The organism is Hyalangium gracile (genome assembly GCF_020103725.1).
GTDB classification, from domain to species: Bacteria; Myxococcota; Myxococcia; order Myxococcales; family Myxococcaceae; genus Hyalangium; species Hyalangium gracile.
Genome location: NZ_JAHXBG010000023.1, coordinates 57,071 through 172,413, shown reverse-complemented (window position 1 = coordinate 172,413; position 115,343 = coordinate 57,071). Strand labels below are relative to the sequence as shown.

Sequence of the window (115,343 nt, the reverse complement as noted above, 5' to 3'; positions counted from 1 at the left end):
AAGAAGTGGACGAGATCACCCAGCCGCTGGCGCACCCGCTGCGCTCCATCGTCCGCAGATTGATCCAGCGGAACCCGGAAGATCGCTATCAGTCGGCGGCTGAAGTGGAGGCGGAACTTCGGGCGGGCCTTGCTGCGCTGGGAGCCCCTTACGGGCCCAAGGAGGCGCTAGACGAGGTGATGCTCTCTCTGACGGGGGCCAGCATGAGCCGGGGCGTTCTCGGGCCCACGAGCGAGAGCCAGCTACCGCCCAATATGGTGACGGAAGAGGACATCATCAACGAGCGGGGCGGGACCACCTAGCTACCCGCCGCGCCCTCTCTCACGGGCTCGGTGGAGGCCAGCGGCCGTGCTGCACCAGCGAGCCACGCGAGCACCTCGGCAGGCACACCCGTTGCGGTCAGGTGAGGCTCTCGTGCGAGGGCTGTCGTTATGCTGCACACCAGACACGTGAGCAGGGTCCTGACATCAAGGCGATCACGCATGTGGGCTCCGAACCGTTCAGGGCGTCAAGCCGGGTCATGCCGACTTGCGATTCCGGGCGTCGAGCCCTGTCATTGCCTATTCCGGCCGGATCGATCACCCATTCCGGACTCGGTCGATCACCCTCAGTCACTTCTTGCCCCTCCCATTCCTTGGCCCCGCCGAGGTCCCGGGAAGGCCGCTCCCACCAATCGTGGAGCGGACTTACGGGGGCCGAGCATCCAAGCTTCACGCTCCGTCCGGGTGATCGATCCCTCCGGAATCGGTGATCGATTTGGTCCGGAATACGCATGTCATGCCGACTTGCGATCGAGCAACTGGGCCTGCACCAGCTGGGAGTACCGCCCTCCACGCAGCAGCAACTCCGCGTGTGATCCCGCCTCCTGTAGGCGCCCGCCCTCCATGACTAGGATGGTGTCGGCATTCACCACGGTGCTCAGCCGGTGGGCAATCACGATGCGCGTACAGCTCAGGCCCGACAGCGCTGCATGGACACGGCTCTCGGTGACGGAGTCCAGGGCACTCGTCGCCTCATCCAGCAGCAACACGGCCGGCTTGCAGACCAGCGCCCTTGCGAGCGCGAGCCTCTGCCGCTGGCCGCCCGACAACGATAGGCCCCGGTCGGCCAGGGGGGTGTCGTACTGCAGGGGCATCGCCATGATTTCGTCGTGAATCTGCGCGGCCTTCGCCGCCTCAATGATGGCCTCCATTGGAGCATCCGGTTGTCCCAGCGCGATGTTGGCGCGGATGGTGGTCCCGAAGAAAGAGGACTCCTGGAGCACGATACCCACCTGGCTGCGGATAGAATCGAGATCCAGTTCCGCTAGGTCCCTTCCGTCGTAGAGGATGCGCCCCTCGGTCGGCAGGTACAGCCCGAGCATAAGGTGGGCCAGGGTACTCTTACCCGCGCCCGACGGTCCGACAATCGCGACGAACTGGCCTGGCTGGATTCGGACGGACACGTCCTGGACGACAGGCGGCCCCAAGGGCGCAAAGCGGAACGACACCCGGTCGAGCCCGATGGCGCCCTGGAGTTGGATGGCGCTTCCCTTCGCGCCGACCGGCCTCTCGGGGGCGGTGTCGAAAACTTCGTTGAGGCGCTCTAGGTAGGTGCCCAAGTACTGGAGCTGGTTCGCGGTGCCCACAAGATTGGAGAGCGGCACGAGCAGTGCCGTGGCCAGGGCGGAAAGGCTCAGCATCTCCCCGAGCGTCAGGTTACCCCCGAGCACTTGGTAGGCGCCGAAGCTGAGCACCACCAGCGGGGAAGCCAGCCGCAGCGTGCTGGTGAGTGTCTCCACCCAGTTGGTCAGCCGCCCCCGGTCAATGCCCGTGTTCAGCACGTCCACGAAGATGTCCGAGTAGTGCTGTACGGACCGCTCTTCCACCCCCAGCGCTTTGAGGGTCTGGATGCCGGTGAGCATCTCGAATTGGTAGCCCTGGTTCTTGGCATCCAGTTCCATGTTGCGCATGAGCAGCTCCCGCTGCCGCTTTTGCGCCATGGTGAAGGTAAGAACTTGGAGGGCGCCCAACCCCAGGACGATGAGCCCCAGCCAGGGGCTGGCGACGAAGAGGAAGAGGAAGTAGAGGAGCACCATCGCCCCGTCCAGCACCGTCGAGATGCTGCCGGCGGAGAGTATCTCCCGCACGGAAGCGTTGATGTTCATCCGCATCATCAGGTCCCCGGCCGGCCGCACCTGGAAGAACGAGTAGGGAAGCCGGACGAGGTGGTCAAGGAACCCCAGCATCAGGGCGGAGTCCAGCCGGGTACGTAGCTCCACCAGCAAGTGCCCGCGCAGTAGCGACGTTAGCAGTTGGAAGACCACGATGCCGGCGAAGCCTGCGGTCAGCATGAGCAACAACTGGTAGTCGCCCCGGGGCACCACGCGGTCCACCACCATGCCCGTCAGCACAGGGACAGCGAGCGTGAAGAACTGGAGGATCGCGGACAGGACGACGACCTGCCCGAGACTGTCCGTGTTGCGCAAGAAGTTCAGGACGTACCGGTAGGTCCCCCGGCCCACCTGTCGGCCCGGAGTGAAGTCATCCGCCGGCTCGAACACCAGCGCTACTCCGGTGAAGCACTGGCTGAACTGCTCCAGCGCGACGAAGCGCCGTCCCTGGGCCGGGTCGAGGATGTGGACGCCCCCCTTTCCCAGCTTCTCGAAGACGACGTAGTGAGTGAACTTCCAGTGGAGGATGGTCCCTGGGGCTAGGTAAGGCAGCCGATCCAGGTCGATGGAGATTCCCCTGCCGCGCAGCCCGTACTGGCGCCCTGCCGCCAGCAGGGTTCGCGCGTCGGTTCCGTCGCGGTTGATTCCGGTGAGCTGCCTCAGTTCCTCGAGCCCGACCTCCTTCCCATGGTAGGCAAGCACCATGGCCAAGCAGGTGACGCCACAGTCCGTTGCGGCCATCTGCCGCATTTCTGGAAACCGCTGCCGGGTGCGTGGCAGCAGGCGGCCCAGGGCCGGGAACCGCTTCATCAGGCCTGTCTTCGTGTCAGCTGTCATGGGAACCGAGCCTTCGCAAGCCAGGGATGATCAGCCGCAGCATGTTCTCCGAGCGGACGCGCACCTCAGCGCGCGCGGACATCCCATCAAAGTACTCAAGCTCTCGGCCCTCGCTGATGAAGGCCGCCGCTGGTAGGCGCACCTTCACGAGCACCAGTGGTCCCTCTAGGGAGAGCGCGTCACCGACCTCCATTCCCAGGTAGCGCCGGACCTCGCCCGGCCCGACGACTTGGTTCCCCACAGAGTCGATGGTGAACTCGCGGTAGTCGTAGCGGAACCCGTCGAGTTCCACACGCAGCGGCATGCCGGGCTGGAGGAAAGGCCGGTAGTAGCCCGGCAGCAGCGCGATGAGCGACGCCTGTGAGTCCGGCCCCACAAGCGACAGCACGGGAGTGCCCACAGGGAGGTACTGCCCGGGCTGGATGCGCACATCGCCAACGACGCCCGTAAAAGGAGCCTTCAGCGTGCGCTGGTCCAGTCGGGCCTGCGCCAACTCGCGGTCAGCGCGCAGCGTCGTCAGCGCCTGGCGGGCCGTGGCATCCTCGGGGTCTCGCAGGAAGCGGACGAGTTGGAGTTCGAACTCGCGGTCGAGCCGCTCCAAGAGGCTCGTCTCCTCGCGAGAGGCAAAGGTCACCAAGCGCTGTCCCTTCTCCACGCGCTGTCCGGGCTGGACCTCCACCGTGGCGACGAGGCCAGCCGTCTCGGCGGCCAGCGTCGTCTTCCCCACGATACGCACCACCGCCGGTCCGGTCGCGTACTCGTTGACGCTCCCTATGGCACAGAACAACACCACGGCGCAGAAGATGGCCAGCAATAGCCGGTAGACGGCCTGGGACCAGGAAGGAGCGATACGCAGCACGTCCCCTCCCTCCTGTGCGGCACCGTTCCTACGGTGCTCCAGTGCTTCCTTGCGGAAGAGCGAGGTCTTTCCTTGCATCGGCGGTCCTCTCGTCGGAGCTAGGCAGGAAGTTCTTGGGAGGCTCGACCTCGGCACGGGCGTTTGGTGCGACTAGCACCTCGGCCACTAGGCCCGAGCGAACGAGATCCGTCCCTTCTTCTTTCAGGCTGGCAATGGCAAGCACCATGCGCGAAGCAGCGTCTATCTCGGGCGCGACCTTTTCCACCCGTCCCCGCAGGAGCAAGGAGGAGTTTTGGATTCTCACCTCCACTGGCATGCCAGGCACGATGCCGGGAACTTCATGCTCCGAGACGGCGAAGCGGATCCACGGCGCCCTTGAGCGGAGCAGGTGCAAAAGGGGCTGGCCTTGGGCGAGTTGGACGCCCGGATCCGAGTAGCGCGCCGCCACCGTCCCATCGAAGGGAGCTCGGAGCAGGGCACTGTCCAGTTGCTGCTGGAACTTGGCAATCTGCGCCTCCCGTTCCTGGATGCGGACCTGCGCTCCGACCACCTTCGTGGTCGCTAGGCGCTCCTCAAACTGCGCGGTAGCCAGTTCCTCTTCCGAGATAGCTCCCAAGGAGATCTGCCTCGGATCCGAGCGGCGCCTCAGTCGGGCCTGAGCCTCCTCAAGTGCGATGCGCGCGACCTCCAGTTCCACCCGGGCCGACTTCAGCGCTGCTTGCGCGATGGCCATCTCCCGCTCCAGCGGTTGGGTATCCATCCGTGCGAGGATCTCACCCGCGCGCACGGTGTCGCCGACTTGCACTGCGACGCTCTCCAGCCGCCCATCGAACCGCGGGGACAGGTGGACTGCCTCGCGCGCGACCACTACTCCGGTGAACCGTCGCGCGGCAGCGGGGTGGGCCTTCCCCAAAGACTCGCGCGCTTCCTCATGCGGCGCCGGCAGGGGTACCTGCTGGGCCGAGGCGCGCAATCCGCTCGCCCCCAGGCGCGTGAGCACCAGCAGCCCGACCATGAGCGGAATGAGCAGCGCGACACACACGATGAAGAGACGTTTCGGCATGGCAGTCGTTCAGGGTGCCCGAGCCTGGTACCAGCGCTGCGTGTCACCCGGTCTGGCGTTCATGCGCCCGGAGAAGGGTCGAGCGTCAGCACAGCGGGAACGCGTCCCGGAGCCGCCAGCCGGAGCAGGCTCAACCCGATGCCAGCCAGCCCCGTCATCAGCCCGGGGGTCTCCACGCCCAGCGGCACTCCACATAGCCAGCCCTCCGCACCGATGGTGTCGAGAATCATCTCCGCCAGCCTGTAGGTCCGGCCCCGCAGCTCAGGCTCTCCAAAAACCTGACTTGCCTGGAACAGCAGTTCCAGATTGCCCAGGTCTCCGTGGCACAGGGAGTGATTTCTGCCAAAGCCCTGAGCCACTGTTGTCTGGACGGCAGCCTGGATTTCGAGCCTCAGCTTCGGGTCGTCGAGGTGGGGCAGCATCTTGATGCGCGTCAGTCCTATCCCTGGAGCGCCGTGACACCATCCCACCGAGAAGCGGGTGGCGCGCTTGTCGGCGGGAGTGTCGTCGGGCACGCGCAGGTCGGCCCAGTTGCGAGCCTCGGCGGAGAACTGGCTCCGCTCGTAGGCAAGGGCTTCGCGGGCAGCCTCCCAGAAACGCGCGTCCTGGGTGACAGTCGCCAGTTCCAGAAGGGCCCAGGCAATCCCCCCAGCACCATGGGAGAGGCCCGTGAGCGGCCAAGCGGCAATGCTCTTCACGTGCCAGCCGAGTCCTTGCGGCATGCGCTGGGCCGTGTCGAGCAGCCGATCCCCACAGCGGATAGCGGCCGCGAGTGCGCTAGGCGAGCCACTGGCGCCATGCAGCCGCAGCAGGCCCAGCAGGGCGCCAGCCGCGCCATTCATAACATCGAGGTCTTCATCCTTGTCAATGAGCGGGCCGAGATGCCCAGCCACGATCTCGGCGTCGCGCAAGAGGGCCGGGTCTTTCCAGAGCACCGCCAGTTGGGTGAGCGCGTAGATGAAGCCGCCCCAGCCCCCGAAGCCGCCAATCAGCTTCACCACCTCCCTCTGGTCCACTGCGAGCTGACGTGCAGTCTCCAGCGCCAGCCTCGCCAGCGCCGTGTAGCGGGCCTCTCCCGTCACGTGGCCCAAGTAGCCCAGAAAGAGGGCGATGCCCGCATTCCCGGAGTACAGGTCCACGTGGGTGGGGGCCAGGGACCAGTAGCGGTCGTTGACGATGGTCAGCCCCACCCAGCCAACGTCCTGGGGCCCATGCACCGCCAGCTTCGCGAGCCGGTCTCCCACGGCGCGGGCCCCGGCCAGCAGCCGCTCCGGCGTAGCCTCCACTGTCGGCTCCTGGAAGGCACGGCGAATCCAGCCGGAGCCTTCGGTCCCCATGGCCAGGGTGGTGAACGAGGCGCGCACGAGCCACAACTGCTGCTGCAGGTCTTCCGGCCTGAGTTCCCGGATGTGTTGCAAGGCCCGCTCCAGCGCGGGCATGTCGAAGAAGTCCGCGAGGCGCTCGTGGCGGCTGTCCAGCAGATCCCTTGAGCCCGGGCGGGTCGTGAAAATGGGGATGTCGCCGTTATGGAGGTCGGCGCGCTCAGCGGCGAGCACTCGCTGCAACTGGGGCAGGTCCTCGGCACCGAGCCAGAGCTTGTCAAAGAAGCGGTCCCGGTCCAGCGCATCTCGGAGCACGTTGGGATGGCTGCTTTCCCGCAGGAGCAGGCTATAGGCATAGGTCGCGCGGAGGACTACGCGGACCTCATCGTCCGCGAAGCGGGCTAGGGGCCCATTCGGAGCGCAGAGCGCCTCCCGGTGCTCGACCAGCAGTTCGTAGAGCCGGGTGAAGCCGCGCGTGAGCGCCCCCACGTACTGGGTCACGTCTACCGGCTGTCCCTGAAGGTGGGGACGATTCTGGGAGCCCGCGCTCAGCAGCTGCTTCCGGACGATGTGCATCTCGTCTGTGCCGACGCGGGAAATAGTCGGCGTGGGGTGGGGCCAGAGCTGGGGCAACCCTCCTCCCAGCCCGCTGATCTCGAGGCCGTCCGAGCCCGCCTGCAGCCAAGCGCGGCCAGGCAGCAGTCCCACGCTCATAACGGAAGTGTACATCTCATGAAACACCCGTGGCTCGAACGTGCTGGCGCTGCGGGGCGGCACCGGATGGAAGAGGGCCTCAAGGTCCGTCAGCACGGGGTGCTCCCCCGCGGCAATCAGGTTCTCGGAATGGAAGTCCGTTGCCTGGAGCGCATAGAGCAGGGCCAAGTAGCTTCCCTGCCGCTCATAGAAGCGCTCGACCTCGGCCTCGGTGGTACAGCTCCGAGCCTCGATGAACTCGACCCAGCCGTGCGTCTGCCGGGACAGGACCTTGAGCGTGAGGAAGGAGGGCTCCAGACCCCGCGCGTTGAGCCAGGCCAGCAGTTGCTGGAAGTGGAAATCTACGTCAAGTGGGCGTGGCTTGTAGACGAGCCGACCGCCCGAGCTGAACCGGGCGAACAGGACGGACCTGCCGTCATTATGCCGGTCCCCCATTCCTCCGTTGATTCCAGTGAGTTCCCCCTGGAGGACACCGGGCCCCAGTAGGTCGATCAGCTGCGGCCAGTCCGCGCTCAGGTGCTGCAGGAACTCCAGGCTGAAACGCACCCATTGATCAATGGTGGTTACAACCTGCCGCGACAGAACGGGATACTCCATCAGCAGTGCGCGCGCGAACTCCCGCTGCGAGAGCAGCTGCGCGAAGTGCTGGAAGCGCTCTTGGGGTGTCTCCCCCTGCAGCCGGCCCTGAACGCGGCAGACGTTGAGCTCCAGGACGAGGGTCCGGTGCAGAAGCTCCAGCAGCCTTCCCGGAAGCGAGGGGATGAAGAGCAGATCCACCGTGGAGGAAAAGGGCGAATTGGGAGCGCTCCGCAGCAGTTCCTCAATGCCCTGACGCAACCGGGCGCGGCCCTGCTCGACCAGCGGAAGGATGACCTGGAGGAAGGGCGCCAGCGACCGCTGCTCTGGGGGGATGACCCCGGTCAGCAGATGAAGCGTGTCGGTGTCCGTCGATGGTGGTGCGGCCAGTGCCGCCTCCAACTGGAGCAACCACCTGGGAGACTGGGTGGGGCGAGAGTCCCGGATCGACTCCGCAGGCTCGGCGAGTAGCCCGAGCAGCCCCTCTTCCGTCAAGCCGTCCAGGGCCAGCCTGCGCTGGAAGACCGCCTCCTTGTCAAAGGGACGTTGGGTCTTCCATTGCTGCAGCCGCTGCCGAGCCTTCGCGATGTCCTGGTCGGCGCCAGCGGGGGGCGGCGTGCGCCGGACGAGCCGCTCGGCTAGGGGTAGCGCGAGATACCATTGGGAATCGTCGGGGAGGCGTGAGGGGGACACGGAGGAAGACTCCAGAGTCTGCGGGTGTGGGGTTACGGCCAGTGCCCTGCCCTGCGGCGGAGAGGGCAATCCACGGCAGTTCCAGTGATGGGCTTAGGTTTCACGATCGGCCGTGTCCAGGGGATGTCAATGGCTGGCACTGACCGGCATATACTAGCAATGTGCTGCGAGATGACTCTAACGACAGACGATGCCTGGAGGACCAAGGAGGACTGAACAGACAGGGGCTGAACAGTCCCCCGTGCCAGGGCTGTGGGAGATTCCGGTCGGAGTGTCTGATATCGGATTGCTAGCTCACGAGCGTGGAGGGAATTCGGATTCTCTCCACGCTCAGACCGGCCGGGACGGAAGCACCGGCATCAGCAACTGCAATAGCACGGCGAGTTCGCGCTGCCCGTGCCGGTGCTCATGGTGGGGGGCTGCTTGCTCACGACGATGCCACCCGAGATGAGGGCCAGATCGGCGTCGGTCAGTTCCAACTCGCCGACGGGGTTGGCCGGGACAAGGGCGCGAGCCTCATCGCTCAGGGTCTCGAGGTAGGAGGCATCCTTCCAGGCGCGCACGATGTCAATGTTGGACATGCTGTTCTCCTTGGTTCTGCTGCGGATAGGTGCATCAGGCCGTGTGGCCCAACGCCAATCTAAAGCAGTCACAAGACAGTCCAACGGTGGGATTTCGTCTTCTACATTTTTTGTCTATCGATATGTCTGCCTTCAATCAGGAGTAGTTGTCTGGTGATGACTTCCTGGCGAAAGGGCTGTTAATCGCCCGGCATAACACGAGGCGCGCGGGAGCCCTCCCGGTTCTAATTGCCAGCGGGTGGCGAGGCCCCCCGCTCACGGGCCAAGAAGACGGAGCACGGAGCAGGCGCAGGGCGTCCTCGTCGCGCATCACGTGCAACTCCATGACAACAGGAAAAGCAAGGTCCGGTCGCCCGTCACCGGCTGATCAGGACCTGATCAAGCCTAGCTCCAAGGGGCTGCATGGCCTCTCCACCAACCCGGTGGACGGATCCATCGGCCCCCGTCAACGCTCCTCTTCTGCCCTCTGCACCACCCGCCACCCTCCTCATCTCCAAGGACGACCGCGACGACATGCCAGCCTGCGTGTCCGAGGATGGCGCCCAGTTCCGGTGGGAGGTCTTCGTCGGTCCAAACGGGTGGCCGGAGCCCTGGCGGGCAGGGTCCCTCTTTTCTCCAACAGCCGCAGCACCCGGTGCCGCACCACCCTCAGCAATTTCTCCACCTCTGCTTGCGTGGGCGGAGGCAACGGCTCGAAGTGCACGCCGCCCTCCCGCAGCACGAAGGCGCCGTCCGGCACCAGCGAGTGGAAATGAGAGTCACCTGCAAGGCGGAGCCGAAGAAACGGGATGAACGACACGGCCCCGGCCTGCCCAACAACGTAGGCCCTGCCGCCGTGCCCTCCGCCGCTGCAGGGCGTGCCCCCGCGCGCAGGAAGAGGGTGAGGACGTCCGAGAGGAGCCGCACGTCCATGAGCAGCCCCCACCGCACCCGATGCGGAAAGGACAGCGTCCACTGCCGGTAGGGCACATGCGGCAGCACCCGCTCCACCCACTGCACTGCCGTCACATGCGCCCGCTTCGCGTTGAAGGAGGGACACACCCCTCGTCCCTTGCACGAGAAGGCGACGAGGAACTCGTCCTTGCAACTCTCGCAGCGCACCCTCGCGAAGCCGTGCGTCAGCACTCCGCACTCTAAGTACCGGGCTAACGTCCCGCTCCACATACCGGGGCAGGCCGCGTCACACATCGCTCGCCTCCTCCAGCAGCGTGGTCAGGTTGTCCTTCACCGCCTCGTACAGCATCGTCCCTTCCGGCTGCCTCAGCCGATACGCCCACCCGCGCTCCTCCACCCGCTCCTCCCCTGCCACACCTTGCCATGGCACACGCTCCAGTCCGTCTCCCACGGGGTTCTCGTGAGCCCTATGAGACTGGGGAACTCAGTCCGCCTGCGTCCAAGCAGATTGCCCCTGTTGGGCCGCATGTGCCCCCAGTGTGACCCTCCAGCGGGGAATTGAACGGGACGAGACGGGACGAGACGGGACGGAGCGGGGAAACGATCCGGTGTGAGATCAAGGCGTTAGCCGGTAACAGCGCGACCTGCTTAGGGTTTTGCTTCCGCCTTGATGCGGGTTCGATTCCCGCCGCCTCCATCCCGCGAGTCCAGAGAGCTCGCGGGGGTGAAGAGCTCGCGACGAGCGCCGCCCCGCAGGCTCGTGGTGATGAGTGCCGCTGCGCGAGGCCCAGCAATACCTACGATGTAGGCCACCTTCCCGGTGGAGGTGAGATCTCGCGTGAAGGAGAGATAGGAGAGGGTGATGGACAGGTGGAGCGCCCACGACAGGTCAAACTCGAGACCAAAGTAGAGCACCAGGTTGAGCCAGTCCTCGCGCGCGGCTCAAGCCGGGACGGAGGATGTTGAAGAGCTCATGAAGCCTTTACACAAACGACATGGGTTCAAGGAAATGGAACAGATGCTGTTTCGACGGGCTGTCTATGCAAATTGTGCGAAGAAGGCTTCCGCCCATGCAGGAACCTCAGAGACATTTTCCAGGCGAATCCACTCGATCGGGACCAACCTGCCAGCATGGCCCAGCTCCTCAAACGTTGGTGAAAATTCATCGCCCACACCGCTGCTCCGCCAGCCCCCGGCGAGCCGGTTGGGACTTGTCCTTTCGAGATAGGCATAGCCTGCAATGGGCTTATTGAACCATCTGAAGCGGACGACGAGAGCGTCGTTGAAGACATGCCAGTTGTACATCTCTGCGCTCGGAGAGTGATTACCGCCATAACAATAAACAAACCGCAATTTGCCGCGCACAAATCGAGCATATGCCATGGAGCCAATGGCAGGGTTGTTCCAGACTCCTTCGAGCGTACGCAGGTAGCTGGATTCAGCTGTTCGTGCGTTGGAGGTATGTTCCGCGGTCAGCATCTCCATCATGCGGCGCATGTGCCCCGCCTGTGCCGAGAACTCCGTCCTCAGCGACTCCAATTCAGTAGACATTCTTGAGAGGGCCTCGTCGCTCGGAGACGCCGGGCTGGACCGCCGAGTCTTCTTGAAGTTCTCTATGGCCACCTTGAGTTGCGTGCAGACCGGCCCCATTGCCGCCTGCAGATTGCCATCCGCTCGGCGCCGATAATGGGCCACTGGGGCTCCCGCCAGGTTCGCGGGCAGTTCGAGGCGCTCATCCGTACAGTGAACGAGGTACGTACGCTCACGGCCCAGGGTGCCTGTGAAGAACCCAAGCTCCAGGAGCACGTTGTCCCGTGCGTTATGGGGGCCGCCCCGCGCGTGGACGAGATCATCCGCGCTCAGGACCAGGACTGCGAGATCCACATCCTTGCCCGCGCGAGCCAGACCCTCCATGGACCCTTCAGGAAGTCCAAAACCTTCTTGAGACCAGATCGTGCACTCGGCATAGGTATCCAGCCCGAGTTGAATGAACTCAGCGGCTGGCAGTCCCTTCGACGAAGCGCCGATGAAGACGCGCGGCCTGCTCGTCGCGCTCTCCGGGTTCTCCGCGCGGCCTGGAACGCCTGACGTGGAACGATTCCGAGGCTCAAAGGGCCGGGTCCGCACCAGCGCGAGGGCAAACGCAGCAGCCGTGTGACAGGCGTACAGCGTCCAGGAAGGATCGCGCTTGAGCCCAACGATGTCGCTGACTCCCCGAATGGAGACAGTAGGGACGTGGCGTCCGTATGTGGCTCGATAGACCCCTGCGGATTCCATCTCGACCGCCAGCACCTGACGGGCCATCTTCGTCCAGACCGTCAGGGCCTCTGTGTCTTTCATGAGGCGATCGCTTGAGGCAATGGCTCCGGCCAGGACCGTCGGGTGGGTGCGTCCGGCCTGCCGCGCAAGCGAGCCGCGTACCCGGTCACGCCAACTCTCGTCGCCGTAGAGAGTTGCCTCCGAGATGTTGGTTTCAGGCCGTCGAGCGATGATCGACTGCTCCGTATTCCATCCCTGAAGTTCGGCTCTGAGCGCTGGAATGTTCGCAACGAGCACGGCGGCCTTCATGTCCACGGGGCCGCCAGCCAAAGCATACTCAGGTTTGCGTTCCTGGATCACGGCCTCGACGCTGAAGTCATGGACTCGGGTCGAGACAATGACATCACCGAGGCTGAACTCGTCAGAGGGGATACCTCCTGCGATGCCCACCACGAGCAACCAACGGGGAGCCAGCTCTTCCAAGAGGTCGTGCGCTGCAGACTGGGCCTCACCGTTGCCCTGCTCAATGCAACGCAAGACGGCAATCAGGTAGGAGTCTCCCCCAGGAAAGTCGACCTGGCGGAGGTTGTAATGCCTTCGTCCTGAGACCCGGCCAACAGAGGGAAAGCGGGCAAGCACCGCCTCGAACTCATCCTCACGTATCGTGATGATCCCGAAATCGACCTTACCTTTGACCTCGTTCAGTTGCACCGCTCGGCCTCCAGGTGCGCCAGCATAGCCCGTTGAAAAGAAGAAGGGCCCAGAGCCCTTGAGGTCTCCCTCGGGATTCCGAGCCCTTCACTCACGGGGCCTGCAGGACAGGGGCCCGCGGCCTGTGCGCTCCCTCCGCGCGACTACTTCTTCTTGATGGTGGGGCCGCATGTGCACCCGGTGTGCCCCTCCAGCGGGGATTAGGACGGGACGAGGCGGGACGGGGCGGGAGAACGATCCGACGTGAGATCGAGGCGTTAGCCGGTAACAGCACGACCTGCTTGGAGTTTTGCTTCCGCCTTGCTGCGGGTTCGATTCCCGCCGCCTCCACATCGCATCTCCTGGAAAGGACTCAGCTTTCTGGGAGACTGTAGCAAGGGATGTAGCAAGGCCCCGGGCACCATCAGGTGCTTCGGGGCTTTCTTTTTCAGCCGAGGCCGCGAGGGGCAGCCGGACGAGCTGGCCGCGCTCATGGCGCTGGACCTTGAGCTTGGCCACCTCGGCGCAGAGAGCCTCCCACGGGAACGTGGTGTAGAGGTCGATGGCGCTGCCGCTCTTGCGCGGCGTGTGCGTGCAGAGTTCGAGGATGTCCTTCCGGGCACCATCCGTGCGAGCCAGGGAGATCATCGTCCGGCGCAGGTCATGACCACGCCGGTGCCGCAGGCCCAGCACCTCCAAGTCCTTCACCAGCCGCTTGTAGGAGTGGTGGTCCGTCCGCATCCGGCCGTGTTCCACCCGGGGCCCCCGGTTCGTGGGCCGGGGCATAGGCACCACGAGATCCTCAGGCGTCGGGGCACGGCCCATCATCTCGGGCCAGCCCTTCAGCTTCCACTCCGCCAGGATCGCCGCCAGCGTGGGATGCACGGGCATGTACCGGGTCCGCTTCGTCTTGGTGTGACCCTTGTCTGTCCGCTATGCCCCGTCTGGACAACGCGAGGGACACACCTGCCATGCCGATGAAATGATGCGGAAGGAGGAACTGACTCTCTAGCAGGCGGCCCATTGAGTATTTGCAGGCCCCGGGTGCAGAGCGCGTCCGACAGTGCCAGCTCGGACCGGTGGCGCGCCAGGACGGCAGCCATGGTCGCCAGGAGTTCTCCCCCAGGTCAGAGGGTCGGCACGCTTCCGCGCAGAGGCCCCGTGACGGGGGACAGCCGTAGGGTTGACATTCTACCAGACGCACGCGACGCTCAGGTAGAATGTCGACCCAAAACGATTCACCGTCCAGAGGCTCCCTGCTCCAGGGAACGCTCGACCTCCTCATCCTCCGCATCCTGGCCCTGGGCGCCCACCACGGGCACGGCATCGCGATGGCGATCCAGGCCCGGTCCGGGGATACGCTCCTCGTCGACCACGGGTCGCTCTACCCCGCCCTGCAGCGCCTGGAGAGCCGTGGGTGGATCAGCGGCACCTGGGGAATCTCGGACAACGGCCGCCGCGCGCGCTTCTACTCCCTCACGGCCGCGGGCCGGCGGCAGTTCGCCATTGAGCGCGGGCGATGGGACCGCCTCGTGGAGTCCATCGCCCGTGTCATGGAACCAAACCCTACGCCGGAGAAAGCCTGATGTTCGGCCGCCGCTCCCAGAGAGACTTCCAAGACGAGATCCGCGCTCACCTCGAGCTCGAGACGGAGCGGCTGCGCGCACAGGGGCTCTCCCCCCAGGAGGCCGAGAGGGTGGCGCGACGCAACTTCGGCAATGTCGGAAACGTGGAGGACCGGTTCCGCGACGCGCAGCCCTTCGCATGGGTCCAGGGCCTCGGTCGCGACCTGCTCCACGCGTGTCGGGCGCTGCTTCGCACCCCGGGGTTCCTCGTCACCGCCGTTGGCACCCTCGCGCTGGCGATCGGCGCGGTCGCCGGGATGTTCAACGTCGTCAACACGGTCCTGCTGCAACCGCTCCCCTTCCAGGACCCGGACCGGCTGGTCTCCGTCTCTGGCACCGCTCCGGGCTCGGATCTCCCTGAGCGCTTCGACCTCGGAACGGAGTTCTACCTTCATTACAAGGAGCACTCGAAGCTCATCGAGGGCCTCTGCATCGTCGACACGGGCACCTCGACGCTGCGCACCGACAGCCGCGTCGAGCGCATTGAGATGGCGTGGCCGACCAACGACCTCTACCCGCTGCTCGGCCTGCGCCCGCAGCTCGGGCGCCTGCCCGTCCCGGAGGATGGCGACAACGCCGTGCTCATCAGCGACCAGCTGTGGAGCGGTTGGTTCGGACGCGATCCCTCGGTCATCGGGAAGTCGTACTTCGTCTCGGATGGGATGAAGCAGATCATCGGTGTCATGCCGCCGGAGTTCCACTTCCCGCGCGATGACACGAAGCTCTGGGTCTCCTCCTCCATCCGAGTCGAACAGGTGCGCCCCGGCCAGTTCGGCTCCTTCGTGCTTGCCCGCATGAAGCAAGGCGTGACCCGGGAGCAGCTCGCCCTGGAGCTGACCGGGCTCTCCAAGGAGCTCCCCGCGCGCTTCGGCGCTCCTCCCAGCTACGCCCGTCTGATCGAAAAGCACAGCGCGGTGGTGGAGCCGTTGCTGGACCGCATGGTGGGCCGCACGGCGCGGACCTCGCTGTGGTTGCTGCTGGGTGCTGTCTTCGTCGTGCTCCTCATCGCCTGCGCCAACGTCGCCAACCTGTTCCTCGTGCGCGCCGAGGGCCGAGGCCGCGACATGGCGGTCCGCCGCGCCCTCGGCGCCTCGCGGGCGCAGCTCGTCCGGCTCCAGCTCGCGGAAGCGTTGATGGTGGCGGCACCCGCGGGCGTCCTCGCCGTGTTTCTCAGCGCGGTGACACTGCCCCTCTTCCTTCGCGCGGCGCCCCAGGGGATTCCGAGGCTCGCCGCCGCCGCGGGCCTGGATCTCGCGACGGTCGCCGCCACGTTCGGGTTCGTCCTGCTCGCCGTGCTCATCTCTGGCGCCGTCCCCGCGCTGCGCGCATCGTCTCCCGACCTCACGAACATGCGTGACGGGGGCCGCGGAGTCACGGGCCGCCGTTACTGGATTCGCAACCTGCTGGTGGTTGGACAGACCGCGCTCGCGCTGGTGCTGCTCATCTGCGCCGCGCTGCTGGTCCAAAGCTTCCAGCGGCTGCGCAACGTGGACCCCGGCTACGACACCGCCGACATCTACACCTTCCAGTTCGCGCCCGAGCAGCAGCACCTCACCGACGGCCCCTCTTGGGGGCGGCTGCACGTCGGCTTCATGGAGCGGCTGCGCGCGCTCCCCGGTGTGACGGCGGTCGGTATCGTCAACAACATTCCGCTCGACGAAGGAACGAGCGCGGGGCGCTTCCTCTCTGACGCCATGTCCGAGGAGGGAGGCGGCACGCTGCTCGACCAGAATTTCACCGCGGGGGATTACTTTCGCGTGATGGGGATCGCGCTGCTGCAAGGGCGCGCGTTCACGGATGACGAAGCGTTCACCCCGAACAACAACATCATCGTCAGCCGTTCTGCGGCCACCCGGCTCTGGCCCCACGCGAGTCCCCTGGGCCAGCGCCTCCGTCGCGTCAGCCGGGATAACACCGTCGTCCCCTTTACCGTGGTCGGTGTGGTGGAGGACGTGAAGCAGGATGACTGGCGCGAGGCCGGGGAGGCGGTCGTCTACTACCCGCTCACCGGTCCGACGCCGAGTTCTTGGAGGATGAGTTCGCCAGCGTACGTCCTCAAGTCGGCGCGCGCCGAGACGCTGCAGCGCGAGGTGCGCGAGCTGGTACACCAGATTGCCCCTGAGGCGCCGGTGTACCGCGAGTACACGATGGAGTTCCTGGCGCGACGGTCCACGATGGAATTGTCGTTCACGATGTTGACGCTCGGCGTGATGTCCGCGCTCGCGTTGATTCTCGGCGCGGTAGGACTCTACGGGGTGCTGTCGTACGTCGTTGCCGCGCGGACGCGCGAGATCGGCGTGCGCATGGCCCTCGGCGCGACACCGGGGAGCGTGCGCAGACAGGTGGTGTCACAGGGGACGCGGGTGGTGCTCCTCGGCGTGGTCCTCGGCATCGCCGTGGCCCTGACATCCACGCGCTTCCTCGGCGCGCTGCTCTATGAGGTCCAGGCGCTGGACCCGATCGTGTTCGCCCTGATGTCGGTCATGATGACCGCCATCGGGATGCTCGCGAGCTACATGCCCGCGCGACGGGCGAGCAGCGTCGATCCGATCGTGTCGTTGAGCCGCGACTGAGCGCCCCCCCGCCAAAGGTCCGTCCCGGGGTCCGCCACGAGGGCTCGGTTCACCTGCTGAGCCCCTGGGGTTGCCCCCGGCGAGTGCGCACAAGCGGCTGGGCTGGGCAGGCGTGTGTCTGCTGGAGATGAAAGGCTTCTAACGGCAGGAAGTGCTCGACGTCCTGCGGTTGGACTGAACCGCCGCGCATGGTGTCGTCCAGCAAAGGACGATGATCCAGCTGTTTGGGTCATGGACAGCAATGCATTCCATCCTGGATAGTCGGTCCTAATCGCTATCAGGATGAGCAGTCGCCGGTGGATCATTCTCTCTTCCCGCTCGAAGTCCTCTCATCCGCTGCGACTACCTAGCGAGGTTCGCACTCACGACGGGGGACGTTCATGAAAAGAGCGGGTATTCACCTGATGCTGGCGCTCACGGCGGCGCTGCTCGCGGGCTGCAGCGCCTCATCGGGGGACACGGGGACGGCGCGCTTCACGGTCTCCGTCCCCCAATCCCTCTCATCCGACATCACCCGTGTCGTCGTCACCTCGGGCGGTGCGGACATTGCCTCCGTGTCGGTGGAGCTCTTTCCTACCGACGGCGTGTGGGGTGGCATCATCGGCAACATTCCGGCCGGCACCGACCGCACCTTCCTGGCGCAGGCCTTCGACGTCTGGGGCACGTTGCTCTTCGAGGGCTCCGCCTCCGGCGTCACCATCTCCAGCGGTCAGACGACCCTCGTCGCCATCACCCTCCAGCAGCTCAACCCACCGCCGCCCTTCGAGAACGAGGCGCCGCTCATCGACTCCCTGGTGGCCTCCACCACCACCGTGGCGGCGGGTGGCACCATTTCCCTGGTTGCCTCCGCGCACGACCCGAACCCGGGTGACACGCTCACCTACGCGTGGGCGGCGACGGCGGGCTCGTTCTCCTCGAGCTCCGAGCCCTTCACCTCGTGGACGGCGCCGGCCTCCACCGGCATTCAAACGCTCACCCTGGTCGTGACTGACTCCCGGGGCCTATCCTCCAGCGCCCTCTTGGTCGTCAACGTCCAGCCAGAAGGAGCGGGTGAGGCCGAGCTGTCCATCTCCTTCAACAGCGCACCCGAGGTGGCCGCGCTCGATGCCTCACCCACGCAGCTCATCCTCGGACAACCGACGTCGGTGTCCGTCACGGCGTCGGACCCGGATGGGGACAGTCTCTCCTACTCGTGGAGCGCCTCGTGCGCGGGATTCTGGGTCAACGCCTCCTCCAGCACCGCTCAGTTCACGCCCGTGCTCGAGCCCGTGGAGGCCTGCAACAACTGCCGCCTGACGGTCACGGTCTCGGATGGGCGCGGTAGCCACAACATGGGCACCGTCGCCCTGTGCGTCACCAGCACGCCTCCCATCAATCACCTCGAACCCATCATCGTCCGCACCTATCGCTCCTCGGACACAGCGAGCCCGGGCCATGAGTTCTCGTATGAGGTGGTGGCCAGCGACCCGGAGGGCTCCGCGCTCACCTTCTCCTGGGACGCCAATGGCGGCACGTTGGGCACTCCGGCTCAGGTCGGCACCCACAGCCGCGTCACCTGGACGGCCCCCGCCTGTATCCGCTCGGGCACGACCCCGTTCATCAGCGTCACCGTGACGAACGCCTTCGGCCTCACGGCCACCCGGGGCTTCACGGCGTCGGGGCTGCCGGACTGTTCCCTCCAGGGACACTGGGATCCGACCGGTCCCATGAGGGGAGGACCTCGGTGGGGCCACACCGCGACGCTGCTGCCCGATGGCAGGGTGCTGATCACGGGCGGAAGCGCCCAGAAATGGAGCTTCTTCCTCGACTCGACGGAGCTCTACGACCCGGCCACGAACACCTGGAGCGGTGGCGCCCGCATGCACGTGCGCCGCCTCCACCACTCGGCGACACTGCTGCGTGACGGCAGGGTCCTCGTGGCGGGAGGAGAGGGCTTCGAGTTCTATTCCGCGCGGGCGGAGTTGTACGACCCGGCGACCAACACCTGGACCATGACGGGCTCCATGGCCGAGGGGCGCTCCAGGCACCTGGCGACGTTGCTGCCCGACGGCAAGGTGCTCGTCGCGGGTGGAGAGAACATGAGCGGCGGCCTCACGTCGGCGGAGGTGTACGACCCGGCCACGGGCACCTGGAGCCAGGCTGGCCCCATGGCCGAACCCCACTTCGGTACGGCGCCGCTGTTGCCCACGGGCAAGGTGCTCGCCACGGGAGGGACCTCGGCGGAGTTGTATGACCCGGCCACGAGAAGCTGGAGCCCGACCCGTCCTCCGCTCGCGCCCCTCGGTGGCCCGCCGGTGGTGCTGCTCAGTGGCAAGGTGCTCGTCGCGGGTGGCAGGACGGCGCAGTTGTATGACGCGGCCACGGACACCTGGAGCCTGACGGGCGCCCCGCTCGAACCCATTGGCGGCCCGGCGGTGCTGCTGCTCGACGGCAGGGTGCTCGTCGTGGGCGCGGAGCTGTACGAACCGAACTCGGGCACATGGAGCATGGCCAGCCCACCGGCCATCTTTCGTGCTGGCTATACGGTGACGGCGCTGCTCGATGGCAGGGCTCTCGTCGCCGGGACACCTCCCAACACCGAAGAGAACTCGGAGTCGGCGGAGGTCTACACGCCATGAAAAGAGCATCCCTTTGCCCGATGCTGGCGCTCGCGGCGGTCCTGCTGGCAGGGTGCACTTCGTCTGGGGACACCGGAACGGCTCGGTTCGCGGTCGCCGCCCCCCAATCCCTCTCATCCGATATCACCCGAGTCGTCGTCACCTCGGGCGGTGCGGACATTGCCTCCGTGTCGGTGGAGCTCTTTCCTACCGACGGCGTGTGGGGTGGCATCATCGGCAACATTCCGGCCGGCACCGACCGCACCTTCCTGGCGCAGGCCTTCGACGTCTGGGGCACGTTGCTCTTCGAGGGCTCCGCCTCCGGCGTCACCATCTCCAGCGGTCAGACGACCCTCGTCGCCATCACCCTCCAGCAGCTCAACCCACCGCCGCCCTTCGAGAACGAGGCGCCGCTCATCGACTCCCTGGTGGCCTCCACCACCACCGTGGCGGCGGGTGGCACCATTTCCCTGGTTGCCTCCGCGCACGACCCGAACCCGGGTGACACGCTCACCTACGCGTGGGCGGCGACGGCGGGCTCGTTCTCCTCGAGCTCCGAGCCCTTCACCTCGTGGACGGCGCCGGCCTCCACCGGCATTCAAACGCTCACCCTGGTCGTGACTGACTCCCGGGGCCTGTCCTCCAGCGTCCTGCTGGCTATCAACGTTCAGCCAGGGGGCGAGGGTGAGGCCGAGCTGTCCATCTCCTTCAACAGCGCACCCGAGGTGCTACGGATCGAAGCCTCGCCCACCCGGGTGTCCGTCGGGCGGCCGACGTCGGTGTCCGTCACGGCTTCGGACCTGGATGGGGACAGCCTCTCCTACTCCTGGAGCGCCTCGTGCGCGGGCATCTGGGTCAACGCTTCCTCCAGCACCGCCCGGTTCACCCCATCCCTCCAGCCTGCTGCGGCCTGCAACAACTGCCGGCTGACGGTCACGGTCTCGGATGGGCGCGGTAGCCACAACACGGGCACCGTCGCCCTGTGTGTCAGCAACACGCCTCCCATCAATCACCTCGAGCCCGTCATCGTCCGCACCTATCGCTCCTCGGACACAGCGAGCCCGGGCCAGGAGCTCACCTACCAGGTGGAGGCCAGCGACCCGCAGGGCTCCGCGCTCACCTTCTCCTGGGTGACCAACATCGGGGCGCTGGAGCGACCGAACGAGACCGCGACCCGCAGCCGCATCGGCTGGCGGGCCCCCTCCTGCGTCAGCGCAGGCCTGACTCCGACCATCACGGTGACTGTCACCAACGCCTTCAATCTCACGACCACCCGGAGCTTCACGGTGGCGGGGCTGCCGACGTGTTCCACCTCGACGGGCTGGACCTCGACAGGCACCATCATCACGCCGCGCCTGGACCACACGGCGACGTTGCTGCCCAACGGCAAGGTCCTCATCGTGGGAGGGCTGGATATCAGCCTGGGGCCCCGACTCGCGGAGGCGGAGTTGTATGACCCGGTCACGGGCACCTGGAGCGCGACGGGCTCCATGCACGCCTATCGCTACCTCCCCACGGCGACGGTGCTACTCAACGGCAAGGTGCTCGTCTCAGGGGGCGAGATATTGCCCTTCCAGACGGCCTCGGCGGAGCTGTACGACCCGGAGACGGGCACCTGGAGCGTGACGGGCTCCATGCACAGCTTCCGCGCGGGAGACGCGGCGACGCTGCTGCCCGATGGCAGGGTGCTCATCTCGGGGGGAAGCGCGGCGGAGGTGTATGACCCGGAGACGGGCACCTGGAGCCTGACCGGCGCACCGGTCAGCCCGCTCGGCCCCTCGGCGGCGCTGTTGCCCGATGGCACGGTGCTCGCCGTGCAGGGCTCCGTGGCGCAAGTCTACGACCCGGCCTCGAACAGCTGGAGCCTGACGGGCGCTCCGCTCGTACCCGTCAGTGGCCCGGCGGTGCGTCTGCTCGATGGCAGGGTGCTCATCGTGGGGGGCGGCGTGTCGGAGCTGTACGACCCGGCCACGGGTACCTGGAGTCTGACCGGTCCCGTCGTCGAGCCCCGCTCCTGTCATACGGCGACGCTGCTGCTCGACGGCAGGGTGCTCGTCGCGGGCGGGTGCACTGCCACCGATGCGTACTCGGCGGCGGCGGAGCTGTACGACCCGGCCTCGAATACCTGGAGCGCGACCGCCCCCATGTTCTTTCCTCGCGAGGAACATACGGCGACGCGGCTGGCCAACGGCAAGGTGCTCGTCGTGGGGGGATTCGACCCGTACCTCACCCGGATTTCGGAGCTGTACACCCCCTGAAGCCCGGGGACTCGGAGTGGTTCCGAGAGGATCTGGGCGTGCTCCTGGAGCTACTCCGTCAGCGCAAGCTCGTGCCCATCATCGCGGAGAGAATCCCTCTCGAAGAAGCCGCCCGCGCCCACGAGCTGCTCGGCAGGGGCGGGGTGGTAGGCAAGCTCGTCCTGCTGTCTCCGGCTTGAGTGGCTGCGTCACTCGCTCAATCCCATCCGGCGTCTCGAAAGCCTGCGCTCCGGCCGCTTCGACCACGACGAGCCCTTCTCCGGCTGTGAGCCTCGCCAGGCTCACTCCCGGCGGATGAACCGGCCCTGCTGCACGTCGCCGAACGCCCCCTGCAGGAACCGCAGCTCCCGGGTGTTCCCCTGCTTGTCCAGGACGAGGCGCACGAGCAGCCGCGGATTCTCGAGCATGAAGAGCAAGTCCCCGGGGAGGACCGCCTCGAAGACGAGCCCTCCGGCATGCTCCAGGGGGGCGACAATCTTCCGGGGGCCCATGCGCAGCACCAGCTTCCCGCCCTGCTGCTTCACCTGGAAGGCGCCATAGGCCGGGTTGACGAAGGTGCCGCAGAGCTTCGACAGGGCGGCGGGCAGCACGCCCGTTTCCCGGTCCTGTTCCCAGCTTGCCAGGCGCGCGGGCCGGTCATTGGCCGGCAGCAGCCTCGGCCACCGCGCCTGTGCCTGCGCCTCGAGCCCGAGGTAGAGCGCGTAGAAGCGCTCGAAGAGGGCGCCCGCCATGTCCATCCGGGGCTGTGTGTCATCCTCCTGGGGCTCCGGGCCGAGGTTGGTGAGCACCACCATGCCGACCCCGTCATCGGGAATGAGCCCCAGGAACGAGCGCATCCCGGGAGTCCCCCCGTCGTGCCATAGGAGGGGGCGTGGCGCCGCGGAGAGGTAGGCCCACCCGGCGGCATAGAGCACCGCGCTGGCCGGCGGGATGAAGCGGATGGATGTCCTCGGGGTGTGAAGGTACGCCATGCCCGTCTCTCCGAGCACGGGCGTCCCTTCGAATGTGCCCTTCCCCAGGTGGAAGCGCATCCAGCGGGCCATGTCGCTCACCGAGGCGTGGATGGCTCCCGCGGGAGCGTCGACATACAGCGCGTCCGTGTAGCGCCAGTCCTCGGGAATGGGGCAGATCTTCAGCGCGCCCGTCTCGTCTGGAATGAAGGCATGGCCGCTCGCCACGTCACTCATTCCGGCCACCACCCGCGGGTCGGCCGTGCTCCGGGACATCCCGAGTGGCTCGAAGAGCTGACTGGCGAGCGCTTCCGCCCAGGGCTTTTCCGTCTTCTGCTCGATGAGCTTTCCCGCGAGGATGAGGAACTGGTTCTGGTAGGCATAGGCGCCGCGGAAGCTCGCCACGGGCTCCACGTGGCGCAGGGCCCGGAAGACGTCGTCCCGGCCGAAGCCCAGCACGGCCATCAGCCCGAGGCAGCGGTCGGGCAGGCCGCTGCGGTGGGCCACGATGTCCGCGACCTGGAACTCGCGGGTGGCCCACGCGTCCGCCAGGGCGAAGTCGCGCAGGTACCGGCGGACGGGGGCCTCCCACTCCAGTTTGCCCGCTTCCACCAGCAGGGCGAGTTGGGTGGCCGTGAAGCTCTTGGTGATGGAGCCAATCTGGAAGAGCGTGTCCGCGCCTACCGGCTGGGGCTTCAGCTCGGGACAGCGGCCCGTCTCCTCCACCCGCCGGCAGCCCATGCACTCGAGGGCGACCGTCTCGTCCCCCTCGACGAGGGCATAGGCCAGACCCGGCACCTGGAACTCCTCCCGAAGCTCCCTGGCGTCCTTGTTCAGGGTGCTGAGCAGCGCCGGGGAGATGGCGCGAGCACGCGCCCGGGTGGGCCTGCCTCTCCGGGGAGCCGTGGACGGGCGCGGCGCCTCTCTCCGCCCCCGGACTTCCGTTTCCTGCTGGCGAGATCTTCGACTGGCCATGATGCCCTCCGTCACAAAGCTATGCACCCAGAGGCCGCTCGGAGCGGGAAGGCACGCAGCCGGGAGCCTGCCGGGACCAGCGGACGACGGCTCTATGTCCAGTACTCCTCTGGTTCACCTACGGGGATGAGCAGCTACCAGGCCGTGCGTACCTGCCACCCAATTGCGGCAGTCGGTGCGTCTCTCGGCCTTGAGGTGGGCGAGAAAGCGGGCCACGACACTCATGAGTGTCTGGTCATTGGAGCTTCATGACGCCAGAGCCACAGGGCCGTGGCCTGGGTCCCAAGCCCTACCGCCAGGTAGAGCCCATGCAACCAGTGGAAGGAGCGCAGCATCGCCATCTCCGTCACGATCCACACCGTTAGCGAGCTCCCCGCACCGAACGCGAAGACTTCGCTCCACCTGGGGCGCCGGAGAGCCAGTGCGCCTGCCACCAGGTTGGGGATGCCCACTCCCGAGAAGAGCAAGAGCCCCGGCACGAAGAAGTCACGGAACGGGGTGTGTTCGAGCACTGACAGCGGTACCGTGAACCCTGGTGCGCCGCCTTCAGGCCAACCGAACAGCTCGACGCCGCCCCATGAAGCGGTGACGCCGCTCAAGAAGCAGAGTCCTCCGAGTAGACGGCGCATGGTCCGGTGGGCGCGGCCCGGCACCACGGGCGCCGCTTCTGGGCCTGCCAACCCTGATATCGAGACAGCGGACCTCGGAGCGAACGTCAAACCAGGGCGCCTTCCAGTCAGCACGGTCCACCACTCGAGCGAGCCACCGAAAAGCCCCGAGCCAAAGCGGCTCAAGGCGGCCGCAAGGGGCGAGAGCTCGTGAACAGGTGTCACGGGTTCGAAGCGGGTGTGCCCTGGAGTGTTGTCCGGATGTCCCGCGCACACATCGCGCTCTTCACCGCCAACCCGAACCTTGAGCCAGGCGTGACCCCACTTCCAGCGCGGATTGTCGACATCGCGCACCCGGAACGCATGGACCAGCCGAGCCTCCACACCGAGCCGCCGGAGGAGCTGCTGGAGCGCTGGGTTGTACTGCAGACAGAACCCCATTCCCCGCTCGAAAGCCCGGGCCGGGGTGTCCCATGGGTTGCGCAGTGAGTAGGCTGTGAACTTGCGGGCCACCAAGCGCTGGGCGTAGGCCACCAGCTCCCAGCCACGCAGCCCCGTCCGCTCGCACGCCGCGACAGCATCCTCGAGCGTGACGATGCCCCCCATCTCCACCCGCCGGACCCGTGGGCGCAGGAGCAGTCCAGGGAGGCTCAGGCCCCAGGTGCCCAGCCCCGCCACGGCGAGCGTTCCGCCAAGCCAGCGCACGGCCTTCTGCCGTTCCATCTCAGGGCCTCCCAGGTTCTTCGTGGCCTGCCGACGGTGCCACTTCAGCCCATCGGAAAAGTGGAACCCCACGATGGGGAGGACAAGGTCCTGGGGATATCACGCAGCGCCCGGCGCCATCAGAGCCCGGCGTGCTGGGCGCCGAGCCTCTCCTTGATGTAACCAATACAGGAGTCAAGCGTCGTGAGGCGCCCGCAGTCGTCCTCGGGGATGGTGAGGGAGAGGCTCTGAGAAGGGGGCCCGGATAGGGCTCGCGCCTCACCCAGGTGGCCCTGGGTGTGCAACAGTCACTGGATGTCCTCGAGCCCCCTCCCCTCCGCCACTGAGATCGGCCCAGGCGATGCGGCACTCCAGGCTGCGTTCTGCGACTACGTGCCCCAGGTGTTCCGGCGCGCGTCCTTCCGGCGCTGGTACGAGTGGGGCGAGTGGAACGACGCCTACCGCGCGTTCTCCGTCGTCGAGGAGGGCCGCGTGCTGGCCAATGCCATGACATGCGCGCGGTGATGTGGGCGCATCCCCAGGTCTACGTGGACACGGGCGTGATCATCTATGCGCTCCCGAAGGCCGAGTTCTATCGGTACCTGCGGCGCCTGGTCGAAGCGGGCTTCGGGCACCGGGTGATGTTCGGGTCCGACCAGATGGTGTGGCCCGACGTCATCCCGAAGGCCATCCAGCTCATCGAGGAGGCCCCCTTCCTGAGCGCGGCCCAGAAGCGCGACATCCTCTACAACAACGCCGCACGGTTCCTGCGGCTGGACGCCGCAGCCGCGAAGGACCCCCACCTCGAATGAGAAGTGCACCCCGAATGAGAAGATGGGCAGCCAGGCGGTCTTCACATGCTTCTGAAGAGCCTCCGTGAGCGCCTTCTCCACGGGGCCCTTCGTGTCCTCATGTCCAGCGTCGCGGCCCCCCCGGGCGCTCGTCCTACGGTGCCGCGCCCGCGGGACGCGGCTCCCGCGCCGCCTTCCGGAAGAGCTGGGCCGAGGTGAGCCACAGCGCGACGAAGAGCCCCGTCAGGACCAGGGCGGAGCCCAATCCGGCGATCAGGGCGATCACAGCGACCAGCGCCTGAGCCAGCGCCGTCCCGACCAGCGCGCGGGCCATCCCATGTGGCTGGAAGCGCGCGATGATGGCACCCGCGATCCCGACGACGAGCACTCCGCCGTACATCAAGTTGGCGGGGTTGTCCTCGCTCCCGATGATGCCAACGGCCAGGTTCATCCAGACGAGGGTGAATGCCGCCGCGAGCGCAACGCCGACGGCGGCTCGGTACGCGGTGCTGCCCGTCATCCTCGCTGCCAGCTCGTAGGTGCCGCAGGCGACGAGCAGCATGGCGCCGAAGATGGCGAAATCAGCCGGGCCCCAAGCCACTTCCTCGGTGAACCGCATCGCCACCGCGGGCGCCAGCAGCATGAGCGCTGAGGTGCCCCACACCGCCATCCTCCAACGGTTCCCGCGCCGTCCACTGCCGCTCTCCGTGCTTCCTGCCATGGCCCTGCCTCCGTTCATGGGTGAGGCCTACCAGGTACCGCGGAGTCGAGCACCGCTCGGCTGCCTCCCCGCGAGCGGTCGGGAACCGTCCCCGAGCGGCTCGGCGGCCGGCTTGAGCCGCGCGGAGCCCCTTCTCCCGACCAGTCCTCTTCCAGTCATGGTGCGTGTGTCACCCATGATTGCGGAGCCGAGCTACGTCTCGGCTCAGCCTGGACTGGGGGTGAGGACAGGGAAGCGGGCTCGCGGGGCTCCCGCGTGTGTCGTGGCGAACCACGAGGCACGCCAGCAGGGCAATGGCCGCGGCGGGGCACGCGCCCTATGGGAGCCTGGGGCATGCACGCGAGCCCCAGGTGGCGATGGACACCGCGTGCGCGCGGTAGCTCGCACAGTTCCAGAACAGAAAGAGGACGGCCTGTGAGCACTGAAAGCGATCCATCCCCAGAGGGGAGACTGAGCCTCATCATCAAGAAGTTCGAGCGCTTCGTCGTCGTCTCGATCATTGTGATGATGATGGTCGTCGTAGCACTCTCCACCCTCGAGCTGGGGTGGATCATTACCAAGGACATCATCACACCGCCCATTCTCCTTCTGGACGAGGACGAGCTGCTGGAGATCTTTGGTTTCGTGCTCCTCATCCTCATCGGCGTGGAGCTGCTCGAGACCATCAAGGCGTACCTGCGCGACAGCGTCATTCACGTTGAAATCGTCTTGGAGGTCGCCCTCATCGCCATCGCCCGGAAGGTCATCGTTGTCGACCTGTCGAAATACGACGGCATCAGCGTGCTCGCCCTCGCGGCGCTCATCATCGCCCTCGCAGCGGCGTCCTTCCTCAGGGTGTCGCGCGGCCAATCCCACCGCCGTTGAGACAGGGGCGCGCCCTGTCGACAGTGCAAGCCGCCGAACAGCACCTGCGGGTGGGAGCGGCTACCGCCGGTGCGCATCCGCCTCATCGTCTCGGCCCCGGCCGGACCGCTGGATTGTTGGTGAATGGCTCCCTCACCCTCCCCAGGGTTCGACTTCGTACGAGCAAGCCCGTGCGCACCCTTCTCCTGCGCTCCGCCCTGCTCAGCCTGGCTGGGCGGAGCGGCGGGAGGAGTCCATGAATGCAGGAGCTTCTGGCGACGGGGGCTGGTGGCAGTAGTGCTCGTCCGAGCGAGTGACGTCACGTGCCAGCTCAACGCAGGTGGCAACCAGGAAGATGGTGGTTCGGCCTCGCCTTGCTGGGCGCCGTCATCCTCGTGGCCGCCCGCTGGACGGAGCAACGGGAGTTCGCGCTGCTGCTGAGGCGCGCCGCTCCCGAGTACCTCCTGCTCGCCGCGCTGCTCCAGGCCGCGACCTATCTGGCCCAGTCCGCGGTGTGGGAGGTCGTGCTCGTCCGAGCGCGCGCCCGTACGCCGCTCTGGGAGCTCTACACGATGAGCTTCGCGAAGCTCTTCATCGACCAGGCCCTCCCCTCCGCGGGGATCAGCGGCTCGGTGCTCGTCGTCCGGGGGCTTCAGCGGCGCGGGGTCGAGCGCGGGCCCGCGCTGGCCTGCGTGGTGGTCGAGACCATCACCAACTACACCTCCCTCATCCTCGCGCTCGTGCTCGCCCTGGCTGTGGCGGGCTGGCTCGGGAAGGCCCAGGCCCCGGTGTGGGTCGTCTCGGCGGTGTTCATCACGCTCGCCAGTGCGCTGATTGTCGCCCTGATGCGCCTGTCCCGAGGCAAGCCCGCCAGGCTGCCGCGTACCCTCTCCCGGCTTCCCGGCCTCCAGACGCTCATCCGCGCACTGACCGAGGCCCCTCCCGAGCTGGCGCACCGCCCGCGCGTGCTGGCCGAGGCCACGGGCTTCAACTTCATCATCCACGTGCTCGATGCCGCGACGCTCTGGGCCCTGCTCCGCTCGCTCGGAGTCGACGCGGCGCCGGCCGGCGTGTTCTCCGCGCTCACCGTGTCGACCGTGGCCCGGACGCTCAGCATCATCCCCGCGGGGCTGGGGCTCTTCGAGGCCGCAGCCATCGGCGCGCTGAATCTCATCGGAGTCCCCCTCGCCGCGGCGATCTCGGCGACGATCCTGTTCCGCGGGTTCAGCTTCTTCATCCCCCTGGTGCCGGGGCTCCTGCTCTCGCGCGGCGAGCTCCGTGAGCAGCGGGAGGCCGAGCAGGGCCCGGCCATCGAGCGGTACTGGGCCCTCTCGCCTCAGGGCCTGCTCGACGCCCTGGAGACGACACCTGGCGGGCTCTCCGAGGACGAGGCCACCCGGCGACTGGCGCGGTATGGCGAGAACGAGCTCGAGGAGTCCCGGAGGCCCTCCCGTCTCGACGTGGCCTGGCGGCAGGTGAAGAGTCCCCTGGTGCTCCTGCTGCTCGTCGCGGCGCTCGTCTCGGCCTTCACGGGCGACTGGACCGACGCGGCCATCGTCCTGGCCATCGTCCTCGCCAGCGTGCTGCTCGGCTACTCGCGTGAGTACCGGGGCCAGGTCGCCATCGCACGGCTGCGTGAACGGATCTCCACCCTGGTGACGCTCCTCCGAGGCGGGCAGGCGCGCGCCGTGCCCCTCTCGAAGGTCGTCCCGGGGGACCTGGTGCTTCTGTCCGCGGGCAGCATGGTCCCCGCGGACGCGCGGCTGCTCGAGGCGACGGATCTGTTCGTCAGCCAGGCCGTGCTGACGGGAGAGAGCTTTCCGGTCGAGAAGCGGCCCGGGACCCTGGAGCCGGAGGCGGCGCTGGCCCAGCGCGACAACTGCGTCTTCCGGGGCACCCACGTGCTCAGCGGCGCCGGAAAGTGTGTCGTCGTCGCCACGGGCCGGGGCACACACTTCGGCAGCATCGCCCGACACCTGGCGCTGCGCGCCCCTGAGACGGAGTTCGATCGGGGCCTGCGACACTTCGGGTACGTGCTGCTCACGACGATGGTCGTCATGGTGCTGGTCGTCGTCGCCGCCAACGTGCTGCTGAAGCGGCCTCCCGTCGAGACGCTGCTCTTCTCGCTGGCGCTCGCGGTGGGACTGAGCCCGGAGCTGCTGCCCGCAATCCTCAGCGTGAACCTCTCCGCCGGCGCGCAGGCGATGGCCGCCCGAGGGGTGCTCGTGCGCAGGCTCAGCGCCATCGAGAACCTGGGCAGCATGGATGTGCTGTGCACCGACAAGACGGGGACGCTGACGGAGGGGGTCGTCAGCCTGGAGGGGGCCTATGACGCCGCGGGCCAGAAGTCCGAAGCGGTGCTCGAGCTGGCGGCCCTCAATGCCGCGCTCCAGGCAGGGCTGTCAAACCCGCTCGATGAGGCCATTCTCCGGGCGCACGAACCTGCGCCCGGGGCGGAGAAGCTGGGGGAGATTCCCTATGACTTCGTCCGCAAGCGGCTCTCGGTCATCACCCGCCGGGACGGTGAGGTTCAGCTCATCACGAAGGGAGCGTTCGCCCACGTCCTGGAGGCCTGCACCCAGGTCACCGGCGGTGGCCCGCTGGACGAGTCGCTCCAGGCGGTGCTCCAGCAGCGCTTCGATGCCTGGAGCCAGAAAGGAGTCCGGGTCATCGCGGTGGCCACCCGCACCATCGAGGACAGGGAGAGCTACTCGCGCGAAGAGGAGCGCTCGCTGACCCTCCGTGGCTTCCTGACCTTCGTCGACCGGCCGAAGGAGGGAGCGCGCGAGGCCATTCTCGAGCTCTCCCGGGTGGGCGTCAGCATCAAGCTCATCACTGGGGACAGCCGGCGGGTGTCCGAGCACGTTGCCAGGGAGGTGGGCCTCGGCTCCGGCCGGGTGCTCACGGGAGCGCGGCTCGACCAGCTCACCGACGAGGCGCTGTGGCACCAGGCCGAGCTGACAGACCTCTTCGTGGAGGTGGATCCGACACAGAAGGAGCGGATCATCCTCGCCTTGAAGAAGAGGGGCCATGTGGTCGGCTTCATGGGGGATGGAGTGAACGACGCGCCCGCGATGCACGCGGCCGACACGAGCATCTCCGTCGAGAAGGCCGCGGACGTGGCCAAGGAGGCCGCGGACTTCGTCCTGCTCGATCGGCACCTGGACGTCGTCCGGCGCGGCATCACCGAGGGGCGCAAGACGTTCGCCAACACGCTCAAGTACATCCTGACCACGACGAGCGCGAACCTGGGGAACATGGTCAGCATGGCCATCGCCTCGCTGTTCCTGCCCTTCTTCCCGCTGCTGGCCGGGCAGATCCTCCTCAACAACTTCCTCTCCGATGTCCCCGCCGTGGGGCTGGCCGGTGACAGCGTCGATCCCGAGATGATGGACAAGCCCCGCCGCTGGAACATGCGCCTGATCGGGCGGTTCATGGTGTCCTTCGGGCTGCTGAGCTCCCTGTTCGACTTCCTGACGTTCTGGGCGCTCCTGTGGGTGTTCCATGCCAGCCCCGAGCTGTTCCGCACGGGCTGGTTCATCGAGTCGCTGCTCACGGAGCTGGTGATTGCGCTGGTCGTGCGGACGCGCCGCCCCTTCTACCGCAGCCGCCCTGGCACCCTCCTGCTCGTCTCCACGGTGGCCGTCGCCGCGCTCACGCTCTTGCTCCCGTTCCTCCCGTTCGCGGGAGAGCTCGGCTTCGTGCATCCCCCTGGCACCCTGCTCCTGGTGGTGCTCGCGATCACCGGCCTGTACGTCGTCACCACGGAGCAGGCGAAGAAGGGGTTCTTCCGCGGAGAAGCGTGAGCGCGCCAGCGCCGAGCCCCTCGAGTGCGAGCGGCAGCGGAGAGTGCCATGGCGCCCGGTGGTCAACACGCCACTCTTTCCCCGGGGCGATGGTGGGCTCGTGGCCAGGGAGACACCCTATCCGTCCCCATTCCTCCCAAGAGGCACCGATGCGACGTCTATTGCTTCTCTCGCTCGTCACATGCGGGCTGCTGGCCTGCGACGCGCGGCCCACGCCAGATACGGCTCCGCCGCCGGAGCCCGCGTCCCCACCCACCGCAGCCTCACCGGCCCTCGAGCGCTCACCGGACGAAGAGGCGCAAGCCATCTTCGATGCCACGCTGGCGCTCGATGAGAGCTCCGCGAACCAGCCGAGGCTGACGCCCGTGGAGCGGCTCGGCAAACTCCTCTTCTTCGACAGCCGGCTCTCGGAGCCCAGAGGCCAACCCTGCGCCGTCTGTCACGGGCCCTCCGTGGGATGGACGGGACCGGATCAATTCGTCAACGCCACCGGCGGCGTCTACGAGGGTGCCGTGCCGGGGCGCTTCGGCAACCGCAAGCCGCCCGCGTCCGCCTATGCCACCCCTTCGCCCGTCTTCCACCTCGAGGACTCCGAGGGGCAGGTCCACTTCGTGGGCGGCAACTTCTGGGATGGGCGCGCCACCGGGGAGCGGCTGGGCAACCCCGCCGCGGATCAAGCCCAGGGCCCTTTCCTCAACCCGGTGGAGCAGAACAACCCGAGCGCGGCCGTGGTGGTGGCCAAGGTCTGCCACGGCCCGTACGTGAAGCTCTTCCGCTCCCTCTATGGCCACGACATCTGCCAGGACGTGGAGGAAGCCTATGACGCCATCGCCCTGGCCATCGCGGCCTACGAGGCCTCGCCAGAGGTCAATGCCTTCACCTCCAAGTACGACGCGTGGCTGGCCGGGAGGGCCGAGCTCACGCCCAAGGAGCTCCTGGGCCTGGAGCTCTTCGAGAACAAGGGCCGCTGCGGCCAGTGCCACACGAGCCAGCCAGGCCCCGACGGTGAGCCTCCACTCTTCACCGACTTCACCTACGAGAACCTGGGCGTGCCCCGGAACCTGCTCAACCCCTGGTACTGGCAGTCCGAGTTCAACCCGCTCGGGCCCTTCTGGGTGGACTATGGCCTGGGCGAGTTCCTGCAGACGCGCGAGGAGTGGGGGCCGTACGCGCGCGAGAACCTGGGCAAGGTGAAGGTGCCCACCCTGCGCAACGTGGACAAGCGTCCCTACCCGGGATTCATCAAGGCCTACGGGCACAACGGGTACTTCAAGAGCCTCGAGTCAATCGTCCACTTCTACAACACGCGCGATGTGCTGCCGGTGTGCCTGAGCGCGACCTCCGGCACGCCCGGCGTGGACTGCTGGCCACCGCCGGAGGTGGGGCTGAACCTGAACACCACCGAGATGGGCGACCTGGGCCTCACTCCCGAGGAGGAATCCGCCATCGTCGCCTTCTTGAGGACTCTCTCGGACGGCTACTTCCAGCCCTGAGCCCCACGCCCGCGCGTCAGTCGCCGCGAGCCATGGCGTGCGTTCGATTCCCGACGCCTCCATCGCGAGAAGCCCATTCGCATCCCACCACGGGAGGAGGCGGCAGCGACCGTGGCCACCTCCCTCGGCATCAGGCGCTGGAGCAGCGCCACCTCGCGCGTGAAGCGAGCGTCCTCCGCCTGCAGCGCCACCTTGAGCGCGAAGACGCCCGCCTTCGGGTGACCGGCTCCAAAGTCGTCATCAGGCCTCTCCAGGTGCTGGGCGAGCTTGCTCGCCAGCGCACCCTACCGGATAGGTGGGTCCTGGGAAAGGGACGCTCTCGGTCAGCTGGTCACGCTTCAAGGGCAGGGGCCGCAGTCCGCCGCGCAGCTGTCACGCGTCGTCCCACTGCCGCACTGCTCGCTGAGCTGGCACACCCCATCCCCGCACACGTACAGCACCTCGGGCCCCACCCTCGTGGTGATGGGCAGGTACTGGCGTCCGTACAGCGTGCAGCTCGTGTAGTACGGCTGGGTGCCCACTCGCGTGCACACGCTGTCGCACGCTCCGACGTACATCACCGGCTCGCACTCGGATCGGATGGCGCTGGACATCAGGGCGCAGGCGCGCACCGAGCTCTCCGCCGCCGGCAGGCTGCTCCCATCCCTCCCCACGTAGAGGCCCTCGCCCCTGAAGATGTTGCCGAAGAAGCACCCCTCGGTCCGTGAGTACGTCTCCAGCTCCTCCTGGGTGTACTCCAGCTCCTCCTCCTCCGCGTTCCGCCCCAGCACGGACATGGGAACGCTCATCCCGTACTTGTTCACGTGCGCCGCCAGGCACGCCGTCAACACCTGCTGCTCCGCCTCCGTGGCCGTCTCGCCCCCCGCCCACCCCGGCGTCAGGCCCAGCAGCCCGTCCCAGGTGTAGACCTGCGACGTGACCGGGTCCGTGTAGGTGACGCTCTGGCCACTCTCCACGCCACAGAGCACCACGTAGCGCATCAGCGTGTCGTTCAGCGGCCGGTCGTTCTGGAACCACGTCGCGAAAGCCGCCGTGCTCACTCCGTTCGTGGACAGCCCGTTCGTGGACAGCCCGTTCGTGGACAGCCCGTTCGTGGACAGCCCATTCGTGGACAGCCCGTTCGTGGACAGCCCGTTGGCAATCCGGATCTCCTGGCTCTGACTGGCGAGGGCCGGCGGCTCGTGGAGCTCCTGCGCGGGCCCGCAGCTCACCGCCAGCACCTGCGCCGCCAGCAGCACCTCCACGGCTCTCCCCCACTGAATCTTCTTCATGATGTTGTAGCCCCTTGTCTTCGTGAATACGCGTTGTCGTTGCTCCAGCGGCCGAGCGCGCGTGTTCTCCCACGGGGGCGTGATGGCGGCGTGACGGGGAGTGGCGAGCCGCTCGATGTGCGCGCCGCCGCATCCGGCGCGGCAGGTGGCGGTCACGCTCGGGAGCCGCGGCTGTTCACCAGGTCCTGGCTGGGCGGCCGACCGAACTTGCGCGCATACTCCCGGCTGAACTGGGTGGGGCTCTCGTAGCCGACCTCGTAGGCGGCGGTCGTGACCGAGGCCGCGCCCGCCACCAGCATCCGCCGCGCCTCGAGCAGACGCAGGGTCTTCTGATACTGCAGCGGCGACGAGGATGTGACCGCCTTGAAGTGCTTGTGGAAGGACGCGACGCTCATCCCCACCGCGCGCGCCAGCTCCGCCACCACCATCGGCGAGCGGAAGTCGCGCCGCAGCAGCGCTATGGCGCGGGCGATCGAGCTCGCGTGGCTGTCGTGCCGAATCAGGCCGCGCAGCATGTGGCCCAGAGGCGTCATGAGCAGGCGATAGTGGATCTCCTTGAGCAGCATGGGGCCGAGCACCCGCGCATCCGCCGGTGACTCGGCGAGCGCAAGGTAGCGGCCGATGGCGTCGAGCAGGCGCGGGTCGGCCTGGTGCACCTCGAGCGCCCGCGCGGTCGCATCCGCCGCCAGCTCCCCGACATCCTCGTAGAGGCTCCGTAGCACCTCGACCTCGATCGCGAGGAGCACCACCAGATAGGGCGCCTCGAGGACGCGGGAGACGATCGGCAGGTCGTGGCTCACCAGCGCGCAGCTCCCCGCGCCCAGGCGAAAGGTGTGCTCGCCGAAGGTCATCTCCTTGTACCCCTGGAGAATCAGGCAGAGCATCGGCTCGTAGATGGTGGCCTCGAACGCGGTGCGCTCGTGATGGCGCAACACGTAGAGGCCGGGGCGCGGTGTCACCAGCTGGGGCGTGCGAGCGCTCGAAGAGGGGATGAGCCGCAGCGCGTGCTGGGTCAGCCGCCGCAGGTCCACGCGGAGCCTGGCCTGGCTCGATCGGCTCGGTTGGCTCGCAGGCATGCGCCTCATCCTGCAGGCCGGGAGAGAATCAGGCAAGTCTTGCAGAGTCTTGGGCAGGCGCCGCGCCCCTTGGGTGCGTAGGGTGCTCTCCACCAAGACCCGGGAGAGTCCGATGACGAGAGTGATCCACCAATCGCATGACACGCACCTGACGCGTGCGACGGTCGACGGCGACGCCCTCTGGCTGGACCGCGACGAGCTCGAGCGCGCCACTGGCTGGCTCTGGAAGCCCCACGGCCTGTGCCGAGGCGAGACCTGCGTACCGATACCTCGCGGCACGGACCGGCGCTGGGTCGACGGCGACCGGCTCGATGCGGCGGGCCTGTGGCGGTACGCCGGCTGGCCCGTCGTTCGCAGCGGGTCGGGTGACATCTGGGTGCTGGGCGAGGGCGCCTCGAGTCGAGCCAGTGCGCTGACCTCCCTGGAGGCGCCCGACTTCGAGCTGCCCGAGCTCGACGGACGGCTGCATCGCTTGTCCGACTATCGGGGCCGCAAGGTCTTCCTGGTGACGTGGGCCTCGTGGTGTGGCTGCCGCGCAGATCTGCCCGTGTGGCAGTCCCTCTACGAAGCCACCAGGGAGCATGGCTTGACGGTGCTGGCGATCGCGCTGGACCAGCCCGACGCGGCCCGGCCATGGCTCGAGACGGCCTCGCCCGGCTACCCCTGCCTGATCGATCGCGATCACCTGACGGCCGAGCTGTACAACCTGGTCAACGTGCCGCAGGCCGTCTGGATCGATGAAGCCGGGCGCATGGTCCGGCCGCCCGAGACCGCGGGTATGACCGACAGCTTCCGGCGCATGGATCGCAAGAGCTTCACGATGCCGCCGGAGGCGCAAGAGAACCGCCAGCGGGTGAAGACAGCGTATCTCGACGCGGTGCGCGACTGGGCTGTCCGTGGCGCCGCGAGCCCGTACGCCCTGGATGCAGAGGCCGTCATGGCGCGGCTGACCGTTCCCGACGCGGCGATCGCCGAAGCCCACGCGCATTTTCGTCTGGGCCAGGCGCTGGTTCGCGACGGACAGACCGCGGAGGCCGCGGCCGAGTTCGCCGAGGCCAGCCGGCTGCACCCGGATTCCTGGGCGATGTGGCGGCAGACGGCCGACAAGGATGCGCGCGGTCTGGCCGTCAGCGATGCGTTCTGGCGGCGCGTCGACGCGCTGGGCGACCGGCCCTACTACGCGCCGGTCGATTTGGGGTAGCTCGCTCCTCCGGACGCGCCCGGGAGCCCAGGAGGAGTGTACCATCCCGGGAGCCATGAACCGGACACCCCCGCAACGCGCTCCAGGAGTTCGTCGCCCCCAGGCTGACCGTCCCGCGATGGCGCGGTGGGATGCGCCTCGAGAGGCCGCCCCCCTGCTCCCCGCCGCCACCGCGGAGCTCGAGCGGCGCGGCCACCGGCTCGATCGCATCCCCACGCGCGCGGAGCTGCGCGGACGGATCGAGGTCCGCGGTGACGCCGCGTCCGAGCAGGAGGCAGACCGACTGGCCGAGGCGGCCCTCGGGCACGGACGGGCCGTCTCCAGCGCGGCGTCCACCGCCAGCCCAGGCCTCGAGGGCCCCGTGGACGCCGGCACCGAGCGCGCCATCCATGCCGCGCGGGGCCAGGGGCAGCCGCTGGTGGGCAGCCTCCGTGCGCCGCTGGAGCAGGCGCTGGGCCTGGAGCTGGGCGGTGTCCGCGTCCATCTGGACGAGCGGGCCCACGGCCTCAGCCGCTCGCTGGGCGCACGCGCCTTCACGGTCGGCCAGGATCTGTTCTTCCAGCGGGGCGAGTACAATCCCGCCACGGCCGAGGGCCGTCATGTCATCGCGCACGAGGTGGCCCACGTGGCGCAGCAGAGCGCCTCGGGCTCGTCGTCACTCCCCCTCCGGCGCATGCCCGGAAAGGGCTCGCAGGGCGGGCAGGAGGCTTTGGACAAGGCGCTCGAGGAACTTCAGAAGAAGCGCAACGGCGCACCCTTGGCGAAGGGGATCTTCGACAAGGTCGCGACAACACACAACCTCGACGCGGTCACCCTGCGCGACGCCTACAATCGGAAGAATTACGATCATCCGACCCACCGTGAGAAGCGCGAGAAGCTCCAGAAGGAAGACGAGACGAAGAAGACGCCCGACTGGAAGCTCTCGACCAGGGTTGCATCCGTCGAAGAGCTCGTCACGAACAACGAGATCAGCGTGGCGGAGCTCATGAACGTCTACATGACGAGTTCCGACAAGAACGGCGGCTACTCGATCAGGGTGCGGCTCAACAACATGACCGGGCACGTCCTGCATGCGCACATGACGGCGGACCATGACGTCGCGCAGGGCCCTGACCCGGTCCACATCAAGAAGACGACGGGTAACACGAAGGAGGTTGCCAGCGACTCGCACCCAGTGCCTCCTGAGCTCCGGGCGCTTCTGCTGCCTCCCAAGGAGACCATCAAGCAGGCGAAGGAGAGTTACGACGCCGCTAAACTCAATAACGTCTCCAACGAGAATTGATCATGGCTACTCCTGAGGAGATGGGTGTCCCTGGCGTGCCGCACGGACGCGACTGACGTCGATCGAGCGGGGCTTCAAACCGAACAGATCCTCTCCCCTGATGGACACTCCTGCCCGGACACGCCCTGCTCTAGCTTGCGGCATGTCACTCGAACGCTTCTGTCGGAAACCCATGGCCGTAGCCCTGGCAACTGAGACGGTCCAGGTTGCCGCGGAGAAAATGGCTCAGCAGCACGTGGGCGCCCTCGTCATCGTGGACGAGCCGGGTATACCGATCGGCATCCTGACGGACCGGGACATCGTCTGCCGGGTCCTTGCGGGACGGAGGGATCCGCGCGCTACTTCCATCCAGGAGGTAATGAGCGCCAACCCCGTCGTCGTCCGAGTGAGCGACCGGATCGATGAGGCGGCGTTCACCATGCGCCAGATGGGAGTGCGCCGCCTCCCGGTCATCGATGTCGACGGGAAGGCCATCGGCATGGTGTCGCTGGATGACCTCATCGTGCTGCTCGCGGGAGAGCTGGGCCAGACCGCGGAGACGGTGCGGGAGAACCGCGGCCCATAGGGCACATGGGCATGAACACCTCTTGGCGGCCTCTCTACAGGGCAGGCGCGGTGGCGGCCATCGCTGTCCTCGCGCTGGTTCCCTTCCAGATTGCCATCTACGTGCTCTGGCCGCCGCCGGACACGGTGGAGGGCTGGTTCGCGCTGTTTCGCGCTCACAGCTTCATCGCGCTGGTCGACATGGACCTCCTGCTGATGGTCGACAATGTCCTCCTGGGGCTCATGTTCCTGGCTCTCTACGTGGCCCTCCGAGAGGTCAGTCCCACGTGGATGACCGTCGCCGTGAGCGCGGAGCTCGTGGCGATCACGACGTACCTCGGCTCGAACACGGCATTCGAGCTGCTCGCGCTCAGCAAGCAGTACGCCGCCGCCGCCACGGAGCAGGAGCGGCTGATGGCCCTGGCCGCGGGTCAAGCGATGATCGCGACCTGGCAGGGGAGCGCCTTCAATGTGAGCTATGTCCTCGGCGCCATCGTCATCTTGATCACTGCCACGGTCATGCTGCGCAGCCAGGTGTTCGGCAAGGCGACGGCCCTCACCGGGCTCGTGTTCGGCGCGCTGAGCGTGGTGCCAGCCTCCGCGGGGAAGCTCGGCATCGTCCTGTCGCTCCTCTCGCTCGTGCCGATGTGGCTCTGGCTGCTCTTGATCGCCCGGAGGCTCTTCCAGCTCGCGCATGGCGTGGAGCACACGGGCTCTTCGAGCCGAAGGCGGGGCGTCCCGTCAGGAGACAGCGGGCCCGCCCCGGAGCGCCGATTGCCGCTGGGAGCCTCATGAGCGCGTGGGGACGGGAACCGGGACACACGCACGCGGCGGACTGGCTGCAAGGCGCTCGACGCGCGGCCCCGCGCGCCCGGGCGTTGTAGGCTCCCGCGATGCTCCTGCTCGGGATTCCTCCGACACCGGCGCTCGCCCCCTGGGTGATGGGCTACTGGTTCATCGAGGACCTGGACGGCGTCTACGCGGGCCAGCCCATCCGCACGACCCCTCATGCCGCCGCCGTGCTGACGATCAACTTCGGCCGGCCGTGCACGGGGGAGTTCGCGGTGGGCGGGCCCCAGGCCTCCCTGCTGGGCATCCAGAGCCAACCGCGCTCGTGGACTTCTGGCGAGGGCTGCTCCTTCGTCATGGTCATGCTCAGGGCCCATGGGCTGGCCCGCCTCTTCCCTCGGACAGGGCTGGCGGCCAGCGACAACCAGCTCGAGCTGGGCTCCGTGCTGGGGGACGGCGTGGCGCGACGCCTGCGCGAGGATCTCTCTGGAGCCTGGGAGCCGCACCTGGTCGCCGCGCGCCTGGACCAGTGGCTGCTCCACCGACTGGCGGCGATCCGGCCGTCCACGGAGGTCGAGCGGCTCTCGCGTGCCTGCGAGGCGCTCCTGCGGACGACGCGGGTCGATGCCGCGGCCTCCGCGGCGGCGGTGTCGCGGCGCCAGCTCGAGCGCTGGTTCCAGTCGTACGTGGGCCACAGCCCGAAGCGTCTGGTCACCCTCCAGCGGATCCAGACGAGCCTGCATGCGGCCCAGACGGGCACGGGCGATCCGCTCGACGGCTACAGTGACCAGGCCCACCGGATCCGCTCGTGGCGGCAGTACCTGGGCGTGACGCCCGGTCAGTACGCGCGCTCGGCCATGTCCCCCATGGCCGCGCACTTCACCCGGGATCCGAACGCCGCTCCCGAGGGACTGGCTCACTTCCTCTGACCGCCTCGACCATGTCGCGTTCGTTCAATACGACCGCGCCGAGCGCCGCTAGCCTGCCCCCCTCTCCAGACCGAGAGGGACCATCGGATGTCACACCCCACGTCTCCACCGCTCCGCACCGGGTTTCTCGACTACCCCGAGGGCGAGACCGTCTGCCAGGCCTACGTCGCTCACGCGGAGTCGAGCCGTTCCCGGCTCCCTTGCGTCCTCGTCGCCCATGCCTGGGACGGACAGAACGAGAGCATCCGCGCCTTGACGGAGCGGATGGCTCACCAGGGCTACCTCGGCTTCGCCATCGATGTGTATGGCAAGGGCGTCCGAGGCGGCGAGACGGACGACAACTCCCGGCTGATGGCGCCCTTCCTGGAGGACCGGGGCCTGCTGCGCAGACGGCTCGAAGCGGGACTGGCCGCCGCCAGGAGACACCCCCTCGTCGACCCGGACCGCATCGCGGCGCTCGGTTATTGCTTCGGCGGGCTCTGTGTCCTGGATCTCGCGCGGAGTGTCCCGCCCGGCCTGAAGGGCGTAGTGAGCGTACACGGCATGCTCCATCCGCCCAGGCTGGGGCCGCAGGCGCCCATGGCGGCCCGGGTGCTCATCCTCCACGGCTGGGAGGATCCGGTGGCCCCGCCCGCGGATGTGCTGGCGATCGCTCGGGAGCTGACGGAGGCCCAGGCCGACTGGCAGCTCCATGCCTACGGCCACGCCATGCACGCCTTCACGTTCCCAGGCGCGAACAGGCCTCAGGCGGGGATCCTCTACAACCCCGCGGCAGCCCGACGCGCGGAGAGCTCCCTGCAAGCCTTCCTCGCGGAGGTCCTGGGCGATACCGGTGGGCAGGCGGAGCGGCCCTGACCCGACCGCCTCGCCGCACACCGCACCTGCCTCGGCCATGTAGCTCCGAGTCCGAGTCCGCCCCCGCGTCCGGTCCGCCCTCCTGCCGGGCTCACGCTGTCCGAACTGGTCTGCTTGTCATACCAGTTCGCCAGCGGTCCGCGCACAGGGCGGCCTCCCTGGCTGGACCGTTCCCAGGACACGGGGCCTGTCTCCAGGGTGCAGACACTTCTTCGGACCTCCTTTAGTCGACGGACATGAGCCAGCCAGGGAGGGCGAAGAGGCCCCATATGAGGGCCACGATGAGCGCGATCCCGAGCAGCATCGAGAGGCTCCAGGAGAGCCAGGTCCACCACCGATTCCGGCGCTGCGCCTCGTCGCAGGTGTCCTCGAAGAGCGCGGTATCGGCAAATGACTGCCATCCGCCATCGACCAGGACGAGGTCTGTCCCTTGGATTCGTCCCGCAAGCAGCTGCTGTCGGAGCTCGCCTTCGGTTCCTTCGAGCTCGGTCGCCTCGACCTGTCGTGCCCCTGAGACGAGGGCCTCGAAGACTCCCATCAGCCGCAGTCCCGCCGAGAGTGGCAGGGCGTAGAGGAGCGCAAACGGCCCGTTGAGCCAGAAGATGGCCCTCGCGTGCTGCTTGAGGTCCCTCTTGTCTTGCTGAACCTTCGCCTTCCAGTCCGCCAGGAAGGCAGCTCCGTCAAAGCGTCGCTTCAGCACGCGATAGCGCATCATCATGGGCGTGACTCGTCGAGAGCGGTGACGTGAGCCACCGGGAGCCACTCTACGAACGGTGCGGTCGTCGACACCAGCCCCCTGGAAGCCCAGGGCGGACGCGTCCAGCGCGAAGCCCTCGGAACCTCAACCCGGGAGGCGCTTCAGGCCACCTTCGCGCCCGGCACCGAACGCCATGCCTTGCGCCGAACGGTCAGCCGCTCGAGCGCGAAGAGCATGGCGGCCATCGGCGCCAGCAGGAGCAGGAGGAGCTCAGCGGGCACCTCGTTCTGGGAGTCGAAGAGCGTGGCGAGCATCAGCCCGCCCGAGAGGACGGCCCCCACCGCCCCTGGCCACGGGTGGCGCACGAACCACTGCGCCAGTGCCAGCGCGGCGAAGGGAAGGCTCAGTGCGACCTCGGAGGGAACGGGGAGTTTTTCCGAAAGCGGGAGCGTGCCGAGCAGCGGAGCGATGAACAGGAGCAGCACGACCTCCAGCCCCACCGTCACCGCGAGGCCGCGAGCGACCTTCCTCACCCGTGCTTCGTGCACCGCGGGATGCTGCTCGCATGCGGCGCAGAACGCGGTGCCGCCGAAGCCCTTCCTCGGAGCACAGGTGTAACATGCCAAAGCACCGCAGCGCCGGCAGGTGCCCACCGAGGGCAGCTGGGGATGCACCCGACAGCGTGGCGAGCCGTCCGCCACCTCGAAGCGAGCCACCTCCGGGGCCGCCGAATCCGAGCTCGTGACGTTCGGCTGGGATGGCACCACGGGAGCATCGACCAGCGCTCCGCCCATGAAGCTGTTCGTCACGCCCATCAGATCGTCGAGCATCCGCTTCCCCGCTCCGGCCTCTCCCGTGGCGAGCAAGGCATTCGCGGCGAGCCCCGCCTTCACCATGCCCACCAGGACGCCCAACTCGTTGGGCTGCTGATCCGGTCCACCCCTCTCCCCCGGGCCCGCCACGGACTTCAGGCTGAGCGCGCGCAGCAGGGTCGTCACGTCCTCTTCCGGGAGGCCCGACCGCAGCAGCCGCTCGCGCACGGTGGTGACCGGCAGGCCCTGCTCCACCAGGCGCTGCGCGAGCGCCCAGGGTGTCTCGGTGGGTGGTGTGGCGGATGTCCTCGAAGCGTCGTTGCTCAAAAGCCCCCCTGAGCCCTAACCCAGCAATCGCGTCCCGAGCATAGCCGATCGAGCCACCACGCAGCGGGGCCGCTCCGCCGCTCCCTCACGAGTGCCAACGAGGTGCTGCGCGGACTTGCCACGCGTTGAATGCCTCGGCGGCGCTGGTAGGGTGCACCGCTCCACGCACCTCGAGGGCCATTCCATGACCGGACGCACCATCGCCGCACCCACAGTGCTAGGGCTCCTGCTCACCGCGTGCGCCTCCGCGCCGCCGCCCTCCCCTACCCCGCCGCCGCCAGCCGCGGAGGCTGCAGCGCCCGCGCCCGCGCCCGTCGCCGCGCCACCCGCTCCTCAGGTTCTGGAGGCCGACGCTCCTCGGGCCACTCCCGCTGGAGCCACCTTCACCGCGCCGGGAGGCTGGTCGCTGCGCATGCGCGAGTCGTCCGTGGAGCTGAGCCCGCCGGAGCAGGACACGCACGTGGCGCTCGTCGACGTGAGCGCGACCGACGCCAATGCCGCCGTGGCCGCGGCGTGGAAGGTGCACAAGCCGGAGATGAAGCGGCCGCTGGAGGTGGAGATGGAGGAGCCCGGGCGCAACGGCTGGCAGGAGCGCAGGGTATACATCTACGAGACCTCGCCCAACGAGCGGCGAGTGGTGCGGGCCTTCGCGCTTCGGGCGGGCAAGGCGTGGACGGTGGTGCTGCTGGACGCCAGCGAGCCCACGATCGAGCGGCGACGCGCGCCCTTCGGGCAGGTGCTCACCAGCCTGCGCCCCGCCGGCTACCAGCGCGAGTCCTTCGCCGGGAAGACGCCGCACCCGCTGGATGCGGAGCGCGTGGCGAAGATGCGCGAGTTCGTGGCGAAGGCGGCGCGCGAGTTGGACGTCCCCGGCGTGGCCATCAGCCTCATCGACGGGGGCAAGGTCGTCTTCGAGGGAGGCCACGGAGTGCGCGAGCTCGGCAAGCCGCAGCCGGTGGACGCCGACACGCTCTTCCTGGCCGCCTCCAACACCAAGGCGATGACGACGCTGCTGCTGGCCCGACTCGTGGATGCCGGCAAGCTGCGCTGGGAGCAGCCCGTCGTGGAGGTGGACCCGAGCTTCAAGCTGGGCGACCCGGACACGACGGCCCGCGTGCAGGTGCGCCACCTGGTGTGCGCGTGCACCGGCATGCCGCGCCAGGACATGGAGTGGCTCTTCGAGTGGGAGCGTGCCACGCCCGCCTCCGCCATGAAGCTGCTGGGCACCATGCAGCCCACCAGCCGCTTCGGCGAGGTGTTCCAGTACAGCAACCTGATGGCCGCGGCCGCCGGCTACGTCGCCGGGCACCTCGCCTACCCGGACCGCGAGCCAGGCGCGGCCTACGACGCGGCGATGACGCGCGAGCTGTTCGAGCCGCTCGGCATGCGCGGCACCACGTTCGACTTCAAGCGCGCGCAGAGCACCAACCACGCGAGCGCGCACGGGCTGGATCTGGAGGGCCGCACGACGGTGATGCCCATGTCCCTGAACACCTCCGTCATCTTCGTGCGCCCCGCGGGCGGCGTGTGGACCAGCGCGCGCGACCTGTCGCGCTACGTGCAGCTGGAGCTGGCCAGGGGCAAGCTGCCCGATGGCCGGCAGCTCGTCTCGGAGCAGAACCTGCTCGCGCGCTACGCACCGCAGGTGCTGGCGGGAGCGGACCGCACCTACGGCATGGGGCTCGCGGTGGACACGACGTGGGGCGTGAAGGTGGTGCACCACGGCGGTGACTTGTTCGGCCACCACAGCGACATGCTCTGGCTGCCCGAGCACGGCGTGGGCGCCGTCATCCTCACGAACTCGGACGCCGGCGTCCGCATGCGTCGCCCCTTCATGCGCAGGCTGCTCGAGGTGCTCTTCGACGGCCAGCCCGAGGCGGAGGACGACGTGCGCGCCGCGGCGCAGCAGCTGCGCGCCCTGGTGAAGGCCTCCCGCGAGCGCGTCACCGTGCCCCCGGATGCCGCGGCCGTGAAGGAGCTCGCCGCGCACTACCGGAACGACGCGCTGGGCACCCTCACGGTGCGCACGCAGGGCACCCGCACGGTGTTCGATCTGGGCGAGTGGAAGAGCGCGATGGGCTCGCGTAGGAACGAGGACGGTACCCTCTCGTTCTCGACCATCGAGCCGGGCCTCGAGGGCCTGGAGTTCGTCGTCTCAAGCCAGGGTGGCAAGCGACAGCTCATCACTCGCGACGCCCAGCACGAGTACGTGTTCGAGGAGGCGCCTCCTCCGCGTGCAGGGAAGTAGGCCTCCCTGCCGTCGCCAGCACGTCCGAGGCTCACTCGCCAGTGGGACCACTCGCCCACTTCCCACGAAGCACACCATGTCCCGCCTCGCCGCCCCTTCGCTGACGAACCGTTCCCTGCGTCCCACCTCCACCGCGTCCACCCCGTGGCTCAGCGGACGGCGATCAAGCGCCCACCGCCCAGACGGCCCACCTCCGGGCTCAGTTCGAGTCCACCCCCGCGCGCCGTGCCGCCTCGCAGCTCTCGGGCATCGTGCGCAACGACAAGGTGCTCAAGGCGTCGGACGAGCTTCGCGACTTCCGGATCCCGGCCCAGGTTCGCCTGGACCGCCTCCAGCAGAAGGGCCCCCGCAGCGCGAGGACTTCCCGCCCACCATCTCCGGTACGTTCGAGTACCAGAAGGCCAAGAGCGAATACACGAAGAAGCTCCAGGCTCTGCTGGTCGAAGCGGGCCTCATCGTCTTCTGAGCGGCGGAAGGCCGCTCCGCGAGAAGTAACGGAGAAAGCACGGGAGCGCCGCCGGGGTGAGCCGAGCGTGTCGCGAACACGCGGCTGCGTAGTCTCACCACGCGCCCCCGAGCGCCCGTGACTCCCTCCCTCCCCTGCCGCACGCAGGTGGGTTGCATCATTCCACTCCAGCGCTGTGATGGTGGCCCTGAGCAGGGCTCCAGCGCCCGCGAGCGCGGTGAGAGCCAGCTGGCACGCCCCGTGCTGAAGCCGGCCCCCAGAAGGACGAGCACATCCGGTCGTCCCCACAGGGAATGCACACCATGTCACCGCACCTCGGGGCCCACGCTTTCATCGAAGAGCCACGGACGCAGCCGGATCCGCGCGGCACCACCGTACCCGATGAGGCTCGCGGCACACCGCGCGTCCAGGAGGAGCTCGTCGAGCCGGAGCGCATCCAGCTGGCGCTCATGACGGCGGTGTCCCTGGGGGGGCGGGGCCTCCTGCGCCGGGGCGGCCGGGCGACCCGCCTGGTGCTGGAGCAGGTCGATCTCAAGGCCAGGAGCCTCCACTGGCGCTGCGCCGCACCTGCCGAGCGGGGCGGCACGTTCCCGTGCGAGGCCGAGGTTGCGGGCTACAACTCGGTCTACCGCCTGCGCCTGCAGGAGGGCACCTGGGAGGAGGAGCGGCTCCGGACGCCGCTGCCGGAGCGCCTTGTCCGCGTCCGCCACAGGCAGCACCGGCGTGTCCCGCCGCCGCCCGCCACACGCCTCCATCTGCCGCTCCCCACCTGGCCCGGGCGGGAGCGAGAGGTGCTCGATGTCTCCTTTGGTGGGCTGGGTGTGCGGCTCCTGCCCGGGGAGTGGCTCGAGCCTGGACGGGTGCTGCCGTCCAGCGTGCTCGTCACGGAGGACGGGCAACCCATCCGCCTGCGCGCGGAGGTCCGTCACGTGTCGGCCACTCCGGAGGGAACGAACGTCTGTGGCCTGCGCGTGGAGCCGCTCACCGAGCTCGACACGGAGCGCTGGAGGGAGCTCGTCACGGGCTCGCTCTGCCCCGCCACGCGGACCGATGGAAGCTGGGTGGAGCCGCTGTGGCAGCTCTTCATCGACTCGGGCTACTTCAGCCTCGCGAGCCACTCGGCCGAAGCGTTCGAGGACCAGCGCACGAGCTTCCTCGAGCTCGGGAAGCGGGCCGCGAGCCTGCCGCACCTGATGTGTCTGACGGCATGGCCTTCCACTCGCGGCGTGGAGGGGACGCTCGCCTCCATGAAGCCGTACCGCTCGATGTGGCTGGTGCACCAGCTGGCGAAGCGGCCGGGCAGCCCTCCGCGCCCGGGCTCCACGGGTGAAGTCCTCCGGGACCTCTATGTCCGCACGGTGGAGCACGCGCAGAGCGATCCCGGCTTCCGCTGGCTGGGCGCCTATATCGAGGGGACGGTGCCGTTCGTCCACCGCGCGCACGCCGGCTTCGCGCGGAGGATGGAAGGCACGGGTCGGACGCTGCTGCTCCCCCTGCGGATGGTGGATGTCTCCTGCGCGGCGCCCGGCCGCGCGCTCTCGGAGGGACTGTCGGTCGGTCCGGCGACGCCTGGCGAGCTGACGCTGCTGGCCAGCGAGCTCGCCCGCATCCGTCCCGCCAGCTACATCGAAGCCCTGGATCTGAGCCTGGAGTCCCTGGATCTGGGAGCCGCGACCGGAGCCTGGCGTGAGGCCAGGCTGGAGCGGGAGCGTCACATCCTGGTCGCCCGCCATGGGGGCAGACCTCTCGCGGCGGCGGTGCTGGAGGTAGGCCAGCGCGGCTCCAACCCCTTCCGCCTGCTGGACGCCATGCGCCTGTTTCCACTGGCTCCCGAGGAGCCAGAGGCCCGCCAGGCGCTGCTGGACGCGGCGCGCGGATGGTACGCCAGCCGGGGCCGAGACACCTTCGTCCTCATGCAGGAGGACGGACTCGACAGCCACGCCTCGGAAGCCTCCCCGGCGGACGCGCACGGCGGCGCGCAGCCGTACCTCTGGCTCATCTCCGCGGAGCTCGTCCCCGAATTCCTGGAGCACATCCACACGCAGACAGCAGGCCGTCTGCCCACCCCACCCGAGAAGGAGCAGTCATGAACCTGATGAAGACGCTGTACCTGCCTCACGTGATGGAGACCCGAGCCCGCCTGGAGACGGAGCCCACGGTGCGAGCCCTGCTGTCCCCGGACATCTCCCCCGCGCTGCTGGAGCGCTTCATGATCGAGTGGTCCGCGCGCGGTGCGTACATGACCGAGCCGGTGGAGGGATGGATCCGCGGCGCGGGCGAGCGCTGCATCGCGCTCGGGATGGAGAAGCTCGGGCAGGGGCTCATCACCCACTCGCGGCACGAGGCGGGACACCACCTGATGACCATCGAGGACACGCGGGTGCTGGTGCGCCGCTGGAACCGGCGCTACGAGCAGCAGCTCGACGCGGAGGCCTTGATTGCCCAGCCGCCCACGGACGCCATGCGGGCCTACCGCCAGCTGCATGACGACACCATCACGAGCGAGCTGCCCATCGGCCAGGCGGCCATCGAGTACGAGGTGGGCTACCTGGCGGTGGAGCTGGTGCCGAAGATCCTCGAGCAGGTCACTCGGGTGCTCGGCCGCGACGCCATGGAGCAGCTGTCCTTCCTCAACGAGCATGCCGCGGTGGACGTCGGGCACACGGCGCTCAACGAGCGGATGATGGAGGAGGCCCTGGCGCCGCAGCCAGAGCGGGCCCGCAGGCTGGCGGCCATCGGCTCCAGGGGGCTGGACTGCTACCTGCGCTTCCTCGGGGACTGCCTGAGCGCCTCCCGAGGGGCGTGGACTCCGGTGAGCGCGGCGGCCTGAGCGCCCGACCTCCGACTGGCGGCGGGCGCTGAGCCACTCGCGTCCGCCCTCATCGCTCCAGGGCGAGCATCAGCGAGCCATTGGCCGGCAAGCGGTAGGCAATGACGCGCCGGCCCGTGGAGAGGTACGCCATCTTCGGCATCCAACCGCCCTCGCTGTCCACCAGCACCTCCCGCCAGATGCTCTGGCTGCGGGTGGTGACACGCAGCTCATCATCGCTCGGCTTGCAGGAGTTCTCATTCGCCCCGGCCGTGTACGAGCAGATGTAGAAGGCGATGGACGGCTCGTGCGTCCGAGGATCGATGGCCAGCGACGGGTACCAGCCGCCCGTACCCGACTCGTAGACGGGATCCGGCGTCGTCCAGTCGGCGGCCACGGTGCACTCCGTCGCCGTGGTGCCCGTGCACTCGGTGAAGGTGAGCCGATTGACGGAGCGCTCCAGCACCGCGATGCCAAAGCCCCGCATCGGGTCCCACGCCAGGGATGCGCCCCGCTGCGTGTTGGACACCGACTGCACCTGGAGGGGCTGCGTCCACGAGCCATCCGCGTTACGCCGCTGGAACAGGACGTTGGCCCCCGAGCCATCCGCGCCGCCAAACATCTGGTCGTGCACCAGCGCCGGCTGCCCGTCGGCCATCACCATGGAGATGTGGCCGCCATAGGCCTGCCTGTTGTTGCCGCCGGCCGCCACGATGCGAGGCGACCAGCTCCCGGGAGCGCCGGTGACGGCCTCGAGATCGCTGCCGGCCCAGTCCTGCTGCGGGAACTGGCCGTTGTGCCCGTCCCGGTACGCCACGATGGCCTGCGTGCCCTGGAAGACGAGGGAGGGATTGAGCCCCACCAGGAAGCCGCTGTCACTCACGGGATTGCCCGAGAGAGCCTCGTTGCTCAGCCTCACCGCGACGCTCTCCGTCCACTGGTTCGAGCCAGTACGGAAGGCCACCGCCGTGTCGCTCTGGAGCCAGAAGACCGACTGATCGCTCCCGCCTCCCAGGTAGGCCACCGCCGGCCGGCCGTTCGAGTCGAACGCGAGCGACAGCCCATACACGCGCTGCACGGTGGCCACCTTCTCGGTGGCGGAGACCTGTCCGTTGTCCACCTGGATGTAACGGATCTCGTAGTCGGCCGAGGTGGGAGTGACGCGAGAGAAGTACGCCACGCCGAGCACGTCTCCCGGCCCGACCGCGAGGGCCAGCGGCTGGAGCTCGTTGGCCGTCCCATCGAGCGTGAGCCTCGTGAAGGGCGGCTCCTGGTGGGTGCCTCCATCCGAAGTGCTGCCCCCATCCGGGATGCCGCCCCCATCCGGAATGCCACCCCCATCCGGAATGCCACCCCCATCCGGAATGCCACCCCCATCCGAGGTGCCGCCCCCATCCGAGGTACTACCCCCATCCGAGGTGCCGCCCCCATCCGAGGTGCCGCCCCCATCCGAGGTGCCGCCCCCATCCGAGGTACTGCCCCCATCCGGAGTGGCGTCATCGTCTTCCTTGCAAGCGGCCAGCGCGAGCAGCAGGCACAACGTCAAACACCGCCTTCTCATGAAGTCTCCCTCGTCACGGCTCTCGAATGGGCTCGGCTATCGGAAGTGGGACTGCCGATCCAGCTCTCGGCTCAGCGGCGCTTGCCGCTCTCCTTCGTGGGCCACGCGAAGCTGTACTCACGCTCCTCGCGCTCCTCGCGCTCCTGGCCCTCCATCAGCAGCTTCGTCACCTGCGCCATGCGCGCGCGGTAGGGCCGCAGGGTGGCGGGATCGGTCACCACCTCCACGGTGGAGACGCGGCGCGCCGACTTGAGCATCTTGTCGATGTCCGGCGCCTGGTCCTTGGCGGCGGAGGACTGAATCATCTGGGAGACCAGACCTGCCATCGCCTTGCGGAAGGGCTCACCCTCGAGCACCGTCTCCACCTCCAGGTGCACCGAGCCCTTGTAGGCCGGATCCGACCCGCGGTGGTGCATCGTCACCTGGCTGTCCACGCTCCCCGAGGGCAGCTGCATCGGCACCGTGCCGGTGCGCTTCTCGCCAGCGGCCAGATCGGCGCCGACCCACGCGCCCACCCACGTGCTCCAGAAGTCACCCACCCGCTGCTTCATCATCTGCATCATCGCCGGCTGCGAGAGCGTCCTGCGCACCTGGTCGCGCATGCCCTTCTCCTCGGGGACGAGCGCGGTGGTGCGTTCGATGACCTCCTCCATCCCCACCACGTCCGACACCTCTCCGTCAGCGGAGATCACCAGCGTGGGGAGGGCACTCGCGATGGCTGCGGCCGCCTTGAGCTCCGGGGGCAGCGGACCCTGGGTGAGGTCGCGCCCCTCCATCTCCAGGAACTGGAACTTGTCGATCTTCACCTCGTACCCACCGCCCGACCGCGCCGACAACACCGCGTCGTAGCTCACCACCGAGCGCTTGCCCTTCTTGAGGATGCGCTCGGTCACCTTCACCCGAGACGGAGAGGGCCAGGCGAAGCGCAGCGCCGGTCCCGCCTCGGGAGCGGCCGCCTTCGGAGGAGCGCCGGTAGGCTCCTTCGGGGCGACGCGGGTGGAATCATCGGCGAGTGCAGGGCCGGCCGTGACCAGCAGTGCGACCAGGGGAAGCACGAAGCGCATCAGGAACTCCTCAAACGGGTATCGAGTGGGTTGCGCCTATACCACGGTGCTGCCCCCTGCCGACCTGACGCGCCACGAAGGCGCCCCGCATGTCACGCGGGGTGCATCTGGGCACACAGGGCGGAGCCGGCATAGCCTCTCCCCGCCCATGGAGCCCATCTTCACGCCCGCGCAGCTCGCGGAGATCAAGGCGTACAGCCTGCCGTACTACATCCGTGCCGCGGTGAACCCCTTCGTCTACGTGGGGTTCCTGGCGCTGGCGCTCGGGCCGCTGAACAAGCCCTTCTACCGCCTCGCCCAGTCCTCGGCCGCCTGGCTCGGCTCCCGACTGGGCTTCCTGCGCACCGCGCCGGTCAGCCGCGTGTTCCTCAGCGCGATGGACAGGCTCTGGGGAGAGCCCGGCTGGGGAACGGCGCTGCTCTTCGCACTCTGCGTGGACTTCAGCCTGAAGCTCGTCACCGCTCCGAGCGACTTCTACTTCGGCTACATCCTCGAGCACCAATACGGCATGTCCACGCACACGCCGCTGACGTACGCGCGAGACGAGCTCAAGGAGCTCCTGGCCAGTGTCATCGTCGTCTCCGCCCTGGTCCTCGGCCTGTACGGCCTGGCGCGGCGGCTCCGGCGCTGGTGGCTGGTGCTGGGCGTGCCCGTGGCTCTACTGATGTTGGTGGCTTCCGCGCTCGACCCGTACCGCAGCCGCGCCTTCTACGATCAGACGCCGCTGGAGGCCGGTCCCCTGCGCACCCACCTCACCGAGCTGATGGCCCGCGCGAACATCGCCTTCGCCGACGTGCTGGTGGAGAAGACGTCCGTTGCCTCCAACCGCGTCCAGGCCTACTTCGCCGGCCAGGGCCCCACGCGCACCATCGTGCTCAACGACGTGCTGCTCCGGGAGTTCACCGAGGGGGAGATCCTCGCGGCCGTCGCGCACGAGGCGGGCCACGTGAACGAGTCCCAGTGGCCGAGCCGCATCGCCTCCTCCGTGGCGCTGGTCGCCTTCCTCTTCGCGATCGACAGGCTCCTGAAGCTGTCGGCGGCGCGCGGCTGGTTCGGCACCACCCGGTTCGCGGACACGCGCACGCTGCCGCTCATCCCCTTGCTGATCTACGTGGTGATGACGGTGTCCGCGCCCGTCTCCGCGGCGTTCTCCCGCGAGCGCGAGCGCGAGGCCGACCGCTACGCGCTGCGCCTGACGAACGACCCCGCCACGTTCCGCCAGATGCTGGTGAAGGCCGCGAGGTTGAACAAGATGGACCCCGAGCCTCCTCGATGGGTGGTCATCAAGGGCCTGACCCACCCGCCCATCGGCGAGCGCGTCGCCGACATCTCCGTGCCTTGAATCAGCGTCGGCGGGTGGGCCCTCGCATGGCCCATGTCCCTCACGGGCCCACCCACCGAGCGCTGCCGCCGAGCCCTCCCCTCGAGCCCGGCGATCACCCGATCACCCCCCTTCCCCCAGCCGCAAGCGCTACGCCTGCGGGCTCTCCTTCATCTTCTCCACCGCCACGAGCGTGATGGCCTTCACCAGCGCCCGGGCCCGACGGCCCGCCGACGTCTCGCCGTGCGGATCCGCCTCCACGGCCTGGGTCACGTCCGTGAAGCCCTGCCGGTTGCCCTGCCGCAGGTACAGCTCACCGCGGTTGACGAGGGCCACGGGGTTGCGCGGATCGCGCTCGAGCGCGGCGCTGTACTCGCTGATGGCGTCCTGCAGCCGGCCCAGCTTCTGGTACACGGTGCCGAGCGCCGCCCGGCTGGCCGCGTCCTTCGGGTTGCCCTCCACCAGCCCCTCGAAGAGGATGCGCGCCTCCTGGTAGCGCCCCGCCGCGGCGAGCTCACAGCCCACCTGCGCGATGGATTTCGCCTCCTCGAAGCTCATCCCCTCCACCTCCGCCCACGTCGCCTGGCCCCGCGCGAACGCCTTCAGCTTCTCCACGGTCTCGGTCCGGATCTCCATCGTCCTGTCTCCCTGGTACTTGATGACGCGTCCCATGGCGGCTCAGGCCCGGCCCATGTTCTGGATGGCCTGCTTGGCCATCTCGTTGAACTTCGAGGAGATGTTGCTCATCAGGTCGAACATCTGCTTGCGCTTCTCCATCAGCTTCTGGAGGCGCAGGTTCAGCTGCTCCATCGTCGTCTCCAGCTTCGCCTCGCGGGCCCGGCTCTTCTCGTCGGTGCCCAGGCCGGCGCGCTCGTCGCGGACGCTCGACATCTCCTTCATCACGTCGAGGATCTCGTCATCCGTGTCGCGGGAGATCAGCGTGAGGATGGCCTGCAGCTTCTCCTCCAGGCTCATGTTCGGGTTGTTGATGATGTCGCTCACGCTGCCGGAGTTCGTGCTGCCCGCCCCGGGCGCCGGGGTCGCCGGAGGGCACTGCGTGGACGGCGTCGGCTCCGGCCGGGTCTCCACGGGATTCGTCGGCGTACCCGCCGGCGGAGTACCGGCCGCGGGCGGCGGAGTCGACGGCGCGGGAGCGGGCGTGGACGGCGCGGGCTGACGCACGCCATGGCGCTCGATGTCCTCGTTCACCTTCTTCAGCGCCTTCTGCACGTCCAGCTGGCTGATGGTGCCATCGACGCTGCCGCCCTTGCCCGCCGTGTCCACCATGTTGCGGTACTCGGGGTGCGCGCAGAGGAAGCGAGCCGCCTTGCGCAGCTCGGGGGACAGCGTCGAGAGGTTCGCGGCCATCGCCAGCGTCTGCGCGTCGATCTTCTCGTTCTTCTTGCCGCAGAGCGTGTCGAGGATGCCGAAGTTGGCGGCGATGGTGCGCAGCGCGTCCCGGTACTCGAGGATGCTCGGCTCCAGGGTGCCCGTGCTCGCCGTGCTGGCCGCGTGGGTGCCCGCCGTGCTGCCCGGGCGGGAGCTCACGGTGGTGGACGTCGAGATGGCCTGTCCGGCGGGGGCATAACCCTCCTGGGCCTTGGACATGTCGCGAGCCGGGTAGAACTCCGTCTGGGCCGGCGGATCCTTCTGCAGATCCGAGATGACGCCCATCGCGCCGCTGGCGGCCATCATCACGTTGCCGGTCATCGCCCCGGCCACCGCCTTGATGGAGTTGGTCAGCATCGGGGGAAGGCCCAGCTTGTCCCCCGCGAAATCGACCGCGGTCGCCATCGGCCCGGCCAGCGTGTTCACTGCGTTCTTGATGAAGTCGAGCATGTTGCCTCCCGCGCGTCGGGAAAGAGGTTGGAGTCGCAAGCCGCCGCGCATCGGACGCACCGGGCGATTGCACCGGCGATGCCGACGCCCTCGCCTGCTCCGCATCCAACGAATTCAGTGGGTTAGGTTGGCCAGCCGACGGCGAGCCGTCCCTGTCCGTGGACGGTGCGGTCCATGGCGCGAGATTGCGACTAGAGTCCCGCGGCCATGCGCACGCTGGGCCTCGACGTGGGTACCAAGACCATCGGGGTGGCCGTCTCGGACGGGCTCGGGCTGACCGCCCAGGCCGTCACCACGATACGGCGCACCAACCTCAAGGCGGACCTCGCGGAGCTGGCCGGGCTAGCGCGCGAGCACGAGGCCTCACGCCTCGTCGTGGGGCTGCCCCTCAACATGGATGGCTCGGAGGGCCCGCGCGCCGAGGCCTCCCGGAAGTTCGCCGACGCGGCGAGCCAGGCGCTCGGCCTGCCGGTGGAGTTCTGGGACGAGCGGCTGTCCACGGTGGCGGCCGAGCGGACCCTGCTCGAGGCGGACCTCTCCCGAGCCAAGCGCCGCCAGGTCATCGATCAGGTGGCCGCCCAGTTCATCCTCCAGGGCTGGCTCGACGCCCACCGCTCGGTGGCCGACGGGCATGCGGACGACTACGACCCGGAGGCCTGAGCCCCGCGGGGCTCGGCGCCGCTACGGCCGCAGCCGGTAGACGTGCACGGGCGCGGAGAAGCCGTCCACCTCTTCATAGGTGACGTCGCCGAGCCTCAGCGTGCGCCCCTCCAGCTTCACCCAGGGCTCCCGCGCGAGCGCGCCCTGCTCGAAGCGCACGAGGTACTCCGGCCGCTCCGTCTCCACCCGCTGCCGGAAGCCGCCCCAGCGCATCCGCACCATGCGGGCCTCGGGCAGCCCGACGAAGAAGCCGAGCTGCAGATCCATGTACCGATCGTCGCTGTCGAGCACGAACGCCTTCCCCTTCTCCGCCACCTCCGCCTCGATGAAGCGCACCGCCTGCATCACCGGCTGCGGATTGGTGGAGGTCGGGCTCACGGGCCTCAGCGAGTCGCGCCAGCTCCCGTCCACCCGGAAGGTAGAGAGGCCCAGCGCCACGGGCATCGTCACCGCCAGCGCGAGGCTCGTCCCCGCCACCGCCTTGCCCGCCCCTGCCCCCCACGCCCCCACGCATGCCTTGAGGCCGAGCGCGACGAACGGCAGCACCAGCACCACCTGAGTCACCGTGAAGCGCCCCAGCGGCATGAAGTCGAGCAGCACCGCCGCCCGGAAGGTGTAGTAAGCGGTGGGCACCAGCGCCGCCAGCACCAGCCAGCGCAGCTCCGGCCGCTCGCGCCACGCCTTCACCATGCCGGCCATCCCCAGCAGCGCCACCCCCGGAGTGAGCGTGAAGAGCGCCGTCCCCGGCCAGAAGCCCAGTCCCTGGGCACGCAGCCACCAGTCCTTCCCCCCGCCGCCCGAGCTCGCCACCCAGTTCTTGTGGAACTCGTCGATGTACTTGATGGGGTAGAGCGGATCGCCGTGCGCCAGCTCGTTGCCCTGCATCCACAGCAGCGGAAACGGCAGGCACAGCAGGCCGAAGGACACGGCCATCGTCACGCCCGCCACCTTGTCCCCCCTCCACAGCAGCGGCATCACCGCCAGCAGGGGAATGTACATCCAGGCGTCGTAGCGCAGCGCGCATGCCAGGTTCAGCACCACCGCCGCCCCGAACAGCGGGCCGAACCGGCTCTCCTCCAGCGCCTGCGAGAACAGCGCGAACACGCTCAGCATGAAGAACAGCGCCACCGCCTCGCTGGCCGCCGTGGTGGACATCTGCAGGTGCATGCCCCAGACGCAGAAGGCCAGGCCCGCCCACAGCCCCGCGCGCCAGCCGAAGTAGCGCCGCGTCAGCGCGAACAGCGGCACCACCGACAGCACGCCGAACAGCAGGCTCACCGCCCGGCCCGCGTGCTCCCGATCGATCACCTTCAGCGCCGCCCCCACCATGTACAGGTGCAGCGGCCCGAACTGCAGCGCCCCATCCTTGAATGATCGGATGAAGTGCGGCGCCTGCAGCCAGCGCTCGGCCAGCTCCGTGCGCGCCACCGCGTCCCCGTACAGGTTCTCGTTCACCGGGAACACCACCAGCCGAGGCACCAGCGCCGCGACGATCAACAGCCCGAGCAGCAGCCGCGGGGACGGCTCACGCTCGGGCTCGGGCACCGCCGACAGCATCGGCTCGGGCGAGGGGGAGGCTGCGGGGACTGAGGACAGTGCGGACGCCATGGAGGCGCGGGAGGATACGCAGGCAGGGCCCAAAACCAAGCGACCCCTGCTCCCCTGCCCGGCCCCCTTCCCACCTCCCCTCCTGCTCACTGCCCGACACTCCAACCCCATGGGCCGAGTGTCCTACCTTCACCCCTACCCCTCCAGCAGGCTCGGTTGCACGTCACACCCCCCCGCCGTTATGTCCATACATAGGGGATATTGCCCCACAACTGAGCCTCCGAGCCGGTCGGCCACCGGTCCCGGACGTTCACTGATGGGGAGATGACCCGCTGGACCCTACCCGCCGGGACTGGGGTCCTTATAATCAGGATGCCTTTTCACCCCGTGGAGGGGGTGCCCCCAACTGGCACTTCCGACACGTGCTGACCACGCGGTCCCACTCCGCGGCGGGGTCCCGAAGGGGCGCCAGGAGCGTTGTTGCCTGGGACCCGCTAGCGGGGTGCATCGGAATGGGTATCCAGCCCCCCAGGTTCAAATTCTGGCCCCTCGTGTGCGCGACTCCCGCGCCCTCGGGTGGCCTCGAGGGAGAGACATGAAGGACGCTGAGAAGGGTTCGTGGGTCTCCAAGATCGCCGCGATGCAGGACGCGAAGACCTACGCGGAGCTCAACTGGGAGGGCTCTTTCGAGGACTACCTCGAGATCGTCCGGAAGAATCCCAAGATCACCCGCACCGCCTACCAGAGGATCTACGACATGATCCTCAGCCACGGGAAGACGGAGTACATCGACAACAAGAAGAAGCTCATCCGCTACCACTTCTTCAGTGATGAGCGCTTCGGCGGCCGTGACGCCATCTTCGGCCTGGACGTGCCGCTGATGAAGCTGGTCAACGTCTTCAAGTCCGCCGCCCAGGGCTACGGCACCGAGAAGCGCGTCATCCTCCTGCACGGCCCCGTCGGCTCCTCCAAGTCCACCATCGCCCGCCTGCTCAAGAAGGGCATGGAGGAGTACTCCAAGACGCCCGAGGGTGCCGCGTACACCTACTCCTGGACCACCGACAAGAAGCAGCCGGACGGCACGGTCATCAAGGAGAAGATGAAGTGCCCCATGAACGAGGAGCCGCTCAACCTCATCCCTCGTGAGTGGCGCCCCAAGGTGTTCGCCGAGCTGTCCCCTCCCGACAGCGGCTACACCATCCCGGATGGCTGCGAGCTGTGCCCCGCCTGCCGCTTCGTCTTCAAGGAGCTGATGACGCAGTACCAGGGTGACTTCGCCAAGGTGATGAGCCACGTGCGCGTCAACCGCCTCATCTTCAGCGAGAAGGACCGCGTCGGCGTCGGCACCTTCCAGCCCAAGGACGAGAAGAACCAGGACTCCACCGAGCTCACCGGCGACATCAACTACCGGAAGATCGCCGAGTACGGCTCGGACTCGGACCCGCGCGCCTTCAACTTCGACGGCGAGTTCAACATCGCCAACCGCGGCATCATCGAGTTCGTCGAGGTGCTCAAGCTGGACGTGGCCTTCCTCTACGATCTGCTCGGCGCCTCGCAGGAGCACAAGATCAAGCCGAAGAAGTTCCCCCAGACGGACATCGACGAAGTCATCATCGGCCACACCAACGAGCCCGAGTACAAGAAGCTCGAGAACAACGAGTTCATGGAGGCGCTGCGTGACCGTACGGTGAAGATCGACGTGCCGTACATCACCAAGCTGGGCGAGGAGGTGAAGATCTACGAGAAGGACTTCAACTCGCGCGCCATCAAGGGCAAGCACATCGCCCCGCACACCCTGGAGATGGCCGCCATGTGGGCGGTGATGACGCGCCTGGAGGAGCCCAAGAAGCACAACCTGTCGCTCCTGCAGAAGCTCAAGCTCTACAACGGCAAGACGCTGCCCAACTTCACCGAGGACAACATCAAGGAGCTCCGCAAGGAGTCCGTCCGCGAGGGCCTCGAGGGCATCAGCCCCCGCTACATCCAGGACAAGATCTCCAACGCCCTGGTGAGCGACAAGGGCGAGGGCTGCATCAACCCCTTCATGGTCCTCAACGAGCTGGACGCGGGCCTCAAGACGCACTCGCTCATCAACAGCGAGGACGCCCGCAAGCGCTTCAAGGAGCTGCTCACCACCGTGAAGCAGGAGTACGAGGACATCGTCAAGAACGAGGTCCAGCGCGCCATCTCCGCCGATGAGGACGCCATCGGCAAGCTGTGCGGCAACTACATCGACAACATCAAGGCCTACACCCAGAAGGAGAAGGTCAAGAACAAGTACACCGGCCTCTACGAGGAGCCGGATGAGCGCCTGATGCGCGCCATCGAGGAGAAGATCGACATCCCCGAGAGCCGCAAGGACGACTTCCGCCGCGAGATCATGAACTACATCGGCGCGCTCGCCGTCGAGGGGAAGACCTTCAACTACCGGACCAACGAGCGACTCCACAAGGCGCTGGAGCTCAAGCTGTTCGAGGATCAGAAGGACAGCATCAAGCTCAAGAACCTGGTGTCCAGCGTGGTGGACAAGGAGACGCAGGAGAAGATCGATCTCGTGAAGGACCGGATGATGAAGAACTACGGTTACTGCGAGATCTGCTCCACGGACGTGCTCAACTTCGTGGCGAGCATCTTCGCCCGCGGCGACGCGAAGGAGTAGGCGTGTCCCTGAAGATCCACCAAGACCACGCCCGCTTCAAGGCGATCGTCCGAGGGAAGATCAAGGCCAACCTGCGCAAGTACGTGCAGAAGGGCGAGATGCTCGGCAAGAAGGGCAAGGATGCCATCTCCATCCCCATCCCCTTCATCGACATCCCGCGCTTCAAGTACGGACACAAGGAGCAGGGCGGTGTCGGGCAGGGCGACGGCGAGGTGGGTCAGACGCTCGGCCCCGGGCAGGTACAGCCCGGGGACGGGCACGGCCAGGCCGGCCAGGGCGAGGGCGAGCACGCCCTGGAAGTGGACGTCACCCTGGACGAGCTGGCGCAGATCCTCGGCGAGGAGCTGCAGCTGCCCAACATCGAGCGCCGGCACAACGAGAAGATCGTCACCCAGAGAATCAAGTACACCGGCATCAACACCACCGGCCCGGAGTCGCTGCGTCACTTCAAGCGCACCTTCAAGCAGGCGCTGAAGCGGCAGATCGCCACCGGCACGTACGATCCGAAGAAGCCCGTCATCATCCCCACGCGCGAGGACCGGCGCTACCGCAGCTACAAGCTGCAGGATCTGCCGGAGACCAACGCCGTCATCATCTACATGATGGACGTGTCGGGCTCGATGGGCGACGAGCAGAAGGAGATCGTCCGCATCGAGAGCTTCTGGCTCGATACGTGGCTGCGCCACCAGTACAAGGGGCTGGAGTCCCGCTACATCATCCACGACGCGGTGGCTCGCGAGGTGGACCGGGACACCTTCTTCCACACCCGCGAGTCCGGCGGGACGATGATCTCCAGCGCCTACAAGCTCTGCCGGGACATCATCCAGGCCGATTACCCGAAGAGCGCGTGGAACATCTACCCGTTCCACTTCTCGGACGGCGACAACTGGAGCGCGGACGACACGCGCCAGTGCATCGACATGCTGAAGAACGACATCCTGCCGGGCGTGAACCAGTTCGCCTACGGCCAGGTGGAGAGCCCCTACGGCAGCGGCCAGTTCATCAAGGACTTGCGCGAGGCCGTGGGGGACCAGACGAACGTCGCCCTCAGCGAGATCGCCGACAAGGACGCCATCTACAACTCCATCAAGGACTTCCTCGGCAAGGGCCGCTGAAGCGCCACCCCGCCCCCACGGAGCACCCGCCCGATGCCCAAGAGCCTCACACCCCACCTGGCCAAGCTCAAGGACGAGGTCCTCGGGTACGCCCGCGAGTTCGGGCTCGACTTCTTCGAGACCGTGTTCGAGGTCGTCACCTATGACGAGATGAACATGGTCGCCTCCTACGGAGGCTTCCCCAACCGCTACCCGCACTGGCGCTGGGGCATGGAGTACGAGCAGCTCTCCAAGGGCTACGAGTACGGCCTGTCGAAGATCTACGAGCTCGTCATCAACAACGACCCCTGCTACGCGTACCTGCTGGAGAGCAACGCGGACGTGGACCAGAAGCTCGTGATGGCCCACGTGTACGGGCACTGCGACTTCTTCAAGAACAACTTCTCGTTCCGCCACACCAACCGGCGGATGATCGACGAGATGGCCAACCACGCCACGCGCGTGCGGCGGTGGATCGACAAGATCGGCGTGGAGAAGGTGGAGGACTTCATCGACCGGACGCTCAGTCTGGAGAACCTCATCGATCAGCACGCCCCGCACATCCGCCGCAACCCGGACCCCAAGCGGGCCGAGGACGAGGCCAAGGCCAACGAGCGCGTGGAGGGCTTCAAGGTGGGCCGCGAGTACATGCGCGGCTTCATCAACCCCAGCGAGTTCCTCGAGAGCCAGCGCAAGAAGGTGGAGGACGAGAAGGCCAAGGCCAAGAAGTTCCCCGAGCGCGCCCAGCGCGACGTGCTCTACTTCCTGCTCGAGTACGCCCCCCTGGAGCCCTGGGAGGCAGACATCCTCAGCATCCTGCGCGACGAGGCCTACTACTTCGCGCCCCAGGGCCAGACGAAGATCATGAACGAGGGCTGGGCCAGCTACTGGCACTCCACCATCATGACCCGCCGCGCCCTCAAGGATGACGAGATCATCGACTACGCGGACCGCCACTCCGGCACCATGGGCACCCGGCCCGGTGCTTTGAACCCCTACAAACTGGGCATCGAGCTGTGGCGCGACATCGAGGAGCGCTGGAACAAGGGCCGCTTCGGCAAGGAGTGGGATGAGTGTGATGACCTGCGGGCGCGGGGCTCGTGGGACAAGAAGCTGGGCGCCGGCCGCGAGAAGATCTTCGAGGTCCGCAAGCACTACAACGACATCACCTTCATCGACACCTTCCTCACCCCCGAGTTCGCCATCGAGCAGAAGCTGTTCGTCTACGGCTTCAACGACAAGCGCAACTCATGGGAGATCCTCGACCGCGAGTTCCGCAAGGTGAAGGCCAAGCTGCTCCAGGGACTCACCAACTTCGGCCAGCCCATCATCGAAGTGATCGACGGCAACTTCGAGAACCGCAGCGAGCTGCTGCTGGCGCACAAGCACGACGGGCAGGACCTGAAGGGCGACTACGCACGCGAGACGCTTAAAAATTTGCAGTCCCTCTGGCGACGCCCCGTCAATATCGTTACGAGGTACGATGGCAAGGGCGTCATGCTACGCTATGACGGCCAGAACCACTCGGAGAAGAAGGTCGATCTCTGAGAGTGGGTCTGGGTTTGCCGGAGTGACGAACGGATGGGCTCGCGCATCGAAACAGTGGAGGTGCTTTCCTTCCGGCTGGAGCTGCCAAAGCTCGCGCTGGAGCGGCTCCCGACGGAGCTGGGCTCGGCCGTGGCCGTGCGGCTGGAGCGGGATGAGGACGGCACGCTCGTCCTGGAGCAGCAGGGGCAGGACAGCTTCCTGCGCTTCCACATGGAGGGAGACGCCGCGGAGCTGGTGGAGATCTGCGTCTCCCAGGACGCACAGGGCGCCTTCTTCCAGAAGGTCCTGGGCGCACTGATGGTGCGGTTCCAGGGGGACCTTCGCGCACGGCTCGTGTTCGATCCGCGCGAGAACACCTCGAAGGAGCCGTGGGTCGAGGTGAGCATCGAGCGGGGCCGGACGAGCTGGCCCGGCCTGGCCACGCAGTCGGCCGCCGTCCGGCTGGCGCACGCGGCGGCCGAGGGTGGCTCGGTGGGCGCTTCCGGAGAGGGCGGTGAGCCCCCGGAGGAGCCCCTCACGGCCGAGGAGGAGGAGCTGTCGCGGCTGCTGGCCCGCGCGGACTCGGAGTGGCAGGAGTACCAGCGCCTCAAGCGCATGCGGCAGCAGCCGAAGTAGCCGAGTGGCCCCCACGCTTCGCGGGGAGTCCTTGGGGTGCTTATCTGGCGCACCCCCAAGGAGAGCACACCATGGCGAAGCAGCTGTACACCGGAGAGGTCCGCACCGTCGGCGAGAGCATGGCCCGCAGCACCACCGAGGTGGGCGCGTTCAAGATCTTCATGGACGAGCCCCCGGAGCTGGGTGGCCGCAACGGCGCCCCGAGCCCGCTGGACTTCATCCTCGCCGCGCACGCGGGCTGCCTGAACTACATGACGTTCTTCATCGCCAAGGAGCTGGGCATCCCCGTGTCCGGCACGGAGATCTCCGTGAAGGGCTCGCTGGATCCCTCGAAGTTCGCCGGCACGGACCGCGCCGTGCGCGCCGGGTACCAGTCGCTCGAGGTGACCATCCACATCAAGAGCACCGCCAGCGCCGAGCAGATCGCGAAGCTGAAGAGCGAAGTGGAGGCGCGCTGCCCCGTGAGCGACAACCTGGCCCAGGCCACCCCGGTGCACATCACCATGAAGGCGAGCGCCTAGCCCGGAAGGGCAGCCGGCCAGCCGAGCGCGCGAAAATTCCCGGCCAGGATTTGGGCAGGGGCGAGATCCTCTTCTACACTCCTGTATCAGCGCCCATGAGAATCGCTCCCCTGCTCTGCCTGGCGGCCTTGCTGGCCGCGCCGCTCGCCTCCGCCTCCTACAGCTACCAGGTGAAGAACCGCCGCATCGAGCCGCGGCAGACGCTCGCGGGAGCGCTGCACGAGGCGGCGCTGCCGGACGAGCAGGTGGAGGCCGTCATCTCCGCGCTCGAGGGCGTGTTCGACTTCCGCAAGTCCCGGCCGGGCGATCAGTTCCGCCTGGTGCTGCGCGACGGCGTGCTGGACTTCTTCGACTACCGGCAGAGCGCGGTGGACGAGTGGCAGGTACGCCGCGACGGCGACAAGTACGTGGGCAGCAAGCGGACGATTGAAGTGGAGAAGCAGGTCAGCCTGGTCTCGCTGGAGATCAGCACCTCGCTCTACGAGGCGGCGCTGGCGGCGGGTGAGGACCCCAGCATCGGCGTGGTGCTGGCGGACGTGTTCGCCTGGGACATCGACTTCTACCGGGACACGCGCAAGGGCGACAAGGCGCGGGCGCTGGTGGAGAAGTTCGTCTCCAAGGGCCGGGTGCTGCGCTACGGCGAGGTGCTGGCCGCCGCCTACGAGGGCGGGCTGGTGGGCACCAAGCGCGTCTTCCGCTTCCAGCCTCCCAACGAGCAGGCCAACTACTTCCAGGAGGACGGCTCCAGCGCCCGGAAGACGTTCCTCAAGAGCCCGCTGAAGTTCGCGCACATCACCAGCACGTTCGGCTCGCGCTTCCACCCGGTGCTCCAGTACGTGAAGAACCACAACGGCGTGGACTACGGCACGCCCATCGGCACGCCGGTGTGGGCGGTGGCCGACGGCACGGTGACGAAGGCGCAGAACACCGGCGCGGGCGGCAACACCGTCTGCGTGCGCCACATCAACGGCCTGGAGACGTGCTACCTGCACCTGTCCAAGTACGGCGCCGGCGTGCGCGTGGGCTCGCGGGTGAGCCAGAAGCAGGTGATTGCCTACTCGGGCAACACCGGCCGCAGCACCGGCCCCCACCTGCACTTCGCCCTCAAGCGCAACGGGCAGTTCGTCAACCCGCTCACCCAGAAGTACCCCCGCGCGGAGCCGCTGCCCAAGGCGCAGCTGCCGGACTTCCTCGCCCGCGCCAAGGAGCTGGCCTCGCAGCTGGACTCCGTCTCCATGGCCGCCGTGGCCGGCACTCCGGGCCCGGGGCCCCAGGCCGCCGCCGCCACGCCCTGAGCCGGGCGCCTCAGTCCCACTCGATCAGGAAGTCCGCGTGGTCCAGCCCGTGGACGGTGCTCGTCACCCTCCCCTGGACGCCCGTCACCTGGAGCGCCGCCGACAGCGTGCCCTCGTGGAAGACGGCGGGCTGCATGTCGCCGCGGAAGACGAGCCGCAGCTGCCGGGGGCCCACCACCTCGCACTCGTGAGAGCCGTAGTTCACCAGCGTGGCGTAGGCGATGGGCGTGTTGGAGAAGGCCCGGAACGGATCATTCCGGCCCATGATCTTCGCCAGCGCCCGCCCCACGGTGGAGGAGTAGAAGAAGTGGTTGAGGCACGCGGCGCCACAGGCCTTGAGGGCCTCGTGCCGCGAGCCCAGGTGCGGCGCCAGCTGGTCCGCGGCGGCGTAGAGCAGGCGGATGAAGTCGCCCGCCGGGTAGGAGAAGAAGTCGACCATGCGCCGCAGGCCCAGCTCCCGGGCTAGCCGCGCGGAGGCCTCCTCGCCCGCATGCTGGGCCAGCAGGGCCAGGATGGCGTTGAAGGCCAGCCCCCTCACCGTGTGGACGGGCCGCACCAGCTCCAGCCGGCGAACGAGCTCGCTGGTGTCACTGCTAACCATGGGCTGCTGGCCTCCTGGCGCGCATGCAGGGTGGCCCCCCGACTTCCAGCCGTCCTTTTAGCAGACCCTCACGGAAGGGTGGAGCAGGCAGGCCACTCGCGATAAACGAAGGGTTCCGGCCGTGGAGGCACCCCCTCTGGACACGGCCGCGCAAGAGAGGATCTCCTTCGATGGCCGACCCGCAGAGGCTCCCGACGTCCCACTCCCCGCAGACCGAGGAGCAGGAACCCTCCCGCACCGGTAGGGAGCCGGCGAATGTGCGCCGTGGCTTCCTGGATCACGTCCGGTACTCGCGAGGCAAGAACCCGGAGACGGCCACCGCGCATGACCGCTTCATGGCGCTGTCCCTGGCGGTGCGAGACAGGCTGGCCCACCGCTGGGTGAAGACGGCGCGCACCTACTACGAGCAGAACGCCAAGCGCGCCTACTACCTGTCCGCGGAGTACCTGCTGGGTCGGACGCTGGGCAACAATCTCATCAACACCGGCCTGTACGAGGCCGCCGAGCAGGCCATGCGTGAGGTGGGAGTCGACCTCACCACCCTCATCGAGATGGAGCCGGACGCGGGCCTGGGCAACGGCGGCCTGGGGCGGCTGGCGGCGTGCTTCCTGGACTCGTTGGCTACCCTCTCCTACCCGGGCATGGGGTACGGAATCCGCTACGAGTTCGGCATCTTCACGCAGGACATCGTGGACGGCTACCAGGTGGAGCGCGCCGACGAGTGGCTGAAGTTCGGCAACCCGTGGGAGATCGTCCGGCCGGAGAAGGCGGTGCCGGTGCGCTTCTTCGGGCGGGTGGAGCACCACCAGGGCTCGGACGGCCATCGCGTGGCGCGGTGGGTGGGCGGCAAGACGGTGATCGGCGTGCCCTTCGATACACCGATTGCCGGCTTCGGGAACAACACGGTGAACACGCTGCGGCTGTGGCAGGCCCGGGCCAGCGAGGAGTTCGACCTGCTGCTGTTCAACGCCGGCGACTACGAGCGCTCGGTGGTGGAGAAGAACGACTCGGAGGTCATCTCCAAGGTCCTCTACCCCAATGACGCGTTCCAGGCGGGCAAGGAGCTGCGGCTCAAGCAGCAGTACTTCTTCGTGGCGTGCTCCATCGCGGACATCGTCCGGCGCTACCTGAAGACGCACACGGACTTCCGGCAGTTCCCCAACAAGGTGGCCATCCAGCTCAACGACACGCACCCGGCCATCGCGGTGGCGGAGCTGATGCGCGTGCTGGTGGACGAGAAGCGGCTGGCGTGGGACGAGGCGTTCCACATCACCCAGCAGACGTTCGGCTACACCAACCACACGCTGCTGGCCGAGGCGATGGAGAAGTGGCCGGCCACGCTCTTCGAGCGCCTGCTGCCGCGCCACCTGGAGATCATCTACGAGATCAACCACCGCTTCCTGCGGCAGGTGCAGATCCGCTACCCGTTCGACGAGGAGCGGCTGCGCCGGATGAGCCTGGTGGAGGAGGGCGCGGAGAAGCGCATCCGCATGGCGCACCTGGCGGTGGTGGGCAGCCACAGCGTGAACGGGGTGGCGGCGCTGCACACGGATCTGCTGCGGCGGGACGTGCTGCCGGACTTCGCGGCCATGTTCCCGGAGCGCTTCAACAACAAGACGAACGGGGTGACGCCGCGGCGCTGGCTGGCGTGGTGCAACCCGCGGCTGTCCAAGCTCATCACCTCGCGCATCGGCAAGGGCTGGGAGACGGACCTGGACCGGCTGCGCAAGCTGGAGGAGTTCCTGGACGACACGGAGTTCCGGGCGGCCTTCCGCGAGGTGAAGCAGCAGAACAAGCACGACCTGGCGCGGCACGTGAAGGATCTGCGCTGGGTGAACCTGGATCCCGAGGCCATCTTCGACGTGCAGATCAAGCGCCTGCACGAGTACAAGCGGCAGCTGCTCAACGCGCTGCACGTGGTGGTGCTGTGGATGCGGGCGCGGAGGGATCCGTCCACCATCATCCACCCGCGGGCGTTCCTGTTCGGGGCCAAGGCGGCGCCGGGCTACCAGATGGCCAAGCTGATCATCCGGCTCATCAACGGCATTGGCGAGGTGATCAACAGCGACGCGGGCACCACGGGGCTGCAGGTGGTGTTCCTGCCCAACTACCGGGTGAGCCTGGCCGAGCGCATCATCCCGGCGGCGGACGTGTCCGAGCAGATCTCCACCGCGGGCTGGGAGGCCTCCGGCACGGGCAACATGAAGCTGATGCTCAATGGCGCGCTGACGCTGGGCACGCTGGACGGCGCGAACGTGGAGATCCGCGAGGCGGTGGGAGACGAGAACTTCTTCCTCTTCGGGCTCACCGCGGACGAGGTGATCGCCCGCAAGAAGGCCGGCTACCGGCCGCGGGACGTCTACAACTCGCACCAGGAGCTGCGCGAGGCCATGGATCTGATCTCCACGGGCTTCTTCTCGCCGGAGGACAAGAACCTCTTCAAGCCGCTGGTGGACAACCTGCTGGAGGAGGACCGGTACCTGGTGATGGCCGACTTCGACTCCTACATGAAGCAGCAGGAGGAGGTGGCGCGCGCGTACCTGGACCACGACGCGTGGACGCGCAAGTGCATCCTCAACGTGGCGCGGGCCGGCATCTTCTCGTCGGATCGCACCATCAAGCAGTACGCGGAGGAGATCTGGCGCGTGAAGCAGACTCCGGTGGAGTCGTGAGCGGCGCGCCCTGACTAGCTGAACCGGTCGACGTACTCCTTGGCCTCCTTGAGGCCCATGCCCGTGCGCGCACGGACGAGCTTGATGGCCTCGATGAGCCGGCCGTCGTTGAGCAGCGCCCTCAGCTCCGGCTCGTCCGGATCCGGGAGCGGCCCTTGCCAGGCCGGCTCCTGCTTCTTGTCGTCGGAGCTGACGTTCTCGCCCTGGCGCCGATTCAGGACCACCGCCGCGCCCACCATCACGAGCACCGCGATGATGAGCAGGACGACGGTCGGGTCGAGGGTTCTGGTGTCGGAGACGTCCATGGGGCTACGCAGCCGCCTCGCCTCCGGCGTTGAGCCACTGCTCGTACGCGCGGAAGTCGTAGTCGCGGCCGAGGAAGTCCTTCACCAGGTGGACCGCGTCCTTGGAGCCTCCGGGCTCCAGCACGGCGCGGCGGTAGGCCTGCGCGGGCTCAGGGTTGAGCAGCCCCTTGTCCTGGAACACCGTGAACAGGTCCTTCGCGATCACCAGCGACCACATATACGTGTAGTAGATGGCCGAGTACCCATCCAGGTGGCCGAACGAGAGGTGGAAGTACGTGCCCTCCACGTACGGGAAGGGCGTGTACCGGCTCTGCAGCTCTCGCACGACGGCCAGCGGATCCAGGCTCTTCGGATCGCGCCGGTACAGCTCCAGGCTGAGCGCCGCGTAGAACATCTGCTGGCGCACCCAGACGCCCTTGCCGAACTCGTCCGCGCGCTTCATGCGCTCGATGACGTCCGCGGGCAGCGGCTCGTTCGTCTGGTAGTGCTTCGCGAACGTCTGCAGCGAGCCCACGTCCCGCGCCCACTCCTCCAGCATCTGCGAGGGCGCCTCGACGAAGTCCCACTCGGTGCGCACGCCCGACAGCCCGGCCCACGGCGTGTGCCCGCCGAAGAGGTGGTGCAGCAGGTGGCCGAACTCGTGGAAGAACGTCTCCACGTCGTGATGCTGCATCAGCGCGGGCTCGGCGCCGGGCTTGGGGAAGTTGCACATGAGCACGGCCTCCGGCAGCCGGTGCCCCTTCTTCCCGGTGGCGAGCGTGAACTGGGCCGCGTGCTTGTACTTGTCCGCGCGCGGGTGCATGTCCAGGTAGAAGCGCCCCACGGGCGTCGAGCCCTGGAACACGTCATAGGCCTCCACGTCCGGGTGCCACACGGACGCGTCCGCCACGCGGCGGTAGCTCACCCCGAAGATGCGTGAGGTGATGTCCAGCACGCCCTGCTTCACCCGCGTGTACTCGAAGTAGGGGCGCACCGCCTGCGAGTCGAAGCTGTACTGCTCGGCCTTCACCCGGTCCTCCAGGTAGGCCTGGTCCCACGGGTTCACGCGCGTGGCGCTCGGGTCGTCCTTCCGCTTGCGCTCCAGCAGCACCTGGTAGTCGCGGCGGCTGCGCTCGCCCGAGGCGGCGACGATCTTCTCGATGAACTCGCCCGCGTTCCGCTCGCTGCGGATCATCTTGTCCTCGGTGGCGTACGCGGCCCAGTTGGCGTACCCGAGCAGCGTGGCCAGCTCGTGGCGGCGCCCCAGTAGCTGCTGGAGCACCTCGACGTTGGCGGGGTAGGCCCGGACGCGATTGGCCCGCCAGAGCTGCTCGCGCGCCGAGGCGTCCTTCGCGTACGTCATGAAGGGGACGAGGTCCGGGTAGTCCGTGGTGATTCGCACCTTGCCACCGGGGCCGGGCGCGTGGGCCCGGGCGTAGTCCGCGGGCAGGCCGTCCAGGGCGGAGGGCGGCAGCTCCACGGTGCGCACGTCCTGTCGGATGTTGCGGTCGAACTCCTGCCCGATGCGGACCAGCTCCTCCTGGAGCTCCTTCACCCGGGCGCGGGTGGCCTCGTCGCGGTCCACGCCAGCGCGGCGGAAGTCTCGCAGCAGCTTCTCCACCCACTTCTTCGTGGGCCCGCCCTCATTGGAGACGTCCAGCGAGGCGATGACGTCATAGACGCCCCGGTCGAGGGAGATCTCCGTGGCGAGCTTCTCCAGCTCCTGCTCGGCCGTCTCGGAGGCCTGGCGCATGGCCGCGTCCGGGTGGCTGTGGCGGGCGACGCTGGCGCGGGCGCTGGCGTCGGAGAGCGCGGCGGTGGCCTCGTCGAAGATCTCGAGGGCCTCCCGGGGGTTGCGCGGGGTGGGCAGGGACTTGAGACGCTCGATGCCAGAGCGCGCGGTGGCCAGGGCGGCTTCACTGGCGCGGCGGAATTCGTCCGGCGTGCAGGTGACGAGGCGAGCGGCGTCGGGAGTGGCAGACACGGTTCTGCTCCTAAGGAGTGGTTCGCGCCGAAACCTAGACCGGGGCGAGCCTGGGAGCAGCAGCTTCCCGCGCGCGCTGGCAGCCACTGAACGCCCTGCGACAGCCGGGCGGCCAGAAGGGCTTGACCTGCCTTCCCTCTCGCGCTCCTTTCTCACACTTTCCGCTGGATCCGCTTCGGCGGAGTGCCGGAATGGGCGCCCTTCCCCCCTCAGCGCTTCTGCTGGGCCACCTTGGGAAGGAGCCTGGCCGCACGGGTGCGAACGTTGGCGTATTCATCCGCGCGCGCGGCCTCCTCGAGGAGCGGAGCCGCGGGAGCTCCCACCTCCCGGACGAGGAACTCCCCGCACTTCGTATGGAAGCGGTCACTCACCAGACAGCGGATGAGGTCGCGAATGAGCGTGGGCTCCGAGCGGTAGTCGGGGTTGTTGCGGATGGCCGCTCCGTAGGAGGCAAGCCCATCCACCCAGCGGAGATTGTCGAAGTTGACCTGCCCCTCGAGGAAGGGGGCATAGGCGCTCGTGGGGTACTTCGCGCGGAGCTGGCCGAGCGCCCGCAAGGCCTGATCACGACGCCCGTCCCTCACCCAGCGTTCGATCTGCTCGATGCCGGGCAGCTGCTCCGGTGTAACGGTGGGAGAAGGGCCTCCAGCAGCCTCCTTCTTCTCTGGTCCGGCCGGTGGCGGCTCCGGAGCAGTGGCGGGCTTCACGGTCGCGGGCTGTGGGCTCGAGACCGGCGGCTCGGTCCGGGCCTCAGGCCAGAGCAGCACGGCGCCGCCTCCGACCAGGAGCAGGCCGACCGCCCCCATCCCCAGCAGTGCTCGCTTGCCGCGCCGGGCGCTCACCGGAGCCCCCGAGGGCGCCGGGGCAGAGACCACGCCCGCGTCCAGCGGCCGAGGCGCGGGAGGCGTCGGCACCGGGGTGGGCGCTGGCGTGACGGCCACCTCGGGCAATGCCTCCAGCGCGGCGGCGAAGTCCGCGGCCGCCTGGAAGCGGTTCCCCGGCTCCTTGGCCATGGCCTTGGCCACGAGCGCCTCCAACGGCTGGGAGAACCCCGCCCCAGGCAGGACACTGCCCAGGGACGGCGGCGGGGCTTCCTGGTGCTGGAGCATCACCGCCGCGGACCGCTCCCCATTGAAGGGCTTCTGCCCCGTGAGCAGCTCGAAGAGCAGCACTCCGACCGAGTAGAGGTCCGTCCGAGCATCGACCTCCTCGCCGCGGATCTGCTCGGGGGCCATGTAGCTGGGCGTCCCCACGGGCATCCCGAGCGTCAGGCTCGTCGCCGTGTCCCGCAGCCTGGCCAGCCCGAAGTCGAGGATGCGCACCTGAGCCCCGAGCCCGGTGACCTCGGTCAGGACGATGTTGTCCGGCTTGATGTCCCGATGGACGATGCCTCGCTCATGTGCGTGGGCCAGCCCGGCCAGCACCTGACGCACGATGCTCAGCGCCTGCTTCACGGACAGCGGCCCGCCCGCCTGCACCCGTGAGCGCAGCGTCGCTCCCGTGATGAAGTCCATCACCATGAAGGGCGCACCGCCCTCCACGCCAAAGTCGATGATCGAGACGCAGCACGGATGGGACAGCTGGCTCATCGCCTGGGCTTCGATCCGGAACCGCTTCTGGGTGCTCGGATCCTCCGCCACCCAGCCGTGGAGGAACTTGATGGCCACGGCCCGGCCCAGCTCGAGCCGCTCGCCGCGGTACACCACGCCCATGCCACCGGCGGCGACTCTCTCGAGGATCCGGTAGCGCCCCTGCAGGATCTTCCCGATGCGCGGATCGGAGGCGAGGGTGTCTTCCATGGCGGCGCGGAAGCTATCAGGGAATCATCCAGGAAGGCCTGGGGTGGGAGGCCCACCGCCACCGAGCCACTCCGAGTGAAACGCTGTCTTCCAACTGTAGGGACCACGGCGCGGGACACCGAAGAGGCTTTGCCACCTGAAACGGACGGAGGGTCCAAATCCGCCCCCGCGTCCGGTCCGCCCTCCTGCCGGTCGCACTCAGTCCGAACTGGTCTGCTTGTCATACCAGTTCGCGACTGGTCCGCGAACAGGGCGCCTCCCTGGCCCGGCAGTTGCCTTGGCACAAGAGCCTCTCTCCAAGGTGCGACAAGTGCTTCGGACCTACTCAGCCACAGACACTGGCTCCCGGCTCCTTGCCTGCCAATCGAGAGGCCGCTGCGCCCTGCGTCTCAGCGGAACCGGGCGCGAAGCTTCACGTCGGCCAGGGAGATCTCGTCTCCCTCCGAGAGCTGGCGGCGCCCCAGGATGAGCTCGTGGTTGAGCCATGTGCCGCTGCTGGAGGCCAGATCCTCGAGGAAGTAGTCGTCCCCCTCGCGAAGGATGACCGCGTGCCGACGGGAGAGGATGAGCGAGTCGGGCCGAAAATCACTGCCCTCGGTCCGACCGATGACAAAGCGCTCACCAGTCACCGGTATCTCCGCCCCCGTTCCGGTGACGAGATAGAGCTCGGGGCTCGTGTACTTCTCCAACGGTACGAGCACCACCTGCTCGCGCGAACCCACGGCCTGGATGAGGACCTGGAAGCGGAGGGGCTGGCCTGACAGCTGGAGCTGGAGCTGCCCTTCATGGCCTGCTCCGGCGCCGGACGCATGGCGCAGCTGGCGCAGCAGCTCCTCTCGGAGCTTCAGCGGGAACCGCATGCCCTCCCGCAGTCCCCCTTCCGTCTCGTATTGAACGACCATGCGGGTGTCCGTGGCCTCGATCCGGGCCTGGCTCGCCTTGTTCCGGTGGATGTCGCGCATCACCCCACGGATGAGCTTGCCGACGGGCCCCTTCAGCAGATCGGGCTCAGGCTCGGGCTCGGGTTCGTCGTAGCAGGCGACGACGCCCAGCTCCATGTAAGGCGCGTTCGCTTCATCCGCCCGATTCAGGGCCCTCTCGATCTCCTGCCGGGAAGCCAGCACCACCTCCACGTGGTAGCCCGTGAGGAACTTCACGTCGTCGATGGCATGGGTGTCGGCAGGGCGGCTCATGGCCACGAGGAGCGTGCTCCCATCGCGCCCCACGGGAATCAAGCCGTGCTTCCGGGCCACATCCATCGGCACCAGCTTGACGACGTCCGAGGCCGGCTCGGCGGCATCCAGGCGGATGGCGCGCAGCCCGTGCTCTTGGGCCAGGGCCTGCACCTGCTCGAAGTCCGCCGGGGAGTCCTTCGGAGCGGCGACCCACCGGGGCACCGCGACGCAGTGGCCTGCTCGAGCGTGCTCGGCGACCTCCTGCGTGCTCTGACACAGATACACCTGCTTCTGGCACTGGCTGCAGGAGCGAACTCCAGGCTCGGAGGTCTCCCGCAGGGCTTCCCACTGCTTCGGGCACCGGAACTGGAAGCGCACCTCACAGTTCTGGATGGGCTTCTCGTCCATGGCGGGCTCCCGCGAAACACGAGCCCTCCCAGTCTAGCCCGCCCGAGCCCTGCAACTCACTGGCAGGCGCCGCAGTCCGTCATGCAGTTGTTGGCCTCGGAGCCCGTGCCGCAGCTCTCGGACACCTGGCACACACCGTCACCACACACCGAGATTTCCTCCGGACGGATCCGCGTGGTGAGCGGCAGGTAGGTGCGGCCGTTGTACGTGCACTCCGTGTAGAACAGCCCGGACGGATCCAGCGTGCAGAGCTCATCGCAGCTCTCCACATGGACGATGGGGCTGCACTGGGACACCTGGGCACCCTCGAGGGTGGTGAGGCCGCAGGCGCGCGTGCTGCTCTCCCAGTCGTTCAGGTACAGGCCGTCCGTGCCGGCGAAGACGCCCTCGCCCGTGAAGAGGTTGCCGAAGAAGCACGCCTCACGCCGGCGGAAGGTCTGCAGTTCCTCGGAGCTGTAGGCAATGGGCTGCTGCCGAGCGGTGCGCCCCAGCACGGAGAGGGGCACGTGCATCCCATACTTGTTGACGTGGGCCGCCAGGCACGCGGACACCAGTTGCTGCTCCGCCTCGGTCATCTGCTGGCCACTGGCCCAATCCGGAGCCAGGCCCAGGCTGCCCTGCCACGTGTAGGTAGTACCCGTGGACGCATCCTGATAGCTGCGGCTCTGCCCCGCCGGCGCCGCGCACTTCACCACGTACTTCATCACCATGGAGTTCAGCGCCGTATCCTGAGCGAACCAGCCAGCGAAGTCGGCCGTCCCCAGGCCGTTCATCGCCAACCCGTTGAGCGTCACTCCATTCAACGTCACTCCGTTCAGCGTCACCCCGTTCTCCCCCGCCAGTTCCTGCTCGTGGGTGCTCGGGGCCTCGACGGTCCCGGTCGCGTTCTCCATGGGTCCACACGCCACGCTGCCCATGACCAGAACCAGGGTGGCCATCCGGCTCATGCGCTGCGTGTAGCTGATCCGCTTCGTAAGGAATTCCATGATTTTCCCCTCCTGGGTTTCGTAGGTGCCGTCCAACCAATGAGCGCATCCAACCAGAGGGGTCTGACAAAACAGCCTGGCCACAACGATCCGCTGGGGCAGCACCCCAGCAATCCCTGGCCGCAACCCACCACGACGGCGTCCTCCCCAGCCCTCCTCCGCGCTCCCCCCGGGATGCCCGGTGGAACACCGGACCCGTGCCGTCCTGTCCCTCGACCGTGACACTCCCTGCCAGGTCCTCTCCCAATTCCCGGAAACAAGGGGGCCACGCCTTCACCCATGTCCGACGGGTCTGACAGAATGAACCGGTGGTAAAGCACCGCTGAGGCGGCACCCTCCGGGGCCACGAACCGCCCCCACCAATCCAGCACGACGGAGGCGTCCAAATGCCGCTACCCTGCGAACTCCGGCGCTTGGAGGGAGAGCCTCTCCTCCCGGCGCGAGCCACTCCTTCTTCTCAGGGCCGCCCTGCAACCGCCCCGCCTCGCCATGCCCGCGCGAACCCTGTCTCCCGCCGGTGACACCTTGGGGAGTTCCCCCCCTCCAGGTCCCCTTCCGGTCCCTACCGGCACGGTGGTCTTCGTCTTCACCGACGTGCAGAGCTCCACGCAGCTGTGGGAGCAGTGTGGCGAGGCCATGCAGGCGGCGCTGGACGTACACAACCGGGTGCTGCGCGCGCGGCTGTCCACGACCCCTGGCTATGAGGTGAAGACCCAGGGCGACTCCTTCATGGTGGCCTTCCCGTCCGTCACGGAGGCCGTGCGCTGGTGCCTGGAGGCGCAGGAGGCGCTGCTGCAGGCGCCCTGGCCCGCCGCGCTGCTCGCCCATCCCCAGGCCGCCGAGGAGCGCGGGCCGCAAGGGCGTGCGCTGTACCGAGGCCTCCGCGTCCGCATGGGTGTGCACCTGGGGCAGGCCGAGTGCCGCATCGACGAGCACACCGGTCGGGCCGACTACTTCGGCCGCACGGTGAACGTGGCGGCCCGCGTGTCGGATGCGGGCCACGGGGGGCAGATCCTCCTGAGCGGCGCGGCCTGGTCCCAGCTGGCCCACCGACTCGACGAGGTGGGCCACCCCGCGGTGCGGGCCCTGGGGGAGTTCCGGTTCAAGGGCATCGAGGAGCCCTTCACCTTGATCGAGGTGCTGCCCGCCTCCCTGGCGGACCGGAGCTTCGGCCCTCAACGGGCACTCGAGGAGCGACGCGGCAACCTCCCCTCCGTCACGGGCGCGCTGGTGGGGCGCGAGTCCGAGCTCGCCGTCCTGCGGCAGCGGTTCCAGGAGGGCGCACGGCTCGTCACCATCCTGGGGCCTGGCGGCATGGGCAAGACGCGCCTGGCCACGCACTTCGGAAGCACCCAGCTGAACTCGCAGCAGCACTGGAGCGGAGGCGTCTGGCTGTGTGTGCTGACGGAGGCCACCAGCGCGGGGGACATCTGCCACGTCGTCGGCCAGGCGCTGGGCGTGGATCTCACCCACGGCGGCAAGGAGGGGGAGCCCGCGGAGCAGATCGGCCGCGCGCTGGCGGGCCGGGGGCAGGTGCTGCTCATCCTCGACAACATGGAGCACCTCATGAGCCACACGTCGGCCACGCTGGGCCGATGGATGGCGCTGGCGCCCGACACGCGCTTCCTCGTCACCTCGCGCGAGGCCATGCGCCTGCCCGGTGAGTGGGTGCTGGATCTGGCCCCGCTGGGACTGCCCGCGGAGGACGAGACGTCGCTGGAGGCCATCTCCCGCTCGGACGCGGTGCGCCTGTTCGTGCAGCGCGCACAGGCAGCCCAGGGAGACTTCGTGCTGACAGCGCAGGAGGCCCCGCACGTCTCCGAGATCGTCCGCCGCCTGGATGGCATCGCGCTGGCCATCGAGCTGGCCGCGGCGCGCACCCCCGTGCTGGGGGTGGGGCAGATTCGCGAGCGCCTGTCGCGGCGCTTCGAGCTGCTGCGGGCGGGACGCCGGGATGCCTCGGCGCGACAGGCCACGCTGCGAGGGGCCATCGACTGGAGCTGGAACCTGCTGGAGCCCGCCGAGCGCCAGGCCCTGGCCCAGTGCTCGGTGTTCCGTGGCGGCTTCACCCTGGAGGCCGCCGAGGTGGTGCTGGAGCTCCCCCCAGACAGCCCGGACGTGCTGGACGTGATCCAGTCCCTGCGCACCAAGTCGCTGCTTCGGACCGCGGCCATGGGGGACTTCACGGGGGAGCGGCGCCTGACCCTCTACGAGAGCGTCCGTGAGTATGCCTCGGAGCGGCTGGCGGAGCTGGGGGCACACACCGCGGTGGTCACCCGGCATGCGGACTTCTTCCTGGGGCATGCCCGCATGCTCATCCGCCTGCTGCATGGCAGCAGCGGCGGCGAGGCCCTGCGCCTTCTCTCGGCCGAACGCGAGAATCTGCTGGCCGTGTGTGACAACGCCCTGGCTCAGCGCCCGGTGACACCCGAGTCCCTGGACCGAGCGCTGGGCGGGCTGATCGCGCTCGAGCCGGACATGACGGCCCATGGTCCGATGGACCTCACACTCGAGCGGCTGGACCGGGCGTTGGAGCTGGCCGCCCGCTTCCCCTCGGACACACGGCTGCGTGCCGAAGCTCTCGCGGTGCGCGGCCGGGCCCTCCTGGAGCTGGGCCGGCTTGCCGCCGCTCGCGAGGATCTGGAAGAAGCGCGGAGAGCCTTCCATGCGCTGGGAGCGGCGGCGCAGGAGAAGCGCGTGTTGGTGGAGCTCTCCATGGTGGCGCGCCATGAAGGGGACATGAACGCGGCATGGACCCTGGTGCTGGAGGCTCAAGCACTGCCGTCGGACGGAGACCAGTGGCTGGAAGGTTACGCGGTCGGCAACCTGGGCCTGTTCGAGCTGTTTCGCAGCGGCGCCACGGCGGCAGTCCCCCACCTGCACGCGGCGCTGGAGCAATTCCGCAGGCTGGGAGACACCACCTTCGAGCTGACCTTCCTCATCAACTACGCCTTCGCCATCGGTGAGCTGGGACGGATGAGTGAGGCGGTTGCCCTGCTGGAGGAGGCACTGAGCAAGTCCACCCAGGTGGGTGATCGCTTCCGCCACGCTACCGCTCGATTGAACATCGGCTGTCTTCTGTTGGAGGAGGGGCGAGCAACCGAAGCCGTCGAGCACCTGGAGGCGGCAGTGCCCATCGGCCGCCAGTTCGGCAGCCGCGTGGTCGAGGCATGCGCGCGCGGCGAGCTGGGGCGTGCCTATCTGGCATTGGGCGAGCCAGCGAAGGCGCAGGCGCACCTGCGTGAAGCCATCGCCACCCTGTCCGAGGTGTCGCGCTGGCACATGCTGCGCTTCTCCGCCCATCTGGCCGCGGTGCACGCCGCGCTGGGCCAGGTTTCGACCGCGCAGGAGAGCTTCCTCTCGCTGGAAGCCACCCCCGAGCTGAAGGAGGACCCTGTCTTGACCGAGCTGGTGTCCCTGCTGCGCGCCGCGGTGGACCTGGCGAAGGCGCGCACGGAGGTCTTCTCCGCTCAGGCGGAGCAGTGCCTGGCGGCGGCGCGACAGCGGCTGGAGCGGGCGCGACGGGCTCCTCCAGCAGCGGCCTCCTCGGATCTGCGCAGCTCGCTGCGGCTGCTGGAGCAGTGGCTGCTCCGACCGAACCTCGTTACCGGGCCATGACTCAACGCTCGCGACCTGGCTTCGGGTGCATGGTGGCCATTGCCGCCGTATTGCTGATCGGCAGCTGCGGCCTGGCCCCGTTCCTCTATCTCACCTACCAGCGGCACCGCATCGACCGCTTCTGCGGCTCCATCACGAAGGGCGAGCCCATTGCCGACGTGAGCCGGCGGGCGCGCGAGCAGAGGTTCGACGTGCTCGACGCGCAGCTGCTCGACCCCGGGATGGGCGGAGAGCTGCTCGTCTCCACTGACTTCCTGCTCGCGCACCTCATATGCTCCGTGAGGCACGAGGGGCAGCGCGTGGACACCACCCAGCGCGGGGAGCTGTGGTGAGCCCTGCTCGCCCGCCTACGGCCAGGCGGAGGAGCCACAGGCCACCGAGACACAGGCGACGTCCACACCGGAGCAGGTGGAGCGCGTCGCGACGTCCGAGCAGGCGGCGAGCGCCGAGGTGATGTCGAAGCCCGCGCTGTCCACCGCGGGGAGCGCGCCCGCGCTGGCCGTGAGCTGGAAGCCCGTGCCCTCCTGGCCCACGGAGAGATCCGCGAAGGTGGCCAGTCCATCGACCGGGTTCACGGACAGCGTCCCGCTGAGCACGGCCCCGGCACTGCCCCCCCTGAGCGCCACCGTGACGGCAGGCATGGCGACGCGCGAGCGGTTGCCGAAGGCATCCGCCAGCTCCACCCGTACAGCAGGGAGCGTGGAGCTCACGGGACCGTTCGCGGGCTGGGTGACGAAGCAAAGCTGGCTGGGAGCAGCGGGGATGATCTCCCGGCCCAGCGTGGCCGTCAGCGACGCCACGGCGGTGTCCGCCACAGTGAGCTGCTGGAGGGTCGCGGCCGTCTTGAACAGCACATTGAAGGAGTGCCGCCCCTCATCGCCCTCGGTGAAGGTGTAGTCCTCGGGCAGCACGGCGGCCGGGTCCGTCGAGGTGAAGTGGATCGTCCCCAGGTAGTCCTTCGCCTCGTTCCCGAACGCATCCCGAGCCGACACCTCCACCGAGAACTCCTCCCCCGCCTCGAACGGGCCCGGGAGCGACGTCAGGACGGGCTGCGTCGCGGGGCCCAACACGACCGTCACCGGGACACTGGCCACCAGGGCCGGCTCCTCGGAGTCCGCCGCCCGGACCTCCCAGGTGCCCACCTGGTTCAGGGTGACGGGGAAGGTCTTCGCGCCATTGTCCGCCGCGGTGAAGGTGTAGTCCGGAGGCAGCACCGCCCCCGGAGCCGTCGAGGCGAAGCGCACGGTGCCACGGTAGTTCGTCGCCACATTGCCGAAGGCGTCCCGGATCGTCACTCCGGCGCTCAGCACGGTCCCCGCCACCGCCGAGGCCGGCAGGGCCAGCACGAGCTGCGTGGGCGGCGCGGGCAGCACCTCGAAGGTGGGGCTGAGCGCATCGGCCAGGCCGCTCGAGGTAGCCTTCAGCCTGTAGCCAGCCCCCGCCTGCTTCAGCACCACCCGCGGGAAGCGCGCGACGCCATTGACGGCATTGGCCGTCAGCGTGCCCTCCAGGCCCGCGGAAGCCGGCCCCGCCCCCAGCAGCAGGGAGACCTCGGCCGACGCGCCCACCACGGTGCGCCCCAGCCCATCCTGGATGGCCACCTCCACCTCGGGCGACACCGCCTCACCGGCCGTCGCGGACAGGCTCGGCGTGAGGAAGGCCAGCTTCACCGCCGGAGGCGCCACGAAGGCGATGCTCGGCTGCTCGTCGAGCACCACCCCGCCACCATCGCTCGCCACGGAGACCGTCACCTGCTTGCTCCCCGCCTGGGAGGACACCACCGAGGCCGTCGTCACCCCGCTGGGATTGGTCGGCCCCGTGGGCTGGGTGACGGTGGTGCCGCCGCCAGACACCTCCACGGTCACCGTCCGCCCGGACAGGGGCTTCCCGGAGGCATCGCGCACGGTGACGGTGATCGTCACCCGGTCCGAGCCATCCGCGCGGACGCCCGTGGCGCGGTCCACCGCCACCGAGGAGCGGGCCGCATCCGGAGACGCTTCGGAAGAGGGAGGCGGCTTCGGGTCTCCCCCTCCGCAACCGACGACCAGACCCAGCCACAGGACACCCAGCCCGAGCAGCCGGGCGAGCGAGAACGAAGGAAGCGGCATGCACGACTCCCGAGGGCACACGGAGCCCCGCGGTGCGCGGAACGCCCCTGCGAAGCCCGGGTCCCTTCTAGCAGACCCGAGCAACCCCGAGGAGCCACCCCCAGCGCCGCAACCACCTCCTGGGAGGCGCTCAGCCGCCGATCGCCTGCATGATCACCCCCGAGCCCAGGAGCGACCAGCCGCCATCGCACAGCATCACCGAGCCGGTGATGTAGGAAGCCGCATCCGAGGCCAGGAAGAGCGCCAGGTTGGCGATGTCCGCCTTGGCGCCCATGCGCTGCAGCGGCAGGGTCTGGACGATCTTCTCGCGCGCGCCCTCGGAGGGCGCCAGCCGCTTCATGCCCTCGGTGTCGTCGATGGGGCCCGGGGAGATGGAGTTGATGCGGACGCCCGCCCCGCCCCACTCGATGGCCAGCACGCGGGTGAGCATGTCCACGCCGGCCTTGGCCGCGCACACGTGCGCCTGCATCGCCGTGGGGAGGAAGGCCTGCGGCGCGGAGATGTTGATGACGGAGGCGCCCGGCTTGCGCAGGTGCTCGAAGCCGGCCCGGCACGCGTTGAAGGTGCCCACCACGTCGATGTCCATCACCGCCTTGAAGCCGTTGGAGGACATGCCCAGCGCGGGCGCCGGGAAGTTGCCCGCCGCGCCACACACGAGGATGTCGATCTCCCCGTACGCCTCGTGCGCCGTCTGGAAGGCCTTCTCCACGGCGGCGTAGTCGCGCACGTCGGCGGGCACGCCCATGGCGGTGCCGTGGGCCCGCAGCTCCTTCACCGCGCCCTCGAGCTTCTCCACGTTGCGGCCGTTGATGACGACCTTGGCGCCCGCCTTCACGAAGCGCTCGGCGATGCCCAGGTTGATACCGCTGCTGCCGCCGGTGACGAAGGCCACCTTGCCCGCCAGCAGTCCGTCCTTGAATACCCCATCAGCCATGACTCATCTCCCCTGGAAGCGCGGAGGCCGCCGCTCCATGAAGGCCGAGAACGCCTCGGTCAGATCGATCGACTGCAAGAAGGCGGAGTTCCACACCGCCACGTAGCGCAGCCCGTCCTCCACGGACTTGTCCGCGCAATACTCCAGCACCTGCTTGGCGCCCTGGACGACCAGCGGCGGGTTCTCCGCGATCTTCCGAGCGGTGGCGCGCGCCACGGTGAGCAGCGCCTCGGGGGACTCGAGCACGTCATTGACGAGCCCCATCCGCAGCGCCCGCTCCGAGTCGAAGTCTCCCGCGGTGTAGGCCAGCTCGCGGGTGTGCCCCTCGCCGATGATGCGCGGCAGACGCTGGAGCGCGCCCAGGTCCGCGACGATGCCCACCCGCGCCTCGCGCAGGCTGAACTTCGCCTCCTTCGAGCAGTAGCGGAAGTCACACGCGGCGATGAGATCGATGCCGCCGCCGATGCACCAGCCCTGCACCGCGGCGATGACGGGCTTGCGGCAGCGGGCGAGCCCCTCGGTGGCGCCCTGCATCCGCTCGATGAGCTGGAGCAGCTTCGTGCGCTCGTACGCGGCGTTGTTCTCTCCGGTGATGAGCGGCCCGAGCGTCTCCAGCATCCCCGCCAGATCCAGCCCGTAGGTGAAGTGCGCCCCCTCGCCGCGCAGCAGGAGGACGCGCACGGACTCATCCGCGTCGAGCTCCCGGATCACCTCGGGCATCTCGCGCCAGAAGTCGGGGCCCAAAGCATTGCCCTTACCGGGGCCGATGAGGATGACTTCTGCGACCCCCTCCGCCTTCTCGATACGCAGTGACTGATACGCCGCGGCCATTGCGGTGCCCTCCCTTGCGGGCGGCACTTGAGCAGAACCCACGCAGCGACGTCCACGACTTCAGGTGATGACAGGAACCGGACCGCGCCGGTGTAGTCTGGGCCCGACTTCCTCTTCGGAGCCTCACCCATGTCCGCCAGTACCTGGCACGTCTTCGATCCCAAGTACCCCGACCAGATCCTGGCGACGCTGCGCTTCCAGCCCGGCGTCGCGGGCCAGTCGGGGCACGTCACCATCGAGGCGGACGGGCCGGACGTGCACGACTTCCTGATGCTCTACCTCGATGACCCGTTCAACCACCACCCGGTCTTCATCGAGGGCCTCGGCTTCCTCAAGGGCCCCCACTCGACCGAGTTGGAGCAGTTCGAGCGGGCCATCTCCCTGCTGGGCCGCTACTTCCCATCGTTCGCGGCCCGGCGCGTGGAGGGCAGGTAGCCCCTACCCCAGCTCGACCACCTTCATCCCGAAGAGCTTGTCCACCGCCAGCAGCAGCTCGTCGCTGACCTGGACCTTCAGGGCCGTGCCGCCGATGAGCGCCTCGGCCTCGCCCGGGAACAGCACGCTCACCGCCACCGGCGTCGCCCCCGTGTACTGCCTGGCGATTGCCGCCAGCTTGGACAGGCGCTCCTCGGTGAGCAGGTCCGCCGGCACGCGCAGCTCCAGCCGCTTCGTGCGCTTCTCGCGCACCGCCTTCAGGCTCTGGATGTCCTCGACGATGAGCTCGGCGGTCGGCGCATCCTCGTCGCGCTGGCTGATCTGCACGGAGCCCGTCACCAGGATGGGGTCATCGCCCTTGAGCAGCGTCTCCCAGTGCTCGTAGCCCGGCTTGGGCCCCGCCTTGGTCCACTTGCCGTCCTTGCCCATCACGTTCCGGGTGCCGTCCTTGCCCGGGAAGCACACCAGCTCGATGGAGCCTGACAGGTCCTCCAGCGTCACCCACGCCATGCGCTTGCCCGTCTTCGTGGGCCGCTCGCGCAGCGCGGCGATGATGCCGCCCACGGAGATCTTCTCGTCCCTGCGGGCGCGCTGCACCGCCGTCACCGGCCGGGCGTAGCGCTTGAGCTCCTTCTCGTACTGGTGCAGCGGGTGGCCGGACACGTAGAAGCCGATGGCCTCCTTCTCGAAGGCCAGCCGCTCCTTCTCCGGCCACTCCTCCACCGCCACGTAGTCGTCCTGGAGCGCGCTACCGCCACCGCCGCCCGCGGCCGGCCCCGCCAGCATCCCGAACAGCGAGCTCTGCCCGGCCGCCTTGTCCTTCTGGCTGGCCGAGCCGCGGTTCATCGCCTTCTCGATCGTCTCGAAGAGCTGGCGGCGCGGGCGCTTCTCGAAGTCGAACGCGCCGGCCTTCACCAGCGCCTCCATCACCTTGCGGTTCACGCGGCGGCTGTCCACGCGCTCGCAGAAGTCGAACAGGCTCTTGAAGGGCCCGTCCTTGCGCGCCTCGACGATGGCCTCGATGGCGCCCTCGCCCACGCCCTTGATGGCGCCCAGGCCGAAGCGGATCTTCCCGTCCACCGCGCCGAAGGCCATGTCCGACTGGTTCACGTCCGGCGGCAGCACCTGGATGCCGGACTCGCGGGCCTCGCCGATGTGGCGCACCACCTTGTCGGTGTTGTCCTTCTCGCTGGTGAGAAGGGCGGCCATGAACTCCACGGGGAAGTGCGCCTTGAGCCACGCCGTGTGGATGGTGACCAGGCCGTAGGCCGCCGAGTGGCTCTTGTTGAAGCCGTACTCGGCGAACTTCTCCATGAGGTCGAAGATCTCGCCGGCCACCTTCAGGTCGACGTTGTTCTTCTTGCAGCCCTCGAGGAAGCCGGCGCGCTCGGCCTGCATCACCTCGGCCTTCTTCTTGCCCATGGCGCGGCGGAGCAGGTCCGCGCGGCCCAGGGTGTAGCCCCCGAGCACTTGCGAGATCTGCATCACCTGCTCCTGGTACACGATGACGCCGTAGGTGTCCTTGAGCACCGGCTCCAGGGCGGGGTGCGGGTACGTCACCGGCTCGCGGCCGTGCTTGCGGTTGATGAAGACGTCCACCATGCCCGAGTCGAGCGGACCCGGCCGGTAGAGCGCGCCCGCGGCGATGACGTCCTCGAAGCAGGACGGCTTGAGCTTCATCACCATTTCGGTGAAGCCGCTGGACTCCATCTGGAAGACGCCGGCCGTGTCGCCATCGGCCATCAGCTTCCACATCTTCTCGTCGTGCAGCGGGATGTCCTCTCGCGCCAGAGGCGTCTCCCGCGGGTGGTTGCGGTTGATGAGATCCAGCGCGTTCTGGATCACCGTGAGCGTCTTCAGCCCGAGGAAGTCGAACTTCACCAGGCCGGCGGCCTCCACCTCGTCCTTGGCGAACTGGGTGATGAGCGTCTTCTCACCGGGCGGCTGGTAGACGGGTACGAACTCCCACAGTGGCTTGTCGGCGATGACGACGCCGGCGGCGTGCATGCCGGGCTGGCGGTGCAGGCCCTCCAGCGCGAGGGCGATCTCCAGCACGTCCTTGGTGGTGACGGGCTTGCCCTCCACCTCGCCGATGTTGGAGGGCTTCTCGATCATCTCCTTGAGGCGAGGCTCGGTCTCGATGGCCTCCTTGAGGGTGATGTTGAGCACCTCGGGCACCAGCTTGGCGATGCGGTCACCCTCGCTGAACGGCAGGGCGAAGACGCGGCACACGTCGCGCAGCACGCTCTTGGCCTTCAAGCTGCCGAAGGTGATGATCTGCCCGACGTTGTTCTCGCCGTACTTGCCGGAGACGTACTTGATGACCTCGTCCCGGCGGTCCTGGCAGAAGTCGATATCGAAGTCCGGCATCGACACGCGCTCGGGGTTGAGGAAGCGCTCGAAGAGCAGGTTGTACGGGATGGGATCCAGGTCGGTGATGCGCAGCGCGTAGGCCACCAGCGAGCCGGCGCCCGAGCCACGTCCCGGCCCCACGGGGATGCCATGCCGCTTGGCCCAGTTGATGAAGTCCTGGACGATGAGGAAGTAGCCGCTGAACCCCATCTTCTGGATGACGCCAATCTCCAGGGTGAGGCGCGCGCGGTAGGTGTCCGGGTCGAACTTCGCGCCGGCCTTGTGCAGTTCCTTGAAGCGCTCGTGGAGCCCCTCGAAGGCCAGCTCCGCCATGTAGCTGTCCGGGGTGTGGCTGTCGGGCACCTTGAAGGTGGGCAGCATGGGCTTGCCCAGCTTCAGCTCCAGGTTGCACTGCTCGGCGATGCGCTGCGTGTTGTGGACGGCCTCGGGGGTGTCCTTGAAGAACTCCAGCATCTCCTCGGGGCTGGTGACGTAGAGCTTGTCCGTGGAGTGCTTCATGCGCTTGCCGTCCGCCAGCGTCTTGCCACTGGCGATGCACATGAGCAGCTCGTGCGCCCGGGCGTCCTCGCGCTTGATGTAGTGCGCGTCCGCGGTGGCGCACAGCGGGATGTCCAGGTCCCTACCGAGCGTCTTGAGGTTCTCGTTGGCCTTGTCCTGCTCGGGCATCCCGTTGGACTGGACCTCGAGGAAGAAGTGGCCGGGCTCGAAGATGTTCTTGTACTCGAGCGCCGCCTTGCGGGCGTGGTCCATGTCCCCGCGGAAGCAGGCGCTCGTCACTTCACCGCCCAGGCACGCGGTGAGGGCGAAGAGCCCCTTGCTGTGCTCGGCCAGCAGCTTCTTGTCGATGCGCGGGTGGTAGTAGAAGCCGTCCATGTACGCCTTGGAGGCCAGGTAGCGCAGGTTGGCGTAGCCCTCGGCGTTCTGGGCGACGAGGATGAGGTGGTGGGCCACCTTCTCGGTGCGGTCCTCGCGGCCCTTGGTGCCGGCGACGTAGGCCTCCATGCCGACGATGGGCTTGATGCCGGCGTCCTTCGCCTTCTTGTAGAAGTCGATGGTGGCGAACATGTTGCCGTGATCGGTCACGGCCACGCTTGACATCCCCTTCTCCTTCACCGTCTTGATGAGGTCCTTCATCCGGATGGCGCCATCCAGGAGGGAGTACAGGGTGTGCAGGTGGAGATGGGTAAAGGACATGGCTGGTCGTAGGGCTGGCGAGAAGCGGTGGCGAACAATAGGAGTCCGGGCCGTGCGCCGCCAGTGCCGAAAATCAGGCCCGGGCTGGCTTCCTACTACGTCCAGGGTCGGCAGGCGAACAATGGACGTGACAGGTGGTGTGACGCTCGGTACGGCGCCCCGACTCACCTTCCTTGCTGGCCCCCCAGGCATAAGTCCCGGTATTCAGGACCATGGTTGGACCCTCCTGGGGAAGTAATGCCGATGCCCCCCGACTCGCCACCTTCTCCCGGCCGTTCCCTGGTGCTTGGCTGCCGGGCAGGCCTGCTCGTGTTTCTGGGCCTTTACACAGGGTGTGCCCTCTTCAACATGAAGCTGGGCTACCAGGGAAACGCCAGTCGCCTGATGGAGGACTGGGTGTGGAACGAGTGGCGGGGTGTGGTGCTGGCCCAGGTGGGCCGACTCATCCTCGCGTACACCTGCGTGGGGCTCGTGCTGGGGGCGGGGATGGGCGCGGGGCTGTGGGCTCTTGGGGCCAGCCGCCGTGGCGTGTTCTGGGGGAGCGCGCTCGCGTGCCTGACCGTTGAGGTGCCCCTGGTGCTGGCCGACATGGCGCACCATCCGCACTTGTATGCCGCCACGCTGTACGAGCGCGCGGGGTGGACGAAGGCCCTGCTGCTCGCCATGAGCGGGCAGTCCCCGGCGGCGTGGCGCGCGGTGGCGCTCGCGCCCGTGGCGGTGGCGCTGCTCGGGCTGCTGTTGCGCGGGGTGCGGCTGTCGGCACGCTGGGCGTCCGTGCCCGCGTTGCTGGCCCTGCTGGTGGGGCTCGGGCAGAGCCTCGGAGGATTCGCGAAGGAGCCGCGGCCCGCGCAGTCCCGGCCCAACCTCCTCATCCTCGCCTCGGATGGGCTGCGCCCGGACCACCTCTCCGGTAACGGGTATGGCCGCCCGACGTCTCCGAACATCGATCGACTGATGGGCGAGGGCACGCGTTTCCGGGAGACGGTGGTGCAGATGCCTCGCACGGCGCCCTCCTGGGCCACGCTCCTCACCTCGCAGTGGGTGGGACAACATCCGCTGCGCCACACGCTGGTGGGCCAGGCGGTCCGGGAGGTTCCGTTCACCACGTTCGCGAGCGCGCTCGGGGAGGCGGGCTGGCAGACGGCGGTGGTGTCCGACTACGCGGGGGACCTCTTCTCCCGCTTCCGCTTCGGCTTCCAGCGCGTGGAGGCTCCCGCCTTCAACTTCCCGGACCTCATCCGCCAGCGGATGCTCGTCACCCACGTGGCCCTGCTGCCCTGGACAGCGCTCGCGCCGGGACTGTTCCCCGAGCGGGGCCAGCTGCCCGAGCTGACCGACCCCGAGCCCCTGCGCCACGTGGCCCGGCGCACGCTCGAGGAGTTCCGGCCCGAGGCGCCCTTCGCGCTGCTCGTCTTCGCCTCCACGACGCACTTCCCCTATGCCGCGCCCTTCCCTCAGGAGGGCCGCTTCGTCGCGGAGGGCTACCGCGGCCCCTGGCGCTTCGGAGCCACGCCGCAGATGGAGCTTCCGCCGGGCGCGACACCTCCCACGCCTGAGGACAGCGCCGCCCTCGTGGGCAACTACGACGCCGGAGTGCTGGCCTTCGATGGGCTGGTGGGAGACCTGCTCGCGGAGCTGGAGCGCCGAGGGCTCGCGGACTCCACGCTGGTGGTGCTGCTGTCGGACCACGGCGAGCACCTCGCCGACGAGGGGCTCGGGCTCGGTCATGGTGAGCACATCTGGGGGAGCGCATCGCTGCGCATTCCCTTCGCGCTGCGCCTGCCGGGCCGTGTGGCGGCGGGGAGGACGGTGGAGCAGAGAGCCCGCTCCATCGACGTCGCGCCGACGCTGCTGGCGCTGCTCGGCGTGCCCGCGCCGGAGACCTTCCGGGGACGCTCGCTCGCCCCGCTCGTCGCGCCAGGAGCCGAGGCGGTGGAGCTGCCGGATGCCCCGGCGCTCATCGAGACGGACTTCTGGTTCTCCGATCGAGACGGCGAGCGCTACCAGCAGGTGCGCATTCCCTACCCCTGGGTCTACGAGACCGCGACGGTGGAGCCCTCGGGGGACATCGCCCTCAAGCCAGAGTGGGAGAAGACGGTGGAGGCCGCCAAGCACCGAGGCCTGTACCTGGGGCGCTGGAAGCTGCTGGAGCTGCCCACGCCCCAGGGCGTGAAGGTGGAGCTGTACGACGTCGTCGCCGATCCCGGAGAGAAGCACGAGGTCTCCGCCGAGCACCCGGACGTCGTGGCGCAGCTGCGTGAGCGGCTCGCCCGAGAGCGCCCGTAGGGCCCGGCGAGGGCCGGCGCACCCTTCATACTTCTTTACGAAGGGGACAAGCGCGCTCAATGCCCCCCAAGCATCTTCTGCATCGTCGCCATCACGGCGAAGCCGTCCACACGGGCCATGAGGCCCTGCCGGGAGAACACGTCATGAAGAAGAAGATTGCCGTCGCCGCCTCCGCCGTCCTCGCCGTCGTCCTGCTCAGTGGCTTCCGTGGCGGGGGCTGGGGCTTCCACCGGGACCCCGAGCGCATCAAGCAGATGATCACCTGGAGGCTGAACGACAAGCTGGAGGACATCGACGCCACGGAGGGCCAGAAGCAGGCCGTGCAGGGCGTGAAGGACCGGCTCTTCGAGGACGGCAAGCGCCTGGCCGAGGAGCACCAGGCCACGCGCCTGGAGGTCCTCACCCAGCTCGAGTCCGATGCCCCGGACGCGCAGAAGCTGCACGGGCTGGTGGACGCGCGCATCGACGCGGCGCGGGCCTTCGCCCACAAGGTGGTGGACGCCGCGCTGGAGGTCCACCGCGTCTTCACGCCGGAGCAGCGCAAGCAGCTGGCCACCGAGTACCGCGAGAAGATGGACATCCGCTGAGTGTTCTTGGCCAACACCCCGCTCCGGCTGGAGCGGGGTCAGTCGTGCCGCACTGAACGGCGCGGTGAGAGAAGGTGGGAAAAGCGGTAGGGGCCCACTATCTTCGGTCCGTGGAATACACGGATTACGCCCGCCGCCTGATGTCCTACTCCTCGCTCGCGGAGGTGGCCGAGTACGGCCGGGTGATGGAGGCCGGGAAGGAGTATCCCCTCTTCCGGCTCACCGTCCCCGGCTCGCGCTGGCTCGTCATCACCTCCGGGTTTCACGGGGAGGAGCCGGCCGGCCCGCTGACGCTGGCGGAGAGCTTCGCGGAGATCGTCGCCTACGCGAAGGCCCGGGACGTGGCGCTGCGCGTGTATCCGTGCATCAACCCCTCGGGCTTCGAGGTCGGCACCCGCTACAACCGCAGCGGTGAGAAGCCGAACAACGACTTCCTCCGCTACGAGGTGACGCCCGGCGCGTGGAAGGGGGAGCTGACTCGCGGAGAGTCGTTCCTGCGCTGGGTGCTGTACGACGGTGGGCCCAAGGAGACGCGGGCGGTGCGCGCGGACATCGACCGGTTCGCGCCTCCGGCGGCGGCGCTCGACATCCACCAGGACAACTACCTGAGCATCGCCGCGACGTACGCGTACACGTTCGGGGACTCGGCGGCGTACCGGCCGATGGTGGAGGCGGCCGCGAGCCACGTCGCGGTCATCCGCCAGCAGAAGGTGGACGAGCACAACCACACGGACGCGGATGGGCTCATCCAGTTCCATGACGGCAGCGTCACGGACTACTTCATGCGAAGGGGCGTGCCGTATACCGCCGCGCTGGAGACGACCACCCGGACTCCGCTAGCTTCCTGCCACGCTGTGAACCTCATCTGGATCCGCGGCTTCATCGACCTGGCCGCGCGTGGAGGAACGTGATGGAACGCCGCTCCCTGGGAAGTACGGGCCTGCAGGTCTCCGCGTTGGGATTCGGGGCCGGGCCCGTGGGGGATGCGGCGCTGTCGGAGGATGAGGCGGCGAGGCTGCTGCATGGTGTGCTGGACGCCGGGGTCAACCTGATCGACACCGCACCCAGCTACGGACTGTCCGAGGAGCGGATTGGCCGGCACCTGCAAGGGCGGCGCGGGGAGTTCGTGCTCTCGACGAAGTGCGGGTACGGCGTGCCGGGGGTGGAGGACTGGACGGGGCCGTGCATCACGCAGGGCATCGAGCTGGCGCTGCGCCGGATGCGCACGGACGTCATCGACGTGATGCACTTCCACTCGTGTCCGGTGGACGTGCTGGAGCGTCCGGGCGTGGTGGACGCGCTCACCCGGGCCGTGGAGCAGGGCAAGGTCCGCGTGGCGGCGTACTCTGGAGACAACCACGCGCTGGAGCACGCGCTGAACATGGGGCGGTTCGGGTCGGTGCAGGTGTCGGTGAACCTGTTCGACCAGCGGGCCATCGACTGGGGAGTGGCGCGGGCGCGGGAGCGGGGCGTGGGGGTGATCGCCAAGCGACCGCTGGGGAATGCGCCGTGGCGGTACTCGGAGCGTCCGGGGGCGCAGGATGTGGCGCTCTACTGGGAACGGATGCGCCAGATGGCGCTGGATCCACAGGGGATGGACTGGAGCGAGTTCGCGCTACGCTTCGCGGCCTACGTTCCGGGAGTGGCCACATGCATCGTGGGCACCACGCGGGTAGAGAACCTCCAGCGCAACGTGCAGGCCCTGGGGCGCGGGCCCCTGGCGCCGGAAGTCGTCACGCGGATTCGCGACGCGTTCCGGCGCAATGATCACGGGTGGGACGGGCAGATCTGAGCCAGGTGACGAGAGGGACGCCCCCTAAGTTGGTCCGAAGACGTTCTTGCATCCTGGAGGAATGCGCCTGTGCCATGGGAACGACCAGCCATGAAGGCGCCTTGTGAGCGGACCGGCGGCGAACTGGTATGACAAGCAGACCAGTTCGGCCAGGGTTCGCCCGGCAGGATTGCGGACTGGACGCAGGGGCGGACTCGAACCCTCTGCCCGTCTCAGGTGACGCAGCCTCGAACGGGAGTCGTGAAAAGACTTCTGCGGACTTTAGAAGGGCGAGATTATCCTGAGGAGCCTCGTTGCGCGGGCCTGAAACCAGGGAAAGATGTATCAACAAGCCTTTCAACACGCCTGCCGCTCGCCTCGTTTCTCGCCTCGGAGTAATCCTATGAGCGAGCATTACCCTCGCATCCGCATCAGGGCACAAAATGGCGCGCTGCTGCTGCGAGAAGGGCTGAGTCTTTGTTTCTACATCCGCCATCCGCATTCGAGCGTAGGACCGATGGTGAGGCGTGCCTTGGAAATCTATCAGCGCGCCATCAAGCCTGACGAACTCACGCTGTACCCTCTCGATGACGATTGGGAGACGCTAGAAGCGGAGTGAAGTGAGAGTGCTTTATCCTGATAAGGGAATTTGGAACCCCATTTCAGTCAAGAAGCGCGAGGGCTCCTTCGAGTATCCCGAGTAGATCTGGGCGTAGGTGAGCGTCAGGGTTTCCCGAGCTCGGGTAATGGCGACGAAGCAGTTCCGGCGCTCCTCCTCCATCTCGACGCTCTGAGGCCCGCGCTTCTTTGCCTGAAAGGAGGGGAGCTGATCCTCGGCAAGCCCTATCAAGTAGATGTGATCAAACTCCTTTCCCTTGGAACCATGTATGGTCATCAGGGTTACCATGTTGCCCTGGGGAGGCGGCTCTTTGGATCGCAGGTCCAGCTCATGAAGGAACGCTTCGAGCGGCGCCCTAGCCCCTAAGGTCTGGCTGATCTCCTTATTGAGAAGAGCCCAAGCACGCTTGTCATTGGCGTAGCCGGCAAAGCGCTCGTCGGAGCCTCCCGCGACATCTCCTTGCATGAGGGTGTCGAACCATCGCGTTGCGAATGCAGTGAAGCTCGTGTAGTCCGTTTTTCGCACGAGTTGTTCAGTGACTTGCCGTGCAGCCTCTTGGGCTAACGGCGGGAATTCCGCACTCGTGGCGAGGTCGGCCCACTGTCGAAGATAATCTTGGTGGGTCGTTTCCGCAGAGGCGATGACGTCACTGTGCTCAAGTTCCACGCCCGTCAACTCCCGGAAGGTCGCGCACAGCAACTCCAGGTTTTGGGCATCGCGGCGGTGATTTGACTGCCGCAGGCACGCGTTCAGCCAGACAAATGGAGCGCTCTCGAAGGAGTCTCGCCTCTGCGCGATCACAGAGTGGACCTGCACCTCTGCGAGCGCTCGCTGGGCGATCTCCAGCAGACGGCGGTTCCGTGCCAGCACCGCGACCTCATGAAGCGCGCCAGCGCGTAATCGACGGATGTCCTGGGCTACTGCCTGGGTCTCCTCCCGCTCGGAGGCGTAGCGCCCGATGCGCACCGCGCCCTGTTCGAAGAGCCCTGTCGCCTTGCCAGACTCGAAGGGCTTTTTGCCTGGCATACGTCGAACGTTGTGGCGGATAAGGTTGTTCGCCAACAAGACGATATGCGGCGGACACCGGAAATTGGTTGGGAGTTGGAGCACTTCGGGCTCGAAGTCGCGCTTGAAGTCCTCCAGGCGTCGATGGCTCGCGCCGTTCCACTCGTAGATGATCTGATCGTCATCGGCCACTGCGAAGAGGTTCTTGAATTCGTCGCCGGCCATAGCCCGAAGCAGCGCGTACTGGGAGGTGTTGGTGTCCTGGAACTCGTCTATGCACCAGTAGGCGTAGACTTTCCGGTAACGCCGGGCGAAGGCAGGAAACTCGCGGAAGAGCTTCACCGCATAGAAGAGAAGCGAGCCAAAATCGAGGGCGTTAGTGCGTTTCTGGCATGCATCGTATGCCGTGTAGATGGCCGTGATGCGCTCCTTGAGTGACTCGCTTGCGACATGCAGGGGAGCCTCCGTTGGTTCGACTAACTCCGCGCGCAGCCGCTCGATGACGGGGAGCAAGCTGGCATCTGCATCACCGATGTCGCCTCCTTGCTTCCGGACCTCCTCTAGTGCTCCGCGCAGGATGAGTTCAAGGTCCCCTCGGGACGAGTAGATGCGGAAGTCAGGCGCGATACCCAGGTGGGTCCCATGCTGGCGCAGCACCTCTGCGCAGAAGGAATGAAAGGTGCCAAGGAAGAGACGTGAGGCGTGGTCCGGTACGAGGTCCTCGACGCGGGAACGCATCTCATCTGCGGCCTTGTTCGTGAAGGTGAGTCCGAGGATCTTGTACTTCTGGTCGGCGGACTCCTCGAGCAAGCGGGCAATTCTCCGCGTCAGCACTCGCGTTTTGCCAGAGCCGGGGCCGGCCATCAGTAGCATGGCGCCGTCATTCCAGCGAGCAGCTTCCTGCTGGATGGGGCTCAGGCCGACGAGGAGCCTCTCGGCGGACGAGGGGAGATCAGGCATTGGCGACCTCAGAGCAGCGAGTGAGGATCTCCTTGAAGAAGTCCGGCACCTTCTCAGGGCCAGCTCCATGGAGCGCATCGGCTAGGAGCGCTGCGCTGCCGGTCTTCTGCCGCCGCAAGAAGGGGATCAGTTCGCTTTCAGCAAAGGTCGGATCCTCAGGAGGCAGCACAAACTTGGCACCCAGCCGGGTTGCTGCTTCGTGTAGTTCACGAGGGAACTGGCGCGTGAGAAAGCCCTCCAAGTCTGTTCCCGGGAGCTTGCGGATGCGCATGTTCACTTCCTCGGGAAGAAACCCGTACTTTTCGATTTCCCGAATGTGGTCCCGTCCACCATCATCATCGTCGCAGAACATGAACCAGGGGAAGTCGAGCGCCCGAGCAAGTGCTGCGAAGGCACCGGGTGAGCCATTGTTCTTGTAGTCGATGAGCGCAATGCCTTGTGCGTCGAGGGAGATACCCATCATCTCCGCGAGCCGCGGGAGGATGGCTACCTCGCTCTGGCCCTCGCACAGTAACCAGCACCGGGCGAAAAAGATCTCACCCCGTGTGCGGCGAGCATAGATTTCAAGCGAGCGGAGTTCCTCATTGCTGAGGAGTGCAGCTGCCCGTCTTTGGAGGTCGCGGAGCTGCGGGTGAAGCGCGGCGTCCGAATAGCACCGAAGCAGGGCGCGCCAATCGTTCTCGGAAAGTCTTCGCTTGATGACCAATACGCCAGTAGGCTTCCGATACTCGTAGAGATCCTTGTTGTGCGAGACAATCCCGAGGAGCTGAGGACTCTCTGGTATAGGAGCTTCAACAGACGTAGGCAGCCAGTGAGCAGTTGTCGCGGCCCCCCGCCGGCGAAGGATCCGAAGACTGCGAATGGGAACGAGTTGCGCAAAGTACGGTGAGTGGGTTGTGACGAGCTTCTGACCGGGGAGACGCTTCACCTGTTCCCAGAGAGCGCGTGCTGCCTGAGGGTGGAGATGCGCCTCAGGTTCTTCCAGCGTGAGAACTGGAGTGCTCTCCTTTTCGTACATGACTGCCAGTAGATGATCCACGAACGCCTCAAACAGGAAGAGCACCGCCAAGCTCTGCAGTCCCTGTCCGTGCCGAGTGAGTGGGAATGTGACGTTGCTGCCCTTGCCGCGGAAGACGATCTCCGCGCGGGACATGAGGTCCCATATCTTCAGGGGCAGAGCGCGGATGGCAACACGATCCCCGGAACTAGTGGAGACGACGTCGCCAGCCCTGCCCATCGTCCGCGTCACGCGCTCAAGGCGGGCATCTACCGTCATCAACTCTTGGTTGAGAGCTTCCATGCGTTGGTGGATCTCTGCGACCTTGTCATCAGGTACATCGAGTGATCGGAGGATGCGACCCCAGAACTGCGAGCGCCCAGTGAACTCGTCGGTAACATCTCGGAGTGCGGAGAGGTGGAAGAGTGGCACGTAGCGCAGCAGAGGCTGGAAGTTGCTCGGAGAGCGGGCTTTTCCAGCCAGTGGCTTGCCATCGATAGAGAGGAACTCAAGCAGCGTCTTGAAGCTCTTGCTGGCAGGCTCGAACTTGGATGAGACACGCAGATGGATCGAGTCGATGTCCAAGGTTGGATCTGTCTGGATGATGTCATTCAGATCCTGCGTTACCGCATCAGGCCACTCGTCAGGTTGGCTCTCTTCGAAGGTAGCGTCGATGATGATTCCGTCGCTGGTGCGCGGGTTGGCGAGTTCGTCCTTCAGGTGGAAGTCATACTCGTCAAAGAGCGCTGAGGGCCGTGCTGCCGCCCGAGAGAGCAGGTGACGCAGCGCGTCGACAACAGCCGACTTGCCGACGTTGTTCTCCCCGAGAAGCACGGTCGTTCCATCCAGCGGGAGGGTGAGATCGGCGAGCGACCGGAAGTTGCGGATGCGGATCTGCTTCAGCTTCATGGCGTAGGCCAGCCCGGGAACAAGGACGGTGCGCGAGAGCGCACGGGGTAGGGGCTTCTCTACCATGGGCCACAGCCAGCTATAGGGGGGCGAAAGGCAGCATCGACGCTTGGTGCGCGGATGTGCGCGCACCTCGCACGCCTGGAAATGCCCGGCTCTCTCGTCGCCAGGAACTCCAAGGGAGTCGGGGCTAGCTCAGACCTGTCTTGAACTTGGACATGCAGTGTGCTCGATGCCGAGCTCGCTGCTCCGGCATGTGCGGCACGCCCCATCTTGTCTAGCTGCGTGGGAGGTCTATTTGCCGTGCCCCGCTCAGTCCCGCGAAGGCGCGCCCTGCGGCAATCAGTTGCGTCCCCTTGAACTCGTCGTGCTCAAGGAGGTCCACGAAGGGCCGTAGCAGATAGTTCTCCTGTGCCGAGATGCCGATCTCACTCAGGTTGGCTGGGAAGTCGATGATCAAGAGCCCCGGGTAGGCGAATGGCTCTTTTCGGCACAACTTGAGGAGCGCGTATTGGTACGCTAGGAAGAAGCAGGCTCGCAGGTGGGCGCCGAGCATGCGTTGCCAAGGCTGACGATCTACGAGCAGGCGCAGGCGCTCCTCAGTCACCGTGACTGACACCTGGCGAGTTCCCCATCGCGCGCGGTCCGGACCATTTAGCGCGTTGAGGTAGTCCGTCATCGCGTCGGCCAATTGGTCGCCCAGTTCGCTAAACTCGGGTTCAGCCTTCTTTTCTTGAACTGCGGACTTGAGCTTGGCGATCTCCTATCGAAGCGCGTCTGCGCGCCGGGCGAGGTCCTCGCGTCTATCGAGCGTCGTACCGATGCGCTGGAGTTGGCGGATACGCTCCTGGAGACGCCCTGTTTCCTGGTCCGCTGCCGCCAGTTCCGGCGGCAAGATCCACGCTGCTGCGGTGCGCACGGGTCGGAGGAGCCCTTCGACCCGCGTGATTTCCTCTGCTATATCTTGGCCTAGGCTAGAATGGCGAGATTATCCTGAGGAGCCTCGTTGCGCGGGCCTGAAACCAGGGAAAGATGTATCAACAAGCCTTTCAACGCGCCTGCCGCTCGCCTCGTTTCTCGCCTCGGAGTAATCCTATGAGCGAGCATTACCCTCGCATCCGCATCAGGGCACAAAATGGCGCGCTGCTGCTGCGAGAAGGGCTGAGTCTTTGTTTCTACATCCGCCATCCGCATTCGAGCGTAGGACCGATGGTGAGGCGTGCCTTGGAAATCTATCAGCGCGCCATCAAGCCTGACGAACTCACGCTGTACCCTCTCGATGACGATTGGGAGACGCTAGACGAAAAGGCCTGGGAGAATATACGCCAGAAGTTGCTCGCTTCCCGGGTTGCTCTCGTCCGCTTGAGCGACAGGCCAGGCAGTGACAAGGACTATCATTTCTATTACTACGGCAGGCCTGTCGGAGATCCCTCCGAGAGTGCGTTCCCGGGCACCGTGTGTGCGTTGGAGTGCTGGCTCCCCACGGAGTTCCTGGAGCAGCACGGCCCCGAGCGTGTGCGCGCATTGGCTTTGGAGATGGCGGAGCAGTTGCCCTTCTGCTCGGGCCATGTCGGCCTTGCATTCAACGGCGAGTTGGACCTGGTTGGCGTGCCCGAGGAGATTCGCCGCTACTGCTTTCGCTACCCAGGGCTCGACATCGTGCATCTGGGTCGCCTCGTGAGCCATCTGGGCACGCGTGTACGTGGCCCCCACTGGATGACCTTCCTGGGACAGCCGGTGCTCAGCGCATTGGGCGGAGCCCCCACCCTTCGCGCTCGCCTCACCTCCCCTGGGACCACGGTGCAGGAGTTGAACTCCGAGCGCGCTGTCATCACCTTGGGAGAATGGCCGGAAGCCGGCGACACGGACCGTGGACTCGCATTGCCCGCGTACCGCGAGCTGGCTCGCATCCTCGAGCCGTGGACCTACTTCGAGGAACACATCACAGGCAATGAATCCTTCCTGGAGAACCGGCGCCGCTGGGAGCGCCGATTCCTGGATTGAACTCAACGCGGCTCTTCGAACTCAGCGGTTGGCCGCCACCACGCGCGTCCACATCGTCAGCAGGTTGCGGACCACCGGGCCCTGCGGCACCTCCGCCGCCGGCGGCACGTCCACCTGGATTCCCTGCCCCGCCAGCCGCGTGAACGGGTTGGAGGCCTCCGCCGTCTTGATCGGCACCGAAGGATCCGCCGGCCGGAAGCCAAACCCCAGCGCCTTCTCCTGCACCGGGCGGCTCCGCAGGTACGCCAGCCACCGCCGCGCCGCCTCCCGCTGCTTCTCCGTCACCCACGGCGCCTGCAACACCGCCGCCGGATGGTCGCTCCAGAGCGTCACCGGCGGGTAGTACACCCTCAGGTTTCCCCACCGCTCCTGCGCGTTCGCCAGCTGCGAGATCGCCAGGCTCTCGTACACCACCGCGATGTCGTACTTGGACGGCCCGAACCGGACCATGTCCGCCATGAACGTGCCCGTCGACGTCTCGAACCGCTGCACGCCCTTCTCCAACTGCCGGATCCACTCCTGGTACTTCGGATCCAACAGCTCCCCCACCGTCAGCCCCGAGCGCTTGTTGTAGTACTCCAGCGTCGCCAGCAGCACCGCCTGCAGCCCCGAGTTCGAGCGCGTCGGATCCGTGTGCCCCAGCTTCACGAACCCCCAGTCCGCCTTGCCGCCAATCGCCGGCCAGCCCTGGTCGCTCGCCACCGCCTTGTGGATCGTCTTCCACGACACCGCCTGCGCCTCCCCCGCCTTCAACAGCACGTTCGCCCGGTCCTCCCACACCACGAACACCAGCGGCGTAATCACCAGCGGCTGCGGCGCGTCCTCCCCGTCCCGAGCGAACAGCGCCCCCCTCAGTGGCTCCGTCGCCCAGTCCGACTCCAGCATCCGCAGCACCGCCGAGTCCGCCGGACTCCACACCGTCGGCTTGTCCCGGCCATCCAGGATGCCCTGCGCCGCGTCCAGCGAGCCCCGCCCTACCAGGCTCACCTTGATGGTGGGGTGCTCCTGCTGGAAGCTGGCTGCCGCCGCCTCCACCCACTCCCTCTTCTCCGTGCTGTAGAGGAAGGTGATCTCCGTCACCTCCCGGGGCTGGACCGGCTGGCTCGGAGCGCTGCTCCCCTGCGTGCCGCCTCCCTTGTCCCCTGAGTCGCTGCCGCGCCGGGACAGGTAGAACACCCCCCCCACGGCCGCCAGGAACCCGATGACCACCAACACCCGCGGGCTCATGGAACTCGGACCTCGAGGCAGGGCGTCAAGGTCTCCTCGGAGGCGCTGTTGACGACATGGGACTTCCGCATCGCTATATTCCTTGGCCTGCGGCTTCAGGTATCGACTGTGTTACGCCACCATCCGGCGCCTCAAGAGGTGGCCCCATAACTCACCTCCTTCTTGCGCCCCTGTCACAGCCCTGTCACGAAGAGTCCCGCTGGGGGCGCGGAGACGACTCGACATCCGGGCTGCGTTCCCGTAGGAACTACACCCCCATACATCGCGAAGCATCGAATTCACGCGCCCCCCTCAACCCTCGGAGATCCAGTCGCCATGAGAGCACTTCGCATCCCCCTGTTGGGCCTGTGTGCCGCCCTGGCCGCCTGCGCGGCCAAGAAGCCACCGCCTCCGCAGCGCCTCACCCTGGGTGAGAGCACCGTGGAGTACCGCGACTACACCCTGGTGAAAGGCTCGCTGTGCGACGCCGATCCGCGCCGCCTGGGGCCGGAGCTGCAGAAGATCAACGAGGTGCTCGAGGGCTTCGTCACCAAGTCGGAGGACGCCACCAAGCCGGACGCCACCGCCGAGCAGGTCGAGGTGCTCCGAGAGGGCTCCAAGGCCCTGGGCCCCGTGGTGCAGGCGCACACCAAGAACCTGGCCGGGCTGAACCAGTGCGGCTTCAAGAAGCAGGCGCCCTTCCCGGACGTCATCAAGAAGGGCGATGAGGTGGTGAAGCTGGCCAAGGCCCGGCTGGACGAGGCCCCCACCGTCCTGGCCGACGCCGACCGCCGACTGGCCGAGAAGAAGTGGCGCGAGGACTCCAACGCCCGCGAGGAGGCCGCCAAGCAGACCTTCTGCACGGCCAAGACGGCGGTGGGCAACGGAGACCTGTACTTCGCTCGCGCGGAGCCCCACGGCAAGACGCAGTGGATGTTCTGCGACGGCATCATGGTGGAGCAGGCCTCGGGCAGCGAGCCCACGGTCGTCATCCCCGAGTCCGTCAGCAAGAAGGACCGCAAGCGCATCCAGGAGAAGCGCTACCTGGACGCCGCCAAGAGCCTCCCCGCCGAGGAGATCGACAAGCCCGGCGCCGAGAAGCCGGCCGAGGCGAAGGAGTAGCTCCCGGGAAGGAGTTGCTCCCGGCGCGGGCCTCCACGCCCACCGTGGAGGCCCTGGCCGCGCCTACTGCGCCCAGCTCGGCCAGCGCCTCACGCGCCCATCCGCGCCACTCGCTGCGCGAGGTGCGCGTCTCCTCCGGCCTCGATGGCTTGCAGATGCGTCTGCAGCGCCCCGCCCTTCTCCTGCAGGTGCGCCTCCAGGTACGGCTTGAGCGCGTTCCACCGCCGCTGCCACCCCACCTCGGAGCTGCCTCGCAGCTCGGGACGCGCGGTGAGGAGCAGCCCCATGCGCAGCGCGAGCTCCGGCTCGGCCAGCGCCTCCGCCTCGCGAGCCACCGCCGCGGGAGCCCCAGCAGCCGCGCTCTTCCACCGCTGCGAGGCCCGGACGAAGGCCGCCACGTCCAGCTCGCCCAGCAGCGACATCGCCAGCCGGAGCGGGAGCCGCTGGCCTGGAGGCGCCGTCACCCGCCCCATGAGCGACTCGAACACCGTGTTCAGGGCCGGGTGGCTCGCCGGATCGACGCCCGCGAGTCTCCGCAGCGCCCGACGGGCTCGCCGCGCCTGGCGGTTCACCTGCCAGCTCCGCTTGCCGAGCCGGGCCTCCAGCACCGAGAGCGCCTGGGCCGCGGCCGCCACCTGCTCCGCCGTCGGCTTCGCCGGGCGCAGCCTGGGAGGCAGCTCGGGCCTGGGGGGAGGCGCCTTCTCCTTGCTCGCGGCGGGCGCTGGAGCTTCTCCACCCTCCGTCACCTCGCGGTAGCCCTCGCGCAGCTTCTCCGCGACCTTCTTCTCGTACTCGCGCCGGGCGCTCTCCTCGTCCGGGAACGCCTTCTCCTTGCGCTGTCCCGCCGTCCCGATGCGCCCGTACGTCACGATGAAGGTGTTGCCCTGCAGCTCGGGGCTCCAGAACTTGGAGCTGGAGCCCTCGACGAACTCGAACCTGCGCATGACATGGACCTCCGGCCTGAAGCCCCCACGCTACTACGGACGGGCGCCCGGGCGGCTCAGCTCTTCGCCTGCTCCAGCTCGCGCAGCCCCGCCTCCCGGCTCATGCGGCCCTCGTAGCCCAGTTCCCGGCGCGCCTTCGCGTCGCTCACCGTGACTTCCTGCCCCACCAGCAGCAGCTCCGAGCGGATGACGGGCGGGTTCCCCGGCAACGAGAGGAAGTTCCACAGCACCTCGGACACCGTCGCCACGCCCATCGCCAGTCCGAAGGGAATCGTCCCCTTGCCCGGATCCACGCCCTGGGTCTTCAGCAGCGTGGTGATGAAGTCGCGGAAGTCCACCGGCTCGCCATCCGTGAGGAAGTACGCCTCGCCGCCGCGCCCCTTCTCCGCCGCCAGCAGGAGCCCCTCCACGCAGTTGGCCACGTGGCAGGTGGACGTCTTGTAGTGGCCGCCGCCGATCCAGCGGAACCGGCCGGACTTCACCGCGTGGATGATGGCGGGGAGCACCGCGTTGTCGCCCTTGCCCCAGATGAAGCGCGGGCGCATGGCGATGGTGGTGAACTCGGGTGAGTTCACCGAGAGGACGAGGCGCTCCGCCGCGTTCTTCGTGGAGGGGTAGTTCCCGATGGGCGCCGCCGGGAGGGGCCGCGTCTCGTCCACGTTCACCAGCGGCGAGCCATCCACGAGCACCGCCTCGGTGCTGACGTGGACCAGGCGCTTGACGCCCGAGGCCCGCGACGCCTCCAGCACGTTCTCCGTGCCGCGCACGTTGGTCTCGAAGAAGCTCGCGCGAGGGCCCCAGGTCTTCACGTACGCCGCCGAGTGGAAGACGACCTCGCAGCCCTCCATGCCGCGCTTGAGCGCGTCCACGTCCGAGAGGTCCCCCGGAACCGGCTCGGCTCCCGCCTGGCGCACCTCGGCGTTGGCGGCCTCGGAGCGCGCGATGGCTCGCACCTCGTGCCCCTTCTCGCGCAGCGCCGCGATGAGGCGCTTGCCCACGAATCCTGAACCACCCGTGACGAATGCGCGCATGCCCTGTCCTCCGCGAGAGCCCCACGCCTACTACCGTTCCCATGACTCCGCCAGCACGCCGCCACCCCCAGCACGTCAGAACATGTCGGGCAGGGCCGGCGCGGGGCCGGAGAAGAGGGTGGTGGCCAGCCGCACGGTGGCGTCGTCCGCTACGAGCGCGCCCACCGAGCGCAGCGCCTCCGGCGACATGAAGCCCGTGTAGAGCGAGGCGAAGGCCCGGATGTCCATGCGCATGAGGGAGTTTCCACCGCCCCGGCGGATGTGGCCCGCGCCTCCGGACACCTCGAGGATGAAGCTGCCGCTGTTGTCGGGGAAGAGCTCATCCTCCAGCTCGAAGTGCAGCGTGCCGGAGACGCCCTGCGGGTAGCCGCGGGACTCGAGCGCGGCGGGGACGTCCAGCACGCGCAGCATCCAGTGGAAGAGCAGCTTCACCTGGTAGGTCTGCTCGGGCAGCAGCAGCAGCAGGGGATCGACCTGGGCGCCGGTCCACACCACCTCGCGGGCCAGCGAGCGGTGATCGCCGAGGAAGCTCAGCAGCCGCCGCCCCGCGGCGGGGGTGAGCGCGACGAAGTCCGTGAGGAAGAGCTCCTGCTGGAGGTCCACCTTGCTCCGGCGCACCAGGTACAGGTAGCCCTCCACGCCGTTGGCGCCCTCCACCAGGAAGCCGTAGGCCGTCTCCTTGCGCGGGTGGAGCACGCGGTCCCAGACGTAGGGGCCCCGATCGAGGTACCCCTGCCGCGTGGAGGCGTAGCGGCGGTAGACCTCCTGGATGGCCGGCTGGTCCGAGGCCTTGATCGGCCGAAGCTGGAGGCTGCGCTCGCTGAAGTCGAGCGCGTGGGCCTGCACCCGGATCTCGAACCGGGCTCCCGCCTGCTCGTAGCCCACGCGCCGGTAGAGCGGCTGGGTCGCGGGATAGAGGACGGAGAGCGCGAACCCCATGCCGCGCAGCTCCTGGAGCGCGTGCCGCATGAGCCGGGTGGCCGCTCCCCTGCCTCGCGCGCTCGGCGCCACGCCCACGCCGCCGATGCCCGCCATGGAGACCCGCTGCCCGAAGAAGAACTGCCCCATGGGGATGGCAGTCGCCGTGGCCAGCACCTCTCCCTGCTCGCGCAGCACCCGGATGTTCGCGGCCGCCTTCTCCACCCAGGCCACACTGTCGGCGGGGGGCATGGCGAACGCCTGAGCGATGATGTCCGCCACCGCCGCCAGGTCCTCCGCGCCCTCGGGTGAGCCGAACTCCGGTCTGCCCCTCTCCATGACATGCCTCCCGCTCGCCGGCCGCGAGCGCCCGAGGGCCACGATACGCCGAGCGCCTCATCCCGAGCACGCCCCTCCCTCAGGCGCTAGCATCGCGGCCATGATCCGCCCCGCCACGTCCGCCGACATCCCCGCCATCCTCCAGCTCATCCGCGCTCTGGCCGACTACGAGAAACTCACCCACCAGGTGGTCGTCGACGAGGCCCAGCTGCGCGAGCACCTCTTCGGAGCCCGCCCCTACGCCGAGGTGCTGCTGGCCGAGGATGAAGGGCGCGTGGTGGGCTACGCGCTGTTCTTCCACTCCTACTCCACGTTCCTGGGCCGCCCGAGCATGTACCTGGAGGACCTCTTCGTCCTGCCCGAGCTGCGCGGGCGAGGGCACGGCAAGCAGCTGCTCGCCCGGCTGGCGAAGCTCGCCGTCGAGCGCGACTGTGGGCGCTTCGAGTGGATGGTGCTCGACTGGAACACGCCGGCCATCCAGTTCTATGAGTCCCTGGGCGCGGCGCTCGCGCCCGAGTGGAAGCTGTGCCGGATGACGGGTGACGCGCTGCGGCGGTTCGCCGCGACCGCCACGTGAGGCCAGGAGGCAACCCGATGATCGCCAGTGTCGACGTGGACTACCGGCCGGATGCCACCGTGGCGGCCTGCGTCGTCTTCCGGGACTGGAGCGACGAGGCCGAGGCGGCGCACTTCGTGGACCGGGGGCCTCCCGCCGAGCCCTATGTCCCAGGTGAGTTCTACCGCCGCGAGCTGCCAGCGCTGCTGCGGGTGCTGGCCCAGGTGCCCGACCCGCTGACGACCGTGGTCATCGATGGCTACGTCTGGCTCGCGGGTGAGGATCGACCCGGGCTGGGCGCCCACCTCTACGAGGCGCTCGAGCGGCGGGTGCCCGTCATCGGCGTGGCCAAGACAGCGTTCCAAGCCAGCCGGATTGCTGTCCCGGTGCTGCGAGGGGAGAGCCAGCGCCCCCTGCTCGTGACGGCCGTGGGAGTGGACGTCCAGGACGCCGCGGCGTGCATCCAGCGCATGCACGGCCCCTCTCGGCTGCCCACCCTGCTCAAGCGCGTGGACCGGCTGTGCCGCGAGGCCTGAGGCACTACACCCTGGGTGCGATCCGGGTGCCCTGCTCGCTTCAGCGCCAGCCCATTCCCTAAGATGGTGGCGGGTGGTGCATCCGGCCCCCGTGGAGGCAGCCCGCAGCCATGACCCTGAACGAGTTCTTCGACGCGTCCTATCAATGGGGAGAGCAGCACGCGCAGTTCATCCTCCTCCTGGGCGTGGCCATCCCCGCCGTGGGCACGCTGGCGGCCTTCATCGGCAGGGGTGGGAAGACGGACGAGGACGGGCGCTTCATCGCGAGCGCCGTCCTGGGCTTCTCCATGCTGGCGGTGGTGCTGGAGATGATGGCCATCTTCGTGGGCACCTTCGTCCGCGGCGCCAACCTCCTCGATGCCAACGTGGCGCTGCTGGCCGCGCCCATCGTCTGCCTCTTCGGCTCCCTCCTCGGCCTGCGCCTGGTCTTCCCCCTGGCGGAGATCGGCGTCATCCGGACGCTCCTGGACATGGCGGGCTTCTTCGTCTCCTGCCTCCTCGTCATGTGGTTCATGTCGAAGTTCAACGGCTGGAGCATCATGATCTTCGGCTCGCTCTTCACCTTCCTCATCATCGCGGTGATGGGCTTCTTCTTCATCCGCTGGCAGTTCCGGAGGGCGTTCGGAATCGGCCAGGAGCGGCGGACGCCTCGGCCGGTTCGGGTCCGCTCCCACTACGACTCGGAGTAGCGTGCCCGACAGGAGGCGCACCGGGTGAATCTCTCCTGCCAGTCCTGTGGAGCCCAGCTCGTGGTGGCGGACACGCTGCGCACCGCGACGTGCCCGTACTGCGCGGCCCCCTCCATCGTGGAGCGCCCGCCGACGCCGGACCGCCCCCCGCCCACGTTCGCGCTCGGCTTCGTGCAGACGCCGCAGAAGGCCAAGGAGCTGGCCCGGGAGAACCTGCTCCGCCGCAGCTTCTGGGCCCCGTCCAGCGTCCGCAACGCCTCCGTCGAGGAGCTGCGCGGCATCTACGTCCCGGCCTGGCTCTACAGCACGCTGGCCGAGTCCGACTTCACCGCCACCATCGGCGAGCACTACACGGAGACGGAGACGTACACGACGACGGAGAACGGCAAGAGCGTCACCCGGACGCGACAGGTGACCAAGACCGAGTGGCGCCCGCTCGAGGGCCGCCATGCGGAGTACATCCCCGACGTGCTCGTCACCGCCTCCTCGGGCCTGCCCAACGAGGAGCTGGAGCACATCGAGCCGTTCGATCTGCGAGCGCTGCGACGCTACGACGACGCGCTCATCGCCGGGTGGATCAGCGAGGAGCCCTCCCTTCCCCAGGCGCAGTGCCTGGAGCAGGCGCGGGCGGAGGCGGTGAGCCTGCTGCGCAAGCGGCTCGCGGCCTTCATGCCGGGGGACACGCACCGGGAGTTGCGGTACTCGACACGCTTCAACCAGGAGGCGCTGGTGGTGTGCCTGCTGCCCGTGTGGGTGATGGCCCTGCGCCATGATCCGGAGGCGCCGCCGCTGCGCTTCCTGGTGAATGGCCAGACAGGCAGGGTGTACGGCCGGGTGCCCATCTCCTGGGTGAAGGTGTTGATCGCCGTGCTGCTGGCGCTGCTGGTGGCGGGCGGCATCTATCTCCTGACGTCCTCGAGGTGAAGGGTCCGCGATGAGCTCCGTCGAGTCGCAGTGCCAGCGCTGCCAGAGCCGGTTGGAGGCCGAGGACCTTCGCTGTCCCGTCTGCGCGCTGCCCACGCCCCGGCCCGCCCGATCCGCGGAGCGTGAGCGCGCCCGCGTCATCCGCTGCGACAATTGCGGGGCGGCCATCGCGTACTCGGTGGAGGCCCAGGCGCCCCGGTGCGCCTACTGCACGTCGCAGATGCACGTCGAGACGCAGGAGGATCCCATCGATCAGGCCGACCGGTTCGTGCCCTTCGAGGTGAGCCCGGAGCAGGCGCGGCAGGCGCTGTCGGCGTTCCTGGGCAAGGGCGGCTTCTTCCGGCCCACGGACCTGGCGAGCCGCTCGGCGCTGGACTCCCTGCGGCCGCTGTGGTGGCCGGGCTGGGAGTTCGACGCGCGCGTCGAGGTCTCCTGGACGGCCGACACCAACGCGGGAGCCCACCGGAGCGACTGGGCGCCCCACTCGGGCACGACCCACCTCTTCCTGCAGGACATCCTCGTCTCCGCCTCGCGAGGGCTGACCTCGCGGGAGACCCAGGAGCTCTCTCCGCACTACGACATCACGAAGGCGAAGCCCGAGCCCGTGGGCCCTCCCGAGGCGCAGGTGGAGCTGTTCGATGTCACGCGCTCGGGCGCGCGGCGGCAGATCCTCTCCGCGGTGGAGAACATGGCCCGGCAGCGCATCGCCCACGAGGACCTGCCGGGCACCCGCCATCGCAACCTGCGCGTGGCGGTGGCGCTGTCGGGGCTGGAGACCTCGCACTACGCCCTGCCCGCCTACGTGCTCGCGTACCGCTATGGGAAGAAGCTGTACCGCGTGGTGGTGCACGGACAGAACGCCAGCCATGTCCTCGGCGAGAGGCCCGTCTCCTGGGTGAAGGTCGTGGCGACGGTGCTCGCCGCCCTGGCGGTCCTCGTCATCATCACCCTGCTGCGCCGAGCGTCCTGAGCCGCCGCCCCCTCACTTCCGGCGATCGTCGCGCGTGGCGACGATGTGCCGGTAGGGGATGACGCGGATGAGCTCGTCCACGGTCGTCAGCCCGGCGGCGATCTTCTCCAGCGCGTCGTCGACCATCGTCTTGAAGAAGTGCTCACGGGCGTGCTTGCGGATCTGCGCGTTGTGCGCTCCGCCGGCGATGAGGTCCTGCAGGCCCGCGTCCACCACGAGCAGCTCGAAGAGGCCGACGCGCTTGCGGTAGCCGGTGTGGTGGCAGTAGTCGCAGCCTCGGCCCGCCAGCAGCTTCACGCCGTCCAGCAGGTGGCCGAGCAGCGCCTTCTGCTCGTCGGTGGGCTCGCGGGGCTCGGAGCACTTCTCGCAGATGCGGCGCGCGAGCCGCTGGGCCAGGACGGCCAGCAGCGCGTCCGCGATGTCCGTGTCGTCCAGCTCGAGGCCTCGCAGGCGGCCGATGGCGCCCACGGCATCCGCGGTGTGGAGCGTGCCCAGGACGATGTGGCCCGTGCGGGCGGCATTGATGGCGGTGCTGCCCGTCTCCAGGTCGCGGATCTCTCCCATCAGCAGCACGTTGGGGTCCTGGCGCAGCAGCGCCCGCAGCAGCACGGGGTACGGCATGTTCGGGCTGACCTGCTTCTGGTTCACCTTGGGGACGAAGTACTCGATGGGGTCCTCGGCGGTGATGATCTTCTTGCGCCCGTCATTGAGCTGGGCCAGCGCCGAGTACAGCGTGGTGGTCTTCCCGCTGCCGGTGGGGCCGGTGACGAGCACCAGGCCCTCGGGGTTGGCGAGCAGCTGGAGCAGGATGCGCTGCATGTCCGCGTTCATCCCGAGCTGCGTCACCGGCACGAGGCCCGCGCCCGAGTCGAGGATGCGGATGACGACGTCCTCGCCCGCGGGGCTGGGCACCACGCTCACGCGGTAGTCGATGACCTTGCGGTTGTCCTCGCCCCTGTCGATGACGGCCTGGATGCGTCCGTCCTGGGGCTTGCGGTGCTCGGTGATGTCGAGCTCGGCGAGGATCTTGATGCGGTTGACGACCTCCTGGACCGTCTCGGGGCTCATGTCCGTGTACATCTGGTGGAGGATGCCGTCGATGCGCAGGCGCAGGTCCACGTCGCCCGGGTAGCTCTCGATGTGGATGTCCGAGGCCTTCTTCTCCACGGCCACCGAGAGGATGGAGTCGACGAGCTCCACGGCCGTGGGGTGGGTCCGCGAAGGCGGCTTGGGACGGATGACGAGGTCCGCCGTGACGCGAGGCCCGGAGCCGAAGCCGGTCTCCAGCGCGGACTCGATCTCGTAGCGGTTGAGGCGCACCGGGCGGATGGAGCGCTCCAGCAGATCTCCCAGCCGCGAAAGCAGGTGCGTGTTGTCCGGGTCGAGCATGCCCACGGTGACCGTCGCGTTGGGAGCGGCGGGGTCCACCTTGCCCAGCACCACCACGAGGTGGCGGCGGCAGAAGGGCTCCGGCAGCAGTCGCAAGGAGTTGCGGTCGAGGGGGTACTGGGAGAGCTCGGAGAAGTTGTTGGACTCTTGCGACATGGCCCCAAGGGTATACCGAGAACCCGCGCGGCCTAGGGATTCCCAGGCCATACGCGGAGTGCGAGCTGGCTCCACCGGTCGCTGCTATCCTCGCGGGGCATGAAGCCCGCACCGGACCCGGCACGTCCTCCGGCCATGTCCTCGCTGCTCGTGTTCGCGGTGGCGACGCTGGTGTTCGGCTCGCCGGTGCGGCAGCTCTGGCTGAGGGAGGGAGGCGCCTGGTACCTGCCCTTCGCGGTGTGGCTGGGCGTCATCCTCCTGGGGGCGTGGGTGGCGAGGAGGAGCCGGCCGTGACGCTGGAGCCCGCCGCCCTGGTCGCGGCGTCCGTCGGCTACCTGGCCCTGCTCTTCGGGGTGGCCTTCCTGGCCGAGCGAGGGCTCGTTCCGGCGCGCGTCACCCAGCACCCGCTCGTGCATGCGCTGGCGCTGGGCGTGTATGCCACCTCGTGGAGCTACTTCGGCAGCGTGGGCTACGCGAGCCGGCATGGCTTCCGCTACCTGGCCATCTATCTGGGCGCCACCCTCTCCTGCCTGCTCATCCCCGTGCTGTGGCGCCCGCTGCTGCGGCGGACGCGTGAGCTGCAGCTCACCTCGCTGGCGGACCTGTTCGCCTTCCGGTACCCGGGGCAGGCCACGGGCACGGCGGTGACGCTCTTCCTGCTGGCGGGCGCCCTGCCCTACCTGGCGCTCCAGGTGCGCGCCGTCGTGGAGTCCGCGCGTGTGCTGAGCCCGTCGGCCTCGCCCGGGGTGCTGGCCCTGGGATTCTGCGTGACGCTCATCGTGTTCGCCGTGCTCTTCGGAGCCCGGCATGTCACGCCCCGGGAGCGGCACGAGGGGCTGGTGCTGGCCATCGCCTTCGAGTCGCTGGTGAAGGTGGTGGCCCTGGTGCTCGTGGGCGTGTGGGCCGTGGCGACGGTGTTCGGCGGCTTCGGAGGGCTGGAGGCCTGGCTGGAGGCGCACCCGGAGGCGCTCGCCACCCTGCAGGCCCCCGCGCGCGAGGCCTCGTGGGCGCCGCTGCTCGTGCTCTCGTGCGCCGCGGCGTTCCTGATCCCGCGTCAGTACCACGTGGCCTTCACCGAGGCCCCCGAGCGAGAGGCGCTGTCCACCGCCACCTGGGCCTTCCCGCTGCTGTTGCTGTTGATGAACGTGGCCGTGCCGCTGCTGCTGTGGGCGGGGACGGCGCTGGGGCTGCCGGGCCCGGCGGACTTCCATGTCCTGGCCGTGCCCGCCTCTCGCGGCGCACCCGCGCTGGCGCTCCTGGCGTTCCTCGGCGGTATCTCCGCGTCCAGCGCCATGGTCATCGTCACCACGCTGGCGCTGGCGCCCATGTGCCTCACCTACCTGGTGCTGCCGCTCGGGTATGCGCGGGCGCGGAGCAACCTCTACGGCTGGCTGCTGTGGGCCCGGCGCGCCTTCATCGCCGCCATCATCCTCGCGGGGTATGGGTTCTACCGGCTGCTCGATGCGCGAGCCTCGGGGCTGGTGGACCTGGGGCTCGTGTCCTTCGTGGCGGTGGCGCAGTTCATCCCCGGGCTGCTCGGCCTGCTCTTCTGGCCTCGAGCCACCCGAGCGGGGTTCCTCGCGGGGCTGCTCGCGGGCGGCGGCGCGTGGGCGGGGCTGCTGCTGCCGTCACTGTGGGCGACGCCAGGGTTCGAGCTGGCCCGAGCGCGGCTCTCCGAGGCGCTGGGCTTCCCCACCTCCGAGCCCTGGGGGCTGGCGACCTTCGTCTCCCTCACGCTCAACGCGCTGGCCTTCGTGGGCCTGTCGCTCGCCACGCGCCCCTCGGAGGAAGAGACGGAGGCGGCCCGGCTCTGCGCGAGTGAGGGGCCGGGCCTGGCACGCGGCGGAGTCACCGCCGAGTCTCCAGAGGAGTTCCGGCTCCAGCTCGAGCCAGTGCTGGGCTCGGAGGCGGCCAGGGCCGAGGTCGCGAGCGCGCTGACGGGGCTCGGGCTGAGCTGGGAGGAGCGACGGCCCGGCGAGCTGCGGCGGCTGAGGGATCGGATCGAGCGCAACCTCTCCGGGCTGCTCGGTCCGGTCGTGGCGCGCATGGCGGTGAGCGAGGCGCTCCGGTTGGATCCAGAGGCTCGCACGGCGCTGGCGGACCAGCTGCGCTTCGTGGAGGAGCGGCTGAGGGATGCGCGGGGCGGCAAGGTACCGCTGGAGGAGCTGGAGCGTGTCCGGCGCTACCTGCGGCGCATCCTGGAGGATCTGCCGCTCGGCGTGTGCTCGCTCGGGCCGGAGCGGGACGTGGTCATCTGGAACGCGGCGCTGGAGCGGCTCTCGGGGCTGCGGGCAGTGGACGTGCAGGGGTTGAGCCTGGAGCGACTGCCCGCTCCGTGGGGAGAGCTGCTCTCGAGGTTCGCCGCCGCGCCGGAGGCGGATGCCGAGCTCCAGACGATGCTGGACGGCCGGGAGCGCATCCTCCGGCTGCACCGCTCCCTGCTGTCACCTCGAGCGCCGGACCGAGGCGAGGGCGCGGTGCTGCTGGTGGAGGACCTGACCGAGCGCAAGGCGGTGGACGCCCGGCTGGCGCACCAGGACCGGCTGGCCTCGGTGGGGCGCGTGGCGGCAGGGGTGGCGCATGAGGTGGGCAACCCCCTGACGGCGATCGCCAGCCTGGCGCAGAACCTCCGGCACGAGGACGACCTGGGAGCGGTCCGCGAGCGGGTGGAGCTCATCCTCCAGCAGACGAAGCGCATCGACGCCATCGTGCGGACGCTGGTCACCTTCAGCCATGCGGGCACCTCGGCGGGCGAGGCTCGCCCGTTCACCCGTGTCCCGGTTCGCCCGCTGTTGGAGGAGGCCGCGCAGCTGGCGCGCCTGGCGAGGAAGGGCCGGGACGTGAAGTGCGAGGCGGTGGGCGGAGACGGGCTGGAGGTGCGGGGAGACGCGCAGCGCCTGGAGCAGGTGCTGGTGAACCTGCTGACCAACGCCATCGACGCCTCGCCGCCGGGAGGCACCGTGGAGCTCGTCGCCGAGGCGAGCACGGAGCAGCTCCACATCCGGGTGGAGGACCGGGGGCATGGCATCCCCCCTCAATTGACGCGGCGCATCTTCGAGCCCTTCTTCACGACGAAGCAGCCTGGTGAGGGGACGGGGCTGGGGCTGGCGCTGGCGGCGAGCATCGTGCGGGAGCATGGTGGCCTTCTGGCCATAGACAGCCGGCCGGGGGGAGGGACTACCGTCAAGGTCAGCCTGCCGGTGGCGCGCCGCGAGTGATGTGAACCCTGGGCTGGGGGCCTCCGCATGAGCCGCATCCTGGTCGTCGAGGACGAGCCCATCATCCGCACGGAGCTGCGCCGGCTGCTGGTGCGCGCGGGGCATGAGGTGTCCGAGGCGGGCTCCGTGGACGAGGCTTCCAGCGACTATGCGCTGGAGGGGTTCGAGCTGGTCATCTCGGACCTGCGGCTGCCGGGAGCGCCGGGGACGGAGCTCATCGCGAAGTGCCCGGGCGTGCCGGTGCTCATCATGACGAGCTACGCCACGGTGAAGTCCGCCGTGGAGGCGATGAAGCTGGGCGCGGTGGACTACCTGGCCAAGCCGTTCGACCATGACGAGCTGCTGCTGCAGGTGGACCGCATCCTGAAGATGGGCCGGCTGGCCAGGCAGAACGCGGCGCTGAAGCGGGAGGTGGAGCAGGCGTACTCGGTGAGCGGGATGGTGGGGAGCAGCCCGGCGATGCGCGAGGTGTTCGAGCGCATCCGAAAGGTGGCCAGCTCGCCCGCGACGGTGCTGGTGCTGGGGGAGTCCGGGACGGGCAAGGAGCTGGTGGCGAGGGCCATCCACGCGCAGAGCCCGCGCAGCGAGGGGCCGCTGGTGGCGGTCAACTGCGCCGCCATTCCCGAGGGACTGCTGGAGTCCGAGCTGTTCGGCCACGAGAAGGGCGCCTTCACGGGAGCGCAATCGGCGCACCCGGGGCTGGTGGAGAGCGCGGATGGAGGGACGCTCTTCCTGGACGAGATGGGCGAGCTGCCGGCGCCGGCCCAGGCGCGGCTGCTGCGGATGATGCAGGACGGGGAGGTGCGGCGCGTGGGAGCCACCCGGCCGCGCAAGGTGGACGTGCGGATCATCGCGGCGACGCATCGGGATCTGCCTCGGCTCGTGCAGGAGGGCGCGTTCCGGCAGGACCTCTACTTCCGGCTGCGGGTGGTGGAGATCCGCCTGCCGCCCCTGCGCGAGCGGGGGGAGGACATCCCGGCGCTGGCCCACCACCTGCTGGAGAGGGCGTGCCGGCGGCTCCACCGGCCGGCGGCCACGTTCTCGCCCGAGGCGCTGGAGACGCTGCTCGAGCACGGCTGGCCCGGCAACGTGCGCGAGCTGGAGAACGCCATCGAGCGCGCGGTCATCCTGGCGGACGGTCCGGTCATCACCCCGGCCCTGCTGGCGCTGGAGGTGCCGGCTCCGGCCGCGGAGTTCCACCCCAAGGAGCACGAGGCCGCGAGCGGCTCCAGCCCGGAGTCCCTCGAGGAGTACATCCGCGGCTTCGTCCTGGAGCACCAGGACCACCTGGGCGAGGCGGAGCTGGCCCGGCGCCTGGGCATCAGCCGCAAGACGCTCTGGGAGAAGCGCCAGCGCCTGGGCATCCCACGCCCGAGCCGGGCCTGAGGGCCCCACCGGGCATTGACGCGTTACGTTGGTAACGGGAGCGTTACCTTCCGAAACGCGCTGACGCGGCGAGCCAACCCGTAACGTCTCGAAACCCGGAGCAACGTGCGCTGGAACACGCGTTGCTCATGGAGCGAGGCATGCGCTCCGCTCCAGGCCCCATGGCCCCCTCGCAGGATCTGTTCGCTCCCAAGGACTCCATCCGCCGTACCGCCCACATCCAGAGCCTGGAGGAATACCAGCGCCTCTATCGACAGAGCATCGAGCAGCCCGAGGAGTTCTGGGCCGAGCAGGCCAAGGCCCTCACCTGGTTCCACCCGCCCCACACCATCCTCGACGCGGACCCCAACCAGGTCGACTTCTCCTGGTTCAACGGCGGCCGGCTCAACGCCAGCTTCAACTGCGTGGACCGCCACGCCAAGACCCGCCCCGGCAAGCCCGCCATCATCTGGGCGAAGAACGAGCCCGGTGAGTACGAGGTCATCACCTTCCGCGACCTCCAGCACCACGTGGGCCGCGTCGCCAACGTCCTCAAGGCCCACGGCGTACGCAAGGGCGACCGCGTCTGCATCTACCTCCCCATGGTCCCCGAGCTGGCCTACACCATGCTCGCCTGCGCCCGGCTGGGCGCCGTCCACTCCGTCGTCTTCGCCGGCTTCTCCGCCGAGTCCCTGCGCGAGCGCATCCTCGACTCGGGCGCCAAGGTGCTCGTCACCGCCAACGAGGGCCCGCGCGGCCCCAAGCGCATCCCCACCAAGGCCATCGCGGACGAGGCCGTCGAGGGCCTCTCCCAGCTGGAAGCCGTCCTCGTCGTCCGCCGCACCGCCACCGAGGTGAACATGCAGCCGGGCCGGGACTTCTGGCTCGACGCCGAGATGGCCCGCCACCGAGGCACCTGCCCCGCCGAGTGGATGGACTCCGAGGATCCCCTCTTCATCCTCTACGCCTCTGGCTCCACCGGGAAGCCCAAGGGCGTGCTCCACACCACCGGCGGCTACCTGGTCTACGCCGCCACCACCCACCGCTACGTCTTCGACGCCCAGCCCGACGACGTGCACTTCTGCACCGCGGACATGGGCTGGATCACCGGCCACACCTATCTGCTCTACGGGCCGCTGCTCAACGGCACCACCACCGTCCTCTTCGAGTCCATCCCCACCTACCCCGACGCGGGCCGGCTCTGGCGCGTGGTGGATGACCTGAAGGCCACCATCCTCTACACCGCGCCCACCGCCCTGCGCGCCCTCATCCGCGAAGGCGACACGTGGGTCCTCAAGTCCTCGCGCCAGAGCCTGCGGCTGCTCGCCACCGCCGGCGAGCCCATCAACCCCGAGGTCTGGCGCTGGTTCCATGACGTCGTCGGCGAGGGCCGCTGCCCCGTCGTCGACACCTGGTGGCAGACCGAGACGGGCGGCGTGCTCATCACCCCGCTTCCAGGCGTCACCCCGTGCAAGCCGGGCTCGGCCACCCTGCCCTTCTTCGGCGTGGAGCCCCTCCTCGTGGACGACGAGGGCCGGGTCATCCAGGGCAACGGCGTGAGCGGCAACCTGTGCCTGGCCCGCACCTGGCCCGGTCAGGCCCGCACCCTCTACGGCCACCACCAGCGCTTCGTGGAGACGTACTACTCGCGCTTCCCCCGGCTGTACTTCACCGGAGACGGCTGCCGGCGCGACGAGGACGGCTACTACTGGATCACCGGCCGCGTGGATGACGTGCTCAACGTGTCCGGCCACCGCCTGGGCACCGCCGAAGTCGAGAGCGCCCTGGTCGCCCACGAGGCCGTCGCCGAGGCCGCCGTGGTGGGCTTCCCCCACGACATCAAGGGCACCGGCGTCTGCGCCTTCGTCACCGTGAAGCCCGAGTGGCAGGAGGCCTCCACCGAGCAGATGGTGGGCGCCCTCAAGGAGCAGGTGCGCCACGCCATCGGCCCCATCGCCACCCCGGACCGCATCGTCATCGTCTCCGGCCTGCCGAAGACGCGCTCCGGGAAGATCCTCCGGCGCATGCTCCGGAAGATCGCCTCGGGCGAGCTGGACAACCTGGGCGACACCACCACCCTGGCCGATCCCTCCGTGCTCGACGAGCTGCTCGCCCGGCAGCAGCCCGTGGCCCGGCCGCGCTCCTGACCCCAGAGAGGAACACCCGCCATGTCCCTGAATGCCTCGGAAGACGCCCTGGAGGCGCTGGCCGCCCGTCGCTGGCGCGTGGCCGCCGCCCTCACCTCCGGCACCCTCGTCTCCTACTTCGGCTTCATCCTCCTGGTCGCCTTCGACAAGCCGCTCATGGGGCGGCTGATCGCCCCCGGGCTCTCCCTCGGAATCCTCCTCGGAGCCCTCGTCATCGCCGCCTCGTGGGGCCTCACCGGCCTCTACGTCCTCTGGGCCAACCACAAATACGACCGGGCGCTTCACCGCCTCGGCCGCTGAGAGCCACCCATGAACAACGCCCCCGCCGCCACCACGCTGGGTGAGCCGAACCTCACGGCCATCGTCTTCTTCCTCGCCTTCGTCGGCCTCACGCTCGCCATCACCTGGTGGGCCGCGCGGAAGACCCGCACCACCGCCGAGTTCTTCGCCGCTGGCGGGGGCGTGAGCGCCGCGCAGAATGGCTTCGCGCTCGCCGGAGACTTCATGAGCGCCGCCAGCTTCCTGGGCATCGCCGGCCTCGTGGCCCTCTCCGGCTTCGACGGCCTCATCTACTCGGTCGGCTGGCTCGTGGGCTGGCCCATCGTCACCTTCCTCATCGCCGAGCCCCTGCGCAACCTGGGCAAGTACACCTTCGCGGATGTGGTCGCCTACCGCCTGCGCCAGACGCCCGTGCGCCTGTCCGCCGCCGTCGGGACCCTCACCGTCGTCAGCTTCTACCTGATTGCCCAGATGGTGGGCGCCGGCAACCTCATCCGCATGATGTTCGGCCTGCCCTACGAGCTGGCCGTCTGCATCGTCGGCGTGGTGATGATCCTCTACGTCCTCTTCGGAGGGATGATCGCCACCACCTGGGTGCAGATCGTCAAGGCCGTGCTGCTGCTCGGCGGCGCCACCGCCCTGGCCCTCGCCGTGCTCTGGCGCTTCCACTTCAACCCGCTGGCCCTCTTCGAGGCCGCCGCCGCGCAGTACGGCCCGGAGGTGCTCGCCCCCGGCAAGCTCGTCACCAGCCCGCTCGAGGCCATCTCGCTCGGCCTGGCGCTCATGTTCGGCACCGCGGGCCTGCCCCACATCCTCATGCGCTTCTACACGGTGCCGGATGCCAAGGCCGCCCGCGGCTCCGTCTTCTACGCCACCGGCCTCATCGGCTTCTTCTACCTGGTGACGTTCATCCTGGGCTTCGGCGCCTCCGTCATCGTGGGCCGCCCCGCCATGCTCTCGCTCGACAAGGGCGGCAACATGGCCGCGCCCATGCTCGCCGAGGCCGTGGGCGGCACCGCCTTCCTGGGCTTCATCTCCGCCGTGGCCTTCGCCACCATCCTCGCCGTGGTGGCCGGCCTCACGCTCTCCGGCGCGGCGGCGCTCTCGCATGACCTGTGGACCAGCGTCGTCCGCAAGGGCAAGGCCCCCGAGTCCGAGCAGCTGCGCGTCGCCCGCCTGGCCAGCCTCGCCCTGGGCATCCTCGCCATCCTCCTGGGCATCGTCTTCAAGGGGCAGAACGTGGCCTTCATGGTGGGACTGGCCTTCGCCATCGCCGCCAGCGCCAACTTCCCCGCCCTGCTGCTGTCCATGGCCTGGAAGCGCTTCACCACCCGCGGCGCCGTGGCCAGCATGCTCACCGGCTCCGGCAGCGCCGTGCTCCTCATCTTCCTGTCGCCCACCA

The 115,343-nt window shown here is 68.2% G+C and carries 88 protein-coding genes and 1 pseudogene (2 of these 89 running past the window's edge); 50 read left to right on the top strand and 39 right to left on the bottom strand.

The window, feature by feature from the left end:
* A protein-coding gene (locus KY572_RS35670; RefSeq protein WP_224248158.1) for a serine/threonine protein kinase crosses the window boundary here: on the top strand, positions 1-302 show its final stretch. It extends 862 nt beyond the left edge of the window; only the last 302 of its 1,164 coding nucleotides appear in the window; the start codon falls outside the window, past its left edge; it ends in the stop codon at positions 300-302.
* 473 nt (positions 303-775) lie between these two features.
* Here KY572_RS35670 and KY572_RS35665 read toward each other — a convergent pair whose 3' ends face one another.
* From KY572_RS35665 to KY572_RS35625, 9 genes are all read right to left on the bottom strand, one after another.
* Positions 776-2,962 (bottom strand): peptidase domain-containing ABC transporter, encoded by a 2,187-nt coding sequence (locus KY572_RS35665; RefSeq protein WP_224248157.1) that lies wholly within the window; start codon positions 2,960-2,962, stop codon positions 776-778.
* Positions 2,963-2,978: 16 nt separating this feature from the next.
* A complete protein-coding gene (locus KY572_RS35660) occupies positions 2,979-3,803 on the bottom strand; it encodes an efflux RND transporter periplasmic adaptor subunit (protein WP_224248156.1) in 825 nt (274 codons plus the stop codon).
* Positions 3,804-3,876: 73 nt separating this feature from the next.
* Entirely contained in the window at positions 3,877-4,911 is a 1,035-nt protein-coding gene (locus KY572_RS35655; protein ID WP_224248155.1) for an efflux RND transporter periplasmic adaptor subunit, read from the bottom strand.
* A gap of 59 nt (positions 4,912-4,970) precedes the next feature.
* Positions 4,971-8,216 carry a type 2 lanthipeptide synthetase LanM family protein gene (locus KY572_RS35650; RefSeq protein WP_224248154.1) on the bottom strand — a complete coding sequence of 1,082 codons (3,246 nt, stop codon included), beginning with the start codon at positions 8,214-8,216 and terminating at the stop codon, positions 4,971-4,973.
* Positions 8,217-8,575: 359 nt separating this feature from the next.
* Positions 8,576-8,797: a mersacidin/lichenicidin family type 2 lantibiotic gene (locus KY572_RS35645; protein ID WP_224248153.1), complete on the bottom strand. Its 222-nt coding sequence runs from the start codon at positions 8,795-8,797 to the stop codon at positions 8,576-8,578.
* 648 nt (positions 8,798-9,445) lie between these two features.
* Positions 9,446-9,961 carry a transposase zinc-binding domain-containing protein gene (locus KY572_RS48235; RefSeq protein ID WP_224248162.1) on the bottom strand — a complete coding sequence of 172 codons (516 nt, stop codon included), beginning with the start codon at positions 9,959-9,961 and terminating at the stop codon, positions 9,446-9,448.
* A 16-nt stretch (positions 9,962-9,977) separates the two neighbouring features.
* Positions 9,978-10,121: a hypothetical protein gene (locus tag KY572_RS35635; RefSeq protein WP_224248152.1), complete on the bottom strand. Its 144-nt coding sequence runs from the start codon at positions 10,119-10,121 to the stop codon at positions 9,978-9,980.
* A 218-nt stretch (positions 10,122-10,339) separates the two neighbouring features.
* On the bottom strand, positions 10,340-10,606 hold the full coding sequence (locus KY572_RS35630) for a hypothetical protein (RefSeq protein ID WP_224248151.1): 267 nt from the start codon (positions 10,604-10,606) through the stop codon (positions 10,340-10,342).
* Between the two features lie 123 nt (positions 10,607-10,729).
* A complete protein-coding gene (locus tag KY572_RS35625; protein ID WP_224248150.1) occupies positions 10,730-12,661 on the bottom strand; it encodes a TIR domain-containing protein in 1,932 nt (643 codons plus the stop codon).
* A gap of 1,199 nt (positions 12,662-13,860) precedes the next feature.
* Here KY572_RS35625 and KY572_RS35620 point away from each other — a divergent pair.
* From KY572_RS35620 to KY572_RS35600, 5 genes and pseudogenes are all read left to right on the top strand, one after another.
* Entirely contained in the window at positions 13,861-14,226 is a 366-nt protein-coding gene (locus KY572_RS35620) for a PadR family transcriptional regulator (RefSeq protein ID WP_224248149.1), read from the top strand.
* Positions 14,226-16,838 (top strand): ABC transporter permease, encoded by a 2,613-nt coding sequence (locus KY572_RS35615; protein WP_224248148.1) that lies wholly within the window; start codon positions 14,226-14,228, stop codon positions 16,836-16,838. The genes KY572_RS35620 and KY572_RS35615 overlap by 1 nt, the downstream gene beginning before the upstream one ends.
* A 380-nt stretch (positions 16,839-17,218) precedes the next feature.
* The gene (locus tag KY572_RS35610; protein ID WP_224248147.1) at positions 17,219-19,456 is read left to right on the top strand and encodes a Kelch repeat-containing protein; all 2,238 of its coding nucleotides are present in this window, start codon (positions 17,219-17,221) and stop codon (positions 19,454-19,456) included.
* Positions 19,453-21,693, top strand: a complete 2,241-nt coding sequence (locus KY572_RS35605) for a Kelch repeat-containing protein (protein WP_224248146.1) — start codon at positions 19,453-19,455, stop codon at positions 21,691-21,693. The genes KY572_RS35610 and KY572_RS35605 overlap by 4 nt, the downstream gene beginning before the upstream one ends.
* Positions 21,642-21,872 (top strand): annotated as a pseudogene (locus tag KY572_RS35600) (zinc-binding dehydrogenase); the annotation flags it as partial. The gene KY572_RS35605 and the pseudogene KY572_RS35600, both read left to right, overlap by 52 nt.
* A 102-nt stretch (positions 21,873-21,974) precedes the next feature.
* On the opposite strand, the gene KY572_RS35595 reads toward KY572_RS35600, so the two are convergent.
* Both KY572_RS35595 and KY572_RS35590 read right to left on the bottom strand, forming a co-directional pair.
* Positions 21,975-23,618 (bottom strand): serine hydrolase, encoded by a 1,644-nt coding sequence (locus tag KY572_RS35595; RefSeq protein ID WP_224248145.1) that lies wholly within the window; start codon positions 23,616-23,618, stop codon positions 21,975-21,977.
* Positions 23,619-23,839: 221 nt separating this feature from the next.
* On the bottom strand, positions 23,840-24,949 hold the full coding sequence (locus KY572_RS35590) for a transglutaminase-like domain-containing protein (RefSeq protein WP_224248144.1): 1,110 nt from the start codon (positions 24,947-24,949) through the stop codon (positions 23,840-23,842).
* A gap of 294 nt (positions 24,950-25,243) precedes the next feature.
* Here KY572_RS35590 and KY572_RS35585 point away from each other — a divergent pair, with 294 nt between their 5' ends.
* Positions 25,244-25,453: a hypothetical protein gene (locus tag KY572_RS35585; RefSeq protein ID WP_224248143.1), complete on the top strand. Its 210-nt coding sequence runs from the start codon at positions 25,244-25,246 to the stop codon at positions 25,451-25,453.
* On the top strand, positions 25,441-25,740 hold the full coding sequence (locus KY572_RS35580) for an amidohydrolase family protein (RefSeq protein ID WP_224248142.1): 300 nt from the start codon (positions 25,441-25,443) through the stop codon (positions 25,738-25,740). The genes KY572_RS35585 and KY572_RS35580 overlap by 13 nt, the downstream gene beginning before the upstream one ends.
* A 133-nt stretch (positions 25,741-25,873) precedes the next feature.
* Here KY572_RS35580 and KY572_RS35575 read toward each other — a convergent pair whose 3' ends face one another.
* Entirely contained in the window at positions 25,874-26,389 is a 516-nt protein-coding gene (locus KY572_RS35575; protein WP_224248141.1) for a hypothetical protein, read from the bottom strand.
* A gap of 465 nt (positions 26,390-26,854) precedes the next feature.
* On the opposite strand from KY572_RS35575, the gene KY572_RS35570 reads away from it, so the two are divergent.
* The 3 genes from KY572_RS35570 to KY572_RS35560 all read left to right on the top strand — a co-directional run bounded on the left by KY572_RS35570 (position 26,855) and on the right by KY572_RS35560 (position 32,582).
* Positions 26,855-27,304 (top strand): phosphate-starvation-inducible PsiE family protein, encoded by a 450-nt coding sequence (locus tag KY572_RS35570; RefSeq protein WP_224248140.1) that lies wholly within the window; start codon positions 26,855-26,857, stop codon positions 27,302-27,304.
* Between the two features lie 302 nt (positions 27,305-27,606).
* Positions 27,607-31,089, top strand: coding sequence for a magnesium-translocating P-type ATPase (gene mgtA / locus KY572_RS35565; protein ID WP_224248139.1), 3,483 nt, complete (start codon positions 27,607-27,609; stop codon positions 31,087-31,089).
* A gap of 149 nt (positions 31,090-31,238) precedes the next feature.
* Positions 31,239-32,582 carry a cytochrome-c peroxidase gene (locus tag KY572_RS35560; protein WP_224248138.1) on the top strand — a complete coding sequence of 448 codons (1,344 nt, stop codon included), beginning with the start codon at positions 31,239-31,241 and terminating at the stop codon, positions 32,580-32,582.
* 338 nt (positions 32,583-32,920) lie between these two features.
* Here KY572_RS35560 and KY572_RS35555 read toward each other — a convergent pair whose 3' ends face one another.
* Complete coding sequence (locus KY572_RS35555) at positions 32,921-33,853, bottom strand: hypothetical protein (RefSeq protein ID WP_224248137.1); 933 nt, start codon at positions 33,851-33,853, stop codon at positions 32,921-32,923.
* A gap of 152 nt (positions 33,854-34,005) precedes the next feature.
* Entirely contained in the window at positions 34,006-34,929 is a 924-nt protein-coding gene (locus tag KY572_RS35550) for an AraC family transcriptional regulator (protein ID WP_224248136.1), read from the bottom strand.
* A gap of 112 nt (positions 34,930-35,041) precedes the next feature.
* On the opposite strand from KY572_RS35550, the gene KY572_RS35545 reads away from it, so the two are divergent.
* The 6 genes from KY572_RS35545 (at position 35,042) to KY572_RS35520 (ending at position 40,528) form a co-directional block, all read left to right on the top strand.
* Positions 35,042-36,130 carry a TlpA disulfide reductase family protein gene (locus KY572_RS35545; protein ID WP_224248135.1) on the top strand — a complete coding sequence of 363 codons (1,089 nt, stop codon included), beginning with the start codon at positions 35,042-35,044 and terminating at the stop codon, positions 36,128-36,130.
* A 118-nt stretch (positions 36,131-36,248) separates the two neighbouring features.
* Positions 36,249-37,412: an eCIS core domain-containing protein gene (locus tag KY572_RS35540; RefSeq protein ID WP_224248134.1), complete on the top strand. Its 1,164-nt coding sequence runs from the start codon at positions 36,249-36,251 to the stop codon at positions 37,410-37,412.
* 100 nt (positions 37,413-37,512) lie between these two features.
* On the top strand, positions 37,513-37,977 hold the full coding sequence (locus tag KY572_RS35535; RefSeq protein WP_317987943.1) for a CBS domain-containing protein: 465 nt from the start codon (positions 37,513-37,515) through the stop codon (positions 37,975-37,977).
* Positions 37,978-37,988: 11 nt separating this feature from the next.
* Positions 37,989-38,750, top strand: coding sequence for a hypothetical protein (locus KY572_RS35530; RefSeq protein ID WP_224248132.1), 762 nt, complete (start codon positions 37,989-37,991; stop codon positions 38,748-38,750).
* 98 nt (positions 38,751-38,848) lie between these two features.
* Positions 38,849-39,673, top strand: a complete 825-nt coding sequence (locus KY572_RS35525; RefSeq protein ID WP_224248131.1) for a helix-turn-helix domain-containing protein — start codon at positions 38,849-38,851, stop codon at positions 39,671-39,673.
* An 87-nt stretch (positions 39,674-39,760) separates the two neighbouring features.
* Positions 39,761-40,528: a dienelactone hydrolase family protein gene (locus KY572_RS35520; protein ID WP_224248130.1), complete on the top strand. Its 768-nt coding sequence runs from the start codon at positions 39,761-39,763 to the stop codon at positions 40,526-40,528.
* 223 nt (positions 40,529-40,751) lie between these two features.
* Here KY572_RS35520 and KY572_RS35515 read toward each other — a convergent pair whose 3' ends face one another.
* Both KY572_RS35515 and KY572_RS35510 read right to left on the bottom strand, forming a co-directional pair.
* Entirely contained in the window at positions 40,752-41,228 is a 477-nt protein-coding gene (locus KY572_RS35515; RefSeq protein WP_224248129.1) for a hypothetical protein, read from the bottom strand.
* A 158-nt stretch (positions 41,229-41,386) separates the two neighbouring features.
* Positions 41,387-42,364 (bottom strand): hypothetical protein, encoded by a 978-nt coding sequence (locus KY572_RS35510; RefSeq protein WP_224248128.1) that lies wholly within the window; start codon positions 42,362-42,364, stop codon positions 41,387-41,389.
* A 184-nt stretch (positions 42,365-42,548) separates the two neighbouring features.
* Here KY572_RS35510 and KY572_RS35505 point away from each other — a divergent pair, with 184 nt between their 5' ends.
* The 3 genes from KY572_RS35505 (at position 42,549) to KY572_RS35495 (ending at position 47,908) form a co-directional block, all read left to right on the top strand.
* Complete coding sequence (locus tag KY572_RS35505; protein WP_224248127.1) at positions 42,549-44,612, top strand: serine hydrolase domain-containing protein; 2,064 nt, start codon at positions 42,549-42,551, stop codon at positions 44,610-44,612.
* A gap of 768 nt (positions 44,613-45,380) precedes the next feature.
* Positions 45,381-47,168, top strand: a complete 1,788-nt coding sequence (locus tag KY572_RS35500) for a PilZ domain-containing protein (RefSeq protein WP_224248126.1) — start codon at positions 45,381-45,383, stop codon at positions 47,166-47,168.
* Positions 47,165-47,908, top strand: coding sequence for a hypothetical protein (locus KY572_RS35495; RefSeq protein WP_224248125.1), 744 nt, complete (start codon positions 47,165-47,167; stop codon positions 47,906-47,908). The genes KY572_RS35500 and KY572_RS35495 overlap by 4 nt, the downstream gene beginning before the upstream one ends.
* 49 nt (positions 47,909-47,957) lie before the next feature.
* On the opposite strand, the gene KY572_RS35490 is transcribed toward KY572_RS35495, so the two are convergent.
* Together KY572_RS35490 and KY572_RS35485 are read right to left on the bottom strand one after the other, a co-directional pair.
* On the bottom strand, positions 47,958-49,448 hold the full coding sequence (locus KY572_RS35490) for a hypothetical protein (protein ID WP_224248124.1): 1,491 nt from the start codon (positions 49,446-49,448) through the stop codon (positions 47,958-47,960).
* Between the two features lie 71 nt (positions 49,449-49,519).
* Entirely contained in the window at positions 49,520-50,512 is a 993-nt protein-coding gene (locus tag KY572_RS35485) for a hypothetical protein (protein ID WP_224248123.1), read from the bottom strand.
* Between the two features lie 148 nt (positions 50,513-50,660).
* On the opposite strand from KY572_RS35485, the gene KY572_RS35480 reads away from it, so the two are divergent.
* Positions 50,661-51,854, top strand: coding sequence for a M48 family metalloprotease (locus KY572_RS35480; protein WP_224248122.1), 1,194 nt, complete (start codon positions 50,661-50,663; stop codon positions 51,852-51,854).
* A 129-nt stretch (positions 51,855-51,983) separates the two neighbouring features.
* On the opposite strand, the gene KY572_RS35475 is transcribed toward KY572_RS35480, so the two are convergent.
* Positions 51,984-52,505, bottom strand: coding sequence for a tetratricopeptide repeat protein (locus KY572_RS35475; protein WP_224248121.1), 522 nt, complete (start codon positions 52,503-52,505; stop codon positions 51,984-51,986).
* Positions 52,506-52,511: 6 nt separating this feature from the next.
* Complete coding sequence (locus KY572_RS35470; protein ID WP_224248120.1) at positions 52,512-53,672, bottom strand: hypothetical protein; 1,161 nt, start codon at positions 53,670-53,672, stop codon at positions 52,512-52,514.
* A gap of 207 nt (positions 53,673-53,879) precedes the next feature.
* Between KY572_RS35470 and ruvX the strand changes: the two genes are divergently transcribed.
* The gene (gene ruvX, locus KY572_RS35465) at positions 53,880-54,332 is read left to right on the top strand and encodes a Holliday junction resolvase RuvX (RefSeq protein WP_224248119.1); all 453 of its coding nucleotides are present in this window, start codon (positions 53,880-53,882) and stop codon (positions 54,330-54,332) included.
* A gap of 21 nt (positions 54,333-54,353) precedes the next feature.
* Here the strand turns inward: ruvX and KY572_RS35460 are convergent, their stop codons facing one another.
* The gene (locus KY572_RS35460) at positions 54,354-55,889 is read right to left on the bottom strand and encodes an ArnT family glycosyltransferase (protein WP_224248118.1); all 1,536 of its coding nucleotides are present in this window, start codon (positions 55,887-55,889) and stop codon (positions 54,354-54,356) included.
* Positions 55,890-56,475: 586 nt separating this feature from the next.
* Here KY572_RS35460 and KY572_RS35455 point away from each other — a divergent pair.
* The 6 genes from KY572_RS35455 (at position 56,476) to KY572_RS35430 (ending at position 63,612) form a co-directional block, all read left to right on the top strand.
* Positions 56,476-58,539, top strand: a complete 2,064-nt coding sequence (locus KY572_RS35455) for a PrkA family serine protein kinase (RefSeq protein ID WP_224248117.1) — start codon at positions 56,476-56,478, stop codon at positions 58,537-58,539.
* A 2-nt stretch (positions 58,540-58,541) separates the two neighbouring features.
* On the top strand, positions 58,542-59,654 hold the full coding sequence (locus tag KY572_RS35450) for a DUF444 family protein (protein WP_224248116.1): 1,113 nt from the start codon (positions 58,542-58,544) through the stop codon (positions 59,652-59,654).
* Positions 59,655-59,687: 33 nt separating this feature from the next.
* Positions 59,688-61,181: a SpoVR family protein gene (locus KY572_RS35445; protein WP_224248115.1), complete on the top strand. Its 1,494-nt coding sequence runs from the start codon at positions 59,688-59,690 to the stop codon at positions 61,179-61,181.
* A gap of 33 nt (positions 61,182-61,214) precedes the next feature.
* Complete coding sequence (locus KY572_RS35440; RefSeq protein WP_224248114.1) at positions 61,215-61,796, top strand: hypothetical protein; 582 nt, start codon at positions 61,215-61,217, stop codon at positions 61,794-61,796.
* A 71-nt stretch (positions 61,797-61,867) separates the two neighbouring features.
* Positions 61,868-62,317, top strand: a complete 450-nt coding sequence (locus tag KY572_RS35435) for an OsmC family protein (protein WP_224248113.1) — start codon at positions 61,868-61,870, stop codon at positions 62,315-62,317.
* A 95-nt stretch (positions 62,318-62,412) separates the two neighbouring features.
* A complete protein-coding gene (locus KY572_RS35430; RefSeq protein ID WP_224248112.1) occupies positions 62,413-63,612 on the top strand; it encodes a M23 family metallopeptidase in 1,200 nt (399 codons plus the stop codon).
* Between the two features lie 10 nt (positions 63,613-63,622).
* Here KY572_RS35430 and KY572_RS35425 read toward each other — a convergent pair whose 3' ends face one another.
* On the bottom strand, positions 63,623-64,213 hold the full coding sequence (locus tag KY572_RS35425; protein ID WP_224248111.1) for a DUF2378 family protein: 591 nt from the start codon (positions 64,211-64,213) through the stop codon (positions 63,623-63,625).
* A gap of 170 nt (positions 64,214-64,383) precedes the next feature.
* On the opposite strand from KY572_RS35425, the gene KY572_RS35420 reads away from it, so the two are divergent.
* Entirely contained in the window at positions 64,384-66,885 is a 2,502-nt protein-coding gene (locus tag KY572_RS35420) for a glycogen/starch/alpha-glucan phosphorylase (protein WP_224248110.1), read from the top strand.
* Between the two features lie 14 nt (positions 66,886-66,899).
* Here the strand turns inward: KY572_RS35420 and KY572_RS35415 are convergent, their stop codons facing one another.
* The 5 genes from KY572_RS35415 to KY572_RS35395 all read right to left on the bottom strand — a co-directional run bounded on the left by KY572_RS35415 (position 66,900) and on the right by KY572_RS35395 (position 73,521).
* Positions 66,900-67,190 carry a ribosomal protein L7/L12 gene (locus KY572_RS35415; protein WP_224248109.1) on the bottom strand — a complete coding sequence of 97 codons (291 nt, stop codon included), beginning with the start codon at positions 67,188-67,190 and terminating at the stop codon, positions 66,900-66,902.
* Positions 67,191-67,194: 4 nt separating this feature from the next.
* Positions 67,195-69,153 carry a M3 family metallopeptidase gene (locus tag KY572_RS35410; RefSeq protein ID WP_224248108.1) on the bottom strand — a complete coding sequence of 653 codons (1,959 nt, stop codon included), beginning with the start codon at positions 69,151-69,153 and terminating at the stop codon, positions 67,195-67,197.
* 209 nt (positions 69,154-69,362) lie between these two features.
* Entirely contained in the window at positions 69,363-70,952 is a 1,590-nt protein-coding gene (locus KY572_RS35405; RefSeq protein ID WP_224248107.1) for a protein kinase domain-containing protein, read from the bottom strand.
* A 389-nt stretch (positions 70,953-71,341) separates the two neighbouring features.
* Entirely contained in the window at positions 71,342-72,535 is a 1,194-nt protein-coding gene (locus KY572_RS35400) for a GspE/PulE/PilB domain-containing protein (RefSeq protein WP_224248106.1), read from the bottom strand.
* A gap of 56 nt (positions 72,536-72,591) precedes the next feature.
* Positions 72,592-73,521 carry a hypothetical protein gene (locus KY572_RS35395; protein ID WP_224248105.1) on the bottom strand — a complete coding sequence of 310 codons (930 nt, stop codon included), beginning with the start codon at positions 73,519-73,521 and terminating at the stop codon, positions 72,592-72,594.
* Positions 73,522-74,010: 489 nt separating this feature from the next.
* Here KY572_RS35395 and KY572_RS35390 point away from each other — a divergent pair, with 489 nt between their 5' ends.
* Positions 74,011-77,139 carry an ATP-binding protein gene (locus KY572_RS35390; protein WP_224248104.1) on the top strand — a complete coding sequence of 1,043 codons (3,129 nt, stop codon included), beginning with the start codon at positions 74,011-74,013 and terminating at the stop codon, positions 77,137-77,139.
* Positions 77,136-77,471, top strand: coding sequence for a hypothetical protein (locus KY572_RS35385; protein WP_224248103.1), 336 nt, complete (start codon positions 77,136-77,138; stop codon positions 77,469-77,471). Before KY572_RS35390 ends, KY572_RS35385 begins: the two co-directional genes overlap by 4 nt.
* Before the next feature lie 15 nt (positions 77,472-77,486).
* Here KY572_RS35385 and KY572_RS35380 read toward each other — a convergent pair whose 3' ends face one another.
* The 3 genes from KY572_RS35380 to KY572_RS35370 form a co-directional block, all read right to left on the bottom strand.
* Entirely contained in the window at positions 77,487-79,247 is a 1,761-nt protein-coding gene (locus tag KY572_RS35380) for an Ig-like domain-containing protein (RefSeq protein WP_224248102.1), read from the bottom strand.
* A 130-nt stretch (positions 79,248-79,377) separates the two neighbouring features.
* The gene (locus KY572_RS35375; RefSeq protein ID WP_224248101.1) at positions 79,378-80,181 is read right to left on the bottom strand and encodes an SDR family oxidoreductase; all 804 of its coding nucleotides are present in this window, start codon (positions 80,179-80,181) and stop codon (positions 79,378-79,380) included.
* A gap of 3 nt (positions 80,182-80,184) precedes the next feature.
* Positions 80,185-81,012, bottom strand: a complete 828-nt coding sequence (locus tag KY572_RS35370) for a crotonase/enoyl-CoA hydratase family protein (RefSeq protein ID WP_224248100.1) — start codon at positions 81,010-81,012, stop codon at positions 80,185-80,187.
* Between the two features lie 129 nt (positions 81,013-81,141).
* Here KY572_RS35370 and KY572_RS35365 point away from each other — a divergent pair, with 129 nt between their 5' ends.
* Positions 81,142-81,447, top strand: coding sequence for a hypothetical protein (locus tag KY572_RS35365; protein ID WP_224248099.1), 306 nt, complete (start codon positions 81,142-81,144; stop codon positions 81,445-81,447).
* A gap of 3 nt (positions 81,448-81,450) precedes the next feature.
* Here KY572_RS35365 and dnaE read toward each other — a convergent pair whose 3' ends face one another.
* Positions 81,451-85,014, bottom strand: a complete 3,564-nt coding sequence (gene dnaE / locus KY572_RS35360; RefSeq protein WP_224248098.1) for a DNA polymerase III subunit alpha — start codon at positions 85,012-85,014, stop codon at positions 81,451-81,453.
* Positions 85,015-85,362: 348 nt separating this feature from the next.
* On the opposite strand from dnaE, the gene KY572_RS35355 reads away from it, so the two are divergent.
* The 5 genes from KY572_RS35355 to KY572_RS35335 all read left to right on the top strand — a co-directional run bounded on the left by KY572_RS35355 (position 85,363) and on the right by KY572_RS35335 (position 90,277).
* A complete protein-coding gene (locus KY572_RS35355) occupies positions 85,363-87,300 on the top strand; it encodes a sulfatase family protein (protein WP_224248097.1) in 1,938 nt (645 codons plus the stop codon).
* Between the two features lie 143 nt (positions 87,301-87,443).
* Positions 87,444-87,887 (top strand): Spy/CpxP family protein refolding chaperone, encoded by a 444-nt coding sequence (locus tag KY572_RS35350; RefSeq protein WP_224248096.1) that lies wholly within the window; start codon positions 87,444-87,446, stop codon positions 87,885-87,887.
* Between the two features lie 110 nt (positions 87,888-87,997).
* Positions 87,998-88,798 (top strand): M14 family metallopeptidase, encoded by an 801-nt coding sequence (locus tag KY572_RS35345; RefSeq protein WP_224248095.1) that lies wholly within the window; start codon positions 87,998-88,000, stop codon positions 88,796-88,798.
* Entirely contained in the window at positions 88,798-89,679 is an 882-nt protein-coding gene (locus KY572_RS35340) for an aldo/keto reductase (RefSeq protein ID WP_224248094.1), read from the top strand. Before KY572_RS35345 ends, KY572_RS35340 begins: the two co-directional genes overlap by 1 nt.
* Before the next feature lie 382 nt (positions 89,680-90,061).
* On the top strand, positions 90,062-90,277 hold the full coding sequence (locus tag KY572_RS35335) for a hypothetical protein (protein WP_224248093.1): 216 nt from the start codon (positions 90,062-90,064) through the stop codon (positions 90,275-90,277).
* A 12-nt stretch (positions 90,278-90,289) separates the two neighbouring features.
* On the opposite strand, the gene KY572_RS35330 is transcribed toward KY572_RS35335, so the two are convergent.
* From KY572_RS35330 to KY572_RS35320, 3 genes are all read right to left on the bottom strand, one after another.
* Positions 90,290-92,242, bottom strand: a complete 1,953-nt coding sequence (locus KY572_RS35330; protein WP_224248092.1) for an ATP-dependent helicase — start codon at positions 92,240-92,242, stop codon at positions 90,290-90,292.
* Positions 92,235-94,214, bottom strand: coding sequence for an ATP-dependent nuclease (locus tag KY572_RS35325; RefSeq protein WP_224248091.1), 1,980 nt, complete (start codon positions 94,212-94,214; stop codon positions 92,235-92,237). The genes KY572_RS35330 and KY572_RS35325 overlap by 8 nt, the downstream gene beginning before the upstream one ends.
* A 211-nt stretch (positions 94,215-94,425) precedes the next feature.
* Positions 94,426-94,827, bottom strand: a complete 402-nt coding sequence (locus KY572_RS35320; protein WP_224248090.1) for a hypothetical protein — start codon at positions 94,825-94,827, stop codon at positions 94,426-94,428.
* Between the two features lie 416 nt (positions 94,828-95,243).
* Between KY572_RS35320 and KY572_RS35315 the strand changes: the two genes are divergently transcribed.
* Positions 95,244-96,152, top strand: a complete 909-nt coding sequence (locus KY572_RS35315; RefSeq protein ID WP_224248089.1) for a DUF3396 domain-containing protein — start codon at positions 95,244-95,246, stop codon at positions 96,150-96,152.
* Positions 96,153-96,173: 21 nt separating this feature from the next.
* Here KY572_RS35315 and KY572_RS35310 read toward each other — a convergent pair whose 3' ends face one another.
* On the bottom strand, positions 96,174-97,379 hold the full coding sequence (locus KY572_RS35310) for a substrate-binding domain-containing protein (protein WP_224248088.1): 1,206 nt from the start codon (positions 97,377-97,379) through the stop codon (positions 96,174-96,176).
* Positions 97,380-97,694: 315 nt separating this feature from the next.
* Between KY572_RS35310 and KY572_RS35305 the strand changes: the two genes are divergently transcribed.
* The gene (locus tag KY572_RS35305) at positions 97,695-98,480 is read left to right on the top strand and encodes a hypothetical protein (RefSeq protein WP_224248087.1); all 786 of its coding nucleotides are present in this window, start codon (positions 97,695-97,697) and stop codon (positions 98,478-98,480) included.
* Between the two features lie 89 nt (positions 98,481-98,569).
* On the opposite strand, the gene KY572_RS35300 is transcribed toward KY572_RS35305, so the two are convergent.
* The 3 genes from KY572_RS35300 to KY572_RS35290 all read right to left on the bottom strand — a co-directional run bounded on the left by KY572_RS35300 (position 98,570) and on the right by KY572_RS35290 (position 101,712).
* The gene (locus KY572_RS35300; protein WP_224248086.1) at positions 98,570-99,424 is read right to left on the bottom strand and encodes a WGR domain-containing protein; all 855 of its coding nucleotides are present in this window, start codon (positions 99,422-99,424) and stop codon (positions 98,570-98,572) included.
* 56 nt (positions 99,425-99,480) lie between these two features.
* Entirely contained in the window at positions 99,481-100,455 is a 975-nt protein-coding gene (locus KY572_RS35295) for an NAD-dependent epimerase/dehydratase family protein (RefSeq protein WP_224248085.1), read from the bottom strand.
* Between the two features lie 75 nt (positions 100,456-100,530).
* The gene (locus KY572_RS35290; RefSeq protein WP_224248084.1) at positions 100,531-101,712 is read right to left on the bottom strand and encodes a GNAT family N-acetyltransferase; all 1,182 of its coding nucleotides are present in this window, start codon (positions 101,710-101,712) and stop codon (positions 100,531-100,533) included.
* Positions 101,713-101,812: 100 nt separating this feature from the next.
* Here KY572_RS35290 and KY572_RS35285 point away from each other — a divergent pair, with 100 nt between their 5' ends.
* The 5 genes from KY572_RS35285 to KY572_RS35265 all read left to right on the top strand — a co-directional run bounded on the left by KY572_RS35285 (position 101,813) and on the right by KY572_RS35265 (position 105,387).
* Positions 101,813-102,289 (top strand): GNAT family N-acetyltransferase, encoded by a 477-nt coding sequence (locus KY572_RS35285; RefSeq protein ID WP_224248083.1) that lies wholly within the window; start codon positions 101,813-101,815, stop codon positions 102,287-102,289.
* Positions 102,290-102,306: 17 nt separating this feature from the next.
* Positions 102,307-102,804: an endonuclease V gene (locus tag KY572_RS35280; RefSeq protein WP_224248082.1), complete on the top strand. Its 498-nt coding sequence runs from the start codon at positions 102,307-102,309 to the stop codon at positions 102,802-102,804.
* A 110-nt stretch (positions 102,805-102,914) separates the two neighbouring features.
* Complete coding sequence (locus tag KY572_RS35275) at positions 102,915-103,493, top strand: hypothetical protein (RefSeq protein WP_224248081.1); 579 nt, start codon at positions 102,915-102,917, stop codon at positions 103,491-103,493.
* Positions 103,494-103,517: 24 nt separating this feature from the next.
* Positions 103,518-104,417, top strand: a complete 900-nt coding sequence (locus KY572_RS35270; protein ID WP_224248080.1) for a hypothetical protein — start codon at positions 103,518-103,520, stop codon at positions 104,415-104,417.
* 10 nt (positions 104,418-104,427) lie between these two features.
* Positions 104,428-105,387 carry a zinc ribbon domain-containing protein gene (locus tag KY572_RS35265; RefSeq protein ID WP_224248079.1) on the top strand — a complete coding sequence of 320 codons (960 nt, stop codon included), beginning with the start codon at positions 104,428-104,430 and terminating at the stop codon, positions 105,385-105,387.
* A gap of 12 nt (positions 105,388-105,399) precedes the next feature.
* On the opposite strand, the gene KY572_RS35260 is transcribed toward KY572_RS35265, so the two are convergent.
* The gene (locus tag KY572_RS35260; RefSeq protein ID WP_224248078.1) at positions 105,400-106,932 is read right to left on the bottom strand and encodes a GspE/PulE family protein; all 1,533 of its coding nucleotides are present in this window, start codon (positions 106,930-106,932) and stop codon (positions 105,400-105,402) included.
* 99 nt (positions 106,933-107,031) lie between these two features.
* On the opposite strand from KY572_RS35260, the gene KY572_RS35255 reads away from it, so the two are divergent.
* From KY572_RS35255 to KY572_RS35230, 6 genes are all read left to right on the top strand, one after another.
* The gene (locus KY572_RS35255; protein ID WP_224248077.1) at positions 107,032-107,226 is read left to right on the top strand and encodes a hypothetical protein; all 195 of its coding nucleotides are present in this window, start codon (positions 107,032-107,034) and stop codon (positions 107,224-107,226) included.
* Entirely contained in the window at positions 107,223-110,150 is a 2,928-nt protein-coding gene (locus KY572_RS35250; RefSeq protein WP_224248076.1) for an ATP-binding protein, read from the top strand. Before KY572_RS35255 ends, KY572_RS35250 begins: the two co-directional genes overlap by 4 nt.
* A gap of 27 nt (positions 110,151-110,177) precedes the next feature.
* On the top strand, positions 110,178-111,536 hold the full coding sequence (locus KY572_RS35245) for a sigma-54-dependent transcriptional regulator (protein WP_224248075.1): 1,359 nt from the start codon (positions 110,178-110,180) through the stop codon (positions 111,534-111,536).
* A 140-nt stretch (positions 111,537-111,676) separates the two neighbouring features.
* Positions 111,677-113,662 carry an acetate--CoA ligase gene (gene acs / locus KY572_RS35240; protein WP_407660058.1) on the top strand — a complete coding sequence of 662 codons (1,986 nt, stop codon included), beginning with the start codon at positions 111,677-111,679 and terminating at the stop codon, positions 113,660-113,662.
* A 21-nt stretch (positions 113,663-113,683) separates the two neighbouring features.
* On the top strand, positions 113,684-113,962 hold the full coding sequence (locus KY572_RS35235; protein ID WP_224248074.1) for a DUF485 domain-containing protein: 279 nt from the start codon (positions 113,684-113,686) through the stop codon (positions 113,960-113,962).
* Between the two features lie 9 nt (positions 113,963-113,971).
* Positions 113,972-115,343, top strand: partial view of a sodium:solute symporter family transporter gene (locus KY572_RS35230; protein WP_224248073.1) — the 5' portion only. The gene runs 266 nt beyond the window's last position; 1,372 of the gene's 1,638 nt are visible here — the first part of the coding sequence; it begins with the start codon at positions 113,972-113,974; its stop codon lies off the right edge, out of view.

Coding starts and splice junctions, on each gene's coding strand:
- KY572_RS35665 (WP_224248157.1), bottom strand. CDS start 2,962: ATGAAGCGGTTCCCGGCCCTGGGCCGCCTGCTGCCACGCACCCGGCAG.
- KY572_RS35655 (WP_224248155.1), bottom strand. CDS start 4,911: ATGCCGAAACGTCTCTTCATCGTGTGTGTCGCGCTGCTCATTCCGCTC.
- KY572_RS35645 (WP_224248153.1), bottom strand. CDS start 8,797: ATGTCCAACATTGACATCGTGCGCGCCTGGAAGGATGCCTCCTACCTC.
- KY572_RS48235 (WP_224248162.1), bottom strand. CDS start 9,961: ATGTGGAGCGGGACGTTAGCCCGGTACTTAGAGTGCGGAGTGCTGACG.
- KY572_RS35620 (WP_224248149.1), top strand. CDS start 13,861: ATGTCGACCCAAAACGATTCACCGTCCAGAGGCTCCCTGCTCCAGGGA.
- KY572_RS35615 (WP_224248148.1), top strand. CDS start 14,226: ATGTTCGGCCGCCGCTCCCAGAGAGACTTCCAAGACGAGATCCGCGCT.
- KY572_RS35610 (WP_224248147.1), top strand. CDS start 17,219: ATGAAAAGAGCGGGTATTCACCTGATGCTGGCGCTCACGGCGGCGCTG.
- KY572_RS35605 (WP_224248146.1), top strand. CDS start 19,453: ATGAAAAGAGCATCCCTTTGCCCGATGCTGGCGCTCGCGGCGGTCCTG.
- KY572_RS35595 (WP_224248145.1), bottom strand. CDS start 23,618: ATGGCCAGTCGAAGATCTCGCCAGCAGGAAACGGAAGTCCGGGGGCGG.
- KY572_RS35590 (WP_224248144.1), bottom strand. CDS start 24,949: ATGGAACGGCAGAAGGCCGTGCGCTGGCTTGGCGGAACGCTCGCCGTG.
- KY572_RS35585 (WP_224248143.1), top strand. CDS start 25,244: ATGTCCTCGAGCCCCCTCCCCTCCGCCACTGAGATCGGCCCAGGCGAT.
- KY572_RS35580 (WP_224248142.1), top strand. CDS start 25,441: ATGCGCGCGGTGATGTGGGCGCATCCCCAGGTCTACGTGGACACGGGC.
- KY572_RS35575 (WP_224248141.1), bottom strand. CDS start 26,389: ATGGCGGTGTGGGGCACCTCAGCGCTCATGCTGCTGGCGCCCGCGGTG.
- KY572_RS35560 (WP_224248138.1), top strand. CDS start 31,239: ATGCGACGTCTATTGCTTCTCTCGCTCGTCACATGCGGGCTGCTGGCC.
- KY572_RS35555 (WP_224248137.1), bottom strand. CDS start 33,853: ATGAAGAAGATTCAGTGGGGGAGAGCCGTGGAGGTGCTGCTGGCGGCG.
- KY572_RS35550 (WP_224248136.1), bottom strand. CDS start 34,929: ATGCCTGCGAGCCAACCGAGCCGATCGAGCCAGGCCAGGCTCCGCGTG.
- KY572_RS35545 (WP_224248135.1), top strand. CDS start 35,042: ATGACGAGAGTGATCCACCAATCGCATGACACGCACCTGACGCGTGCG.
- KY572_RS35540 (WP_224248134.1), top strand. CDS start 36,249: ATGGCGCGGTGGGATGCGCCTCGAGAGGCCGCCCCCCTGCTCCCCGCC.
- KY572_RS35535 (WP_317987943.1), top strand. CDS start 37,513: ATGGACACTCCTGCCCGGACACGCCCTGCTCTAGCTTGCGGCATGTCA.
- KY572_RS35530 (WP_224248132.1), top strand. CDS start 37,989: ATGAACACCTCTTGGCGGCCTCTCTACAGGGCAGGCGCGGTGGCGGCC.
- KY572_RS35525 (WP_224248131.1), top strand. CDS start 38,849: ATGCTCCTGCTCGGGATTCCTCCGACACCGGCGCTCGCCCCCTGGGTG.
- KY572_RS35520 (WP_224248130.1), top strand. CDS start 39,761: ATGTCACACCCCACGTCTCCACCGCTCCGCACCGGGTTTCTCGACTAC.
- KY572_RS35505 (WP_224248127.1), top strand. CDS start 42,549: ATGACCGGACGCACCATCGCCGCACCCACAGTGCTAGGGCTCCTGCTC.
- KY572_RS35500 (WP_224248126.1), top strand. CDS start 45,381: ATGTCACCGCACCTCGGGGCCCACGCTTTCATCGAAGAGCCACGGACG.
- KY572_RS35495 (WP_224248125.1), top strand. CDS start 47,165: ATGAACCTGATGAAGACGCTGTACCTGCCTCACGTGATGGAGACCCGA.
- KY572_RS35490 (WP_224248124.1), bottom strand. CDS start 49,448: ATGAGAAGGCGGTGTTTGACGTTGTGCCTGCTGCTCGCGCTGGCCGCT.
- KY572_RS35485 (WP_224248123.1), bottom strand. CDS start 50,512: ATGCGCTTCGTGCTTCCCCTGGTCGCACTGCTGGTCACGGCCGGCCCT.
- KY572_RS35480 (WP_224248122.1), top strand. CDS start 50,661: ATGGAGCCCATCTTCACGCCCGCGCAGCTCGCGGAGATCAAGGCGTAC.
- KY572_RS35475 (WP_224248121.1), bottom strand. CDS start 52,505: ATGGGACGCGTCATCAAGTACCAGGGAGACAGGACGATGGAGATCCGG.
- KY572_RS35470 (WP_224248120.1), bottom strand. CDS start 53,672: ATGCTCGACTTCATCAAGAACGCAGTGAACACGCTGGCCGGGCCGATG.
- ruvX (WP_224248119.1), top strand. CDS start 53,880: ATGCGCACGCTGGGCCTCGACGTGGGTACCAAGACCATCGGGGTGGCC.
- KY572_RS35460 (WP_224248118.1), bottom strand. CDS start 55,889: ATGCTGTCGGCGGTGCCCGAGCCCGAGCGTGAGCCGTCCCCGCGGCTG.
- KY572_RS35455 (WP_224248117.1), top strand. CDS start 56,476: ATGAAGGACGCTGAGAAGGGTTCGTGGGTCTCCAAGATCGCCGCGATG.
- KY572_RS35445 (WP_224248115.1), top strand. CDS start 59,688: ATGCCCAAGAGCCTCACACCCCACCTGGCCAAGCTCAAGGACGAGGTC.
- KY572_RS35440 (WP_224248114.1), top strand. CDS start 61,215: ATGGGCTCGCGCATCGAAACAGTGGAGGTGCTTTCCTTCCGGCTGGAG.
- KY572_RS35435 (WP_224248113.1), top strand. CDS start 61,868: ATGGCGAAGCAGCTGTACACCGGAGAGGTCCGCACCGTCGGCGAGAGC.
- KY572_RS35430 (WP_224248112.1), top strand. CDS start 62,413: ATGAGAATCGCTCCCCTGCTCTGCCTGGCGGCCTTGCTGGCCGCGCCG.
- KY572_RS35425 (WP_224248111.1), bottom strand. CDS start 64,213: ATGGTTAGCAGTGACACCAGCGAGCTCGTTCGCCGGCTGGAGCTGGTG.
- KY572_RS35420 (WP_224248110.1), top strand. CDS start 64,384: ATGGCCGACCCGCAGAGGCTCCCGACGTCCCACTCCCCGCAGACCGAG.
- KY572_RS35415 (WP_224248109.1), bottom strand. CDS start 67,190: ATGGACGTCTCCGACACCAGAACCCTCGACCCGACCGTCGTCCTGCTC.
- KY572_RS35405 (WP_224248107.1), bottom strand. CDS start 70,952: ATGGAAGACACCCTCGCCTCCGATCCGCGCATCGGGAAGATCCTGCAG.
- KY572_RS35400 (WP_224248106.1), bottom strand. CDS start 72,535: ATGGACGAGAAGCCCATCCAGAACTGTGAGGTGCGCTTCCAGTTCCGG.
- KY572_RS35395 (WP_224248105.1), bottom strand. CDS start 73,521: ATGGAATTCCTTACGAAGCGGATCAGCTACACGCAGCGCATGAGCCGG.
- KY572_RS35390 (WP_224248104.1), top strand. CDS start 74,011: ATGCCCGCGCGAACCCTGTCTCCCGCCGGTGACACCTTGGGGAGTTCC.
- KY572_RS35385 (WP_224248103.1), top strand. CDS start 77,136: ATGACTCAACGCTCGCGACCTGGCTTCGGGTGCATGGTGGCCATTGCC.
- KY572_RS35380 (WP_224248102.1), bottom strand. CDS start 79,247: ATGCCGCTTCCTTCGTTCTCGCTCGCCCGGCTGCTCGGGCTGGGTGTC.
- KY572_RS35375 (WP_224248101.1), bottom strand. CDS start 80,181: ATGGCTGATGGGGTATTCAAGGACGGACTGCTGGCGGGCAAGGTGGCC.
- KY572_RS35370 (WP_224248100.1), bottom strand. CDS start 81,012: ATGGCCGCGGCGTATCAGTCACTGCGTATCGAGAAGGCGGAGGGGGTC.
- KY572_RS35365 (WP_224248099.1), top strand. CDS start 81,142: ATGTCCGCCAGTACCTGGCACGTCTTCGATCCCAAGTACCCCGACCAG.
- dnaE (WP_224248098.1), bottom strand. CDS start 85,014: ATGTCCTTTACCCATCTCCACCTGCACACCCTGTACTCCCTCCTGGAT.
- KY572_RS35355 (WP_224248097.1), top strand. CDS start 85,363: ATGAAGCTGGGCTACCAGGGAAACGCCAGTCGCCTGATGGAGGACTGG.
- KY572_RS35350 (WP_224248096.1), top strand. CDS start 87,444: ATGAAGAAGAAGATTGCCGTCGCCGCCTCCGCCGTCCTCGCCGTCGTC.
- KY572_RS35340 (WP_224248094.1), top strand. CDS start 88,798: ATGGAACGCCGCTCCCTGGGAAGTACGGGCCTGCAGGTCTCCGCGTTG.
- KY572_RS35335 (WP_224248093.1), top strand. CDS start 90,062: ATGAGCGAGCATTACCCTCGCATCCGCATCAGGGCACAAAATGGCGCG.
- KY572_RS35330 (WP_224248092.1), bottom strand. CDS start 92,242: ATGCCTGATCTCCCCTCGTCCGCCGAGAGGCTCCTCGTCGGCCTGAGC.
- KY572_RS35325 (WP_224248091.1), bottom strand. CDS start 94,214: ATGGTAGAGAAGCCCCTACCCCGTGCGCTCTCGCGCACCGTCCTTGTT.
- KY572_RS35320 (WP_224248090.1), bottom strand. CDS start 94,827: ATGACGGACTACCTCAACGCGCTAAATGGTCCGGACCGCGCGCGATGG.
- KY572_RS35315 (WP_224248089.1), top strand. CDS start 95,244: ATGAGCGAGCATTACCCTCGCATCCGCATCAGGGCACAAAATGGCGCG.
- KY572_RS35310 (WP_224248088.1), bottom strand. CDS start 97,379: ATGAGCCCGCGGGTGTTGGTGGTCATCGGGTTCCTGGCGGCCGTGGGG.
- KY572_RS35305 (WP_224248087.1), top strand. CDS start 97,695: ATGAGAGCACTTCGCATCCCCCTGTTGGGCCTGTGTGCCGCCCTGGCC.
- KY572_RS35300 (WP_224248086.1), bottom strand. CDS start 99,424: ATGCGCAGGTTCGAGTTCGTCGAGGGCTCCAGCTCCAAGTTCTGGAGC.
- KY572_RS35295 (WP_224248085.1), bottom strand. CDS start 100,455: ATGCGCGCATTCGTCACGGGTGGTTCAGGATTCGTGGGCAAGCGCCTC.
- KY572_RS35290 (WP_224248084.1), bottom strand. CDS start 101,712: ATGGAGAGGGGCAGACCGGAGTTCGGCTCACCCGAGGGCGCGGAGGAC.
- KY572_RS35285 (WP_224248083.1), top strand. CDS start 101,813: ATGATCCGCCCCGCCACGTCCGCCGACATCCCCGCCATCCTCCAGCTC.
- KY572_RS35280 (WP_224248082.1), top strand. CDS start 102,307: ATGATCGCCAGTGTCGACGTGGACTACCGGCCGGATGCCACCGTGGCG.
- KY572_RS35275 (WP_224248081.1), top strand. CDS start 102,915: ATGACCCTGAACGAGTTCTTCGACGCGTCCTATCAATGGGGAGAGCAG.
- KY572_RS35265 (WP_224248079.1), top strand. CDS start 104,428: ATGAGCTCCGTCGAGTCGCAGTGCCAGCGCTGCCAGAGCCGGTTGGAG.
- KY572_RS35260 (WP_224248078.1), bottom strand. CDS start 106,932: ATGTCGCAAGAGTCCAACAACTTCTCCGAGCTCTCCCAGTACCCCCTC.
- KY572_RS35255 (WP_224248077.1), top strand. CDS start 107,032: ATGAAGCCCGCACCGGACCCGGCACGTCCTCCGGCCATGTCCTCGCTG.
- KY572_RS35245 (WP_224248075.1), top strand. CDS start 110,178: ATGAGCCGCATCCTGGTCGTCGAGGACGAGCCCATCATCCGCACGGAG.
- acs (WP_407660058.1), top strand. CDS start 111,677: ATGCGCTCCGCTCCAGGCCCCATGGCCCCCTCGCAGGATCTGTTCGCT.
- KY572_RS35235 (WP_224248074.1), top strand. CDS start 113,684: ATGTCCCTGAATGCCTCGGAAGACGCCCTGGAGGCGCTGGCCGCCCGT.